The sequence below is a fragment of the Pantoea sp. Cr_R13 genome, from assembly GCF_029222565.1.
Classification (GTDB): domain Bacteria; phylum Pseudomonadota; class Gammaproteobacteria; order Enterobacterales; family Enterobacteriaceae; genus Pantoea; species Pantoea eucalypti.
The window spans coordinates 456,718-572,060 of the sequence record NZ_JARHXL010000003.1; the positions used below are offsets into that span (position 1 = coordinate 456,718).

The following is a 115,343-nucleotide window of genomic DNA, read 5'->3' on the forward strand; positions in this document are numbered from 1 at the left end:
TTCCTGAACATCTCGCCGATGTAAGAGGTTTCAATGAAAAAGTTAACGCTGTTACGCGCCGGGCTGGCGCTGCTGCTGGGCGTCAGCCTGCTGGCCAAAGCCGATTTGATTCGTGATTTAACCACGGTACAGGGCGTGCGTGACAACCAGCTGCTGGGCTACGGCCTGGTGGTGGGTCTGGATGGCACGGGTGACCAGACCACCCAGACGCCATTTACTACGCAGACAGTGAGCAACATGCTGTCACAGCTGGGTATTACCGTGCCTGCCGGCACCAACATGCAGCTGAAAAACGTGGCGGCCGTCATGGTCACCGCCAAACTGCCTTCGTTTGCCCGTCAGGGACAGACGCTGGATGTGGTGGTCTCCTCGCTGGGTAACGCCAAAAGCCTGCGTGGTGGCACGCTGTTAATGACGCCGATGAAAGGGGTTGATAACCAGGTTTACGCGCTGGCGCAGGGTAATATTCTGGTCGGCGGTGCTGGTGCATCAGCAGGCGGCAGCAGTGTTCAGGTTAACCAGCTGAACGGTGGACGTATCACCGGCGGGGCAACCGTAGAGCGTGAACTGCAGAGCAACTTTGGTACGCAGAACACCATCAACCTGCAGCTTAACAGCGAAGATTTCTCAATGGCACAGCGTATTGCTGATGCAATCAACGCCCGTGGCGGTTACGGCGCGGCACAGCCGCTGGATGCCCGTACTGTGCAGATCCGCGTGTCACCTAATAATGGTGCGCAGGTGCGCCTGCTGGCTGAGATCCAGAACATTAATGTGTCGATTCAGGTAGAAGATGCCAAAGTGATCATCAACTCCCGTACCGGCTCAGTCGTTATGAACCGTGAAGTGACGCTGAATCAGTGTGCGGTAGCCCAGGGCAACCTGTCGGTGACGGTTAACCAGCAGCAGAACGTGAGTCAGCCTGATACACCGTTGGCCGGTGGTCAGACGGTCGCGACGACGCAGACGCAGATCGATCTGCGCCAGACCGGCGGTGCGCTGCAACGTGTTAACGCCAGCGCCAACCTGAATAACGTGGTGCGTGCACTGAATGCGCTGGGTGCGTCACCGATCGAACTGATGTCGATTCTGCAGTCGATGCAGAGTGCCGGCTGTCTGCGTGCCAAACTGGAAATTATCTGATGGCTGACATGCAATCTCTGACAAGTTCGGCTTTTGACAGCCGCTCCCTGAATGAACTGAAACGCCAGGCCAGCAACGATCCGAAAGCACATGCGTTGCAGGTCGCGCGTCAGGTCGAAGGGATGTTTGTACAAATGATGCTGAAGAGTATGCGCGAGGCGTTGCCGCAGGACGGGATTATGGGCAACGAACAGACCAAACTTTTCACCTCGATGTATGATCAGCAGATTGCACAGGAGATGGGTAAGCGCGGCCTTGGCCTGGCGGAAACCATCGTCAAACAGATGCAGCCTGCCACCGCGCCGGATGAAAAAGCCGGTACGGTGCCGATGAAGCTGGATAACAGCTTCATTCTCAGCACCAGCGGGGCAAAACCCATGGCCGCGGAGCAGCTGGAGCAGATTGTGCGTAAGGCGATGCCGCGTCTGCCGCCGGTTGCGTCACCCACAGGCCTGCCCAGCGACAGCCGCGAGTTTATCGCCCAGCTGACGCAACCGGCGCAGGCAGCCAGTCAGCAGAGTGGCATTCCGCATCACCTGATTCTGGCGCAGGCTGCGCTGGAGTCGGGCTGGGGCCAGCGTCAGATCCTGACCCGCGACGGCAAACCGAGCTACAACGTGTTCGGGATTAAAGCCAGCGGCGACTGGAAAGGCGACACCACCGATATCATGACTACCGAATATGAGCAGGGTGAAGCGAAGAAAGTCCGTGCCAGCTTCCGTGTCTACAACTCTTATTTCGAGGCGCTGACTGACTACGTCAAACTCCTCACCAAAAACCCACGCTATGCGGCGGTGACCAACGCCACATCCGCGGAGCAGGGCGCGCAGGCATTGCAGGCGGCAGGGTATGCCACCGATCCGAAATATGCGCAAAAGCTGGTGGGAATGATTCAGCAATTCAAAAGTATGGGTGACAAAGTCGTCAAAGCGTACAGCCAGGATATGGGTGACCTGTTCTGATCATTGCGCCTCAAGTTTCACTTAAGCAAGCCGATAACATCCCTATAGCCAGATGCGTTTTCGCCTGCTGGCGCCCACTTTGATGTCTGCCAGCCCGGTTAACGGGGAACGTAAGGAACCGAGATGTCCAGCATAATTAACTCCGCGATGAGCGGACTGAGTGCCGCGCAGGCCGCTCTGAGCACCACCAGTAACAATATTTCCAATTACACCGTGGCTGGCTATTCACGTCAGACCACGGTCCTGGCGCAGGCAAACAGTACCCTGCAGGGCAACAGCTATTATGGTAACGGCGTGAATATCACCGGTGTACAACGTGAATATGATGCATTTATTGCCACGCAGTTACGCGGTTCCAGCGCGAACTACAGCGCGGTAAGCACCCAGCACAGCCAGATTTCAAACATTGACGATCTGCTGTCGACTTCGACGACCAGCCTGTCAACCTCGCTGCAGGGCTTCTTTACTAACCTGCAGAACGTGGTCAGCAATGCCAACGATCCGTCAGCACGTCAGTCAATGCTCAGCAATGCACAGGGTCTGGTCAGCCAGTTCCAGACCTCGGCGCAATACCTGAACAATATGCAGAACAGCGTCAATGCAGACGTCGGTTCCAGCATCAAGCAGGTCAACACCATTACCAGCCAGATCGCCGATCTGAACAAGCAGATTGGCAAACTGAGTACCGCTAACGGTGCCGCTCCTAACGATCTGCTTGATAAGCGTGATCAGCTGGTGAATACCCTGAATAACGTAGTTGGCGTCACAGTGTCGCAGCAGGATGGCGGCTACACGGTCTCCATGGCGAATGGCCTGACGCTGGTAAACGGCGACAAATCTCACGATCTGGTGGCGATGCCTTCCAGCAGCGATCCGACACGCACTACTATCGGCTATGTCGATAAACAGGCGGGCAACGTCGAGATTCCGGAAAAGCTGATCACCACCGGCTCGCTGGGCGGTCTGCTGGCATTCCGTAGTCAGGATTTGGATCTGGCGCAGAACCAGCTGGGTCAGTTAGCAGCTGCGTTTACGACCAGCTTTAACGATGTTCACAAGCAGGGCTTCGACAGTAACGGCGATCAGGGCGTTGATTTCTTTAATATCGGCAGCCCGCTGGTGGTAAGCAACAGTAAAAACAGCACCGCCGCCTCCGTTACCGCTGAATGGACCGATACCAGTGCGCTGAAAGCGACCAACTATAACGTCAGCTTTGATGGCACTAACTGGAGCGCCACGCGTGCCTCTGACAGCACCGCTGTGACCATTGCACAGGTTAAAGACGCCAGCGGCAACACCACGCTGAGCTTTGATGGCCTGAAGCTGACCGTTCCCGGCACGCCTGCACCGGCTGCTAAAGACAGTTTTCTGGTGAAGCCGGTCCAGAACGTGATCAACGACATGTCCGTCGCGATCACCAATGAATCTCAGGTGGCCGCAGCAGGTGCCGTTGGCGGTGAAAGTGATAACCGTAATGCGCAAAAACTGCTGAGTCTGCAGGATGCGAAGCTGGTCGGTGGCAACGCCACGCTGTCGCAGGCTTACGCGGCTATCGTCAGTACCGTGGGTAACAAAACCAGTTCACTGCAGACCACCAGCGATACACAGAAAAGCGTGGTCAGTCAGCTGACCCAACGTCAGCAATCGGTCTCAGGCGTAAACCTTGATGAGGAGTACGCCAACCTGACTAAATATCAGCAATATTATATGGCTAATGCGCAGGTGCTGCAGACCGCCAGCACCGTGTTTAATGCATTGATCAATATTCGCTAAGGGCAGGAGATAACATGCGAATCAGTACAAATATGATTTTTGAGCAGCAGGTGCGTGGCATCACTGACTCACAGGCCTCCTGGCTGAAAGTGGGCGAGCAGCTCTCCAGCGGCCGCCGCGTAACTAACCCTTCGGACGATCCCATTGCGGCGTCACGCGCTGTGGTGTTGACCCAGACTCAGCAGCAGGGTAAACAGTTTGCGCTGGCGCGGACGTTTGCCGAACAGGGTTTGTCACTGGAAGATAATACGCTGAAAGGCGTAACCAATGGGATCATTGCGGCGCAGGGACTGATCGTTAACGGTTCAACCGGAACGCTGAGCGACGATGACCGTGGTTCGATTGCCACCCAGTTGGAGGGCATTCGCGCCCAGTTGCTGAACCAGGCAAACAGCAAAGATGCCAATGGACGCTATATTTTTGCCGGTTATAAAACCGACAGCGCGCCGTTTGTTGATACGGCAGGCACCGGCGTCAGCTACACAGGCGGTAACGAGGCAATCACCCAGAAGGTCGACACCAGTCGTACCATGACCGTGGCGCATACCGGTGACAGCATCTTTATGTCGATCACCGGCAATGCCACCAAAGAGCCGGATGGCAGCGCCAGCGAAACCAATGTGTTTACGATGCTGGACAGTGCCATTGCGGCACTGAAGGTGCCGCAGGATAACGCAGACGCCGCAACCAAACAGACCTTCCAGGATGCGATGGATAAAACTAACCGTGGTCTGGGTAATGCGCTGAATAATGTTTCAAAAGTGGTTTCTGAAATTGGTACTCAGCTTGGCGAGATTGATACGCTGAATGCCCAGGGCGATGACCGCAGTGTGATCTATAACTCGCAGATGAGTGACCTGGTTAACGTAGATTTAACCGAGGCGGCGTCCAGCTATACCATGCAGCAGACAGCCCTTCAGGCGTCGTACAAGACCTTTACTGATATGTCCAAGATGTCACTGTTCCAGATGAATTCGTAGTCTGACCTGAAATTTTAGGCGTACTTTAACCGGATGCGCTTACTTTTCCCCACTCTCCCGATAAAGGAGGGTGGGATTTTTTTGCCTGCGATTCGGCTGCTGGCGGAGATATTTGCCCTTAAATCAGTTTGCCTTGCAGCGTAAAGTGATTCGGATGGCTATCTTACTGTCACGTATTTATCGCATCCAATCCAGAATAGTCCAATAGTCCAATAGTCCAATAGTCCAATAGTCCAATAGTCCAATAGTCCAATAGTCCAATAGCCCAATAGCCCACCAGCCCACCAGCCCACCAGCCCACCAGCCCACCAGCCCAGGCGATGAACTTAACCCCTGCGTTTGTCTGACGTTTTCTCGATAGAAACTAATTATCCGTAATCCGGCTGGCGGGCAGAATTGCAGCCATAAAAAAACCCCGGCTTCAAGGCCGGGGTTCGGTTCACAACAGCTTATGCGTTACGGCTTGGTTGCCGGTGCAGTGGCCTGATGGGTGGCGCTATGCGCTCCTGCAGAACCGCGACCGTCGAACTCATACGGTGCACGCACCCAATCACTGTGCGGAGCCGGTTCTGACTGCCAGACTGGCGCAGGCGCTTTGGTCATTGGCGAAGAAGCAAAATGCTTCCAGCGTGTACCGTCGTTCGGTACAGCTGCAGCTGCTGGCACAGATGCGTCGGCAGGCAATGACACTGCAGGTTCGGTCGCCTTCACAGGTTCCGCCGGCGCGATATCACGTGCAGCAACCGGAGCATGAGGTTCACGAACCGGTGCTGTTTCAGACTCTGCTGCGACTGGCGCATTCAGCACTTCTTCAACCTCGGCTGCGATCTCTTCACTGACATCAGTGGCTGACTGCTCAGCAACGTCCGCAGGCTGTTCAACCTCTGATGATTGTGCAACCTCTGCAGGCTGTACCGTCTCAACAGCAGGTGTCATAACCGGCGCTTCAGTGACGGGTTCAGCAGGCACGGCTTCAGCCGCGACAGCGTCTGCTTTCACTTCATCGGCAGCCGGAACCACAGAAGGCTGTTCGTCAACCGGGGCGTCAATAGCACGGGTATCATCAGTGTTGACGACCGGCACTGGCGTTTCTGCCTGCGGCTCAGCATGCTGCACTGGCGCGTCCTGCACACCCGATTCCACAGCGGCAGCCACGGGCAGGGCATGGGTAGCCACTGCTGTTTCTTCCGCGCTGTACGCGGGTGTCTGGTGTGTCACATTCTGCACCTGCTCTTCGCTGGCCTGGCTCACCGGATAGCGAATCCAGACTTTACCAGAGGCCATCTCGGGAGACGCTGCTGCTGCGGCCAGAGGCATGGCTGACTGCGTCGGGTAACGCTCATCACGGTAACGACGACGACGCTGTCCGCTCACACGCAGATGGCGTGGCGAACGACGTGAGCGACGTGGCATATTGGCGTTATCACGGTTGTCGTTGTCATCCTGTTCGTCACTCTGCTGCGCCTGGAACTCAGGCTGCGGCTGTGCAACTTCAGCTGGCTGAGGCTGACGCACTTCGGCAGGCTGGGCAAAGTCGCTGGCTTCGGCTGGCATAGGCTGACGGTTATCATCAACACGCACCTTCTGGTTCAGCTGACGCGGCTTACGACGCGGCATAACCTGTACGCGCTCATCATCCTGCACCTCGATCGCGTCCGGGGCTTCTGCGACCACTGCTGGCTGTTCAGCTACTTTGGCGGCTTCTTCACCGGCGCGTTTCTCTTCCTGACGACGACGCTGACGTTCAGCGCGCTGTTCACGGCGCTGTTGCTGCTGCTCATCACGCTGCTGGCGCGCTTCTTCGCTCAGTGCCGGACGCTCTTCGCGCACTTCACCTGACTGAGACTCACGCTTGTTGCGACGGTTGTTATTATTGCCATCGCGCGGCTCACGATTTTCACGTGGCTCGCGGCTTTCGCGCGGTTCACGGCTCTCACGCGGTTCACGACTTTCGCGAGGCTCACGGCCCTCACGCGACTGTGCGTTATCCCCGTTACGCGGGGTACGCTCACGACGATTGTTATTGCGACGGTTGTTATTGTTGCTGCGACGTTCGCCACGACCGTTGTTATTTTCCTGCTCACTTTCAGTCGCTTTTTGTGGTTCAGCAACCTCAGCGGTCACGGGTTTAGCAGCAGGCGCTTCTTCGCTGGCAAACATTTTTTTCAGGCCGCCAAGCAGACGCCCGAAGAAACCGGTGCTGGCCGTCGCAGGTGCAGCCACCGCAGGTTTAGCTTTTGCCGCTGGCTGAACTTCAGCACGCTGCGCTTCCGGCTCAACTTCTACCGGAGCAGGCGGTGCATCAGGCATCACAAACGCGGCCAGAGCAGGCTGCTCAGGACGACGACGCTCTGCATGCTCTTCTTCCGACGGCATCGCCATTTCGGCTTCGTGCAGCTTCGGCAGATGATAGCTCAGGGTCTGGGTCTCTTCGCCTTTACGTACGCGCAGCACGGAGTAGTGCGGGGTCTGCATCTTGTCATCAGGAACGATGATTGCCCGCACGCCACCCTGGCGTTTTTCAATCGCGTTGACCGCTTCACGTTTTTCGTTCAGCAGGTAAGAGGCAACCTGAACCGGAACAATAGCGTGAACTTCTTTGGTGTTGTCTTTCAGTGCTTCTTCTTCAATCAGACGCAGAATCGACAAAGCAAGTGACTCGTTATCACGGATGGTGCCGGTGCCGCTACAGCGTGGGCAAACGTGATGACTGGATTCACCTAATGATGGACTCAGGCGCTGACGGGACATCTCCAGCAGGCCGAAACGCGAAATGTGGCTGATCTGAATGCGGGCGCGGTCCTGACGGACAGCTTCGCGAAGACGGTTTTCAACTGCGCGCTGATGGCGTACCGGCGTCATATCGATGTAGTCGATAACGATCAGGCCGCCCAGGTCACGCAGGCGCAGCTGACGGGCGATCTCGTCGGCCGCTTCAAGGTTAGTGTTGAACGCCGTCTCTTCGATGTCACCGCCGCGCGTTGCGCGTGCTGAGTTGATATCGATCGCGGTCAGCGCTTCAGTGCTGTCGATGACAATCGAGCCACCGGAAGGCAGGCGGACTTCACGCTGGAAAGCGGATTCGATTTGCGATTCAATCTGATAATGGCTGAACAGCGGGATTTCACCGGTGTAGAGCTTAATTTTGCTGCTGAAGTCCGGACGGCCCAGTGCAGCAATATGCTGACGCGCCAGTTCCAGAACTTTTGGATTATCGATAAGGATTTCACCGATGTCCTGACGCAGATAGTCGCGGAAAGCGCGGACAATCACGTTACTCTCCTGATGGATCAGGAACGGAGCAGGACGGTTTTCAGCGGCTTTCTTGATCGCTTCCCAATGCTTAAGACGGAAGCTTAAATCCCACTGTAGCGATTCGGCCGATTTGCCGACGCCGGCGGTGCGGACAATCAGTCCCATGCCTTCCGGCAGGTCAAGCGCCGACAGCGCTTCTTTTAATTCGGTACGGTCGTCACCTTCGATGCGGCGAGAGATACCGCCTGCACGTGGGTTATTCGGCATCAGGACCAGGTAGCTGCCCGCCAGAGAGATAAAGGTGGTCAGCGCAGCGCCTTTGTTGCCGCGTTCTTCTTTATCAATCTGAACAATAACTTCCTGACCTTCACGCAGTACGTCTTTAATATTCGGACGACCATGCGCGTTATAGCTGGAGGGGAAGTATTCGCGGGAGATTTCTTTTAACGGGAGGAAACCGTGACGCTCTGCGCCGTAATCGACAAACGCAGCTTCAAGGCTGGGTTCAATGCGCGTGATTTTACCTTTGTAGATGTTGGCTTTTTTCTGTTCGTGTCCAGGACTTTCAATATCCAGATCGTACAGACGCTGACCGTCAACCAGGGCAACGCGCAACTCCTCCTGCTGAGTTGCGTTTATTAACATTCTTTTCATCGTGACTTACTCGTTATTCTTTCATGAGTGATTACAGCTGCGGGCATAATTACCCTGGACGAGTATCAACCGATGGCCCCGTGACTTAGTGCAATGTCGTCAACCTCACGGCTGTCGACCGCGCGAGGGGCGCAAATAACGTCGGTGGCCTGTTTTTCATAAGGGAAAACAGCACCAGATAGTGGAAATGCCTGAGAGAATAAAGAAAACCCGTGCATCCCATACTGCTGTCCAGGCCGCAACCCGCAGCCCGCTAAGTGCCTGATTTCGCATTACGTCTTACGCCATTGCTGCGTGTCTGCTCAATCCGGCAAAATGACAATTTCGCTCGGTTTCTGCCCTGAAATGCATCAGTTAGGAAACTCAGGCATTATTCCATTGCTAACCTTCATATAGCAAGGCGACTTTAGCCAGCTTGTGAAGTTTCTTTACATTTAACGCGTTAATGTGTCCGACAATGCAGCGCTTTGCTGAAAAAGCCAGCAGAGAGGCGACTTGCCGTCACACCAACTCCTGAGTTAAGCACAGAAAAAGGGGTGGCGCTATCAGGGGACACTATTTAGAATCGCCGCCATGAAAACAGAGAATCCCGGCGTACATTTTGTCGCCATCACGGCTGAAAATGCCGGACAACGCATTGATAACTTTTTGCGCACCCAGCTTAAGGGTGTGCCAAAGAGCATGATTTATCGCATCGTACGCAAAGGCGAGGTGCGGGTGAATAAAAAGCGCGTTAAGCCAGAGTACAAGCTGGAGGAGGGCGATGAGGTACGCATTCCGCCTGTTCGGGTAGCGGAACGCGATGAAGACGCTGTTTCCCCTAAACTGGCGAAGGTTGCCTCACTGGCTGATGCCATCCTGTTTGAGGATGAGTCGCTGCTGGTAATGAATAAGCCTTCCGGTACCGCCGTGCATGGGGGTAGCGGACTTAGCTTTGGCGTCATTGAAGGGTTACGCGCCCTGCGACCTGAAGCGCGCTTTCTGGAATTAGTGCATCGCCTTGATCGCGATACCTCAGGTATTCTGCTGGTTGCTAAAAAGCGCTCGGCGCTGCGTTCTCTGCATGAGCAACTGCGTGAAAAGGGCATGCAGAAAGATTACCTGGCTCTGGTGCGCGGTAACTGGCCCTCACATCTGAAGGTGGTTCAGGCACCGCTGCTGAAAAACATCCTGCAGAGCGGAGAGCGTATTGTGCGCGTCAGCAGTGAAGGCAAGGCGTCGGAAACCCGCTTTAAAGTGGAAGAGCGGTTCGACTTTGCCACCCTGGTAAAAGCGAGTCCGGTCACCGGACGCACACACCAGATTCGCGTTCATACACTGCATGCCGGGCATCCCATCGCCTTTGACGATCGTTACGGCGAACGTGACTTTGACAGTCAGCTGGCCTCAACCGGATTAAAACGGCTGTTCCTGCACGCAGCGGCGCTGACCTTTACCCATCCTGGCACGGGCGAAGTGATGCGGGTCGAAGCGCCACTGGATGACGGGCTGAAGCAATGCCTGAATAAACTGCGTCAGATGAAGGCGTAACGGCTCTCCGGTATCAGTCCGTTAAAGGATTGATACCGGCCTGCTGCAACATCTCATTCAGCGCAATCAGCGGCAGCCCAATCAGCGTATTGGGATCGCGGCCCTCCAGTCGGTCAAACAGACAAATTCCCAGCCCTTCACTTTTAAAACTGCCGGCACACTGCAGCGGCTGTTCTTTTTCCACGTATCCAGCGATTTCGGCGTCGGTTAAGGTGCGGAAATGCACCACAAAAGGCTCACAGCACTGCAGCAGTCTGCCACTGGCCGGATGAAAAAGGGCCAGACCGGTGTAAAAGGTAATGGCTTTACCGCTGGCGGCACGCAGTTGCGCGCATGCATTCTCCACCGTGTGAGGCTTTCCGGTGATCGTGCCATCCAGCACACAGACCTGATCCGAGCCGATGATCCAGTGGCTGGGCCAGGTTTTTGCCAGCGCCTGCGCTTTTGCCACGGCCAGGCGTGTCACCAGCGCTTCGGCGGTTTCACCTGGTACGGGTGACTCATCAACCTCCGGCGCGGCGGTAATAAATGGCAAGCCAAGCTTATGCAGTAAAGCCTGCCGGAAGGGCGACGTTGAAGCTAAAAGAATCGATGGTGTCATTTTTTTTCAATAGTGATAGCGAATTGGTGGCAGTCATTTTAAACTGTGCGCCGCACTGGATGCGAATAGTGGTTGAAAGATGCTGTTTAACGGCCTTTTTCTTTGACTCTATGACATTACAAAGTTAATATGCGCGCCCTATGCAAAAGGTAAAATTACCCCTAACGCTGGACCCTGTCCGCACCGCTCAGAAGCGCCTTGATTATCAGGGTGTCTACACATCTGTACAGGTGGAGCGTGTGGCCGAGTCGGTCGTTAGTGTGGACAGTGATGTGGATTGTGCCATGTCGTTTGCGGTTGATAACCAGCGTCTGGCGGTACTGACGGGTACTGCTGAAGTACAAGTGACGTTGCGTTGTCAGCGCTGCAACCAGACCTTTCCCCATCACGTAAAAGTGAGTTACTGCTTCAGCCCTGTCTCTTCTGAAGAGCAGGCCGAAGCATTACCGGAAGCGTACGAGCCGGTCGATGTCAACGAGTTTGGTGAGATCGATTTGCTGGCGGTTGTCGAGGATGAACTGATTCTCGCGCTGCCGGTCGTTCCGGTGCACGATTCTGAACACTGTGAAGTGTCCGAGGCGGACATGGTCTTTGGTAAACTGCCTGCAGAGGCGGAGAAACCAAATCCATTTGCCGTATTAGCCAGTTTAAAGCGTAAGTAATAGGAGTAAGGTCCATGGCCGTACAACAGAATAAACCCACCCGTTCTAAGCGTGGTATGCGTCGTTCGCACGATGCGCTGACCACTGCTGCTCTGTCAGTAGATAAAGTTTCTGGCGAAACTCATCTGCGTCACCACATCACTGCGGATGGTTACTACCGCGGTCGCAAGGTTATCGTTAAGTAAGTTTCTTGCTTAGCAAGGCGATACCTTGACACGTTTGACCCTGGCGATTGATGCCATGGGCGGGGACTTCGGTCCCTGCGTGACAGTGCCTGCAGCATTGCAGGCACTGGCCTCTCATTCGGAACTTTTCCTTCTTCTGGTCGGCAATCCCGACACCCTCATGCCATTGCTTGCCAAAGCGGATTCCTCCCTGACGGGGCGTTTGCAGGTTATCCCTGCCGAATCGGTTATTGCAAGTGATGCGCGGCCTGCTCAGGCCATCCGGAACAGTCGCGGCAGTTCAATGCGTGTCGCGCTGGAGATGGTCAAAGAGGGACGTGCACAGGCCTGCATCAGCGCCGGTAATACCGGTGCACTGATGGGGCTATCAACACTCTTATTAAAACCGCTGGACGGTATCAAACGCCCGGCGCTGATGTCCGTTTTACCGCACCAGCAGCAGGGTAAAACGGTGGTACTGGATTTGGGCGCGAATGTTGACTCAGACAGTGCCATGCTGGTGCAGTTTGCTGTGATGGGGTCGGTAATGGCTGAGCATGTGCTTGGCATTTCACGGCCCCGTGTCGCGTTGCTCAATATTGGTCATGAAGAGACTAAAGGGCTGGAAACTATTCGCGATGCCGCAGTTGTACTGCGAGAATCACCGCACATCAACTATATTGGTTACCTCGAAGGCAACGACCTGCTTACCGGTAAGACGGATGTGATGGTCTGTGACGGTTTTGTCGGAAACGTCACGCTGAAGACAATGGAAGGCGTGGTAAGAATGTTTCTTTCTCTGCTGAAGTCATCAGGGGAAGGTAAAAAACGGTCATGGTGGCTGACGTTGCTGGGACGCTTAATCCAGAAACGCCTGGCGAAGCGATTCGGGCAACTCAACCCTGACCAGTACAATGGCGCTTGTCTGTTAGGATTGCGCGGAACAGTGATCAAGAGTCACGGCGCAGCAAATCAACACGCTTTCGCCGTGGCGATAGAACAGGCAGAGCAGGCGGTGAGGCAGCAAATTCCCGAGCGAATTGCTGCGCGCCTTGATGCTGTATTAGCCAGGAGTGACAAAGCCTAGATGTATACCAAAATTATCGGTACGGGCAGTTATCTGCCCAGCCAGGTTCGCACCAATGCCGATCTGGAAAAAATGGTGGAGACGTCGGACGAGTGGATTGTGACCCGTACGGGCATCCGTGAGCGCCGCATTGCTGCGCCTGACGAAACCGTCGCCACCATGGGATTCAGTGCGGCGCAACGCGCCCTTGAAATGGCCGGCGTTGACGTGAACGAGATTGGGCTGATTATTGTCGCCACAACCTCTTCCAGCCACGCCTTCCCAAGCTCCGCCTGCATGATCCAGCAAATGCTGGAGATCAAAGACTGTGCGGCGTTTGACCTTGCTGCCGCCTGTGCAGGTTTTACCTATGCGCTGAGCGTGGCCGATCAATACATTAAAAATGGCGCGGTTAAACATGCTCTGGTGATTGGTGCTGATGTCCTGGCGCGCGCGCTGGATCCTGAAGATCGCGGTACCATCATCCTGTTCGGTGATGGCGCCGGTGCGGTTGTGCTGGGTCAGAGCGAAGAGCAGGGGATTATCTCAACTCATCTTCATGCTGATGGTCGCTATGCCCAGTTGCTGACGCTGCCTTATCAGGATCGCGCTCATCAGGATCAGCCTGCTTATGTCACCATGGCAGGCAACGAAGTCTTCAAAGTCGCGGTTACCGAGCTGGCTCACATCGTTGACGAAACGCTTCAGGCCAATAATCTCGATCGCGAAATGCTGGACTGGCTGGTGCCGCATCAGGCTAATCTGCGCATCATCAGTGCCACCGCGAAAAAACTCGGTATGACCATGGATAAAGTGGTCGTTACACTGGATCGTCACGGCAATACCTCTGCCGCATCGGTGCCAAGCGCACTGGATGAAGCGGTTCGTGATGGCCGCATCAAACCCGGACACCTTATTTTGCTGGAAGCCTTTGGTGGTGGATTCACCTGGGGTTCTGCGCTGGTTCGCTTTTGATTGACAGGAACGAAAGATGACGCAAATTGCATTTGTTTTTCCAGGTCAGGGTTCACAGACCGTGGGCATGCTGACTGAATTAGCCGCGACCTATCCGCTGGTTGAAGAGACCTTTCGTGAAGCTTCGGACGCGCTGGGATATGATCTGTGGCAGTTAGTGAGTCAGGGTCCGGCTGAAGAGCTGAATAAAACCTGGCAGACTCAGCCTGCATTGCTTGCCGCCTCGGTGGCTATCTATCGTGTCTGGCAGCAGCAGGGCGGTCAACAGCCAGTCCTGATGGCCGGTCACAGCCTGGGTGAATACTCTGCGCTGGTTTGCGCCGGTGTGCTCAGCTTTGCTGATGCCGTGAAGCTGGTTGAGCTGCGCGGCAAACTGATGCAGGAAGCCGTGCCAGAAGGTACTGGCGCGATGCAGGCGATTATTGGCCTGGATGACGCAGCTATTCGCAAAGCCTGCGAGGAGAGCGCGCAGGGACAGGTGGTTTCACCGGTTAACTTCAATTCGCCGGGCCAGGTGGTCATTGCGGGTAACAAAGAAGCCGTTGAGCGTGCAGGTGCTGCCTGTAAAGCCGCGGGCGCTAAACGTGCCCTGCCACTGCCCGTCAGCGTGCCTTCCCACTGCGCACTGATGAAGCCCGCAGCGGATAAACTGGCGGTCGCGCTGGAAAACATTACGTTTGCTGCGCCTGCGGTGCCAGTGATTAATAACGTCGATGTGAAAGCAGAAACCGATGCTGCGGCAATCCGGCATGCGCTGGTTCGTCAGCTTTACAGCCCGGTTCGCTGGACTGAGAGTGTGGAAGCGATGGCAGAACAGGGCGTTACGCAACTCCTGGAGATGGGTCCAGGTAAAGTCCTGACCGGTCTGACGAAACGTATTGTCGATAGTCTGACAGCGGCTGCCGTTAACGATACAGCATCCCTGACAGCTGCACTCGGTAAGGAATAAGAGGAAAATCATGAGCTTTGAAGGTAAAGTTGCGCTGGTTACCGGCGCGAGTCGCGGCATTGGTCGTGCGATTGCAGAAACCCTGGCGGCACGTGGTGCTAAAGTTGTGGGTACTGCAACCAGCCAGAATGGCGCCGACGCCATCAGTGCTTACCTTGGCGACAAGGGTAAAGGCCTGTTACTGAATGTGACAGATGCTGACTCAATCAGCAGCGTTTTAGAGAATATTCGCGCGGAATTTGGCGAAGTGGATATTTTAGTCAATAATGCAGGCATTACGCGTGATAATCTCCTCATGCGCATGAAGGACGATGAGTGGGAGGATATCTTAGATACTAACCTCACATCGGTATTCCGCCTTTCTAAGGCGGTCCTGCGTGCCATGATGAAAAAGCGCGTGGGCCGTATCATCACCATTGGTTCCGTTGTTGGAACCATGGGTAATGCGGGCCAGGCAAACTACGCGGCAGCTAAAGCGGGTTTGATTGGTTTTAGCAAATCACTGGCGCGCGAAATCGCGTCACGTGGCATTACCGTCAACGTCGTGGCTCCAGGTTTTATTGAGACTGACATGACGCGGGCACTGAACGAAGATCAACGTTCCGGTATTTTGGCGGAAGTCCCTGCGGGTCGCTTAGGCGATGCACAGGAAATCGCCAATGCTGTCGCATTTTTAGCCTCTGACGAAGCAGCCTACATCACAGGTGAAACGCTGCACGTCAATGGCGGAATGTACATGGTCTGATAAATCACGAAATCATTTGCTTTATTTGCGGTTAAAACCGCAAAATAACGCAAAATCGTGGTTCGACCAGCCGGGATTTTGTTGCATCTTTTTCACCATTTTATACACTACGAAAACCATCGCGAAAGCGAGTTTTGATAGGAAATTAAATAGTATGAGCGATATCGAACAACGCGTTAAGAAAATCATCAGTGAGCAGCTGGGTGTGAAAGAGGAAGAAGTCACCAACTCTGCATCTTTCGTAGAAGACCTGGGTGCCGATTCTCTTGATACCGTTGAGCTGGTGATGGCTCTGGAAGAAGAGTTTGATACTGAGATTCCAGACGAAGAAGCTGAGAAAATCACTACCGTTCAGGCAGCGATCGACTATATCAATAGCCATAAAGGCTAATGAATATCTTCAGGCGGTCGCTCGACCGCCTGATTTTTTTGTTTGTCCCACATAGTTCCCTATTTCCCCTCCCTGGAGGACGAACGTGTCTAAGCGTCGTGTAGTTGTGACTGGTCTTGGCATGTTGTCTCCTGTCGGCAATACCGTAGAGTCTACCTGGAGTGCTCTCCTTGCCGGTCAGAGCGGCATTACCCTGATCGACCATTTTGATACCAGTGCTTATGCAACGCGTTTTGCAGGTCTGGTAAGAGGTTTTAATTGTGATGACTACATCTCGCGCAAAGATCAGCGCAAGATGGATGCCTTCATCCAGTACGGCGTTGTAGCCGGTATGCAGGCCATGCAGGACAGTGGTCTGGTTGTTACCGACGAAAATGCAGGCCGTGTTGGCGCGGCAATTGGCTCCGGCATCGGTGGTTTAGGTCTGATTGAAGATAATCATACTTCACTGGTCAACGGCGGTCCGCGCAAAATCAGCCCATTCTTTGTGCCTTCAACCATCGTTAACATGGTGGCGGGACATCTCAGCATCATGTATGGCCTGAAAGGTCCAAGCATCTCTATCGCGACAGCCTGTACCTCTGGTGTGCACAACATCGGTCATGCTGCACGTATCATCGCTTATAACGATGCTGACGTGATGCTGGCGGGTGGCGCAGAGAAAGCCAGTACGCCATTAGGCGTGGGTGGTTTTGGTGCAGCACGTGCCCTCTCAACCCGTAACGAAAACCCGCAAGCGGCCAGCCGCCCATGGGATAAAGACCGCGACGGTTTTGTGCTGGGTGACGGTGCTGGCATTGTGGTACTCGAAGAGTACGAGCATGCGAAGAAGCGTGGTGCAAAAATCTACGCTGAAATCGTAGGTTTTGGTATGAGCAGCGATGCCTACCACATGACTTCACCACCAGAAGATGGTTCAGGTGCCGCGGCGGCCATGATCAATGCGCTGCGCGATGCCCAAAGGACGCCAGAGCAGATTGGCTATGTCAACGCGCACGGTACCTCCACGCCAGCGGGTGATAAAGCGGAAGCGCAGGCGGTGAAATCGGTCTTCGGGGCAGCGGCCAGCAGTGTGATGGTCAGCTCAACCAAATCAATGACCGGGCACTTGCTGGGTGCCGCAGGCGCTGTTGAAGCGATTTACTCGATTCTGGCACTGCGCGACCAGGCTGTTCCTCCGACTATCAATCTCGACAACCCGGATGAGGGCTGCGATCTCGACTTCGTACCTCACACCGCGCGCCAGGTTTCTGGTCTGGAATACACGCTGTGTAACTCTTTCGGATTCGGCGGAACCAACGGTTCATTGATTTTCCGTAAAGTGTAATCGTTGTTGATTGCTAAAAAGGCCCGCGATGCGGGCCTTTTTTTATCCTGCAAAATGCGGTGAAATCAGAGGTCACGCTCAGGAGAGAACGATGTGGATTAACGGGTTCAGACAATCGACAGTGGCCGCCAGCGACCGCGCACTGCAGTTCGGCGATGGCTGTTTTACTACCGCCGCCGTGCGTCAGGGTAAAATTGTGATGCTGGAAAGCCATATTCAGCGCCTTAAAGAGGGCTGTGAGCGGTTATGGATCGCTGGCGTCGACTGGCATCAGCTTGAGACCGAGATGAAGCAGGCCGCTTATGAACAAACCCAGGCGGTGCTGAAAGTGATTATCAGCGCGGGCAGCGGCGGGCGGGGTTACAGCCGTCGCGGCTGTGGTGAACCTGTGCGAATCGTCTCTCTGGCCGCCTGGCCACAACACTACACCGATATTCAGCAGCGTGGTGCCCGACTCCGGCTTAGTCCGATTCGTCTGGCGCGAAACCCGCAATTTGCCGGTATCAAGCACCTGAACCGCGTGGAGCAGGTGATGATCCGGGTTCATCTTGACCAGACAGACGCCGACGAGGCGCTGGTGCTTGACACTGAAGGTTGGGTGGTGGAATGCTGTGCGGCCAATTTATTCTGGCGTCAGGGCACGCAGATTTTCACGCCCGATCTCTCGGCATCGGGTGTCGATGGCATTATGCGGCGGAGTCTTATGGCGCAACTTGCTGCAGCAGGTCAGGCTTGCCAGATAGTGAAAAGCGAACCGGCGCAACTGCTGGCAGCCGATGAAGTGGTGATATGTAACGCGCTGATGCCGGTTCTGCCGGTCCGACAGATAGAAGCGGTGCAGTTTACTGAGCGCTCGCTGTTTAAGCAGCTGCTGGCAAGCTGTGAACAAATAATGGATGCATCATGATTCGAAGTAAAAAGATTCTCGTCAGCCTGCTGGCAATCGTCGTTCTCGCAGCGGTGCTGAGTTACTGTCAGGTTAAGCAGTTTGCTGCCACCCCATTGACGCTGAAACAGGAAACGATTTATACGCTGCCTGCCGGCACGGGGCGGGTTGCGCTTGAAGCGCAGCTGGAAGAGCAGAAAATTATTCCCCACAGTATCTGGTTTGGTGCGCTGCTGCGTCTGGAGCCGGAACTGGCGACCTTTAAGGCGGGCACTTATCGCCTTGAGCCAACCATGACCGTACGCTCGCTGTTACAGCTGCTGGCCAGCGGCAAAGAGGCGCAATTCCCGGTGCGGTTCGTCGAAGGTCAGCGGCTCAAAGAGTGGCTGAGTGAACTGCGTAAAGCGCCCTACATCCGGCACACCCTGAAAGACGATCAGTTCGCCACCCTGGCCAGCGCACTCAAGGTGGAGCCTGAACAACTGGAAGGCAACTTCTTCCCGGATACCTATCTCTACACGGCGAACACCACCGATATGGCGCTGTTGCAGCGGGCGCATGATCGGATGAAAAAGACCATTGATGCGGTGTGGCAGGGACGGGCGGACAATCTGCCCTATAAAACGCCACAGGATATGGTGACGATGGCCTCCATCATTGAGAAAGAGACCGGTGTCAGCGAAGAGCGCGCACGTGTCGCCTCGGTGTTTATTAATCGCCTGCGCACGGGAATGCGGTTACAGACCGATCCCACCGTCATCTATGGCATGGGTGACAGTTATAACGGCACGCTGACCCGCAAAGATCTTGAAACCGCCAGCGCGTACAATACTTACACGATTAACGGGCTGCCGCCTGGCCCGATTGCCATGCCGGGCAAAGCGTCACTTCAGGCAGCAGCGCATCCTGAAAAAACGAACTATCTCTACTTCGTTGCAGACGGGAAGGGTGGACATACGTTCACCACCAACCTTGCCAGCCATAACAAAGCGGTGCAGATTTACCGGCAGACACTGAAGGAAAAAAATGAACAGTAAGTTTATCGTCATTGAAGGCCTGGAAGGCGCCGGAAAGACCACTGCGCGTGATGCTGTTGTTGCCACGCTGCGCGCCCGGGGCATCAACGATCTGGTCTTTACCCGTGAACCGGGCGGCACGCCGCTGGCAGAACAGCTGCGGACACTGGTCAAGCAGGGGATTGAGGGTGAGCAGGTTACGGATAAAGCAGAGCTGCTGATGCTCTATGCAGCGCGCGTTCAGCTGGTGGAGACCGTCATCAAACCTGCGCTGGCTCGCGGTGCCTGGGTGATTGGCGATCGACACGATCTCTCTTCTCAGGCTTACCAGGGCGGCGGTCGGGGACTCGACAGTGAACTGATGCAGACGCTGCGTGATGCTGTCTTAGGCGATTTCCGTCCCGACCTGACGCTCTATCTGGATGTGACACCTGATATTGGTCTCCAGCGTGCCCGTGCACGTGGCGAGCTGGATCGTATTGAGCAGGAGTCATTGCGCTTCTTTGAGCGCACCCGCGCGCGCTATCTGACGCTGGCAGCAGACGATCCCACCATTCTTACCATTGATGCCACTCAGTCGCTGGAAGAAGTGACCGCGTCACTTAAAGCGACGCTGGATAGCTGGCTGGCGGAGCAGGCGTGATGAACTGGTATCCGTGGCTGAATCAGCCTTACCGTCAGGTGATCAGTCAGCACCAGGAAAATCGCGCTCACCATGCGCTGATGATCCAGGCGATGGCGGGCATGGGCGATGAGGCACTGGTCTGGGGAATGAGCCGCTGGCTGATGTGCCAGCAGCGGGATGGCCTGAAAAGTTGCGGAGAGTGCCACGGTTGTCAGCTGATGCAGGCCAACACCCATCCTGACTGGTATCGACTTGAGGCAGAGAAGGGCAAAAGTACCCTGGGCATTGATGCGGTGCGTCAGGTGACGGAAAAGATGTATCACTTTGGTCAGCAGGGCGGCGCGAAAGTGGTCTGGCTGCCAGATGCTGCGCAGCTTTCGGAAGCCGCAGCTAACGCACTGCTGAAAACCCTTGAAGAGCCGCCTGCCAACAGCTGGTTCTTCCTCTGCAGCCGTGACCCCTCACGCCTTTTGGCCACGCTGCGCAGCCGCTGCATGACGCTTCATCTGACACCGCCGGACGAAGGACAAAGTCTGCTCTGGCTGAAGAAGCAATCCTCCCACGATGAACAGATGCTGCTGGCAGCGTTGCGCCTCAGCGCGGGCGCACCCGGAGCGGCACTGAGCCTGCTGGAAACCGGACCGTGGCAAGCCCGTCAGAAGCTCTGTGATGCGCTGCCCGCTGCGTTACAGCAGGACATCCTGCAACTGCTGCCTGCACTGAACGCGGACGACGCGGCCGCACGTATCGGCTGGCTGCTCTCGTTATTGCTGGATGCCATGAAATGGCAGCAAAATGCGGGACAATGGCTGAGTAATATTGATCGCCAGGATGTGGTGCAGCTACTGGCAGGTTACTTTTCTGCCAGTGCGCTCAACAGCAGCACCCAGGCATGGATGCGCTGTCGTGAGCAGCTACTGCATGTGGCGTCAGTCAATCGTGAATTATTGCTGACCGATCAGCTCCTGAGCTGGGCGGACCTACAGAAGCCCGCGCTGGTCGGCTAAACCTACCTGAGAGTAATTATGTTTATTGTTGATTCCCATTGCCATCTTGATGGCCTGGATTATGAAAAGAACCACCGTGACCTTGATGATGTGATCGCTAAAGCAGCAGCGCGTGATGTGAAATTTATGCTGGCTATTGCCACCACGCTGCCGGGTTTTCACACCCTGAAACGTCTGGTTGGCGATCGAAAAAACATTGCGCTCTCCTGCGGCGTGCATCCGCTGAATCAGGAAGAGGCCTATGACGTTGAGGAGTTTCGCCGGCTCTCTGCCGATCCTCAGGTCGTGGCTCTGGGTGAAACCGGGCTGGATTATCACTATCAGCCAGAGACCAAAGATCAGCAGCAGCGCTCATTCCGGGAACATATCCGTACCGGCATCGCGCTGAATAAACCGATTATTGTTCATACCCGGGATGCACGCGAAGATACGCTGGCGATTTTGCGTGAAGAGCAGGTCGAGCGTTGTGGCGGCGTGCTGCATTGCTTCACCGAGGATCAGCCCACCGCCGCAAAGCTGCTGGATATGGGCTTTTACATCTCATTTTCCGGTATTGTCACCTTCCGCAATGCTGAACAGTTACGCGAAGCTGCGCGTTATGTGCCGCTGGACAGGATGCTGGTGGAAACGGATTCACCTTATCTGGCACCCGTGCCGTATCGCGGTAAAGAGAATCAGCCCGCTTATACGCGCGATGTTGCCGAATATCTGGCCGTATTAAAAGGCGTGGATATGGAAACGCTGGCCGCTGCCACCACTCAAAACTTTTCAACGCTGTTTCATATCCCCATGAGTAAGCTGGGCGGCTAACCGTCTTTTATTTCACTCTCTGTAATTAATCTGCAACCTGCTTATATGACCCTGTCTATTCAGCCAGGGTCAGCTTTTTATCGTCGATTACTCGTGCGGATCAGTCAGAAATTTCGTAAAGTGCGCGGCTCTGTTTGTCGAAACGTGATAGCCGTCAAAGTAACAATTCGGGATTTATTTTACCCTTCGTAATAAATCAAAAGGCGGTCACCGCCAGCCCGGCAAAGAATCCTCCCTCTTTGCCACGCGCTCTGCGCAAATATGCACTCATACTCAGGAGCTTCACGCTATGTTCAAAAATGCTTTTGCCAACCTTCAAAAGGTCGGTAAATCGCTGATGCTGCCGGTATCGGTTCTGCCGATTGCCGGTATTTTGTTAGGGGTCGGTTCAGCCAATTTCAGCTGGTTACCAGCAGTGGTTTCCCATGTAATGGCAGAAGCGGGTGGATCGGTGTTCGCCAACATGCCACTGATTTTCGCTATCGGCGTGGCGCTGGGCTTCACTAACAACGACGGCGTTTCGGCACTGGCCGCCGTTGTCGCGTATGGCATCATGGTGAAAACCATGTCGGTCGTTGCACCGCTGGTGCTGCATCTGCCAGCGGCGGAGATCGAGGCGAAACACCTCGCCGATACCGGGGTTCTGGGCGGTATCATCGCTGGTTCCATCGCCGCTTACATGTTCAACCGCTTCTACCGCATCAAGCTGCCAGAATATCTGGGCTTCTTTGCCGGTAAACGTTTTGTGCCGATTATCTCTGGCCTGGCGGCGATTGTGCTGGGTGTGCTGCTCTCCTTTATCTGGCCACCCGTCGGTGCTGCGATTCAGGAGTTCTCACAGTGGGCTGCCTATCAGAACCCGGTTGTTGCCTTTGGCATCTACGGCGTTGTTGAGCGCGCGCTGGTGCCATTTGGTCTGCATCACATCTGGAACGTACCTTTCCAGATGCAGATTGGTGAATATACCAATGCGGCAGGCCAGGTATTCCACGGCGATATCCCGCGTTACATGGCAGGTGACCCGACCGCAGGTAAACTCTCTGGTGGCTTCCTGTTCAAAATGTACGGTCTGCCAGCAGCCGCGATTGCTATCTGGCATTCAGCGAAACCTGAAAACCGTGCCAAAGTTGGCGGCATCATGATCTCTGCTGCGCTGACCTCATTCCTGACCGGTATCACCGAACCGATTGAATTCTCATTCATGTTCGTGGCGCCGATTCTGTATGTGATCCATGCGCTGCTGGCAGGTCTGGCCTTCCCAATCTGTATCCTGCTCGGAATGCGTGATGGCACCAGCTTCTCACACGGTCTGATCGACTTCATCGTGCTGAGCGGCAACAGCAGCAAAATCTGGTTGTTCCCGATTATCGGCATCATCTACGGCCTGGTTTACTACACCGTATTCCGCGTTCTGATTGCTAAACTGGATCTGAAAACGCCTGGCCGTGAAGAGAGCAGCAGCAGCGAGCAGTCTACCGCGACCGGAACGGAGATGGCGGGCAAACTGGTAGCTGCGTTTGGTGGTAAAGAGAACATCACCAACCTGGATGCCTGTATCACCCGTTTACGTGTCAGCGTTGCTGATGTAGCGAAAGTGGATCAGTCTGAACTGAAAAACCTCGGCGCTCGTGGCGTGGTGGTTGCGGGTTCCGGTGTACAGGCGATTTTCGGAACCAAATCCGATAACCTGAAAACCGATATGGATGATTACATCCGCAGCATGTAATCATTAAGAGATGAAAAAGCCCCGCTAAGCGGGGCTTTTTTTTGGCCAGGACTCAGAGGTAAACACGCAGATACTCAGTCAGACAGAGCAGGGCCATCGCCTGACCGTACGGCATGGAGGTCAGGGGAACCGTGCGGTAGTAGTCCAGGTCACTGCCCATTGCAGTACCAAAAGAGACCTGCTTCAGCTCGCCATCTTCATCAATATTGGCAATTACGCCGTGCAGCGCTTTTTCTGCCACCTCACGATACGCAGCGGACAGATAACGCTTGCGCACTGCTTTCAGAATGCCATAGGCAAACCCGGCTGTGGCAGAAGCTTCCGGATAGCTTTGCGGATCATCGAGCAGGGTGTGCCACAATCCGCTGCTGTGCTGACAGGCCTTCAATGCGTTAACCTGGTTCTCCAGCACCTGCTGCAGAAAACGACGGGTCGCGTGATGCTCAGGCCAGTTCATCATCTCCAGAAAATCGGGAATGACAATCGTCACCCAGCTGTTGCCGCGCGCCCAGTGCGCATTGGCGAAGTTATGGCGGCCATCAAAATTCCAGCCGTGAAACCATAAGCCGGTATTGCGATCCATCAGATACTGGGTATGAAGCAGGAACTGATAGCTCGCTTCTTCAACCCACTCATCGCGCTTCAGCAACTGACCAATTTTAGCCAGCGCCATTACGCTCATCATCAGCGTATCGTCCCAGAGCTGCTGGGTGTTCTCATTGTTATAGACAATATGCTGCAGGCCGCCCTGTTCAGTACGCGGCATCTCATACATGACCCATTCTGCCCAGCGCTCCAGCACCGGCACCCAGGCCGGGTTTCTGGTCTCTTCGTAACGATAAGCCAGCGTCAGAAAGGGGCACACGGTATTCACGTTTTTGGTCGGCGTGCCTTCCGCCAGGCGCTGCGTAAACCACCTGTCGATGATGGCCAGCGTCTGCGCGTCACCGGTCTGCTGATAGTATTGCAGCATACCGTACAGGCCGATGCCGTGTGTCCATTCCCAACCCGCCCAGCCTTTAGTATCAATCACCCGGCCATCGTCCAGCCGTAATAAAAATTCGCCAGTTTCATCCGTGATATTGACCAGATTCTGAGTCAGCTTCTGAATCAGCTGAACCAGTTCGCTGCGTGGCAGCAAATGCTCAGGCTGGCACAATAATTTGCTATGTTTAACGGGAAATACAGTCATGGTTTATTCCTGTCGTTTTAAGGTGGTGTTTAAAGAAGGGGTTAATACGGGAGGTGCGGTAAGTTTTTCCGGCGCGGGCTTGTTGCGATTAAGGAAGCCAATATTGTTGTTGCCCCACAGATTCTCGTAAGGCATGCCTGCCAGCGTTTCGACAATGCTCCGTGCTTCCGGGGTGATACTTTCCGGCACGATGCGGCCTGCCTCGCGCATCTTCAGCGTCTCCTGGCGCAGCACGGTGTGCGTCTGCAAATTCAGTTTAAAACGCAGTGAGACAATAAAGCCGCAGGTCAGCACGGCCACCGTGCCGATGCTGAGAATCGCCAGAATAGTGTGGCTGACGCCCGGCGCCTGCGTGGCCTGGCCAGAGACAAAGCCGGAGAGCTGCAGCACGATGCCCACCAGCATGACGGCACCCGCCTGGGACGCTTTACGCGTCAGGGTCATGATGCCGGCAAATATCCCTTCACGGCGCTGACCGGTGATCACCTCATCCACATCGGCGATATAGGTGTAGGTGTTCCACGGCACATAGTTGATGCCGCCACGCCCCAGGCCTGCGACGGCAGAGATCACCAGCAGCAGAGACATGTTGTCGTTCATTCCGGTATACCAAAGACCGGCATAGGAGAGCGCGGCGAGGCCAAAGAGTATGGCGACCAGACGATAGGCAGGGGCCGGTCCCATACGGATACAGAGCGGGATCATCACCATCACAGCAATAAACTGCAAGACTGCCATTGTGCCCATCAGGCTGGAGGCAACCTGTGCACTCTGCATCAGCACAAACACCACGTACCATGTAAAGACGGCGTTAAACACATCCTGAGCAATATAGCCGCCGAGATACATGCCAAGGTGTTGCCGGAAGATACGGATACGTAAGGTTGAGGCCAGTTCGACATAGAGCCGTTTAAGACTCTGCATCAGCGTCAGCTGCTGCTTTTCCTGCTCCGCACGGCGTGATTCGGCAGAAAAGTCATCGGGGTGACGTTCCCAGGTAAAGCACCACACCAGCGTCAGTACCAGCGCGCAAATTACTGAGAACACCAGGCTGGCATAGAAAAAGGAGAGGGGATTTTCTTTGCCCAGCATGCTCAGCAAAATACCGGGTAAGAATGCGGCCAGTATCGCTGATAATTGTGCCAGACCAATTCGCGCCCCGGAAAAGCGGGTCTTCTGTTTAAAGTCGTCGGTCATTTCCGGCACCAGCGTTTCATAAGGCACCAGAATCATGGTGTAGACGATATCAAACAGCAGGTAAGTGCAGAGATACCACCAGAAACTCATGTCGCTAACCCACATCAGGCTATAACTGAAGACACAGGGTATGCCGAGCAGGATAAAGAATTTCCGGCGGCCAAAACGTTTGCCCAGCCAGGTTGAACCGAAGTTGTCGGTAAGGAAGCCCATCAGCGGGCTGACCACGGCGTCCAGCACGCGAGCGGCGGCGAAAATCAGCGTGGCCTGAATGGGGGTTAATCCACAAAAGGTCGTGTAAAAATAGAGTAACCAGGCGGCAGTCAGCGCCGTTGTGCCTGCTCCGAGAAAATCGCCAGATCCATAGGCCAGATAGTGGCCAGGACCAATTTTACGTGAGCGCATGTGTGAGGCTCCTTAATGTTATGGGGCAATTTGACCGGGTGACGCCAGACATCTCCCCCGGACTGATTAGCAAAGTAGAGCTGACGCGGCGGTTAAACCTTCGCAATCTGGCAACCAAAAGCGTTGAAGTGGCAATCAGGCAAAGAAAAGGGGGGCATAATTCTAATTTATAAAACAGCGTTTCATTTTTATGTGATGGCGGCTGCTTTATGGGTATTCATACTGGGGTTTCAGGCAGGGGAGTGAGGGGCTGCTGCAAAGGCACGCGAACAATGCAAGAAAAGTGGTACTGAGGTTGAAAGAAAACAAATTTCTCCCGCATACTGATTGATTACGACTCAGGCTAAAGGAATTGCACCATGGCTGAAGAAACCATTTTTAGTAAAATTATCCGCCGCGAAATCCCCGCTGATGTGGTTTACCAGGACGAGTTGGTCACGGCCTTCCGTGATATTTCGCCTAAAGCACCGACGCATATTTTAATCGTGCCGAATGTGCTGATCCCTACGGTCAACGAGGTGGAAGCCGCGCACGAGCACGCGCTGGGACGCATGTTTACCACCGCGGCGAAAATCGCCCGCCAGGAAGGTATCGACCAAAATGGTTATCGTCTGATTGTGAACTGCAATCAACATGGTGGTCAGGAGGTTTATCACATTCATATGCATCTGCTGGGCGGCGAACCGCTGGGTCCGATGCTCTCTAACTGATAACGGAAACGTGCTATGCGATCCTGGCTGACTGGCCTGCCGATCCTGCTCTGCCTGACGGCTTGCAGCAGTGATAAACCGATGATCAATACGTCACAGTCACTGGTGATGGAGTCCTCTGTGCTGTCGGCAGGGATTATTACCGATGAGCCGACGCTGGATGAGAACGATGGACTGAAGCGTGCCACCAGCGTGCTCTATAATCAGCGCGAAACACCGGTCGTTGTGCACTACCGTTATTACTGGTATGACGACAAAGGGCTGGAAATCACCCCGCAGGAACCGGCGCAGACCGTCACCGTTCCGGCGCAGGGCAGCATAGTCGCCGCCTCACAAATGGGTAACCTGACTGCCAGTAAGGTTCGTCTTTATCTCTATCTTTAAGGATTTTCATCGTGATACGCAATTTTAATCGTACCGGAACGCTTCTGATGGCGCTCATTCTGACCGGCTGTGTTGTAAAACAGCAGCAGCAGCCTGCACCGGTTGAGCCGACCCAGCCCGCTGAGCCAACCCAGCCCGTTCCGCAACCTGAACCGGTGCCGCAACCGCAGCCTGTGCCGCAGCCGCCAAAACTGGTGACTATCAACTGGGATGCCACCGTTCAGCCGCTGGTGGCGCAGATGTTACAGGCCGCCAGCGCCGAGCCGGGCAGCGTGCTGCTGGTCGATCGGATCAAAAACAGCACCAATGGCTCGCTGCAAAGCGACAAAGCCACGGCAGCAATCCAGAATGCGCTGAATAATAACGGCAAATTCACCCTGGTCTCTGCAGATCAACTGGCTCAGGCCAAGCAGACGCTGGGATTATCGCCGGATGACAGCCTGAACTCGCGCAGTAAAGCCATTGGCCTGGCGCGCAACCTCAACGCACAATATGTGCTCTACAGTAACGCACGTGGCGATGTTAAAGCACCGACCCTGCAGATGCAGCTGATGCTGGTTCAGACTGGCGAGATCATCTGGTCCGGCAACGGCATTGCTCAGAATTAATCCGGCATTCCAGCGGATCATTGAACAGGTCACGGGCGAACCAGACAAAGCATTGATTATGCCGCTGGCCGGTCTGACCGGACACAGCCAGAAGATTGTCAGCCCGTGCGGCACCTTTATCGTTCGGGCGACACCGCAACCGGCTATTCCCTTTGTGGACCGGCAGCGAGAATTCCGACTGTTACGAAAGTTAAGAACCTCGGGGCTGGCGCCGCAGCCCGTAGCGTCACATCGTCAGGGAATTATCCTGACCTGGTGCGCGGGCGAGGCGCTGGATGCACAACGCTTCGGCGAGCAACGTCCGCAGATCGTGGCACTTATGCAGCAACTGCACCAGCAGCCGCTGACCGGCTATCAACTGTCGGTGTTATCGCTACTGTGGGATTACTGGCAGCTTACACCTCAGCGGCATCACCGCTGGCTGCGAGCGCTCAGGCGCCTGACGCGGCAGGGTGAGCCCCGGCCGCTGAGGCTGGCACCGCTGCACATGGATCTGCATGCCGGCAATGTCATACAAGGTCCCGAAGGCCTGCGTCTGATTGACTGGGAATATGCCGCCGATGGCGACGTGGCGCTGGAACTGGCGGCCGTCTGTGCCAGCGATCCGCAGTACGATGCCGAATGGCTGGCAGAGTATGCAGCGGCGATGCAGCTGCCGCTTCCCGCGCTAGTGCAGCAGGTCAGACGCTGGCAACCCTGGCTGCGTTTGCTGATGGCGAGCTGGTATCAGCTGCGTGCCAGTCAGAGTGAAAACGAAACATTACACCAGCTGGCCCGACAGAGCTGGGAACAGATTTAATCGCGTTATGCAGCTGCTTAACGCCACAGGATTCAGGTTATGAGAACACATTTACCCGGCCCTTTGATGCTTGACGTTGAGGGCTATGAACTGGATGGCGAAGAGCGCGACATCCTGAAACATCCGCTGGTCGGCGGCTTAATTTTATTTGCCCGAAATTATCACGATCCGGCTCAGCTGGCAGAGCTGGTGCGGCAGATCCGCGCGGCCTCTCACTCCCGGCTGGTGGTTGCGGTGGACCAGGAGGGCGGTCGCGTTCAGCGTTTCCGTGACGGCTTTACCCAACTGCCCGCGATGCAATCCTTCGCCGCGCTTCACGATGCAGACACAGCAGGTGAGATGGCGCAGCAGGCGGGCTGGCAGATGGCGGCCGAGATGATCGCGATGGATATCGATATCAGCTTTGCGCCGGTGCTCGACATTGGTCATATCAGCGCCGCGATTGGTGATCGTTCTTTCCACGCCGATCCGGCCATTGCCCTTGCTGTTGCCCGCCGCTTTATTGCGGGGATGCACGAGGCAGGCATGAAGACCACAGGTAAACATTTCCCAGGGCATGGTGCGGTCAGCGCCGATTCGCATAAAGAGACGCCACGGGATCCGCGCGACGAAAAAACGCTGCGTGAGCATGACATGGCGATCTTCAGCAAGCTGATCACCGAGCAGGCCCTTGATGCCATCATGCCTGCTCACGTCATCTACACCGACGTTGATCCGCTGCCCGCCAGCGGCTCGCCATACTGGCTGAAAACCGTGTTGCGCGAGCAACTGGGCTTTAATGGTGTGATTTTCTCCGACGATCTGTCGATGGAGGGCGCCGCCGTGATGGGAAGCTATTCTGAGCGGGCGCAGCAGTCCCTTTCTGCCGGTTGTGACATGATTCTGGTCTGCAATCAGCGCCAGGGAGCCATCAGTGTGCTGGATAACCTGATCCCGGTCGGGTCAGAGCGCGTGACGCAGCTGTATCATCAGGGCAGGTTTACCCGCGGTGAGCTGCAGGCTACGCATCGCTGGAAAACCAATGCCCAGCAACTGAGTGCGCTTCAGGAACGCTGGCTGGCTCACAAGGCGTCGTGGTAAGCAGTGACTGCCCGGGCGCTATCTCAACCCTGAGGATTATCATGATCATCTATCTGCACGGTTTTGATTCCAACAGTCCGGGCAATCACGAAAAGGTGCTGCAACTGCAATTTATCGATCCTGACGTCAGGTTGATCAGTTACAGCACCCGCCATCCTAAACATGATATGCAGTTTCTGCTGAAAGAGACCGATAAGATGCTGACGCTGTCCGACGATGACCGCCCTCTGATTTGCGGTGTCGGGCTGGGCGGCTTCTGGTCAGAGCGCATCGGGTTTTTGTGCGGCATCCGCCAGGCGATCTTCAATCCCAACCTTTTTCCGCAGGAGAATATGGAAGGGAAGATCGACCGTCCCGAGGAGTATCAGGACATCGCCACCAAATGCGTCAGCGATTTTCGCGAGCGCAATCGTGACCGCTGTCTGACCTTCCTCTCCCGTCATGATGAGGCGCTGGACAGCCAGCGCATCGCCGACCAGCTGCATCCGTTTTATGACATCGTCTGGGATGAGACAGAAGGGCACAAATTCAAAAACATATCCCCACACCTTCAACGGATAAAATCTTTTAAAACATCAGGTTAAACCTGTCAGGCACCGCAAGGTGCCTGTTTTCGTTACGTAATTATCTGAGTTTTATTTCTCCGCTTTGATGTATATCAATATTCTTATGTTCTCCTCTTCCCTCCATGCTATTCTGCCCGCAGATTGCGATTTTAACTTCGCCAACCCTATGTTTCTTAAGGTTTAATTTAACCTTTGGTTAACTTTTGGTTCACAATTTGAGGGGGTCTTTGTTGACTACGTCTGTTAAGAGAATTGTTATTGTCGGCGGGGGAGCGGGCGGCCTGGAAATGGCGACGCAGCTGGGCCATAAACTGGGTCGTAAAAAGAAAGCCGAGATTATCCTGGTTGATCGTAACCATAGCCATTTGTGGAAGCCGCTGCTGCACGAAGTGGCCACGGGTTCGATGGATGAAGGCATTGACGCACTGAGCTATCTGGCCCATGCCCGCAACCACGGTTTTGAGTTCCAGTTGGGTTCGCTCACTGATATCGATCGCAGCCGCAAAGTGATCCGCCTGGCCGAAGTGCTGAACGCACAGGGCGAAGTGCTGGTGCCACAGCGTGAAGTGGCCTACGACCAGCTGGTCATGGCGCTGGGCAGCACCTCCAATGATTTCGGAACGCCGGGTGTCAAAGATCACTGCATCTTCCTGGATAATCCACATCAGGCGCGTCGTTTCCACAACGAAATGCTCAACCTGTTCCTGAAATTCTCTGCCAGCGAAGGCAAGGTCGAGAAAGTGAATATCGCTATCGTGGGCGGCGGCGCAACAGGCGTTGAGCTGTCAGCGGAGCTGCACAACGCGGTGAAACAGCTGCACAGCTACGGCTTCAAAGGCCTCGGACGCGAAGCGCTGAACGTGACGCTGGTGGAGGCGGGCGAACGTATTCTGCCTGCACTCCCACCGCGCATCTCTGCTGCTGCGCACCAGGAGCTGACCAAACTGGGCGTGCGCGTTCTGACGCAGACCATGGTCACCAGCGCTGAGCGTAATGGCCTGAATACCAAAGGCGGCGAGTTTATCGAAGCCGACCTGATGGTCTGGGCAGCAGGGATCAAAGCGCCTGACTTCCTGAAAGAGATTGGCGGACTGGAAACCAACCGTATCAACCAGCTGGTGGTGAAAGAGACCTTGCAGACCACGCTGGACGATGACATCTACGCCATTGGCGACTGTGCCTCCTGCGCTTTGCCGGGCGGCGGTTTTGTTCCGCCACGCGCCCAGTCGGCGCACCAGATGGCCTCACGCGCGATGGAAAACATCCTGGCGCAGCGTCACGGTAAACCGCTGAAAGCTTATGTCTATAAAGACCATGGCTCGCTGGTGTCGCTTTCCCGCTTCAGTACGGTCGGCAGCCTGATGGGTAACCTGATGCGCGGCTCGATGATGGTGGAAGGGCGTATTGCACGCTTTGTCTATATCTCACTCTACCGTATGCACCAGGTCGCGCTGCACGGCTACTTTAAAACCGGCCTGATGATGCTGGTGGGCAGCATTAACCGGGTGATCCGTCCCCGGCTTAAGCTGCACTAAGCAAGTGTAATCAGTCTGGTCAAGGCTAAGCCTCCTCGATTCTGAGGGGGCTTTTTTTTGCGTCGGGCCAGCAGGTAATCGCGGATGGCGGACAGCCGTGCAACGGTTCATCCGTCGCGCTGGAGCCCCGTTCAGTCAGCTATGCCGCCTTTGTCCTGAGGCGTCAACATGAATGGGATATCACCTGTCTGACTGGTTTACAGCCGCTTATAGTTGCTGCGAATCGACTCACTATATCGAATCTGACAGGGTTCACGTGTCAATATGATCAGGACGCAGCGCCAATATTGGTTATCTCTTAATATATTGAATTTGAAGGGATTAAAGTAAATTCTGGCGTCGATTACTCCTGGCTTACGTCTCATCAGAACTCTCCTAAAAACTGGCCCTGATAGCAAAGTGACCAATTTCCTCCATTTATCTGATGTTGCATTTTCGGTCCATCTGTAAAACTTCATCTCAACAAACACGGCGCGTCGCGCACGCCGGTTATACCTCAGTTAACGAGGATGCTTTAACAGCAGGATTGCGCGGTAACACTTTTCAGGAGGAACTTCCTGTGAATAAATCAATGTTAGCGGGTATCGGTATTGGTGTGGCAGCAGCGCTGGGTGTTGCAGCCGTAGCAGGCATGAATGTGTTTGATCGCGGTCCTCAATACGCTCAGGTACTCTCTGCAACACCAATCAAAGAGAGCATCAAACAGCCACGTCAGGAGTGCCGGAACGTCACACTGACCCACCGTCGGGCCGTACAGGATGAAAACCGTCTTGCTGGCTCTGTATTAGGTGCAGTGGCAGGTGGGGTGCTGGGTCACCAGTTTGGCGGCGGTCGCGGCAGGGACGTGGCGACAGTAGCGGGTGCGGTAGCGGGCGGTTATGCCGGTAATCAGGTCCAGGGTGGACTGCAGGATCGGGATACCTACACCACAACCGAACAGCGCTGCAAAACAGTTTATGATAAACAAGAGAAAAAACTGGGATATGACGTGACCTATAAAATAGGCGATCAGCAGGGTAAAATCCGCATGGAAAATGACCCCGGCACGCGTATTCCTCTGGATCGCAATGGTCAGCTGGTTCTCAACGGCGACCAGGCGTAATTGGGCAAAGCTTTGCTGCACTCGCGGCCACACAGCACGACGTAATAGTGAAAAAATGAAAAAGGCGCATCGTATGATGCGCCTTTTTTTATCGCCATTTCCCGCGCTTTACCTATTAGCTCAGTAGTGCGCGGGCAGAAGTGTTACGTCTGATGCTCAGCCAGTTGTGAAACAAAGCCCTGCACCCACTCCATGCGAATCTTTCTTTCCGACAGCTCGCGGGTAAACCGCAGGCGTGTTGGGCCATCCAGCTTCCACTGCTGTGGCTCTTTCTGCAACAGGCCGATCAGCCATGCCGGATCTACATTGTTCTTCGGCGAAAAATCGAAATAACCGCCTTTGTCGCTGGCTTCGATCTTACGCAGACCGACAGCACGGGCCTTCAGACGGATAATCGCCACGTCCAGCAGATTTCGGGCTGGATCGGGCAGCAGGCCAAAACGGTCGATCATCTCCACTTTCAGCTCCTGTAATTCCTCTTCAACCTCTGCGCTGGCGATGCGCTTATAAAGCGAAAGACGGGTGCTGACATCCGGGATAAACGTCTCTGGCAGCAGGGCGGGCATTCGTAGCTCCACCTCTGTCTGATTACTGGTGAGATCTTCCAGTGACGGCTCGCGACCCGCTTTTAGCGCGTCGACCGCATTCTCCAGCAGTTCCATATAGAGTGTGAAGCCCAGCGTCTCCATCTGTCCGCTCTGCTCATCACCCAGTAGCTCGCCAGCACCGCGAATCTCCAGGTCGTGCGTAGCCAGCGCAAAACCGGCTCCCAGATCTTCCAGAGAGGCGATCGCTTCCAGTCGCTTATGTGCATCGGCGGTCATCGATTTTGGATGCGGCGTTAACAGCCAGGCATAAGCCTGATGATGTGAACGGCCAACGCGACCACGTAACTGATGCAGCTGTGCCAGACCAAAGTGATCGGCCCGCTCAATGATGATGGTATTGGCAGTCGGAATGTCGATACCGGTTTCGATAATGGTGGTACAGACCAGCACGTTAAAACGCTGATGATGGAAATCGTTCATCACCCGTTCCAGATCGCGCTCACGCATCTGACCATGACCAATGGCCACACGCGCTTCCGGCACCAGTTCGCTGAGACGCTGCGCCGCTTTCTCAATATTTTCAACGTCGTTGTAAAGATAGTAGACCTGTCCGCCACGCAGAACTTCACGCAGGATCGCTTCGCGGATCACCAGATCGTCAAATTCACGCACAAAGGTTTTCACCGCTAAGCGGCGGGCTGGCGGTGTGGCGATAATCGAGAGATCGCGCATGCCGCTCATGGCCATATTCAGGGTACGCGGGATCGGCGTGGCGGTCAGGGTCAGAATGTCCACATCGGCACGCATCGCCTTGATGCGCTCTTTGTGACGCACCCCGAAGCGGTGCTCTTCATCAACAATCAGCAGGCCGAGATCGTGCCATTTGAGGTCGCTCATCAGCAGCTTATGGGTGCCGATTAAAATGTCGATCTTGCCGTCGCTGGCCTGTTCCAATACCTGCGCCTGCTCTTTGGCGGTACGGAAACGGGACAGCATCTCAATGCGGACCGGCCAGTTAGCGAAGCGATCGCGGAAGTTATCGTAGTGCTGCTGTGCCAGCAGGGTGGTCGGCACCAGCACGGCCACCTGTTTATGGTTTTCAATCGCCAGAAACGCCGCGCGCATCGCCACTTCGGTTTTACCAAAGCCGACGTCGCCACACACCAGACGGTCCATCGCCAGCGGCTGACACATATCACTCAGCACCGCGTTGATTGCCTGTGCCTGGTCCGGTGTGGTTTCAAAGGGGAAGCTTTCGCAGAACAGCTGATACTGTTCACGATTATGCTTAAAGGCAAAGCCAGATTTGGCGGCGCGCTGGGCATAGATATCCAGCAGTTCAGCCGCCACATCACGCACTTTCTCAGCCGCTTTCTGCCGGGCGCGTGACCAGGCATCACTGCCCAGTTTATGCAGTGGGGCGTTATCGTCCGCGCCACCCGCGTAGCGACTGATCAGGTGCAGCGACGAAACCGGTACATAGAGTTTGGCGTCATTGGCGTAAGAGAGCATCAGGTATTCTGCCTGAATACCACCCGCTTCCAGCGTCGTCAGGCCGATATAGCGCCCCACACCGTGCTCCAGATGCACCACCGGCTGGCCGGGACTCAGCTCCGCCAGGTTACGGATAAGAATGTCCGGATTGATAGTGCGACGGGTATCCTGACGGCGACGACTGACGCGTTCGCCCAGCAGATCGCTTTCGCAAATCAGTGCCCGGTTACCCTGGGTATCAATGAAACCGCGCTCGCTGGCGCCAATCATCAGACTGAAACGATCGTCGACGGTTTCATCGAAACGATGTACCGGCTGAGGGCGCAGTTTAATCCGGGCCAGCAGTTCCTGCAGGGTCTCGCGGCGGCCTTCGCTTTCAACCGAGAAGACGACTGCACCGCTGAAGGTTTCAATAAACTGACGCAGATGGTCGAGCGGCGCTTTCGCCTGCGCCTGAACGGCAAGTTCGGGCAGCGGGGTGTAACCGAGATTGGTATTCGCCGCTTTGTCGGGCAGCACTTCATTGGTCATCTGAATGCGTGGCCAGGCTTTCAACTCACCCATCAGGGCATCTGGACGCAGCCACAGGGTAACCGGCTCCAGCAGTGGACGCATCGGGTCAACGCGGCGGTTCTCATAACGCGCCTCAGCATCCTGCCAGAAGCGGCGGGCGCTGCCTTCCAGATCGCCACAGTTCACAATCAGGGTGTTATCTGGCAGATAGCTGAACAGACTCGGTAATGGCTGTTCAAAAAAGAGCGGCTGCCAGTATTCGATGCCCGCAGGCAGCGTGCCTTTACTTACCTGCTGATAGACATGCTCCGACTCGCGGCGCACATCAAAAATTTCGCGCCAGCGGCTGCGAAACAGCTCAATAGCCGCTTTGTCGCTGGGAAACTCATGGGCCGGCAGCAGGTTAATTTCCGGGACGGCTTCCAGCGTGCGCTGACTGTCGACGTCGAACAGGCGCAGGCTGTCGATCTCATCATCGAAAAAGTCGATGCGATAAGGCTGATCGCTGCCCATCGGGAACAGGTCGAGCAGGGCGCCGCGCGTGGCGTATTCACCGTGCTCCATCACCTGATCGACATGGCGATAACCGGCCTGCTCAAGCTGGTCGCGCAGCCGGTCGCGTGACAGTTTTTGTCCCTGCTTCATCACCAGCGCATGGCCGTGCAGGAAACTGTGCGGGCAGACGCGCTGCATCAGGGTATTGACCGGCATGATCAGCATACCGCGCTGCATCACCGGCAGCTGGTAGAGGGTCGACAGGCGCGCAGAGATAATATCCTGATGCGGCGAGAAGCTGTCGTAGGGGAGTGTCTCCCAGTCAGCGAGGTGCGTCACCGGCAGATCGGTAAACTGACGGATCTCATCCAGCAGACGCAGGGCGGTTTGGGTATCGGGGGTAATCATCAATACCGGACCCGCATGGTGTTCGGTAATGCTGGCACACTCCACCGCGTGCGCTGCGCCTATAATCTGGCCAAGCTGACGGTGGTCGCCGGATTTAACGGGCAGGGTATAACGAGTCTGTTCGGGCATGGGATCTCGGGGTTGCTCCATTTTTCCAGGACGTAATCATTCCATATTATGTCAGGGGGATCACCTTTGCGGCACAATTTTCCTGCCGCGCCGCGCTGAATCCAGGGATCGGTCAGCCATTACCCGGCGTCAGCGGTAATGCAGCGGATAGAGAGAGAATAGACGGAGTCTGGCGAGGCATCGTAAAAAACCGCCGTCGCTATGCAGCGACGGGGTTAAGCGGGCATTTTATTTTATGGATTGCTGTGTGTAATGCATGCGTGGGCGGTCGATATTTGCCCAGGATAACTCCTGCTCAGGATGGTAGCTGAGGTTGCCGTCGTCCCACTTTACGTAGTAGCCGGCGGGTGCGTTTCCCTGCTCAAAGACATTGATAATTTCGCCTCTGATCTCCCCGGATTTATGTTTGACGATACTGCCTTTGGGAAATTTCAACATGGTCGCTACCTCTACCGCTGTGCGATAAATTCACCCCTTATCCTGTTACTGATTATAGTCTACACCCCACCTGCGCTGAATAATCAGCCAATAAGCGGCGGCTTTATCGGCTATTCCGCGGCTTTGACGCAAGAGATGACGCATCCGGATGCAACTTTGCTGCCGACTCAGAGGGTTAGAGGTTTCATAAAGCCAGCCGCTCCTTTATCATCCCACTACCTATTTTCAGGCAACGGCTTACTGGATTCCATGTATCAACCTGTCGCGCTATTTATCGGTCTGCGTTACATGCGCGGACGAGCATCGGATCGCTTCGGTCGCTTTGTCTCCTGGCTCTCAACGATTGGCATTACGCTTGGCGTGCTGGCGATGGTCACCGTGTTATCGGTGATGAACGGTTTTGAGCGTGAACTCGAAGGCAATATTCTTGGGCTGATGCCGCAGGCGCTGATCACCAGCGACAAAGGCAGTCTCAATCCCCAACAGCAACCCGCCGCCTCGCTGAATCTGCAGGGCGTTAACCGCATCGCGCCGCTGACCACCGCCAATGTGGTGCTGCAAAGCCCGCGCAGCGTCTCTGTTGGCGTAATGCTGGGCATTAATCCGGATGAAAAAGATCCGCTGACGCCGTTCCTGGTGAATACCCAGCAGAGCGTGCTGCAGCCCGGACAGTACAATGTCATTCTCGGCGAACAGCTGGCATCACAACTTGGCGTAAAACGTGGCGATCAACTGCGTTTGATGGTGCCGTCGGTCAGCCAGTTCACGCCAATGGGGCGGGTGCCGAGTCAGCGTCTGTTTACGGTAGCGGGCACTTATGCTGCCAATAGCGAAGTCGACGGGTATCAGATTCTGGTCAATCTGCAGGATGCGTCGCGCGTCATGCGTTATCCGGCCGGGAATATTACTGGCTGGCGACTGTGGCTGGATAAACCGCTGTCAGTCGACAGTCTGAGTCAACAGACATTGCCTGCGGGCCTTATCTGGAAAGACTGGCGTGAGCGCAAAGGCGATCTTTTCCAGGCAGTGCGCATGGAAAAAAATATGATGGGTCTGCTGCTGAGCCTGATTATCGCCGTCGCAGCCTTTAACATCATCACGTCATTAGGCCTGCTGATCATGGAGAAGCAGGGCGAAGTGGCGATCCTCCAGACCCAGGGCCTGACACGCCGGCAAATCGTGGCGGTGTTTATGGTTCAGGGTGCCAGCGCCGGGATTATCGGCACGCTGCTCGGCACGCTGCTCGGCGTCCTGCTTGCCAGCCAGCTCAACAACTTAATGCCGGTAATTGGCCTGTTCCTTGATGGTGCCGCGTTGCCGGTTGATATTAATGTGTGGCAGGTGGTCACTATCGCCCTCAGCGCGATGATTGTGGCGCTGTTGTCTACGCTCTATCCTTCGTGGCGCGCTGCCGCCGTTCAACCTGCTGAGGCTTTACGTTATGAGTAACACTCCTTTGTTGCAGTGCCGCGACCTGTGCAAACGCTATCAGGAAGGCAGCGTGCAGACCGATGTGCTGCGCAATGTGGCTTTCAGCCTCCAGCCCGGTGAACTGACAGCCATTGTCGGCAGCTCCGGCTCCGGTAAAAGTACGCTGCTGCATCTGCTGGGCGGTCTGGATGCGCCGACCTCGGGCGACGTAGTGTTTGATGGTCAGTCACTGAATGCGATGTCCTCATCGGCCAAAGCAGAGTTGCGAAACCGCGAGCTGGGTTTTATCTATCAGTTTCACCATCTGTTGCCGGACTTCAGCGCGCTGGAGAACGTGGCGATGCCGCTACTTATTGGCAAAACTGCGAAAGCGGAAGCGCAGGATCGCGCCCGTGAGATGCTGGCGGCAGTCGGTCTGGACCATCGCGCCGCGCACCGGCCTTCTGAACTGTCAGGTGGCGAACGCCAGCGCGTGGCGATTGCCCGTGCGCTGGTCAACCGTCCTCGTCTGGTGATGGCGGATGAGCCAACCGGCAACCTGGATGCCCGCAACGCTGACGCTATTTTTGAACTGCTGGGCGAACTGAACGTGCGTCAGGGCACCGCGTTTCTGGTGGTCACGCACGATCTGATGCTGGCAAAACGCATGACGCGACAGATGGAGATGCGTGACGGTCAGTTAAGCGAGCAGCTTACTATGGCAGGAGCGCTGTAATGGGCTCGTCGTTATCCCTGTTGCTGGGCCTGCGCTTTAGCCGCGGCCGCCGTCGTGGCGGCATGGTCTCGCTGATTTCGGTGATCTCTACTATCGGGATTGCGCTGGGCGTGGCGGTGCTGATTATCGGTCTGAGCGCCATGAACGGTTTTGAGCGTGAGCTGAACAATCGCATTCTGGCGGTGGTGCCGCACGGTGAGATCGAGGCGGTCAATCAGCCGTTTCAGCACTGGCAGTCGATGATTGCCCCGATTGAAAAGGTGCCCGGCATTGCAGCGGCAGCGCCCTATGTGAACTTCACTGGCCTGATTGAGAGCGGTGCCCGGCTGGAAGCGCTGCAGGTTAAAGGCGTTGATCCCGCACAAGAGCCGCGTCTTAGCGCACTGCCACAGTTTGTCGCCAATAACGCCTGGTCCACTTTTGCCGCCGGTAAGCAGCAAATCATTCTGGGCGGCGGTATCGCGAAATCGCTGAATGTGAAGCAGGGCGACTGGATCACCATTATGATCCCCAATAACGATGGTGATAACAAACTGCTGCAGCCAAAACGTATCCGGCTTCAGGTCAGCGGTATCCTGCAATTGAGCGGCATGCTCGATCACAGTCTGGCGCTGGTGCCGCTGGCCGATGCGCAGCACTATCTGGAGATGGGTGACAGCGTGTCGGGCATCGCCCTGAAGATGACCGACCCCTTCCAGGCGGTCAAACTGGTGCGCGATGCGGGTGAGGCGACCCGCTCTTACGTCTACATCAAGAGCTGGATTGGCACTTACGGCTATATGTATCGCGACATTCAGATGATCCGCGCGATCATGTATCTGGCGATGGTGCTGGTGATTGGCGTTGCCTGTTTTAACATCGTTTCCACGCTGGTAATGGCGGTAAAAGACAAAAGCAGTGATATTGCAGTGCTGCGCACACTCGGCGCTAAAGATCGGCTAATCCGCGCCATCTTTATCTGGTACGGTTTGCTGGCGGGTCTGCTGGGCAGCGTCAGCGGCGTGGTCGTGGGCGTGCTGGTGGCGCTGAACCTGACCTCGCTGGTGCGCGGACTGGAGTCGATTACCGGCCATCATCTGCTGGCGGGGGATATTTACTTCATTGATTTCCTGCCGTCGGAACTGCACTGGATTGATGTGTTCTCAGTACTGATTACGGCGATTCTGCTGAGCCTGCTGGCGAGCTGGTATCCCGCCAGACGTGCCAGCCGCATTGACCCGGCTCGGGTATTAAGCGGTCAGTGAAAAAATGCGGCGCGAGAGGTTTTCGCGCCGCATCTGTTTAAGACCTTTGCTGTTGGGTTGTGCCCTCAGCAACCGTTACTATCGGGTGATGTTGACCCGGAATCTGTTTAGAGCGGCTCACCGCAGCCGCTACGCCAGGAGATTTTATGCGTACACCACGTCGCCGCATACGACTTGCCCGCCTGAAGAAAACCCGGAGAAAAGTGCATCAGCGCTTTCGCCAGCGCATTTTTGAGCGCGATCGTCAGGCCGAACTTGCCGCCCATCCTCAGCCGCATGTTGTGGTGCTGACCGGCGCAGGCATTTCAGCGGAGTCCGGCATCCGGACCTTCCGCGCGGCTGACGGCCTGTGGGAAGAGCACCACGTGGAAGATGTTGCAACGCCTGAAGGCTTCAGGCGCGATCCCGCGCTGGTGCAGCGCTTCTATAATGCGCGCCGCCAGCAGTTACAGGAGGCGGAGATTCAGCCCAATGCCGCTCATCTGGCGCTGGCAGAACTGGAGCAGGTATTAGGCGATAATTTCCTGCTGGTCACGCAAAACATCGACAATCTGCATGAGCGAGCCGGAAACAGTCGGGTGCTGCACATGCACGGTGAGCTGTTAAAAGTGCGCTGTGTCACCAGCGGTCAGGTGATTGAGTGGACCGGTGATATCACGCCGGACGATCGCTGCACCTGTTGCCAGTTCCCCTCTGCACTGCGGCCGCATGTGGTGTGGTTTGGCGAAATGCCGCTGGGCATGGAGCAGATTTATCAGGCGCTGGAACAGGCGGACTACTTTATTGCTATCGGCACCTCAGGCCACGTTTATCCGGCTGCAGGCTTTGTCCATGAAGCCAAAATCCAGGGCGCGCATACCGTTGAGCTGAATCTGGAACCGAGCCAGGTCGGCAATGAATTTGCTGAGCGGCACTATGGTCTGGCGAGCGAAGTGGTGCCGGAGTTTGTGCATAAGCTGCTGCGCGGGCTTTATAAGTAAGCGGGGCGGCTATAACCGCACCCGAGGTTACAGGCAAAATCTGGCCCGATTAGCGGTGAGATCCAGCCTGCACCGGGAACACGGTCAGATCGGAAAGCCGCAAAACCGTCATCCATAACTGCCTGGCCCGCACGATGACGCACCTCATCCCTGAGGTGCGCCCGTAAACAGGCCGACGCTTACGTTATTCAAAACGCGCCCGGATTTTTGTCCCAGCCACGGGACGCTTTTCTCCTCTGACCCTGTAACCGTTGTGTTGAGTCTGCACGCTGCGGTGATTTTCTCGCCGGGTCAAACCGCCTCTTTGTTATTAACATTGCGAGGTTTGCTGCAACAATCTTGTAATAAGGCGTTTATTTCGGGCTTATTGCTTTCCCAAAGGTTATCGACAGCGCTAACCTGTCTCCAGATGATTTTACGCAACGTTATAACCGCCGGGTCTGTGAATAATATCGGACGGCACTTTTAAAGGATGGGCTATGGAACAGTTACTTGAGCGCTTTTTAAGTTATGTGGCAGTTGAGACGCAGGCTAAGCCGCAGGCTCGTCAGGTCCCCAGCAGTGAAGGGCAGTGGACGCTGGCGCGTCAGCTTCAGGAAGAGCTGCTGGCGCTGGGTTTTGTCGATGTCACCCTAAGCGATCACTGCTGCGTCATGGGCACATTGCCCGCCAATGTCGACTGGCCGACGCCGGTCATCGGTTTTATCTCGCACATGGATACATCGCCTGACTTTACGGCAAAACATGTGAACCCTCAGATTATCGAAAATTATCGCGGCGGAGACATTGCCCTGGGTAATGGCAACGAGATTCTCTCGCCGGTGATGTTCCCGGTGTTACACAAGCTGATTGGACACACGCTCATTACCACCGATGGCAAAACCCTGCTGGGAGCGGACGACAAAGCGGGTATCGCCGAGATCATGACGGCGATGGCGCACCTGGCAAACAGCGACACGCCGCACGGTGCGATCCGCGTCGCCTTTACGCCCGATGAAGAGATTGGTCGTGGCACCTCACATTTTGATGTGGACGCGTTCGCGGCTGACTGGGCCTACACCATTGATGGCAGCGATCTGGGCGAGTTCGAGTATGAGAACTTCAATGCCGCCTCCGCCACCGTCAAAATTGTCGGTAATAACGTGCACCCGGGCTCCGCAAAAGGCGTGATGGTCAATGCGCTGGAGCTGGCAAATCAGTTCCATGCTGCCGTTCCGGCCAGTGAAAAACCGCAATATACCGACGGCTATGAGGGCTTCTATCATCTGCATCAGATCAAAGGCAGTGTAGAACACGCTGAGATGCTCTATATCATTCGTGACTTCGAAACAGAGAGTTTTGAACAGCGTAAACAGACGCTGCTGCAGATTGCAGCGGAGATTAACAAAACGTTGCACCCGGACTGCTCCGTCACGGTTGAGATCACTAACAGCTATCGCAACATGCGTGAAAAGGTCGAGCCGTTCCCGCACATTATCGACCTGGCTTTACAGGCGATGCGTGACTGTGACATTGAACAGGTGGTGAAACCGATTCGCGGTGGTACAGATGGCTCGTCACTGTCGTGGAAAGGGTTGCCTTGCCCGAATATTTTTACCGGCGGCTATAACTATCACGGCAAGCATGAATTCGCCTCGCTGAATATCATGGCGAAGTCGGTGGAAGTGATTGTGCGTCTGTCAGAGCTGGCAGCGCAGAAGAAGAGTTAAATAAAAAGGCTCTCTGCCACAAGGGTCAGAGAGCCTGATTCAGCAGCAGCGCCCGATAGCGCTGTGTTGATTATTCGTCGTCGCCAAAGAACCAGTAACCGGCATTCACCAGACCGGCGATCTGCGCCAGTACGGCGGGATCATCCAGCGCATCACCCAGATCGTCGAGTGTTATGCGATAGTGATTCGCCAGCACTGCCATCACATCGGGACGTGAACACTCAACCCGCTCGCCGTTGATATAAACCGCGTCGCCAAGGGTCAGAACACGCAGGCCACCTAACCGACTCAGGGTATCACCCTGTTGCAGCGCATCATAAATTTCGTCAGGCTGATAAGGCGGTTCCGGCGGCGCGACGTCGAGTTCGTGACGCGACTGCGAAATAAATTCGCCAAACCACTGCTCAAAATGCTCTGGCTGATTGACCACATCCAGCATCAGCTGACGAACGCCTTCAATCTCCTGCGGCAGGATCTGTGATGGACAGTCGCGAGAAGGCACATCCGGATCGCTAAAGCGCAGGCTGCCCAGCTCATTGGCCAGCGCGTAATCAGCAAAGCCGCTAATTAACTCCCGGCCGCTTGGAGCACGGAAACCCACGGAGTAGTTCAGGGCGTTTTCCAGTGAGTAACCTTCGTGCGGGAATCCTGGCGGGATGTAGAGAATATCGCCCGGCTCCATTTCTTCATCAATGATGGCATCGAACGGTTCAACCTGCAGCAGATCCGGGTGCGGGCAGTGCTGCTTCATCGGCACTTTCTCACCAACGCGCCAGCGACGGCGACCGGTACCCTGAATGATAAATACATCATACTGATCGAAATGCGGGCCGACACCGCCGCCAGGCACGGCAAAAGATACCATCAGGTCATCGACGCGCCAGTCAGGCAGGAAACGGAAAGGGCGCATCAGCGCGGCAGAAGGCTCATGCCAGTGATTGACCGCCTGGACCAGCAGCGACCAGTTGTTCTCTCCCAGATGATCGTAGCTCTCGAACGGGCCGTGGCTGACCTGCCATTTGCCATCCTGATGACTGACGAGGCGGCTGTCCACCTCGTTTTCCATCGCCAGACCAGCAAGTTCATCCGGTGAAAGAGGATCGACAAAGTTTTTAAAACCACGCTTCAGCACTACCGGGCGTTTCTGCCAGTAGCGCTGAATAAAATCGGGCCAGTTAATATCGAGCTGATAGTCCATAAAAGGGTTCCGCTTAGGGCTGTAAATGCCAGCAAGTATAACAGCCCTGAGGGTTTTCTACTCGCGGCGATGTTCGACTTCCTGGCGCTGAAAGACTACTTCCATGCGTGTTCCGCCAAGTGCGCTGCTGGAGGCAATCACGTTGCCTTCATACTGCTCCAGAATGTCGCGCACCACCGCCAGACCCAGCCCCTGACCGGGACGCAGGGTATCGGCGCGCTGACCCCGGACGAAGACTAAATCACGCTTGCTTTCAGGAATGCCCGGACCATCATCGTCGATATAGAGATGCAGTGCATTTTCGCTCTGATAAGCGCTGACTTCGATAAACTCCAGGCAGTACTTGCAGGCGTTATCCAGCACGTTGCCCAGCACTTCCATAAAATCATTCTGGTCGCCCACAAAGGTCAGCTCCGGGGATATATCCAGCGAAATCGCCACACCCTTGCGCTGATAGACTTTATTCAGCGCCGAACAGAGGCTGTCGAGCAAACCGGACACGGAATGGATGTCGCGCTGCAAGGGGTTGTGGTCGGCCTGCATACTGGCGCGATGCAGATAATATCCGACCTGCTGCGAGATACGGCTGATCTGCTCCAGCATGACCGGCTCAGCCTGCTCTATTGTCAGCTCTTTGCCGTTTCGCAGCGACCGCAGGGTGCTCTGTAAGACGGCCAGCGGGGTTTTCAGGCTGTGGGTCAGATCCGAAAGCGTGGTGCGATAGCGGGTATAACGCTGCCGCTCATTCGTCAGTAACAGATTGAGGTTGCGCACCAGACTGCGCAGCTCCTGCGGTGGATTATCTGCCAGGTTCTCGCGCTGACTGGTCTCCAGTTCACGCACCTGCTGTGTCAGCGCGCCAATCGGCCGCAGACTCCAGTGCGCCGCCAGCCACAACAGCGGAATAATCAGTATCAGGTTGGCCGCCAGCACATAGCTGAACCATGACCAGACCACATCAGAATGCTGCAGCTCCTGCGGGATCGAATCGACGACCACGATGGTGAGCGCAGGGAGATTGGTGGTGGCATCGTAACGGTTAACAGCAACTGAGTGGGTAAAGGTGTCGTTGCTGTCCGTGTCCCAGTCGTTGAGCCGCTGCTTAGCATTTACGTTATTGCCCATCGCCACCATGCTGGTGCGGTTGCTGGTATCAATCTCGTAAAAGTCGGGCTTCAGCAGCCATTCACGACGGATTTTTTTGCGGATCTCAGGCACATCGCGTTGCTGCCACAGCAGCTTACCGTGCTCATCGTAAATGAACACCAGTGTCGGGAAATTGAGTGTCATCCGTTCCGGCTGGGCGATGGTGAGCGTGTTGTCATGCCATTGCGCCAGCGTAAAGAACAGATTGCTCTCGCCGCGCATGACGCGGTAGGTGTTTTTATCGAAACTCACCACATAGCCAATCACGGCGACCATGCCGTAAGAGAGCGAGAGGAAGAGAACTATTGCTGCAGACGCCAGCAGAAAGCGGGCGCGCAGCGAGATAGGGCGATAACGGTTAAACCAGGACATGGTCAGAGATCAAAGCGGTAACCCTGGCCACGGACAGTGGCGATGACGTCGGTTGGGTGCAACGCCAGAATTTTTTTGCGCAGACGCCCCATCAGAACATCGATGGTGTGGCTTTCACGCAGTTCAGCGTCAGGATAAAGCTGCAGCATCAGCGAGTCTTTACTGACCACTTTGCCCGCGTTACGGATCAGCGTCTCGACAATGGTGTATTCAAAGGCGGTAAGCTTCACCGGCTCTTCATTGACCGTGAGTTCACGGCGCGAGAGATCCACCTGAAACGGTGCCATATCGATGATCTGCGACGCATGCCCACTGTTACGGCGCATCAGCGCCTGCAGACGTGCCGCGACCTCTTCAATGTGAAACGGCTTGGTGACGTAGTCATCCGCTCCGGCTTCCAGCGCTTCCACTTTCGCCTGCCAGCCTTCGCGGGCGGTTAGCACCAGAATCGGCTGACGCACGGCATCACTGCGCCAGCGGCGAATCAGCGACATGCCATCTTCATCCGGCAGGCCGAGATCGACCAGTGCGATATCGGGCAGATGTTCGCGAAGAAAATAGTCGGCTTCTTTGGCGTCTTCGGCGGCATCGACCTGATGGCCCATGTCACGTAACTGGACGGCGAGATGATGGCGCAGCAGGGCATTGTCTTCAACAACCAGAACACGCATAGAAATTCCTTACACTCTGTTTGAGTCAACCTGCAGAAAGTATACGCGAAATGTATTAAACAAGATGTTAACGCAGACCGGACGGGGCCGGTCTGCGGCGGGTATTATTTCAGATCGTCAACCATCTGGATAGCGCGGCCAATATAGTTTGCTGGCGTCATCTGCTTCAGACGGACTTTTTCTTCTTCTGGCAACGCCAGACTGTCGATAAACGCCTGCATACCGGCGGCATCCACGCGTTTACCACGCGTCAGCTCTTTCAGCTTCTCATAAGGCTTTTCAATACCGTAACGGCGCATCACTGTCTGAATCGGTTCTGCCAGCACTTCCCAGTTGTGGTCCAGCTCATCCAGCAGGCGGTCACGGTTCACTTCCAGCTTAGAGATGCCTTTCAGCGTGGCCTGATAAGCGATCAGCGCATAACCGACGCCCACGCCGAGGTTACGCAGCACGGTGGAATCGGTCAGATCACGCTGCCAGCGTGAAACCGGCAGCTTGCTGGCCAGATGCTGCATGACGGCATTCGCCAGACCCAGATTGCCTTCCGAGTTTTCGAAGTCGATCGGGTTCACCTTGTGCGGCATGGTGGATGAGCCGATCTCGCCCGCAATGGTTTTCTGTTTGAAATGGTTCAGTGCCACATAGCCCCAGATATCGCGATCGAAATCGATCAGGATGGTGTTAAAGCGGGCGATACAGTCGAACATCTCAGCGATATAGTCGTGCGGCTCAATCTGCGTGGTGTAGGGGTTCCAGGTGATCCCCAGCGAGGTGACAAAGTTCTCGCTCAGTTCATGCCAGTCCACTTCCGGATAGGCGGCAATGTGGGCATTGTAGTTACCGACCGCGCCGTTGATTTTACCCAGCACCTCGATCTGCTTCAGCTGACGTAACTGACGCTCCAGACGGTAAGCGACGTTAGCCATCTCTTTGCCCATGGTCGATGGCGTTGCCGGCTGGCCGTGGGTGCGGGAGAGCAGCGGGATATCACGGTATTCGCTGGCAAGGCCTTTCACGGCGCTAATCAGCTGCTCCCAGTAAGGCAGGATGACGTCACGACGGGCGGTTTCCAGCATCAGCGCGTGCGACAGATTGTTAATATCTTCTGAAGTGCAGGCGAAGTGGATAAATTCAGAAACGGCGTGCAGGGCAGGCAGATCGGCGACTTTCTCTTTCAGGAAATACTCTACCGCTTTCACATCGTGGTTGGTGGTGCGCTCGATGGCTTTAATGCGTGCCGCATCGTCTTCAGAAAAACCGGCGACGATCGCATTAAGGAAAGCGTTTGCGTCGGCATCAAATGCAGGAACTTCCTTGATCTCTGCGGTCCCGGCCAGTTTTTGTAACCAGCGAACTTCAACCTCAACGCGGAATTTCAGCAAACCGTATTCGCTGAAAATCGCACGCAGCGGGCTGACTTTATCGCCGTAACGACCATCGACAGGTGAAACGGCGGTCAGAGAGGATAATTCCATCAGTGCAACTCCTGAATCATTTAGCGTGTTTTGCCGCACCGACTTAGTAAGTCAGTGGCAGCCGGGATAAGAGGGTTTTTGCTTCACGCAGCAAACGCTGACGCGAGAACATCAGTTGCAGTCGGCCACCACCGACCTGCTGCCACAAGACAGCCGCACGGATACCGGCTAACAGCGTGGCGCGCACTTTACTCTGCACCTGCGTATTCTGCAGCACCGCAGGCGAACCGGTAACCTGAATACGTGGGCCAAGCGGGCTGATCACATCTACATAGATGGCCGCCATCGCGCTCAGTATGGTGTCGGACTCAAGTTCATAATGCGCCAGCTGGCGATCCAGTTGTGTAATGCGCTGTGCCAGTGTGGCCATGGCGGATTTACTGGCGCTAAGCTTGCGCTCCAGCACCATCATGCTCAGGGTATAACGCGTCAGTTCTGCGCCTGCGCCCTGGCGACTGCTGCTGTTCAGCACCGCCATCAGAGTTTCGAGCCCGAGGCGCAGGTTGGCTTCATTGTTACCAAACACCGCCAGCGTGGAGCCAGGATTAAGGTCCAGCACGCTGCGCAGCGACACGGTCAGTGCCTCTGGCTGGCAGTGACCCTGCTGAGCCAGCTGCTGCACCAGATGGGCGGACTGACAGATGCCCGCCAGCGCCAGCGTAATTTCCTGATAATTTTTCGCCACGGTTACTCCTGTTTACGCGTCATCAACGCGGGCTGTTCCCGCTTACTCTGCCACTAACGGCAGGCGTTGTTCGATAATACCGCCACCGAGGCAAGCGTCACCAAGGTAAAACACCGCAGACTGACCCGGCGTGACCGCAGCGACGGGTTCATCGAAACGCACTTCAATGCGATCGTCGCCGTGTGGAATAATCTCACAGGGAATATCGGTCTGACGATAGCGGGTTTTCACGGTGCAGCGAAGCGGGGCGGTAATCGGCTGGCGATCAACCCAGTGCAACTGCTGGGCAATCAGGCCCACGGACATCAGACGCGGATGATCGCCGCCCTGGGCGACAATCAGGCGGTTACGGGCCACATCTTTGTCGACGACATACCAGGGATCATCTTTGCTCTCTTTGAGGCCGCCAATCCCCAGGCCTTTACGCTGTCCCAGAGTATGGTACATCAGCCCCTGATGTTCACCGACAATCTGGCCTTCCGTGGTTTCAATCTCGCCAGGCTGAGCGGGGAGATAGCGCGCCAGGAAGTCGCGGAATTTGCGTTCGCCGATAAAGCAGATGCCGGTCGAATCTTTCTTCTTCGCGGTGATCAGGTCCAGCTGTTCGGCAATGCGGCGCACTTCCGGTTTTTCCAGCTCGCCGACCGGGAACAGACTCTGGGCGATCTGCTGGTGGCTCAGCGTATAGAGGAAATAGCTCTGATCTTTGTTGCCATCCAGACCGCGTAACAGCTGGCTCTGGCCGTCCACGTCATGGCGGCGCACGTAGTGACCTGTGGCGATGAAATCTGCGCCCAGGTCCTCTGCGGCGAACTCCAGGAACGCTTTGAATTTGATCTCTTTGTTGCAGAGAATATCGGGGTTAGGCGTGCGGCCCGCTTTGTACTCTTCGAGGAAATGCTCAAAGACGTTATCCCAGTATTCAGCCGCAAAGTTAACTTTGTGCAGCTTCATACCCAGCTTGTCGCAGACCGCTTGCGCATCCGCCAGATCGTCCGCGGCGGTACAATACTCCTCGCCATCGTCCTCCTCCCAGTTCTTCATGAACAGGCCTTCAACCTGGTAACCCTGCTGCTGCAGTAACCAGGCGGAAACGGAAGAATCGACGCCGCCGGACATACCGACGATCACTTTTTTCTGGCTGTTGTCAGACATGACACGCTCGCATTACGATAAAAAAACAGGCGGCGCATTCTATCATGCAGAAGGCAGGCGCGCACCCTCGTGAAACGGCCACTGGAACGGGCTGACCAGATGTAGCGGGTAGCGCGTGCCCTGTTGCCACAGCCGTACGCTTTCCGCAACCAGCGGTGAACGCAGGTTGGAGGCAGTGAGAATCTGCGCTGGCGGCAGCCACCAGCAACAATCGATGTCGCTGTCCTGCGGCTGGGTTGGTGCTTTCTCCGCCAGATCGACGCCAAATAAAAAACGCACAAAAGGCGTACTGTCGGGCGCGATCCACTGGTTTATTCCGATGAAATAGTGCATCGAAGCGGCGATGCCGGTCTCTTCATAGAGTTCACGTTCGGCAGCTTCCAGCAGCGTTTCATCCGCTTCGAGATGTCCGGCTGGCTGGTTCCAGGTGGCACGACCGTTAATCGTCTCTTCTACCACCAGCAGTTCACCTTCAGCCTGAACCAGACAGGCGACAGTAACATGAGGTTTAAACATCTCTTCTCCGCAATTGTTAACCTGAGGTTATAAAAGATAGAAGCTCAAGGCGCAATATTGCTGAGTTCGCGCCATGCACCGGGAGCCAGATCGTCGAGTGAATACTGTCCCATCGCGTAGCGAATTAACCGTAAGGTGGGGAAACCAATATGGGCTGTCATCCGGCGTACCTGACGATTACGGCCTTCATACAGTGTGACTTTCAGCCACTGCGTCGGGATATTTTTACGTTCGCGGATCGGCGGCTGACGAGGCCAAAGCCACTGAGGCTCAGGCACTTTCTCTATGCCAGCGGGCAGGGTCATGCCATCTTTAAGATTAACCCCATCCCGCAGCGGCTGCAGATCCGCCTCCTGTGGCTCGCCTTCTACCTGCACATAATAGACCTTGCCGGTCCGTTTACCGGGCTGCGTCAGCGCGGCCTGCAGCGCGCCGTCGTTGGTCAGCACCATCAAACCTTCACTGTCGCGATCGAGGCGGCCTGCGGCATAGACTTCTGCGACGCTGACAAAATCTTTCAGGGTGCGGCGACCTGCTTCATCGGTGAATTGTGGCAGCACGTCGAACGGTTTGTTAAACAAAATCACACGGCGCGGCATCGCAGGGCGAGCAGGGGGGCGTCGCGCATCACGCGTCGGGCGGCTGAATCGTTTATCCTGGTGAATTCGTTGAGTTGTTTTTCGCATGGGCTTTGCAGTCAGAGACAATCGGCGCATTATAACGTGAAATTGCGGTGATTGGCGTGGCCGAAATATTCAAGTAGTATTGACGCGCATCTTACAAATCATTAACAAACGCCCAGGAGAGGTTAATGGAAAGCAAAGTAGTTGTTCCGGCGGAAGGTCAGAAAATCACCCTGAATCAGGGCAAGCTTACCGTGCCAAACAATCCAGTCATTCCTTACATTGAGGGTGACGGTATCGGTGTTGATGTTTCCCCGGTCATGCTGAAAGTCGTCGACGCGGCGGTGAAGAAAGCCTACAACGGCGAGCGTAAAATCTCCTGGATGGAGATTTACACCGGTGAGAAGTCAGTTGAACTCTACGGCCAGGACGTCTGGCTGCCACAGGAAACGCTCGACTTAATCAAAGAATATCGCGTGGCCATCAAAGGCCCACTGACCACCCCGGTCGGCGGCGGTATTCGTTCACTGAACGTGGCACTGCGTCAGGAGCTTGACCTCTACGTCTGCCTGCGTCCTGTACGTTACTACAAAGGCACGCCAAGCCCGGTTAAACGCCCTGAAGAGACCGACATGGTGATCTTCCGTGAAAACTCCGAAGATATCTATGCAGGTATCGAGTGGAAAGCGGGCTCTGCCGAAGCGGACAAAGTGATCAAGTTCCTGCGCGAAGAGATGGGCGTGAAGAAAATTCGCTTCCCTGAACAGTGCGGTATCGGCGTTAAGCCGTGTTCAGAAGCGGGTACCAAACGTCTGGTACGCGCGGCAGTAGAATACACCATCACCAACGATCGTGATTCACTGACCCTGGTTCACAAAGGCAACATCATGAAGTTCACCGAAGGCTCTTTCAAAGACTGGGGATACCAGTTAGTGAAAGAAGAGTTCGGCGGCGAACTGATCGACGGCGGCCCGTGGATGAAGTTTAAGAACCCGAACACCGGCAAAGAGATCATCGTTAAAGATGTGATTGCTGATGCGTTCCTGCAACAGATCCTGCTGCGTCCGGCAGAATATGACGTTATCGCCTGTATGAACCTGAACGGTGACTACATCTCTGACGCCCTGGCGGCGCAGGTTGGCGGTATCGGTATCGCCCCAGGCGCGAACATCGGTGACGAATGTGCACTGTTCGAAGCAACCCACGGTACAGCACCTAAGTATGCTGGTCAGGATAAAGTGAACCCAGGTTCAGTCATTCTGTCAGCGGAAATGATGCTGCGTCACATGGAGTGGTTCGAAGCGGCTGACCTGATTGTTAAAGGTGTTGAAGGCGCTATCGCTAACAAAACCGTGACTTACGATTTCGAACGCCTGATGGATGGCGCTAAACTGCTGAAATGTTCAGAGTTTGGTGACGCGATCATCGAAAATATGTAATGTATGCCTGAGCCAGCATAGCGTTCAACGCTGTGCTGGTTTTTTTGTTTCTGCTTTCACCCCTCGCGCTTTCTTCCGCATCATTTTTAGTCATAACAGATTCAGCAGACGCACGCTTTAAAGACGCAGAAAACCCAACGACATTTATTGCTTTCGCACCGCATGCTGCAGGTGTCTTTTCAGGTAAGTGTGTGGATGAATCATTTATCGCTGCGTATCACGGTAATATTTCTATACGTTCCTCTGCCTGATTACACGGTAAAAGAAACACCGCGATCGTCAATCTTCCCTCCAGCATCATCTGAATAATGATTACTGAAATAGCGTACTCAGAAAAAAGTTTTCAGAACGTTAAATAGTTAATGAGGCTGAATATCTTTCGCCTTTTTTCTGCTCAGGTTTTGCCGGCGTTATAAGTGGGTAATTAATTCATAGTCATGAAGTCATGTCTGAAAAAATTCATTGCGTGTTTGTCGGCATTGAGTTTTGAAGTGTTATTTACTTTTTCAATCAACAGTCCGGCTAATGAATCAGTCAGAGAACGGGATTTTAAAATGGCCAACGTCTTTCCAGAATATCGTGACTATTGAACCAACCTCAATCTGCGCTGACTAATTTGCTGACTTGTGCCGTTACGTTAACGCGTTCAGAACGTTGAATGGGCAAGTCTTACTTTAATTCAGCCAGTACGGCGTAGCCTGTGCGCAGAGGATGTCAGATATGCGGGTTTTAATTATTTGTCGGGATAATATTGGCGACACGTTACTGACCACGCCGCTCATTAGTGCGCTGGCGCAATCTGGCCAGCATCAGGTCGATGTGCTGACCAACAATTACGCTGCGCCCGTGTTGCAGCATAATCCTGATATCCGGCAGCTCTTCTATTACACCAAGTTGCATCACCGTGAGGCAGGGCAGAGCCGACTGGCTTGTGTGCTACAGCGACTGAAGCTGATGCTGACCCTGAAAAAGCAACGTTATGACGCCGTGATTCTGGCTAAAAGCCGCTGGGATCAGCATGGTATGAAGTGGGTTAAAACGGTGCGGCCCACCAGAGTCATTGCTTTAGGTGAACAGTCGCATCCGCTAATTACCGATCTGTTACCCCCGCCGGGCAAGTCTCCGTGTCATATCAGCGAAACCCTGTTCAGTCTGGGGCGGCCCTTCAGTCTCAGCGCCATAGCGCCGGGCAAACTGACGCTGTTGCCGGATACGGCAATTGCCGCCAGCCTGCGTGATACCTGTGCGATTGATTCCACTGTGCCGGTCTATGCCTTACAGATCAGCGCCCGTAAGCCGAGCCAGCAGTGGGAAGCCACCCGATTTGCCGAACTGGCTGAAAAGATTGCAACGCGGCATGCCTGTCAGATTATGCTGCTGTGGTCACCCGGCAGCCGCGATAATCCGCGTCATCCAGGTGATGACGAAAAAGCGCATGAAATTATGGCGCTCTGCCCGCACCTGCCGATCAAGGCGGTGTCAACCACCAGCCTGCCGCAGCTGATTGCAGCTATGTCGTTGTGTCAGGGGCTGGTGAGCAGTGATGGTGGGGCAATGCACATGGGTGCCGCGCTGGGATTACCGGTGGTGGCGTTGTTTGGCGACAGCGATCCGGCGTGCTGGCATCCGTGGCAGGTTACCTGTCAGGTCCTGCAACCGGCGTCACGTGAGGTCAACGCGCTGAGCAGTCGCGAAGTTTATGACGCCTTCGTTCAGACCATTATTCCCTAATCATCTTCAGGCCAGTGTCCCTGTCTGGCCGCTTCACACAGCATGGCAACGGTTAATGGACAATATGTGCCTGCGCTGAACCACCGGTCAGGCAGGAGGCGCCGCGGGGCAGAGGCCGGAAAATAGCGCGCTTCATTGTAATGCTCTGCGCTGACGCCAAAAGTGCTAAAGAAATCGCTCATCAGAAGGGCAAACTCTACCTCATTCAGCGGTAATTGCTGCAGATGAAAATCTCTCCGATCCACTTTCCGGAACCAGCCCAGCGTGGTTGGCTGATTGTGATACTCAATCAGCGCAATAATGGCTTGAGAAAAATCGTTCATTAACCCACCAGCTTAGCCACGGCCTGCCCGACCTCTTCGACCCTGATATTTGCCATCGGATGCTGTGACGCCGTTTTATCCGGGCGATGAATGATAATGTGGCGATCGCTGTCCTGGCATGGGCCGGTATAGCGAGGATTAGCGGTTGAGAACAGGCTAACCGTTGGCGTCTGCGCTGCTACGGCGATGTGCAGTGGACCGGTATCACCGGTGACCAGCAGGTCCAGTGTGCGAATCAGGTTAATCAACCCGCTGAGATTAGTTTTCCCTGCCATGGGTGTAACATTCTTACGGTAGTCCAGCGGCAGGCTTTCGATAAATTCCCGCTCCAGCGGCTGTTCAGCGGCGGTACCTGTAATGATAATCTCAGTGTCAGGCCAGCGTTCCAGCAGGGTCATTGCCAGCTGCTGGAAAGAGGCCAGCGGCCAGCGGCGAATATCTTTCGATGCGCCCAACTGAAAACCGATACGGCGATGGTTAGCTTTAGGGGGCAGGCTGCTATTCGTCTCGGGCAGATGCATCCTTGTCTGCTCTGTCTCTGCACCCAGAGCTTCAATCAGTTTCAGCTTACGCTTGATGGTATGGTCGTCAAAATAGCCTGAATAGTGATCGAGATATTTATTTAACACAGGCGACTCGCTGCCATAATGGTCGCGCACAATGACCTTACTGCCCGTCAGTACCGAACTCATAATATCGTAGGGGAAATGGGCGTGTAATATGACTGAGAGGTCAGGCTTGTGGCGACGCAGTTTGAAAAACAGCGGCAGGAAATTCGCAATTTTGTTATCCCATATATAGATCCTGTCAAACCAATCATAACGGCTGACAAGGTCTTTATTTTTCTTGCTTGAGACCAGAACAAATTTGCTCTCAGGATAGTGCTTTTTCAGGCTACCGATAGCCGGCGTGTTCATCAGGAAATCCCCCAGCGCTGTCGTGGAATAGATCACCACCGTATCGGGCGTCAGCGCCTTAAGGTCCTGAGGTTTATTTCTGGTGGAAAATCGAGAATAAAGCGTTAAAAGTCGGTCTATCAGATAAATCTTTTTTTTCTTCACGTCAGAATTCTCTTGAACTTAATAATGTTATTAAAATGAAAATATTATGGAGTGTTAGAGATTGACGCTACAGATAAAGTTCATTAATACGGGGTGTTTTTCTGAGTCGTTGAATTTTCGTTTGAACTTTGGCCGATTTTTTTACTTAAATAAAAATGCACTTTAATTATTTGTAATCAAATTGAAACTTTATGGGAAGTTTTATTAATGAATTAGGGGGGGGTTAATTTCAGGAGGGACTACTAGCAGATTAATCATTAGCGAAGATATTTTATGTGATTGAGGGAGAGTACAGCGCCATGAATGAACCCCGACATAGGTGCCGGGGCTGGGAATTATGACTGAGGCTGCCCCACGGGTCCGGCGCCCAGCGTACCGCCCGGTGAAGACTGACCGCTTGGCGCATGAGGACGTCCATCGGCTTTAATCGCGTCGCTCCTCTGTGAGCAGCCCGCCAGAGAGGTAAACGTCGCTGCAACCAGCAGCAGAGCAGAAAGTGTTTTCATAAGGTAACCTTGATGTTGTCAGAAAGAGAACGTAACTCAACGCTGAGTCCCCGGCACGCTGACCTGAAAAGGCTTATCTTTCAGATATATCTCAGCTGGCGAGACGCGTCGGACCAAAAAAACGGAAGCGCGTGGCTTCCGTTCTGTTGACGTTCAGCGGGTTTACTTGCGGCCCAGCAGGAAGCCGATAAATACGCCAACGCCTGCAGCAACAGCCAGACCCGCCACAGGATTAGACTGAACCTGATCGCGGATGGTTTCAGCAGCGTCGCGGGCAGCATAGCTTGCCTGGTTGGTGTAACGGCGTGCTGCGCCTTTAGCCTGATGCTCAGATGAACCGGTTGCTGCACCCCATTGTTCCTGAACTGCGCCAGCGGCTTCTTTTACTTTATCTTCGATTTTTCCTGACATTTATTGCTCCTTGGTTATGAGTGAGACCCTCAAAGCGTAGCAAAGATAGTGAATTCTGCTCTTCCAGCGGGAGATTTAGGGCTAAGAAATCATTTCTGGCTGTTAATGGCGTGGTGTTTGCGGGCCAGCCATTTCCTGTCTGGCCTTTGAAAAGGCGGCACAGGCAGCCACAGCCGGAGGAGAAGCGATGAAACGTGATGCACAGAATGATGATGACTATGACGAAGTCTGCCGGGTGATTGGCGATGCGGTGATTGTGCTGATGGAGCGCGGTCATGACACCCGCCGTGGCGAAATCTGTGACCTGCTAAAACGTACGCGCCAGCAGCGCGCCCACAGTGAACGGGATGAACAGCGGAGACTGGATCATGCCATCCGGCTGGTCAAACCCGACGTATAGCGGGGGAGCACCGCGCTACTGCAGCAGCACGCCCTGAATCAGGCTGGCCTCAACAAGGGTGACCTGATCTATTTTCAGCGCCTGCATAAACCCTTCCACCAGTAACAGATTGCTGACGTCGGTGGCGCGGTAGTCACCCGACAGTTCACTGTCGCCTTTCCAGACCTGTTGCTGCGAAAGCTGCTGTAATTCCGTCAGCGTATAGCGATGGGGTTTTCCCGGTAACTGATTGCGGATCGAAAAACCGTGTACGCCTCCAATGCCAATCACGCGCCGACCCGCCACATCCTGTTTAATCTGCGGGCTGACCTCATTCGTCGCGTAAAACTGCACAAAGCGCAGCACCGACGGCCGCCAGGAGCCAATCGGGTTAGGGGAGCTGGCCTGCGGGCTATTCTTCAGTACCGACAGAATAAAGTTCTTTAACGTGACCGAGGCCAGCTTACCCTGATAGATATCGGCTACCGGCTTGCCGGACTGCTGTCGCCAGGCGGTCATCTGCATCGACCCGCCGCCAATATCCCAGACCAGTAACTGCTCATCGCGGATTGCCGGATCGTTAAGCGCGGCTTTAGCGGAAAGGAAACCGAGTTTCGCTTCCTGCTCCTGCGAGATGATGTTGATTTCCGCACCGGTCTGACGCTGCAACTGTTCAATGACTGGCTGACCGTTACTGGCGTTGCGGAACACCGCCGTGGCGACGCCGCTGATTCGCTGTGGATGAAAGCGCTTTGCGTGCACAACAAGCTGCTGCAGTGCGGCTACGCCTTCCTGTGTTATCGCCGGATTGAGCTGGTTATCTGCTGAATGCGCTAATGCATCGTTCCAGGCCACGGCGCGCTGATCCTGATACAGCACTTTTTCAATGCTTAGCTGGCAGACGTTGACGCGCGCAACCGCAACTTTCGTGGTGCCAGAACCGATATCCAGGCCGGCGCGAATTTGCTGGCAACGATCGGCTTGGGCAGCTGCGGCAAAAAACAGCGAGCAGACGAGTGTAAAAGCAGACAGCGCAGCAGAATGCATAGCGACTCCGGAAGCAAAGGGGATCATAGTGAACGAGCGGCAACGCAGGCCGGATAGACGCTCACCAGAAAATGACGAAGATGATCAAAACACCATTCGGCGTCATCCGCCTGAGGACAATAGAACTGAATAGTGATTTTTTCGTAATCGCGCTGACGCTGGCGCAGCGGTGACCAGCTCCAGTCGAGTACAGAACGGGCATAATTGACAAGGCTCTCTGCGGGCATCTGATGCTGCTTCTCCTGCCCGGCCAGATAACGGTAGAAGCTCGCCTCCAGCTGCAATGCCTCCTCGTGCCCGTGTTGCGGAATATCGGGTCGAAAGGCCACATCGATAAAGCCGCAGATAGCGTCAGCCTGCTGCTGCCAGTCACAAGCCAGCGTCATAAACAGCCCCTCCTGCAGATTGATCTCTTCGACCAGCCGCCGAAGATTTACTGAGCGGTTCAGCACTGCGATCTCCTCAAGCCGACCGGTTTCCAGCGTCAGATCAAAACCACACGGATTCACTGAGCCATCTGCGTTGCGGGTGGCGGGGAAGGGGAAGTCAATATAACCGTTGTTATCCAGACGCTTTTCCATCGGAGGGACCTGCTGCTTGACGTTTCCTGACAATAAACGATCTGGCAGCAGGATTCATCCCCTATGGACAGGTCCAGGTGATTTGGGTGTCCTGATAAGGATTAATCAGGCGGAACTGCTTATCTGACAAGCGTTGCGCATAGTAGCCTTCAGGCGTAACGGCGGAGGGAACATATTTGAATCTATCCAGCGACTGCAGTGGACCACTCTTCACGCTTACATTCTCACGGGTCACCGTGAAGCTATTAACCAGGTCAAAAATCACGCCCTGAGTTTCCCCCATCGACTGACCATAAATTGTCGAGACCTCACCAGGGCAGTCCACCCCTTTCGGGCCAGATGAACATCCAGTCATCATCGTGATGAGGATAAACATGCTTAGTCGCATCATGATTTTCTACCTGCTTCAATCCCTGGGCGTTTTATGACACCGCGTCTTTCCTGCGGCGCCACTAATGACTTAATCATAGCAGTTTCCACTACGCTTTCTGTTTGAGATTTGTTTAATCGTTAAGCAACAGGAATGTAAAGGGGTGACTTTGCTTATCAATAAACGTTATTCTTGGCTCCTTTGCGCACCACTTAGGCAAATCCAGGGATAAATGATGAAAGAAGAAGAAGCAAGTCTAATGATTATTCGCCATGCAGTTGACCAGCTTGAAGCCGATAAGAAGCAACAAGTGATCGCCTGCTCAGCGGATATTCGTGCAGCAATGCAGGCTTACGATAGCGAGAATGCGGGGCTGGCGCTGATGTTAGTGGCCGCCGAGGTGGCGGCTGAATAATCCTTATCCGGCCAGCATGGCTGCCTGTCTGACTGGCCGGATTACTTTATCTTTTCTCAACTTTCAGCTTTTTGCGCACACCGATTCCATTTTTTAATGGTCTTAGTGTCAATCCCTCACTACCCTCCTGCGATCGTTAATATGTTAAGCTAAAAATTCTTAGTAAAATCAGCGGAGACACAGCATGAAGGCAGCGTTAATTGCCCTGGGCCTGCTGGCCTGTCACATTGCACCCGCCTGGAGCGAAACCGAATTTCAGCTTAACTGCCCTGGCAGGGCGACCATGACCGTTTCACGTGCTGAATATGGTTTAACCACCCTCATGTGGCCAGAAAATCATTTCCAGATTGCGGCCGGTCAGCAGCGTACCCGTCTGGAAGCGGGCGATAAGGTGGCGATTACCCGATTTCGCAACGGCGATCAGCTGATTGTAAACCAGCGAACTCAAGCCAGTTTCTTTGTCTATCGCGACAGCGATAAACTGCTGCCCTGCAGCCGCACCGAAAAACGCGATGTGGATGCGCTGAGCCTGGAGCGCTATGACGATCGTCAGCGTTCCGACAGTTAACCGCCCTGGAGCCACTATGCAACCTGAGATTACCGATAACGTCACCGCGCAGGACCTGGATGAAGTCAGACTGGGTCTGACTGCGTTCAACAGCAAATATATTAATACTGATGAGATCAGGTCGATCGGCGTGTTTATTCGTGATGACCAGGGCAGAAAGCTGGCCGGGCTGACCGGGTCAACTGCCGGAAACTGGCTGCGGATTGATATGCTGTGGGTGAGTGAGGCGCTACGCGGGCAGGGGGCGGGCAGCAAACTGATGCAGGCGGCAGAGCAGGAGGCGCGGGATCGCGGCTGTCGTTTTGCGCAGGTGGATACCGCCAGTTTTCAGGCGCGACCGTTTTATGAAAAGCTCGGCTATACGCTGCGCATCAGTCTGGATAACTATCCACGGCATCACCAGCGCCACTATCTGACGAAAGCCCTGTAATCAAAACAAGGGTTGCTGACGCAAATCCAGCGGATTCTGTTCAGCCTCATCAATCGCCGCCAGCCAGCTCTGTAGCGTGACCTTTTTCCAGGAGAGATGTCCACGCGTAGTGCTCATCAGCACCACGTCAGGACGCAGCGATCGATAAAACTCCAGCGTTTGACTCAGCTCAGCCGGATTACTGTCCGGCACCAGCACCGTGATCCACTGATCATGAGAACGCGTCACAGTGTCGCCGACAAACAGATAGGTCAGCCCCAGCGGCGAGGTATAGAGATAACTGCAACTGCCTGGTGTGTGTCCTGGCGTTGACAGTAATTGAAAATCCCCGAAGTGCGTCTCGTGCTGTGAAAAGGTGTCGTCAGGTTCAGCAAAACGGCTTATCGCTCCCAGCGATCGGCTATGGCAGTAAAGCGCGCTACTAAAGCGCTGCTGAATCACCGCCGCGCCGGGCGCAGATTCGTGCCAGTGGGTCAGATAGTGGCGGATCACGCCGCCGCTATCGGCGATGACTTCATGATCAAGCGGGTTTTCTACACGGCCAATCAGCAGATTGCCGCGCGGGTGACGCAGCATAAAGCCATGCATCATCAGGTCGTTAACGGCATCTTCCACCGGAAATTCCGGGGTTGAGATCCACAAATCGTCATACAACGGCTTCAATGTCGATCTCCTGAAACGTACTTTATTCCCGCAGAACGGGGTGCCCGGTTGCCTGTAAATGGGCGTGGCCCTGACTGACCGCCAATCGTGCGCGGGTACCCAGCGGCAGTGTGACGGTGTCAGCGGCATGACCAAAATCTAATCCACTGATCACTGGCAGACCACTGATGTCACGCACGTGTTGCCAGACGGTCTCGAAATTAAACCCATTGTCATACTCTGACAGAGCCGTGCTGGTGAAGCTGCCCGTGACGATCGCCCGCTGGCGCGCCAGAATGCCGCTTTGCTGCAACTGGATGAGCATGCGCTCAATGCGGAACGGATGTTCATTCACATCTTCGATCACCAGAATGCCGTTCTCAATCTGCGGCATCCACGGCGTGCCAATCAGTGAGCAGATCATCGCCAGATTTCCGCCCCACAGCGTACCCTGCCATTCGCCCTGATCTGGCGTTTCACTCTGCCATTTCACCTCTACTGTAGGTGATGTTAGTGCCTGCCAGAAGTGGTGGAGGGTAAATTCAGATAAGGTCGCGGCGCCGAAATTACCCGCCAGCATGGGTGCGCTGAAGGTAATCAGGCCGACCTGCGCCAGTAACGCCAGCTGAATCACGGTGAAGTCGCTGTGGCCGCACAGCGCTACTGGCTGATTCAGCAAACGGCGCTGCAGGCCGATGTAGTCGATGGATTCCAGTAACCGGCTGGCCCCATAACCGCCACGCACTACCAGCACGATATCGGGCAGGGTGCTCAGGCTGGCAAGCTGATTGATATCCGCCAGGCGTTCCGCATCTGTTCCCGCAAAGCGCTGAAAACGGCGGGTGATCACCTGTTCGTTCTCTATCTGATGGCCCGCCGCACGCAGGCGCGCAATAGCCTGCTGCGCCGCAGGTTGGTTGTGACAGTAACCGGAGGGGGAGATAAGACGAACTGAACGTGAAATCATCATACTTTCCTGCTGTTGGCGGCTGACTAACGGCGATGATGGCGAAAAGCCTCGCTGAAGTCACGGTACGCGCCGCATTTTAGTGCATTTAGGATAAACGGTAATTTTGCTCTCAGGCTGCCTGGGTATGATAGCATTCGCCACAACAGCTACGAGACGAAAAATTGCTGAAAATCCGACACCTTATACTCCCGGCGTTACTCCTGACCGGCTGTGCCAGCGAGGCACCGCATCAGGTCGTTAAGCAACGCAACACGCCATTAACTCAGGCACCCCCATCCAGCGTCAATGGGACCTGGGCAATGTTTACCGAAGATGCCGCCAGTCATTATGGCGTTGATGAGAAGTTGATCAGCGCCATTATCAGTGTCGAGTCGGGAGGAAATCCGGGCGTGGTGAGCCGTTCTAATGCGGTGGGTCTCATGCAGATTAAAGCGTCAACTGCCGGGCGCGAAGTCTATCGCACACTGGGCCGTCGTGGTCAGCCATCAAATGCTGAGTTGCGCGATCCGGCCAAAAATATTGATATCGGCACCGCCTATATCCGTATTCTGCAGAATTCCGCACTGTCAGGCATTCGTGACCCGCTGACACTGCGTTATGCCACCATCGTCTCTTATGCTAACGGTGCAGGGGCGTTACTGAGGACGTTTTCCAGCGATCGCGATCGGGCCATTGCGATGATTAATTCCATGTCCCCGGATGAGTTTTATCAGCACGTACAGAAAAAGCATCCGGCGGCGCAGGCACCGCGCTATCTCTGGAAAGTGACCACGGCCTACCGCACAATCTGATGGCGTGTGATTACTCCTGCGGCGTGAGCAGTAGCCGCGCCGTGGGATAATCGATAATTAGCACCTTAATGTAACCTCCCAGCAACGCTCCCCGAATCGCCTGCGCTTTTTCCCGTCCGCCTGCCAGCCCCACGACCTGCGGGCACTGTTTAACCTGCGCCAGTTCCATCCCAATCACCGGATCTTCCTCGGCTTTCAGCACCGGCTGTCCACAGGCATCAAAGTAGTGCAGGCAGATATCGCCTACCGCGCCGCGCGCTGCCAGCGTCTGCAGCATGTTGCCATCGTAGTAGTTGCCGGAGTTGCGCAGCAGTGCTGACGGCTCCAGGTCGCCAATACCGACAATCGCCAGGTCTACCTGATCAAATTTACTCAGGACTTCGGCGACCTCTGCGTTGGCTGATAGTCGCTGACGATCGGTGACCGAATGCTCAATTGACTGCGACGGCAACAGCCAGGCGGGACAGTTCAGCAGCGCCGCCAGATTCTGCGTCAGAATAGTGGCCTGCACGTTGCCGTTAGCCCCAACGCCGCCCAGCAGCTGAATCACCCCTTTACAGGCGCTGTTAAGCGGATGCAGCGCATCTACCATCGCCCGGATAGTGCCGCTCCATGACGAAATGCCAATCAGTTCATCATTACGCAGCCGGGTCTCCAGATAGTGAGCAGCCGCCGATCCAATCGCCTGTTTAATCTGTAGCGACGACGCCTGCTCGGGCACATCCACCACAATCGCCTGCGGCAGGTTATAGGTTTGTTCAATGGCCTTTTCCAGCTCCGGATAGACGTTGGCCGGTGGCACCACACTGATCTTGACCACACCTTCTTTCACGCTGCGATTAAGTATGCGTGAGACAAACGACTGCGATAAGGTCAGTGACTGCGCAATGTCGGACTGCTTCATCCCTTCGACATAGTAAAGCGTAGCAATCTTCACCATCAGTCGCTGTTCATCCTGTTTTGCCATCGGTTTTCCCTCTCTGAATCTGCCCGGTATTGTTAACCAGGATGATCAAAATCACAACGCAGGCTAATTTGTGATCGTTTTCGCTTTTTAAAGATCGCGCATTGGACGGCGTGTCCGCGCAGGCGCATAGTCATTATGCATATAAAATCGCATGTGAATATATATTCAAGCGGAGAATAATAATGACTCGTCCTCTGATTAAACTGACCCTGCTGGCTTCGATGATCGCTTTTTCTGCAACGGCGCTGGCGGCGGAGCAAGGCCTGCTGGCTATTATCACCCCATCCCATGACAACCCTTTCTTTAAAGCCGAGGCGGAAGGCGCTCTGGCCAAAGCCAAAGAGCTGGGTTACGCCACGCTGGTGGCGTCGCATGACGATGATGTTAATAAGCAAAACCAGCTGATTGAGACCGCAATTGCACGAAAAGCCAAAGCGATCATTCTGGACAACGCCGGTGCGGACGCCACCGTCGGGCCGGTGCAGAAAGCCAAAGATGCCGGCATCCCGGTTTTCCTGATTGACCGTGAAATTAATAAAACCGGCATCGCCGTGGCGCAGATCGTCTCCAATAACTATCAGGGTGCGCAGCTGGGTGCAGAGAAATTTGCCAAATTGCTGGGCGGCAAAGGGGACTACATTGAACTGCTCGGCAAGGAGTCTGATACCAATGCGGGCGTGCGGTCGCAGGGTTATCACGATGTACTGGATGATTATACCGACATGAAAATGGTGGCGCAGCAGAGCGCCAACTGGAGTCAGACCGAAGCCTTCAGCCGCATGGAAACGCTGCTGCAAAAACACCCCAACATCGTGGGCGTGATTTCCGGCAACGACACCATGGCATTGGGCGCAGAAGCTGCGCTGAAAGCCGCGGGAAAAACATCGGTGATCGTGGTGGGCTTCGACGGCAGTGACTACACCCGCGATTCCATCCTCAACAAAGGCAATATCAAAGCGACGGTGCTGCAGCCGGGCTGGGATCAGGCGCAGATGGCGGTCTCGCAGGCGGATTACTACCTGAAGAACGGCAAAGCGCAGAAACAGGAGAAGCAGCTGATGGATTGCGTGCTGATTGATGAAAGCAACGCCGCGAAGCTGAAAAACTTCAACCTGGCGAAATAACCATGAAACGGATACTGGCGGTATTGATCGGGATGGCGCTGCTCAGCGCCTGCACCGTGGTGGATCTGGATGCGGACGGTAACCCGATCATGCCGAAAGATCCGCACGCGAAGCCCAGCTATACCACCCAGACGCCGCAGCAGATTGCGGAGGAAACCTGGCAGCCGCGTGTTATGACCACTGCGAACAGCCACGCGCTGAGCTGGGCCGACATGGAAGCGAAAAGTCAGACGGTGAAATCTGGCGGCCGCGAAAGCGTCTTTGTGCGGGCCAGCGGAACGGCCAGCGCTTTTGATGAGAGTAACCCGCGTGAACGCACGCTGACGCTGATGATTAACGGTAAGCCGGTGGCGATCAGCGTTGGCCCGGTACTGCGCAGCAACGCTATCCGGGATGCCGCCGGTTTCCGTTTCGAAGAATTTACTAATCAGGTGCAGTACGCCCAGCTCACCCGGGCACTCAACCGTCATGCAGTGAAGCAGTTGCCGCCACTGGATGCCAGTTGGGTCAACCAGCCAGTGCAGGCGCTGCTGGCCGTAAGCATCGGGCAGAACAGCGTTGAAGAGGTGGTGGCGATTGAGCTGAAGCGGGGGACGCCCTGATGGAAGATGACATTATTCTGCGGGCCGAACAGATCTCCATGCTGTTTCCCGGCATGCTGGCGCTGGATCGCGTCGATTACCGGGTCTGGCGTGGCAAAGTGAATGTGATTATCGGTGAAAACGGCGCGGGCAAATCGACGCTGATGAAGATTCTGGCGGGCGTGCAGCAGCCTACGGCCGGGTCGCTGTTTCTGAATGGTGAGCCGCTGACGCTGAGCAGCACCCGCGATGCCGCCCGGCACGGCATCGGCATGGTGCATCAGGAGCTGAATCTGTTTGAAAACCTTACCGTGGCGGAGAATCTGTTTCTGGGCCGGGAGATCCAGCGTGGCCTGGCGCCGATCAATGAGGCGGAGCAGGCACGACGCACCGCCGCACTGATGGCGCGTCTTGACCAGCCTATCTCGCCCGGTGAGCGGGTCGGCAATCTCAAAGTGGGTCAGCAGCAGCTGGTGGAAATCGCTAAAGCGCTGGCGGAAGATGCGGACATTCTGATTCTTGACGAGCCCACCTCGGCGCTGAGTAAAACCGAAGTTGAGATCCTCTTCCGGGTCATCCGCGACCTGACGCAGCAGGGCGTTACCCTCATTTATATTTCTCATCGGCTGGAAGAGCTGATGGCAATTGGCGACGTGATTACGATTCTGCGCGACGGACGCTTTCAGGCAGAAGCGCCGGTCAGCACCATCGATGTGCCGTGGATCGTTCGCGAGATGCTCGGCAGTGAGCCGGTTACTACCTTCCTGCCGGACGAGCGTGAGTTTGGCGCGCCGGTTCTTGAGGCGCAGCACATCACCTGCGTCAGCCCCAACGGCAATACCCTGGTTGATGACGTCAGTTTTCAGGTGCGGGCCGGGGAGATTGTCGGGATCTACGGCCTGATGGGGGCGGGTCGCACGGAGCTGTTTGAGTGTCTGCTTGGCAGCCAGCGTCACTATCTGGGCAAGCTGTGGCTCGACAGTAAACCGCTGCCTACGCGCCTGCCCACTGCCGATCGCATCCGCATGGGGATGAGTCTGGTGCCGGAGGATCGCAAACGCGCCGGGATTTTCCCGGTCTCGTCAGTTGCCAGTAATCTCACCATCGCCAGCCTGTGGCGGCGATTGTCGCACCGCTTTGCCATTGCGCACTGGGCGGAGCAGCAGGCAGTGACTCAGACGGTCGGTAATCTGGCGATCAAAATCTCCTCGCCGGACGTTGCTATCAGCGCACTGAGTGGTGGCAACCAGCAGAAAGTGGTGATTGGCCGCGCGCTGCTGACGAATCCGCGTCTGCTGCTGCTGGATGAGCCGAGTCGCGGCATTGACGTCGGGGCTAAAGCGGAAGTGTTTCGCATGATGGTGGCGCTGTCGCAGCAGGGTATTGCGGTGCTGTTCTCCACTTCAGACCTGAAAGAGATTATGGCGGTAGCCGATCGCATCCTGGTGATGTCGGGCGGCAAACTTACGGCTGACCTTCCGCGAGACCAGGCGGAAGAGGCAGCGCTGGTGAAAGCAAGTGCGCAGGGGTTCTGAGCATGAAAAGCAATAACAGCGTCGCGCTGAACACACTTCCGGCGAAAGCGTTTAGTTCACGCGAAAGCATTCTGCTGCTGCTTCTGAAGCTGCGTACTTTTATTGCGCTGATTCTGATTGTCGGCTTCTTCGCCATCACCGTGCCGGACTTTCTCGCCACCGGCAGTCTGGTGATCATGGTGAAACACATCGCCATCAACGCCTTTCTGGCGCTGGGTATCACCTTTGTCATTATCACTGCCGGCATTGACCTGTCGATTGGGGCGACGCTGGGGCTGTGCGGCATGATCGCGGGCTGGCTGATCACCAAAGGGATTGTGCTGCCGATGTTTGGCATCGCCATCTTCCCCAGCGTCTGGGTAATCGTGCCGGTCGTGCTGTTGATCGGTGCGCTTATTGGCGCCGGCAACGGCTGGATCATTACCCGCTACAACGTCGCACCTTTCATCTGCACCCTTGGCACCATGTACATCCTGCGCGGTTCGGCGATGCTGACCTCCGGTGGCGAAACCTTTCCCGGTTTGCAGGGTAATCCGCTATTGGGTAATACCGGCTTCGATCGAATCGGGGCCGGCACCTTTCTCGGACTGCCTTATGCCATCTGGATGATGGTGGTGCTGGCGCTGGTGATCGCCTATATCGCTCGTCGCCTGCCGTTTGGCCGTCAGGTTTATGCCATCGGTGACAACGAGCGCGCCGCTGAACTCTCAGGCGTGAAAACCCGACAGGTGAAGATTCTGGTTTATACCCTGTCGGGATTCTGCGCAGCGATTGCCGGCATTGTGGTCTCATCACAACTGGTCGCCAGCCATCCGGCAAACGGCACAGCGTTTGAGATGAACGCCATTGCGGCTGTGGTTCTGGGCGGCACCTCACTGGCGGGCGGACGCGGCACGATTGTCGGGACGCTGATCGGTGCGTTCGTCATCGGCTTTCTGGCGGATGGTCTGATCATGATGGGCGTCAGCGAATTCTGGCAGATGGTGATCAAAGGCATCGTCATCATCATCGCGGTCATCATCGACCAGACTCAGAGCCGGATGCAGCAGAAGGCGGCGGTCGTGGCGCAGAAAGCATTAATTGAGGAGGGGGAACCGGCTAAATCCTGACTGATTTATCGCCGTCCGGGCAGGATGCAGCGCTAAGCGATTCAGCATAAGCGGCAGCAGTCAGCCCGGAGTGACGGGCAGTGTGGTGAACAGAGGACAATACCTTTATCAGCCACACTTTTTTAAGCACAAAATTTTTTAACTGGCGTGAATATATATTCATAACCGATTTAAAATTCAGAGGTAGTGTATGAATCCTTTCAATCTTCCGGTCGAAGACCTTGAGCGCCGGGCGCGGGCTATCCGCCGCCGCATCATCCAGCTTAACGCAGGCAGCCCGGCAGGCGGTCATACCGGCGCTGACCTGTCGCAGGTGGAGATCCTCACTGCGCTCTACTTTCGCATTCTGAACTGCGCACCGGATCGCACAGATGACAATCAGCGTGACATCTACATCCAGTCGAAAGGGCACGCGGTGGGCGGCTACTACTGCGTGCTGGCGGAAGCGGGCTACTTCCCGACCGACTGGCTGGCGACCTATCAGCACGCGGACTCGCATCTGCCCGGCCATCCAGTCCGGCAGAAAACGCCGGGCGTCGAGCTCAATACCGGCGCGCTGGGCCATGGCCTGCCTGTGGCGGTCGGCATCGCTATCGCGGCGAAAAAAGACAACAGTTCGCGCCGCATCTTTGTGGTGACCGGCGATGGTGAGCTGGCGGAAGGCAGTAACTGGGAAGCGGCACTGGTGGCGGCGCATTACGGCCTTGATAACCTGATCATCATCAATGACAAGAACAAGCTGCAACTGGCGGGTGCGACCCGCGACATCATGAACACCGATCCGCTGCCGGAAAAATGGCGCGCCTTTGGGCTGGAGGTCACCGAATGCAACGGCAATGCGATGGCATCAGTGGTCGACACCATTGAAAACCTGCCGAAGAACGGCAAACCGCAGGTGATTGTGGCGCATACCGAAAAAGGCTTTGGCATCTCCTTTATCCAGAGCAAGGCGGAATGGCATCACCGGGTGCCGAAAGGCGAAGAGATCGCGCAGGCGCTGGAGGAACTGAAAGATGAGTAATGCACAACATTTAGCAAGCGTCATGGTGACGGCCTTTATCGACGCGGTGAATCGCGGCGTGGATCTGGTTCCTGTGGTGGCCGACTCAACCTCAACCGCCAAAATTGCCCCCTTTATTAAGGCATTTCCCGACCGGCTGATTAATGTGGGTATCGCCGAGCAGACGCTGGTGGGAACAGCGGCAGGTCTGGCACTGGGCGGCAAAGTCGCGGTGACCTGTAACGCCGCGCCGTTTCTGGTGTCACGTGCCAATGAGCAGGTGAAAGTCGACGTCTGCTACAACAACACCAACGTCAAACTGTTCGGGCTGAATGCCGGGGCCAGTTATGGCCCGTTAGCCAGTACCCATCACAGCATTGATGACATCGCGGTGATGCGCGGATTCGGCAACATCGAGATCTATGCGCCTTCCTGCCCACTGGAGTGCCGCCAGATCATCGACTATGCCCTTGAGCATGTCGGGCCGGTCTATATCCGTCTGGATGGCAAAGATCTGCCGCAGCTGCACGATGAAAATTATCAGTTCAGACCAGGCGCGATCGATGTGCTGCGTGAAGGCAGTGACATCGCGCTGGTGGCGATGGGCTCAACGGTTCACGAGGTGGTTCACGCCGCCGAGCAACTGGCTGAACAGGGCATTTCAGCCGGTGTGATCGCGGTTCCATCGATTCGACCCTGTGATACCCAACAGCTGCGCAACCTGTTAAATCACTATCCAGCGGTGATTACCGTGGAAGAGCACAACGTCAATGGCGGCGTCGGCAGCCTTGTGGCTGAGGTGCTGGCGGAAGGCGGTTGTGGCATCCCGCTGTTGCGGCTTGGCATTGCGGATGGGGAATATGCGATTGCAGGCGATCGCGCCTCCACCCGCGCCCGTCATGGCATTGATGCCCGCAGCGTGGTCAACAGTGCAGCGCGCATCTGCGCAGGAGCATAAACATGGTGGGACCTCTGATTCTGGCGATTGACGAAGGCACCACCAATGCCAAGGCGATTGCGGTTGATCGCGACGGCCGTGTGGTGGCACGCGGTAGCCAGAGTTTAACCCTGCAACACCCGCAGCCCGGTCTGGCTGAGCAGGATCCTGAGGCAATCTGGCAGGCGGTAAAACAGGCCATCGCCCATTGTCTGGCGTCGTGTGCAGGTGCGCCTGTCGCGGCGGTGGCGATCAGTAATCAGCGTGAGTCGGTGATGATCTGGCAGCGGCGTGATGGTCAGCCGCTGACACCGCTGGTGAGCTGGCAGGATCGACGCTCCGAGTCATTCTGTCGCGACCTTCGGCAGGCGGGTAAAGCGCCTCGCATCACCGGCCTGACCGGGCTGGCCGTTGATCCGATGTTTCCGGCCGCCAAGCTGACCGGGATGCTGGCCACCATTCCCGACGGCGCGGCGCGGGCGGCTGCCGGCGAACTTTGCATCGGCACGGTCGACAGCTGGCTCACCTGGCAGCTCAGCGCGGGCGAAGTCTTTATCACCGATCACGCTAACGCCTCCCGCACGCAGCTCTACAGTCTGCACTTCAACGACTGGGATGACGAGCTGCTGGCGCTGTTTCAGTTGCCGCGCGCCGCACTGCCGCGCATCACCTCTTCAGCCAGTGAACAGGGCGTGGTGGCGGTAAATGACATTCCCGGTCTGGCGCCAGGCACGCCGATTCTGGCGCGTATTGGCGATTCCCATGCCGCGCTGCAGGCGCAACGCCGCGGTGAGTCTGAAGTGGTGAAAGCCACCTATGGCACCGGCTCTTCATTGATGATGTCCATGGCGACGCCGCTGCTGACGGAAAACGGCCTCAGCACCACGGTGGCCTGGCATGACGGCACGCTGCGTTATGCGTTTGAAGGCAACATCACCCACACCGGTTCCGGTGCCGCCTGGCTGGGTAAACTGCTTGGCGTACAGGATCCACGTGAGCTGACCGCGATGGCGCAACGCTGCGATGACAATCAGGGCATCTATTTTGTCCCTGCGCTCTCGGGTCTGGGCGCACCCTGGTGGGATCTTCAGGCACGCGGCATGGTGTGCGGACTGACGGATGCCGCGACACCCGACGTGCTGGCGCGGGTGGCACTGGAGTCGATCGTCTGGCAAATCGCCGATGTTTTTTTCGCGATGGAGCAGGCCAGCGGACAGCAGCTTCCGGCGCTCTGTGTCGATGGCAGCGCCACTGAAAATAGCTGGCTGATGCAGTTACAGGCCGATGTGTTGCAGCGGCCGCTGCAGCGGGTCCCGACCGCTGAGGTCTCCGCGCTGGGCGCGGCACTGCTGGCAGGCAAAGTGCTGGGGTGGTGGCAGCAGGGCAGTGATATGCAGGCTTTACAGGGCGGCAGCGTCATCCTGCCGCGTGAAGAGAACGCGCAGCGTATGCAGGAAAATTATAAAGGCTGGATCGACGCCGTTGCACGCTGTCGTTATCAGCCACACTAATCCTTATCCGGAGCAGAGCCATGTCAACACTTCCTCAGCAGTTAACCTTCGGTGTCATTATTGGCAACCGGGGTTTTTTTCCCAGCTATCTGGTGGGCGAGGCGCGCCAGCAGGCGGTCGCGCTGTTTGAAAAAATGAACATCAATACCGTCATGCTGGACGAAACCCAGACCAATCTGGGCGGCGTAGAGACGCGGCAGGAGGCAAAAATCTGCGCTGCACTGTTTCGCGAGCACCGCGAAAAAATTCACGGCATTGTGGTGCTGCTGCCTAACTTTGGTGATGAAAAAGCGATTGCAGAAGCGCTGCGTCTGGCCGGCCTGAATGTGCCAGTGCTGGTTCAGGCGGAAGAGGATAATCTCGATAAAATGGGGCTGGCGACCCGTCGCGACAGCTTCTGCGGAAAAATTTCGCTCTGCAATAATCTGCGGCAATATGGTATTCCGTTTACTCTGACCCGCCAGCACGTCTGCGCCCTGAGCGGTGAGGTCTTCAGGCAGGATCTGCAGCGGTTCAGCCAGCTCTGTCGTGTCGTGAATGCCATGCGCCGGGTGCGCGTCGGCGCCATTGGTGCGCGGCCCGCCGGATTTAACACCGTGCGCTACAGCGAAAAGCTGCTGGAGAAGATGGGCATCGCGGTGGAAACCCTGGATTTATCGGAGATTTTTACCCGCACCCACCGGCTGCGCGATGACGATATCCGCGTAGCAGAGAAGCGTGAAATCCTGGAGGCTAACGCTAATGCGCGCGGCATTCCAGGTGACAAACTGGTGACCATGGCCAAACTGTTTGTGGTGATCAGCGAATGGATCAGTGACAACGATATTGATACCACTGCTATTCAGTGCTGGACCTCACTGCAGGAGAATCTGGGGATTAACGTCTGCTCAATCATGAGCGTGATGTCGGGCCAGCTGATGCCCAGCGCCTGCGAAGTGGACGTGATGGGCGCGCTGTCGATGTACGCACTCGCCAGCTGTTCGCTGAGTCCCGCCTCACTGGCCGACTGGAACAACAACTTTGGCGATGAACGGGACAAATGCGTGCTGTTTCACTGTGGTAACTTCGCCAGTGCCAGCCTGGAGTCACCGACGATGGGCACGGCGGATATCATCGGCACCACGGTGGGCAAAGAGAACACCTGCGGTGCAGTGCATGGCCGGATGAAGCAGGGTGATCTGACCTACTTCCGTCTCTCAACCGACGACTTCAGCGGCGAAATCAAAGCCTATGTGGGCGAGGGGATGTCGGTCACCGATCCGCTGGACACGGTGGGCTGTCGTGCGGTGATTCAGGTGCCGCAACTGGAAACATTGCTGGCGTGGATCTGCCGTAATGGCTTTGAGCATCACGTGGCGATGAATCACTCAGCGACGGCAGATGTGCTGCAGGAAGCGTTTAGTGAGTATCTCGGTGTGAGTTGTTACCGGCATCAGTAAACGGTGAGACTGAATTGCAGAACGCGATAGGGGAAGGTGGGACAGCCGATGCGCTCACGGTTCTGGCCGCACCGGTATCCCTGCCCGCCATCCCTGAACAGGGCGGCGGGCCCGGGTTTAGCGCGCCATCCTGCGCACCTCGCCATCTTCATTTTCCACCGCCACCAGATCCACCGGAGGCAGATTGCCGCCGCTGAACTCCACCTGACGAATCGGGAAGGCGAAGCGGATGTTACGCGTTTCAAGAGCCGCCATCAGCTGCAGGTTAATTTCCTGCTGAATATCCATGTATTTGTTGTAATCCGCATCCAGCACAAAATAGACCACTTCAAAGGTCAGCTTTGAGTCTTCAAAGGCCAGGAAGTGGGCGCGGTCAAAACGGGTCGTCTCAATGTCCTGGATAATCTCTTTAACCAGCGGGCTGATCGCCCGAACCTGATCAGAGGGCGTGGCATAGCTGATACCAAACTTAAAGACGATGCGGCGCTGCTGCATGCGTTTGTAGTTATGGATGGTCTGCTGCAACAGAATAGTGTTTGAGCAAACAATCTGCTCACCGCTCAGGCTGCGCAGACGCGTGGTTTTCAGGCCAATATGTTCAATAGTGCCTGCAATATCACCAAAAACAATAAAGTCGCCGTGCTCAAACGGCTTGTCAAAGCCTATCGCCAGCGACGCAAACACATCACTCAGCACGGTCTGAATTGCCAGCGCAATCGCGATACCGCCAACGCCAAGGCTGGCAACCAGTGCTGTAATGTTGATGCCGATGTTCGACAGAATGGCCAGGAACATCATGATCCAGACCACCACCCGCAGCAGAATGCCCAGGATCACCGTCGTCACCGGATTACGCACATGAATCGGATCGCGCAGCAGGCTTTTCAGCCACAGCCTGATGCCGCAGTCTATCCATAGCGCGAGCTGCACAATCAGCGCCAGGAACCAGCCGTGCGCAATAGTCACGCTCCATGAAGCAGGCAGGTCGACAAACTTCAGGGCAATCAGTAGCGAAAAGATCAGCAGCAGTGTCTGGCTGGTGCTGCGCAATATCTCCACCAGAATCGCAGTGGCGCGGACGTGACGATGTTCGCTATAGAGGGCAATCCGGTTGGAGATAAAGCGAATCAGGGTACGTAATACCCAGTAAATCACCAGGGTGGAGACGATAACGATAGCGCTGTTGATCCAGAGTTCCTGATTAAAAAAGAGGGCGTGAAAACGACGTGAAGAGAGCCAGTTTTCCATTGGGGAGGGTCTCCTTGCTGGGTTCCGGTTTAAAAGAAAACAAGCAGGAAGCATAGCCTGGATGCGGCCCACCTGCGTGGCGCATCCATAAAGCAGTTACTGGAATCGGGTCGATTTATCGCGCGCCAGGCGCTCAAGGGCAAAGATAATCTGCTGAAGCTGTCGCTCCTGTGCCGGATTCAGCGTGGCAAAACGAAAGCTCAGGCGGGGTGTAATCAGGGTTTCATTTTTGCGGTTCACGACACAGCGTTCGCCAATACTCAACAGCTTCACCGGCACTTCAAAAATGCCATATTCGCCCAGCTCAACCCGGAACTGATTGAAGCTGTCGCCATTCTGCAAGCCTTCCGGCAGCGGTTCATCCACCAGCACACCGATACCGCCCAGAGAGAGATCCTGTAATCGCAGACGCGTTTTACTGCCATCCGGCCACAGGGTGTGGCACCAGAACTGCGGCTCCATCGGTGCGCAGACCCGAAAAAATTCCCGTCGCTGAATCTGCCACAGCAGGTCCGGCAGCGGTGAGCTGAAAGCGGGTAAGCCTTCAAACTCAATTTTTTCCAGTGAGGTGAGGCTGAACTCCACTTTCGCACCAAAGGTTTCAGCGGTGATACTGAGATCATCGCTGGTTAGTGCGTACTCGTTATCCAGGTTATTACTGCCGAGGTCAAACACCACGCGATCTTTATCGGCAGTCAGCATCCGGCTGATAAACTGCCCGCGCGGGAAGCGCACCAGTAAGGGCGTCTGCAATCGCAGCAAATCTTTCATAACGCCCAGAACCGCCAGCGTGCCACGTTTTAAATATTGTTCCTGGTCGGCTTCTTTCACGTCCTGCTCCACAAGGGGTTACTGTATTTACACTCTTTTTTTGCCTCGTCACGGTTATCGGCGCGGCTGGAAAAAGCTTTAATTTGCTCGTCATCAATAATAACTGTGAGCGGACGAGCAATTTTCGAAATGCTGGCTATACTTATCGCGGTAAACCGCTTGATAAATCAGGCGTTCACGATTTAATCATAAAAAGGAAGGAGCAACAGATGGGTATTATTTCCTGGATCGTCTTTGGCTTGATCGCGGGTATTCTGGCGAAGTGGATTATGCCAGGTAAAGACGGTGGCGGTTTCATTCTGACTGTTGTACTGGGTATTATCGGTGCAGTAGTGGGTGGCTGGATCAGTACGCTGTTTGGCTTCGGCCGCGTCGATGGGTTTAACTTCGGCAGTTTTGTGGTCGCAGTGATCGGTGCCATCGTGGTGCTGTTCGTGTACCGCAAAGTACGCAGTTAACCGTAACAGTTTTAACAGAAAAGGGGACGAAGCGATTCGTCCCCTTTTTTTATCTTTTACTCTGCTATCAGAAGTCGTAACCGACTGTCGCCATCACGCTGCGCTCCGCGCCCCAGTAGCAATAGCCCGTGCCGTAACAGCCCGCTACATAGGTGCGGTCGGTCAGGTTATTGGCATTGACCTGAACCCATGCGCCTTTCAGGCTGCTGTTCCAGACGCCCAGATCGGCCCGCACTGATGCATCAAACAACGTCACAGACGGCACGCGCGTGGTGTTCTGGTTGTCTGCCCACTGTTTACCGATGTAACGCACGCCCGCGCCCGCACTCAGACCGTAATCAAACTGATAGTGACCCCAGAGTGCCGCCATGCTGTTAGGGGTGACATACGGCGTATGGCCGCTGTTGCCATCCACCGAATCTTTGAAGCGCAGATGGTTCAGCGTATAACTCGCCACGGTGCTCAGACGCGGGGTTAACTGATTACGCGCTTCCAGCTCAATACCCTGTGAATGGACTTTGCCCGATGGCGTGAAGGTGCCGTCTTTAACATTACGGTTTGCCACATCCTTCTGCGTCAGGTCATAAACCGCCATGCTGTAAAGATCGCGGGTGCCCACAGGCTGATACTTCACCCCGGCTTCATACTGCTCTGAAGTGGTCGGCTTCAGCAGGTTATTGTTGGGATCGGTAAGCGCAGTCGGGGTAATCGCCTGGCTCCAGCTGACATAAGGCGAAATGCCGTTGTCGAAGGCATAGAGCAGCGCGGCGCGTCCGCTAATGTGATCATCCTGACGACGATCGCTGCCGCTGTTTTGTGCGACGATGCGATCGTAACGGCCGGAGAGATCCAGATGCCAGCGATCCAGCTTCATCTCATCCTGCAGATAGAGACCGGTCTGATAGTAGCGACGAGTCTTGTCTGCCCAGGTGTAATCCGGCATGTCGCCAACCTGCTCGCCGGTCACGGCATTCAGCTGATTAGCCGAACCGCCTGCTGCGCTGATCTCATTTTTATAGCGATGATACTCGGCTCCCACGGTGACGCGGTGCTCCAGCTCGCCAGTGTCAAATTCTGCCTGTAACCGATTATCCGTGGACCAGGCGGAGAGTGACGAGCGCTCGCCAGAGTAGTAGCGATTCAACAGATCGGGATTATTTTCATCCCAGCCAATCTGATAAACCTGATCGAGATCGACATTCGAGTGGCTGTAACTGCCGGTTGATGAGAACGACCAGACGTCGTTAAAGCGATGGGCGAAATCGAAGCTGTAAATCTGCTCGTGGCGCTTGAACTGATCAAGATCGCTGTTGCCCTCATAGAAGCCGTTACTCAGCTTATAGCCGTTGTGTTCGGTAAGGCTGCCGTCACCCGGCACTGAACCGTGATAACCGCCTGACGGATCTTTTTGCAGGTAGGCTTTCAGAATCAGATGAGTATCTTCATCGGGTTGCCACATCAGCTGCGGCATCAGCGCATATTTCTCTTCACGAGTATGATCGTACTGGGTATCGCTGTTGCGGGTTACACCGGTCAGGCGAAACGCCCACTGGTCATTAATGGCATTGGTGTAATCAAACATCGTGCCGGTGGTCGCGTTGCTGCCCGCCTGCAATTGAATATGACCCTCTTCCGCGAACTGAGGACGTTTAGTCACCATGTTCACCAGTCCGCCCGGCACTGTCTGGCCATAGAGCGCGGAAGAGGGGCCTTTGATTACGTCGATGCGTTCCAGGAAGGCATTATCCACCTGCAAAATGTTGAAACTGCCCCCGTCACTCATCAGCCGCATTCCGTCGAGGAAGGTGTTATCGACATCGCCACCGTGGAAGCCGCGCAGGGCAATGGTGTCGTAACGGGTAGCGGCCCCGCCGAAGTTAGTAAAGACGCCTGAGCTGTAACCCAGCGCCTGATTCAGGGTCAGTGCGCCCTGATCCTGCATCTGCTGACGGGTGACTACGGATATCGATTGCGGCGTGGTGATCAACGGACGATCGCTCTTGGTTGCGCCCTGGCTGGTGGTCGCCAGATAGCCCTGGGTGGGCGTGGTCGAATCCTCCAGCGGTTGGGCAGTCACGACCATATCAGCAGCAAAACTCAGAGCAGGCGCAGTCAGCGCCAGGGTGCAGAGGTGAACATAACCTTTCAGCGATAATGACAGTTTCATCAAAATTCCTTTCTTGGCAAAGGGTCAGGCGGGTGAATAAAATTATTGATAGGCAATCTCATTATCATAATGAGAACTATTACCTTTTGTAAATTGGCTGCAATTTTGCCTGTAGATGAAAGAAGGTCAAGTAAAATTCGCTGAAAGAGGGTGCGGATACCTCCGGCGGGGCCAGAGGTATCCAGAGTGACTTAGTTTTGGGAGGCAGACGCCTGAGGAATATCGTGGGCGCTGTTACAGGTTTTATCTTTCGGGCAGTACTTATCAAGCAGTTTCAGCGTAACGCCGTTTGTCCAGCCGAAGCCGTCCTGCAGCGGATATTCACCGCCACCGCCGCCGCCAAGATTTTTGCCGTCAACGACATATTTCTCTACCAGTTTATGCTCACGGTCATAGGTGTTCTGGACGTTTTGCAGGAAGCGTAAGCCGACCTCTTTTGCGAGTTTCGGCTGGTTATAGTGCTCAAGACCTTCCACGGCAACCCACTGCAGCGGGGCCCAGCCATTCGGTGCGTCCCACTGCTGACCGTTATTTACGGTGGTTGTTACCAGACCACCAGGCTTCAGCAGCTGTTTCTCTACCGCGCTGGCGGTGCTTTCAGCCTGCCTGTCACTGGCTACCTGAAGATAGAGCGGGAACAGGGCAGCAGCCGTTAACTGCGGATGGACCTGTTTTTTCTGCCAGTCATAGTCGGCATACCAGTTCTGTTTGCTGTCCCACAGATAGCGGTTGATTGCCGCCTGACGCTTCTCTGCACGATCGGCAAACTGCTTTGCCAGATCGCTCTGCTTATTCATCTGGTAACCTTTTGACAGCGTCTGCTCCAGGTGGAACATCAGGCTGTTAAGGTCAACGGGCGCCAGTTGTGTGGTGCGGATTGTCGACAGATTATGCGCATCGGTGAACCAGCGGGAACTGAAATCCCAGCCCGAGGCGGCACCGGAACGCAGCTCGCGGTAGAGCTCGGCTTTATTGCGCTGCGGCGCTTTCTGCGCGGTGGCAATATCATCCATCCAGGATTCGGTACGTGGGACGTCGCGCGCATCCCAGTAGCGATTGAGCAATGTACCATCCGCCAGTTTAATCACCCGCTTGCTGGCGGCACTGGCCGCGACTTTATCGCTGTCGGCCATCCAGTAGTCATACTCTTTCTGCAATTGCGGCAGGTAGCGGATATAGGCTTTGCCGTCATCATGCGTGGCCAGTAACTCGACCATCATGCTGAAGAATGGTGGCTGTGAACGGCTCAGGTAGTAGCTGCGGTTGCCGTTGGGAATGTGACCATAGCGGTCAAGCAGCGAGGCGAAGTTATCCGTCATATCCTGGACTTTATCCCAGTGTCCGCTCTCGGCCAGCCCCAGCATGGTGAAGTAGCTGTCCCAGTAATAAACTTCGCGGAAACGCCCGCCTGGCACCACGTAGGGTTTTGGCAATGGCAGCAGCGAGTCGTACTGACCAACACTGCTGGTGGTGCGGGTCAGTACTGGCCACAGGCCATCAATGTGCTCACGCAGGTTTTGTCCCGCGGGCGGGACATATTTGTCGCCCGCAGCGGGCAACGTAAAGTTGGTATCCACAAAACGTTTCAGATCGAAATTGCGCTGTTTCTTCTGCATCTGCCAGTCGGCAAGAATCGAGGCGGGATCGAATTTCGGCACGGCATCAGCAAAGGTCTTTTGATCGGGATAGAACTTCGCCTGTTGCACGGCGTTAAACAGCGGCCCTAAACGAACGTCCGGCGGCTGCGGCTGATTGTTCAGCATGCGGCTATTATCGTCGGCATGGGTGGTGAAAGCGGGAACGCTCAGCAGCAACGTGAGCAGAAAGGGCGCATAACGCTGACGCCGTAGGTTGGCGTTTACCTCAATTTTTGTCATCGGTTTTTCTCCTTGTCCGAAATGCGGCCGCGCGTAACGCATTGACCACAGGACCAACTTTAGACCTTATCTGTCTATTTAACCCTGACGCGAGCCGGAAATGTGAAGCCACGGGAATTATTTTTATGGAAAAAACCGCTTTTTCACGCCGGTTTTTTCTTGCTCTCACCCCACTTTTCCCCGACGCTGAAAGAAAAAAAGGAGAGCAGGATGGAGATCATCTGGTATCACCCGTCGCAGTCTGCAGCGGCCTGGATTAACGGTTTACAACAACGTCTGCCTCAGGCGCGGGTTCGCGCCTGGCAGCCAGGCGACAACGGTCCGGCTGATTATGCGCTGGTCCGTTCCCCGCCCGCAGAGATGCTGCAGGGACGCGCCACACTGCGCGGCGTTTTTGCACTGGGCGCAGGCGTTGACGAAATTCTTAAGCAGCTGAAGCAGCATCCTGAGATGCTGCCCGACAGCGTGCCGCTGTACCGGCTGGAAGATACCGGGATGGCGCGTCAGATGCAGGAGTACGCGGTGCATAGCGTGCTGAGCTGGTTCCGTCGTTTTGACGACTACCGTCTTCAGCAGCAGCAACAGTGCTGGCAGCCGCTGCCTGCTTACACGCGTGAAGCGTTTACCATCGGTATTCTGGGTGCGGGCGTACTGGGACAAAGCGTGGCGGAGAGCCTGAAACCCTGGGGATTTCCGCTGCGTGTCTGGAGCCGCTCACCGAAAGAAATTGACGGTGTGACCAGTTTTGCGGGACGCGATGCGTTGCCTGCGTTTCTGCAGGAGACGCGGGTGATCATCAACCTGCTGCCGAGCACACACGAGACAATCAATCTCATCGATCAGCACTTTTTACAGCAGCTGCCGCACGGCGCGTTCTTCCTTAACATCGCACGCGGCGCGCAGGTGGTGGAAGAGGATCTGCTGGCTGCGCTCAACAGCGGTCAGTTAAAAGCGGCAGCACTGGATGTCTTTCAGGTGGAACCGCTGCCCGAAGCACATCCGCTGTGGTCACATCCGCGTGTCACGATTACACCCCATAATGCGGCGGTAACCTTAATCGACGAAGCTATCGACTACATTGCCCGTGCCATCAACCAGGATCAGGCAGGCGAGCCGCCGCAGGGCAGGGTGGATCGTCAGCGCGGCTATTAATGAAACGGCCCCGTCAGGGGCACTCAGCAGGAGAAGAGGATGTATCCGGTAGATCTGCATATGCACACCATCGCCAGCACGCATGCTTACAGCACGCTGCATGACTACGTGACTCAGGCGAAGCAAACCGGCCTGAAACTGTTTGCCATCACCGATCACGGCCCTGACATGGCCGACGCGCCGCACTACTGGCATTTTATTAATATGCGCGTCTGGCCGCGCGTGATCGATGGCGTAGGGATTCTGCGCGGTATCGAAGCCAATATTAAAAATCAGCAGGGCGAGATCGACTGTTCCGGTCCGATGCTTGATGCGCTGGATTTAATCGTCGCCGGTTTTCACGAGCCGGTTTACGCGCCGCGCGACAGAAAGCATCACACTGATGCGATGATTGCCGCCATGGCAGGTGGTCTGGTTCATATCATCAGCCATCCGGGCAACCCGAAATTCCCTGTGGATATCCCCGCGATTGCCGAGGCCGCAGCGCATTACAATGTGGCGCTGGAGCTGAACAACTCCTCCTTTACCCACTCGCGTCCGGGCAGTGAACCTAACTGCCGGGCTATCGCCGCCGCCGTGCGCGATGCCGGTGGACGACTGGCATTTGGCTCCGACTCCCATACGGCTTTCACGCTCGGCCATTTCGAGCACTGCCTGCGCATTGCCCGCGAGGTGGATTTTCCCGAGGATCGGGTGTTAAATGTCACGCCGCGTCGCCTGCTCGACTTTCTGGAAATGCGTAGCGGCAAACATATTGCTGAACTGGCTGACTTTTAATTTATTACTTCCGGGACTTACATGCCGCCAGACCTCCTGCACCAGGTGTAAGCGGTGGGTCTGAAATATCTTATTTGCGGTTGAGTTCCCGAGTTGAACCGACTGTAAAACGTACATATATAGCTAATGGTACAGTCGGGGATGACCTTAAGTTGCGAAACGAACGTGAAAACGAATGGTTTTATCAGGTGGTCAAATCATTAATCAGCAATGCAGAACCATTACGCAGATTAGTCACTACCGTAATTACCGAGTTTTACTGGAAACTTGATGCTCAAGGTAAGGAGGCTGTTCGCAATCAATTGGCCTATGGAGCCGGAAAGATAGGAGGCGATCAGGATCTGGATTATATCAGTAGCCACCCTCAGACCTTTCAAAGGATCAGTAATGAAATTTGTAAAAAGGCTGGGTAAACTTTCGGCACATGTAATTGAAGGGACGATTACAGTCGTGATGAGCTTCGTTGCTCTCGCTTCACTCTTTGTGTTCGATAGCCTGGCGTTGAAACTATGCTGTTTCTTCGGGGCTGTATTACTGGGATATGGGGCCGCTTACGTTCTGGGTAAAGTCAGAGGTGAGCATAAGGTATGAAAGTTACAGTAAATTCTCTCATCGACTCATTTATACTACGGACAGCAAAGATTGAGACTATGTGCTTTACCAACGCGGCAGGAACATGTGATCGATACGCTGAACATGATGAAGTTTCTGAATTTATGCAGGAATATCATTATTGAAATTGAGGGGTATGCCTGTTCATGAAGATCAGGTTTTAAAATTTAATGGAAGATATTTTGATAAAATGAAAAAAATTATTCGCTGGTTTTACGCCTGGGTGAGTCAATCTTTCTTTGGACTGATACCACCAGTTGTGGGTGTGGTTGGCGCTATTTTATTTATAAACGTTTTTCCTGACTATGGTTTGCTGTTCGCTTTACTGTGGTTTGTCTTAATCATCTATATTAGCGTAAAATATTTTCGTTTTTATTAGTAAGAAATTTTCTCTGCTGAACAGGCCGTTTTTTAAGATATTTTAGACATTTTGACTTTTTGCCTGGCTGAGATTGTTGAGTTTAAGATTGGGTTTCTGAAACAATAGACCAGCGACGTTGTTAAGACCATTGAAGTCGATGGACGGCTGGCATTTGGCTCTGGTTTCCCTACTGTTTCCAGGGCTCGGTCCTCTCTACAAGTACCTGCGCATTGCCCGCGAGGTGGATTTTCCTGAGGATCGGGTGTTAAATGTCACGCCGCGTCGCCTGCCCGACTTTCTGGAAATGCGTAGCGGTAAACATATTGCTGAACTGGCTGACTTTTAATTTATTTTGCCTCAAGGAAATCTGACTCATGAATGAGTTTTCCATTCTGTGCCGTGTGATCGGCTCACTGTTTAATCGTCAGCCGCAGGACCCGCTACTGGTGCCGCTGTTCACACTGCTGCGTGAAGGCAAACTGCAGTCGCAGTGGCCGCTGGAGCAGGATGAGCTGCTGACGCGTCTGCAACAGAACAGCGATCCGCAGGCGCTGGCTGCTGATTACAATGCGCTGTTCGTTGGCAGCGACTGTAATGTGCCGCCTTACGCTTCACAGTGGCCGGAAGGCAAAGCTGAAGCGGACGTGCGTGCATTTCTGACCTCACGCGGAATGCCGCTGAGCGATGCGCCTGCTGACCATTTTGGTGTGCTGCTGCTGGCCGCATCATGGCTGGAAGATCAGTCCGCGGAAGATGAGAGCGCAGCGCAACTGGCGCTGTTTGAAGAGTATCTGCTGCCGTGGTGCGGTACGTTCCTGGGTAAAGTGGAAGCGCACGCGACCACTGCGTTCTACCGCACCCTCGCGATGCTGAGCCGCGAAGCGATTCAGGCGATGTACAACGAATTGCTGGATAGCAGCGAAGAAACGCCCGACGCCTGATTCACCAGGTCGCCGGGTGCGTACCCGGCGCGGAGCCAGATGTCGCGAACATCTCCGGGGTGCCGGGGAGCCAGGCTGCTGCCCGCAGCCTTACCCCCAATCCCCACGGCGTTAATTCGTAACAGGGCAGGTTATCTTTAACCTGTGGCTCAATGCCAGCGCCTGCGCACTGTCCGAGTGGGTGCTGCTGCAATAGCCATGCGGTGCGCGCCAGTGACAGCCGAACCAGGCTGCCGTGACCATCTGTAACGCGTCGCCTCAATCCCTCCAGCACCGCCGCCGCCAGCAGATAGCCGGTGGCATGATCCAGCGCCTGAACTGGCAGCGGAACCGGTTTATCGCTCTGCTGCCACTGCATACCCCGTTCAGCAATGCCACATCCCATCTGCACCAGACTGTCAAACCCCCGGCGGTTGCGCCACGGTCCCTGCCAGCCCCACGCATTAAGCCCGGCAATGACCAGTCCGGGTGAGAGCGCCTGAAGGGTCTCTGCGTCAAACCCAAGCCGTTCCAGCGCATCCGCCCGATAGCCATGCACCAGCACGTCTGCCTCGCGCAGCAGGCGGATAAACTGCTCGCGATCGGCAGTCTGAGTCAGGTCGAGCACCGCACGGCGCTTGCCACAGCTCAGCTCCTCATCCAGTGTCGGCTCCTGCCAGCCCGGAGGATCGATGCGCAGCACGCTGGCCCCCAGGCTGGCAAGAAATCGGGTAGCGACCGGCCCGGCAATAATCCGCGTCAGATCCAGAACTTTTATACCCATTAACGGACGCGCCTCGGCCAGCGGCCAGTCGGGCAGAGGAGCCGGCTGGGTGGTCTGCCAGCTAAACAGCGGCTCGCGCTGCACTGCCTGACCCTGCGGGTGCTGCTGCCAGGCAGCGGCGCTGCGCATCTCTGCGGCACAGCCACCGGCATCAATAATCGCCTGCTCCAGTTCGCTGGCCTGCCACTGCTGGACCTGCATCGCCAGCGCCGCGCGATCGGCGTGCGCGCCCAGCACCTGCTCCATCGCCAGCCGGTGATGTGCGGCATTGGTATGCAGGCGGATCCAGCCATCGCGGCTGCGATAGTCACCGGCAAACGCATCCCACATCGCGGGTGCAGCACGGTTCAGCGGATAAAAACTCTGCTGAAACCAGCGCGATGCCAGGCGCACATTAACGGCGACGGGCGGAGAGCAATAGTCAGGGCGGGAGGCGGCGATGAGCGCGGCGGTGGCCTGAGTTGCCAGACCAATGCTGGTGGCCGCCAGTTCACTGACGGCAAAAGCAGAAGAGAAGGTGGCGCGATCAACGAAAGCGGGAAGAGGCAAGGCGTCGGCGTCGCCCCGCAATCCCTGCTGCATCTGCTGCCACAAAGAAGCGGCAAGCTTTAAGTCCATGTTGTGCTCCCTGAGAAAGGTCATTTCTCAAGCATAGCACGCCGGATTAACGCCGCCGCAGGCGCGGGAAGCGGGCATGCATCCGCAGGTTACGCAGGTTAATCACCGCGATGGCCGTGCCGAGGATCACCAGTGAAGCACCGATAATCTTAAAGCTGTTCAGGCTGTCACCCAGTACCACAATCCCCATCAGCACGGATAAAACCGGCGTCAGCAGCGAGTAGGGCATGATCAGATTGACGTTATATTTCTTCAGCAGCACATACCACAGCGTATACGCCACAATCGATGAGGCGATGGCGCTGTAGAGAATTGCGAACCAGCCGTGCCAGCCTGCATGCTGCAGGGCATAGAGCTGGTTCGACTCCATCACAAAGCTGGACGCGCCTGTGATTGGAATCGCCAGAAATGCAATCCATCCGGTCATGGTCAGCGGTTTAATCGGCGGAGACTTCTTCACAATCAGGTTACTCACGGCCCAACCGGTGGCGCTGCACAGCAGCAGGCAGAGCACCCACCACGACGGAATCGTCGGGCTGCCGGAGAGCACGATCACGCCGCTCAGCGAGATCATAATGCCCAGCAACTGCACCAGCTTCAGTTTCTCTTTCAGCACCACCATCGCCAGCAGCATCGCAATCGGCGTTCCCAGCTGCACCACAATGGCGCCAGTGCCGGCATCGGTGTAGCGCAGGCCGACAAACAGCAGCGAGAAGTGCATAAAACCGAACGTAAACGCCAGCAGCAACAGCCAGCGAAATTGCTGACGATTAATCCGGCAAAACGGCACCAGCACGATGGCCACGACCACAAATCTCATAAACGTCAGAAAAAGGGGCGGCAGCTCCAGCAGGCCCCATTTCACGGCAACGTTGTTGAAGGCCCAGATTGAAACCACCATCAGAATCAGAAAAAAATGCCGCACAGCCACGATAATATCCTTTTGATGATTTTTGCTTAGCCCGCTAATGATGGCACGAACTGCGGCATTCCAGCCAATCGCAGCAACAAATTTTCTGCAATTGCCGCGCAGCCGCTGAGACTTTTGCGTGCGATGCTGGCAGACTGATTTGAAACGACTTCTTAAGGAACCGATTCGGTATGACACCTGTGTCCGCGTTACCCCTTGCGTTAATTCAGCTTGAAGTCCCACCCGCAAACGTCGTCTCAGAGATTGGTGAACAGCCACGCTGGTTTATCGACGCGTTAGATCTGCAACCTGATGCGTACCTGATTGTCCGGCCCCATCTGGGTGAGGCGTTACCCGATTTCGATCAGATATCCGGGGCGATCCTCAGCGGTTCCTGGGCGATGGTCACCGATCACGCTGAGTGGAGCGAACGCAGTGCCGCATGGATTCGGGCAGCGATTGATCATGATCTGCCGCTGCTGGGCGTCTGCTATGGTCATCAGCTGATGGCCTATGCGCTGGGCGGCGAAGTGGCAGATAACCCCAATGGATGGGAGCGTGGTCTGTTACCGATTCGCTGCTCAGCTCAGGCGCAGCGCGATCCGCTGCTGCAAAACCTGCCACAGGATTTCAGCGTCTGGCTATCGCATCGTCAGTCGGTTATCAGCGCGCCGCCTCAGGCGCAGGTGCTGGCCGCGTCTGCACGCGATGGCTGCCAGATTGTGCGCTATACGCCGCAGGCGCTCTCAGTGCAGTTTCATCCCGAATTTTCACGGCACATCATGAACGCATGCCTGCCTGAGGGCTGTAAAGAGGATGGGGCAAACGACATTGAAGGAAAAGACTGGGCGCGTGCGTTGCTGGTGGCATTCTGGCAACAGACGCGCCCGGCAATGGGGCGTGCTCAGGGCGCGTAGTGACGCGTGCAGCGATAAACCCAGGCGGGTGGCACATTTTTAAGCACCCGCTGACGCTCCCAGGTGAAGTAGCGCGACAGATCAGGCTGGGTTAGCGAGGTGTACTGGAACTGCACAAACACGCCCTTCGGGCCCAGGGCGTTATAAACCGCGCGCAGAATGGCTTCACGCAGCTCAGGCGGAAGTGACAGCAGCGGCAGGCCAGAGAAAATCACGTCATATTCCCCGCTCAGGTACTCCGCAGAACAGGTCCGTACTGTCATGCGTGGATCATCCATCGCAACAAGTTTGTCTGCCAGCGTGTTACTGATCTCAAAAGCATCCAGCGTGGCGTCAGGTGACATCTGATCCAGTATCCAGCGCGTCAGCACCCCATCACCCGCGCCGAGTTCGGCAACACGTAATGTTTCAGGCCATTCGACTGATGCGATCATGGCGCGGCACAACGCCTCGGAAGAGGGCGTAATGCTGCCCATCTTGCGTGGGTTGCGGATAAACTGATGCACGAAATTGGCTTTAGCGCGCATCAGGGTAATAGCTGAAGCCAGCATGTTCATCTCCAGAATGAATTTATCCTCAGGTTGACCCTCTTTGTGCCGCAGAAGTTTCTCTTTGAACAGCCGTTTGGGTATAAGTCGGAATTATCTAAAGACGAAGCGGAAACGCCTATTCCTTCGGGGCGGTCACAGTTTCCGGATAACAGACCTGACAGGCTCTCAATGATGCTTCATGTTAATAATAAGTTTCATCATTGTTACATCAGTCACCTGTCAGGAGAATGACCATGCGTTACGCCGCCCCCGGAGAACAGGGTTCTCTGATCACATTACAAAAGAATTATGGCAACTTCATTAATGGTGAATTCGTCGCGCCGGTGAACGGCAACTACTTCACCAATACTTCGCCAGTGAACGGCTCTGCGGCCGGTGAGTTTCCCCGCTCAGATGCCGCCGATGTAGATAACGCCGTCGCCGCTGCGGCTGCGGCGGCTGACGCCTGGGGAAAGACATCACCACAACAACGTTCTCTGCTGTTACTGAAGATCGCCGATCGGCTGGAACAGCATCTGGAGACCATGGCGGTCTATGAAACCTGGGACAACGGGAAACCGGTACGTGAAACGCTGGCGGCGGATATGCCGCTGGCTGTCGATCACTTCCGCTACTTTGCCGGTTGTGTCCGGGCGCAGGAAGGCAGTGCGGCAGAGATTGATGAGTTCACCGCTGCCTACCATTTCCACGAGCCGCTGGGCGTGGTGGCGCAAATTATCCCCTGGAACTTCCCGCTGTTAATGGCGGCCTGGAAACTGGCGCCGGCGCTGGGCGCAGGTAACTGCGTTGTACTTAAACCGGCAGAACAGACGCCGCTGTCGATCACCGTTTTTGTCGATCTGATTAAAGATCTGCTGCCGCCAGGCGTGCTGAACGTGGTGCACGGCTTTGGTAAAGAGGCAGGCGAAGCGCTGGCTTCTCACTCCGGCATTGCTAAGGTGGCCTTTACCGGCTCTACCGCCACCGGGGGTCATATCCTGGAACTGGCAGCGAAAAGCCTGATTCCCTCAACGGTCGAACTGGGGGGCAAATCACCCAACATCTTCTTTGAAGACATCATGCAGGCGGAAGAGAGCTTTATTGAGAAAGCCGCTGAAGGCGTGGTGCTGGGCTTCCTGAATCAGGGCGAAATCTGTACCTGTCCGTCACGTGCACTGGTGCAGGAGTCCATCTACGAACCGTTTATGGCCGCCGTAATGAAGCGGGTTAAAACTATCAAACGGGGCGATCCGCTGGATACTGAGACCATGGTCGGCGCGCAGGCGTCACAGCAGCAGTTCGATAAAATTCTCTCTTATCTTGAGGTTGCCCGACAGGAGGGAGCTGAAGTGCTGGTGGGTGGGGGTGTTGAGAAACTGGATGATGAACTTAACAGCGGCTACTACATTCAGCCAACCCTGCTGAAAGGCAACAACAGCATGCGGGTTTTCCAGGAGGAGATCTTTGGACCGGTGATTGGCATTACCACTTTTAAGGATGAGGCGGAAGCGGTCAGCATTGCTAACGACTCTATTTATGGGCTGGGTGCGGGCGTCTGGACACGAGATATCAACCGTGCTTATCGGGTGGGCAGGGCGATTAAAGCCGGTCGCGTCTGGACTAACTGCTACCACCTCTATCCGGCACACGCCGCGTTTGGTGGGTATAAAAAATCGGGTATTGGTCGCGAGACGCACAAAATGATGCTGGACCACTATCAGCAGACCAAAAACCTGCTGGTCAGTTACAGCATCGAGCCGCTGGGCTTCTTCTGATCGACCTGACCAAATAATTTTTCCGCTTGTTACCGTTAAACCACGCTGAGGCGTGGTTTTTTTTATGTCCCGACTTTGTAACCTGCTGACACACTTAAACTTATCGGCAATCATATTTTTGTAAAGAACGCTTAATCAGTCCTGGCCGCGCACAGAGTGTGGCCGTGTAGCGTTTCGCTTATCTGCCTTAAATCCTTTCCCTTCTTCACTCACGGCAACGCTGTCATTCAATCAATTAACTCATTGATAAATCGTCTTTTTACAGATAAATCCTGCCACCTTAACGGTACTTTACGGAAGGATGCCGTTTCTCACCACGCTTCCGTCACTCGCAATCAGCGCCACTTTTTACATGAGTTACTTTAATGATGCTTCAGGGGTGAAAACACTTATTTGTAAAAATACTTTATATTTTTGCATGTTGTTAGGATTTGTCCTAAGTGGGTGCTTAAAAGCTCGACATATTTGGCTTAACTTATTTAGTTAATTATTTCTTAAGTAAATTCTAATGAAATAGGCCCGTTGAAATTTTGTCAATCTTCTGTAAACTCGCAGCTTATATTTACACATGGATCGTAATTTCAGACCCGCGGGCAGGGACTACCTGGCTCGTGCGGTAGCTATGAAATTTTATAATGATTATAAATACATGAAAGTTAAGCATTTAATTCATGTATTAACAGGTGTGTTAAGTCATTTTATTTCGTAAGCGAATAGCGTTGTGTATGTAAATCGTATTCAGTTTGTCGGTTTTACGACCAGGGATGGCATTAGTAAAACTTGGGTTTTGCCTGCCTGCTCAAATTTGCCGGGAAAAAATTGATCATGTTTCTGATCGTTTATTGCTAGGTCAGATTCTTCTCCATTCCCGCTCATACCTTCGCTGATCGTTTTTCATACTTAACTTTAACTGATCGTTTTTTGTAAGGTTACGCAACAGTTTTGCGCCGTTCGTTTAAGAATGATCATTCTGAATGGCCCTGATTGCGCTTCTTTCAAGCCCTGTTTCTAAATTTTCAACACTCACAACCGGCCTTTGGCCTCTCTCCAGGATATGAATGGAACACAACATGAAAAAAATGGCGAAGCTCCACATTGCACTAGGCCTGATGTTTGTTTTCTCTCTCGCGGGTTGTAAAACACCGCCAAAAATGACCGATGACACACTGGTCACCAGCACGGTGGACGGCGTAGCGCTCAGCCACCGTTATGCCGTAAAACCCCCCGCGCAGTTCAGCCCGATTAACGAGACTTACCGCGCGCTCTATCCTGGCTCGGTGATGAGCCAGCCAGGCTACGGTGGCAAGGTGGTGGAGACGCTGAAAACCGGTGAAAGCTATACCGTGATTGGTCAGGTGGAGAACAACTGGCTGGCGCTGGGTGAACCGGCCCAGGCTGCAGAAGCGAAACCGGATAGCGGCACGGCTACCGTGAAAGATGCACCGCAATCTGCCACGCCGCAGGCGACGGTTACGTTGACGGGCTATGTGCCGTTTCGCGCCGTGGTGAAAAGCGATCTCTACGATCAGACAGTTAAAGCCGATCAGCCTAAACGTCGTGCGCGCAGTAGCAGCAAGAAGAAAACCTGTGTCGCGGTGAATGGTGACAGCACTGCCTGTCAGAACAGCACCAACGGAACCTGGATCATTAACTAATCGCAAAAAGCAGGGAGGGCTTGATGATGAGAACAACTCAACTGCGTGGTGGGCTGATAGTGCTGCTGGTGTTGCTGCTGGCGGCCTGTAGCAGCAGTAAGCAGCCTGTGGCTTATTACAACCTGGACGTGCAAGGACAGAATCAGCTCAATGGCGGTGCGCCGCTGAAAGTCCGGGTGTTGTTACTGAGCTCCGATGCGGAGTTCATGTCAGCAGACTTCTTCTCCCTGCAAAACCAGTCCGCCACCGTACTGGGCAGCGCACAACTCAACACCCAGCAGTTCTTCCTGACACCCGAGCAGCGCAGTAAAACGCTGCGCATCAAGAGTCTGCCGGAGACACGCTTCATCGGCATCATGGCGGAATATCAGGCGCTGGACGGCAAAGTCTGGCGCCTGTCGCTGCCGGTGCCTGAAGATGCGTCGCCCTCATTCTGGGCGTTCTGGAAACGTAACGATGGCGAGCTGAATGCGCGCATTGTGGCGGGGATTAATGGCCTTCGCGTGGAAAAACAGTGATGCCTATGAACAGAGCCGAAAAAGTGGTCTGGACCGAGGGGATGTTCCTGCGTCCCCATCATTTCCAGCAGTCAGAAAATTATCTTCTCAGCACCCTGCGTGAGTGGGGCCAGTCACAGCGCGCTTATACCTGGGGCTTTTACGATCTGGAGTTTGATGAAGCGTTGCTGCGTCAGGGAAAACTTGCGCTGAGCGCCGCCAGCGGCTGCCTGCCGGATGGCACATTTTTCTCCTTCAGCCAGCCACAGCATGGCCCGGCACCGCTGGACCTTCCGGCCTCTGTTGACCGCAGCAAGGTCGTGCTGGCGATACCGGCCCGACGCAATGGCCGCGAAGCCGTCGCTTTTCAGGAGTCGCAGGACTCTCTGGCGCGCTACCTTGCCTGGGAAGCGGACGTGGAAGATGACAACGCACAGGCCGTGGGCAGCGCCACAGTGCAATTCGGCAAGCTGCGCCTGCGTCTGATGCTGGAGCAGGATCTTACCGCCGAGTGGACTGCGATGGGCGTGGCGCAGGTGATTGAAAAACGCAGCGACAATCACATCCGGCTCGACAGCGACTACATCCCGCCGATGCTGGGCCTGAACAGCAGTCGTCCACTGCAAAACATGTTTAACGACCTGTACGGGCTGATCCAGCAGCGCAGTCAGCAACTGAGTCAGCGAGCGCCGGGCACCGGCCGCTTCAACAGCGCTGATATGGTCGATTTTATGCTGCTGGCGCTGCTCAATCGTCAGCTTGGCCTGCACAGCCATCTGCAACATCTGCCGTTACTGCATCCTGAAACGCTCTATAGCCACTGGCTGCAACTGGCGGCGGAACTCAGCACCTGGACGCCCGCCCGCGCACCTGATGCGCTGCCGCTTTATGACCATGACGATCTTCACAGCTGCTTTAGCCGTCTGTCGCTGCTGTTGCGGCAGGGACTGTCGCAGGTCATGGAAGAGAGCGCGATTCAGCTGCCGCTGACCCAGCGCTCGCACGGCCTGAACGTCGCCACTGTACCGGAAAGCAGCATGGTGCATGAGTTTGGCTTTGTGCTGGCAGTAAAAGCCAGCGTGCCGGCTGATACCCTAAAAACCCATTTCCCGGCGCAGATGAAAGTCGCGCCGGTCAGTAAAATCCGCGATCTGGTGCAGCTGCAACTGCCGGGCCTGGCACTTCGGGCGATGCCTGGCGCGCCGCCGCAGATCCCGTGGCATGCCGGATACAGCTATTTCGAACTGGATAAGAACAGCGAGCTATGGAAAGAGATGGAGCGCTCGGGCGCTTTTGCGCTGCATCTTGCCGGTGAGTTTCCGGGCCTGAACATGGAGTTCTGGGCCATCCGCAGTCAGTCAGAATAATAAACTGAGCACGCAGCATGATGCAGGAACAACAAAAATCACACAGCGATCTTGCGCCCGATGCCAGCCACCAGAATGTGCTGGTCGCGGCGGCTAACCCCCTGATTAACGCGATTCCACAGATCCGCCATTCGGTATCGCATGACGATCCGGCGCAACTGCGCCAGCAACTGATTGACCAGATTCGCCGCTTCGAGCTGAGCTGCCAGCAGTCCGGTCTCGGCTACGAAGTGATCATCGGCGCGCGTTACTGCCTTTGTACCGCGCTGGATGAGGCGGCGGCGCTGACCCCGTGGGGCAGTCGCGGCGTCTGGACCAGCAACGGCTTACTGGTGACGTTTCACAACGAAACCTGGGGTGGCGAGAAGTTTTTCCAGCTACTGGCCAAGCTGTCGCAGAACCCAAGACGCCACATTCTGATGCTGGAGCTGATCTACTTCTGCCTGCTGCTGGGGTTCGAAGGCCGCTACCGGGTGCTGGACAATGGCCGTTCGCAGCTGGAGACCATCAAACAGCGTCTGCTGCAGATGATCAGAAGCGTGCGCGGCAATTACGCGACGGCGCTGTCACCGCATCCCACCGATCAACCGGTGCTGCGCAAGCTGTGGCGACCGATGATCCCGCTCTGGGCCTGCGCCGCAGTCGCCGGACTGGCGGCTTGCCTGTTCTATATCGTGCTCAACTGGCGTCTGGGCGATTACACCTCGCCGGTGCTGGCCCGCATCTATCAGACGGCGCTACCGGAAGTGAAGATCGGCAACCCTGCGCCGCCACCGCCCGCCACGCTCGACCTGCGCGGTTTCCTGAAACCGGAAATTGATGCCGGGCTGGTGGCGGTTCGTGATGAAGCGGATCGCAGCGTAGTGACTCTGAAAGGGGATGGGTTGTTTGCTTCGGCGGCCACCGACGTGCGCGGACGCTATGTCGACGTGATCCAGCGCATTGCCGCCGCCATGAACAACGTCAGTGGCCAGATTCAGGTGATTGGTTACAGCGATAACGTACCGATCCGCAGTGCGCGCTTCGGCTCCAACTTTGAGCTTTCGCTGGCACGCGCGCGGTCGGTGCAGTCCCTGCTGCAACAGCAACTGGCAGATCCATCACGGGTGAAAGCGGAAGGGCGCGGCGAAAGCAATCCGCTGGTGCCAAACAACAGCGCAGAAAATCGCGCACGTAACCGTCGCGTTGAAATCACACTGCTGGTGGCGCCGGATGCGACGCATGCCGAACTTAACGGCCTGGCGAGAGGGAACTGATCCATGCTGAATATTCTGTTTGCGGTGCTGACCAGCCGCCTCGCGTGGGGCTTTGTCGGCATCACCGCGCTCTCATTCATTATCTGGGTCATTGGCCCGGTCTTCTCTATCGTTGATTCGCGGCCGCTTGAACCAGAGCAGAACCGGATGATCAGTATCGCACTGCTCTATCTGGTCTGGGGTCTGGGGCAGGCGATCCCACGGCTTTACAATTACTGGCTCAACCGCAAGCTGATGTCGAGTCTGGAAACCGGCAAAAGCGATGCGCCGGAAGCAGATCGTCAGCGTCTGACCAGTGAAGAGCAGGTGCTGGCAGGGCGCTTCTCTGAAGCCACAGAGATGCTGAGAAAGGCGCATTTTCAGCGCCACAGCAGCAAGGGTACGCCGTTCTGGGCGCAGCGCTTTGGCCGCCAGTATCTCTATCAGCTGCCGTGGTACATGATCATCGGCGCACCCGGTGCCGGTAAAACCACCGCGCTGGTCAACTCCGGCCTGCAGTTTCCGCTGGCGGACAAGTTCGGCAAGTCGGCGCTGCGCGGCATCGGCGGCACCCGCAACTGCGACTGGTGGTTCACCAATGATGCAGTCCTTCTCGATACCGCCGGGCGCTACAGCACCCAGGAGAGTCAGCAGGATAGCGATGCCAGCGAATGGCATCATTTCCTCGACCTGCTGCGTAAATATCGCGGACGTCAGCCAATTAACGGTGTCATCGTCACCCTGAGCGTCTCCGATCTGCTGAGCCAGTCGCCCGAGGCACTGCGCAACCAGGCGCTGGCGCTGCGTCAGCGTCTGATGGAGTTGCACGATCGTCTCGGCATCCGTTTCCCGGTCTATGTGCTGGTCACCAAAGCTGACCTGCTTAAAGGCTTCCGCAGCTACTTCGGCTCCCTGGACAAAGCCCAGCGCGAACAAATCTGGGGGTTCACCTTTCCGTGGGCGAAGGCATCCGCTGCCGATTTTGAGCTGAACAGCCAGTTCCAGCAGGAGTATTCACTGCTGCAACAGCGACTTGATGCCGGACTGCCCGACCGTCTGCTGATGGAGAGTGACGCCCAGGCACGGGCGGAAAGCTATCTCTTCCCGCAGGAGTTTGCGGCGTTACGTCCATTACTGGCAGACGCACTTGATACGCTGTTTGCCCGCTCCGATTTTGAAACCCAGTTCGCGCCACGCGGCATCTATTTTGCCAGCGGCACTCAGGAAGGACTGCCGTTTGACCGGGTGATGGGCGAGCTGAACCGCGCGCTGAATCTGCCAGGCCAGCAGGCGGGCGAATCAGGCAGATGGGATCAGGTTGATAAAGACGCGCCAATTCCGCAGAACAAAGGCCAGAGCTTCTTCCTGAAAGGGGTGCTGGAAAATGTGATTTTCCAGGAGTCGGGCCTGGCGGGCAGCAATCGCTGGTGGGAGCTGCGCAACCGTGCCGGTCTCTGGTCGGGATATCTGGCCCTGCTGGTGCTGGTGCTGGTGGCGGGCGGACTGTGGCTTACCAGTTACAGCAAGAACAAAACTTACCTGCAGGAGATGGCTGCTAAAGGACCGCAGGTTGAGCAACTGGGCAATCAGCTTCAGCAGCAGGTCAATGGCGATCTCTTTGCGCTGGTGCCCTATCTCAACACCCTGTTGCACCTGCCAGAAAGCGCCGACTTCTCGCTGGACTCTCCACCGCTGACGCGCCGCATGGGGCTTTATCGCGGCACCGAGGTCAGCGATGCAACCCGCGCGCTTTACGACAAAGCACTGAAACAGCTGCTGTTGCCGCAGGTGGCACAGAACATCACCCGCTGGCTGCGTAATGACACTGGCAGCGATGCGGACTACAGCTATGAAGCGCTGAAGGCTTATCAGATGCTCTATCAGCCGAAGCACTACGATGGCAAATTCCTGCAGGCCTGGCTGATGCTGAATCTCTCACGTGAGCTGCCGCAGAACGTCACGCAGCAGCAGGTAAAACAGCTGGCGTGGCATCTGCAACAGCTGCTGGAAACGCAGATCCACTCGTCGCCCTACGCGAAGGATGACGCACTGGTAAAGCGCGAGCAGGAAATGATTAATCAGATGCCGCTGTCACAGCGGGTTTATGGACGACTGAAGCGCCTGCTGCAACGGGATGACAGCCTGCAACCGGTCACGCTGGCGTCGCTGGGCGGGCCTCAGAGCGAGCTGGTGTTTTCCCGCAAAAGCGGTAAATCGGTGAATGACGGGGTGTCCGGTCTCTATACACCGGACGGTTACTGGCAGCATGTCGATAAGCAGATTGCCCCGGTAACGCAGGCACTTTATCAGGACGATCTCTGGGTACTGGGCGGTGCTGCGCCGCAACAGAAAAGTGAGCAGACCGATCTCGCGGTGCGTCAGCTCTATGTGCAGGACTATATCCGCCAGTGGGAGCAGTTTCTGAGTGATATCCAGCTCAACAGCAGCGCCGACCTTTCGCAACGTATCAACACCGCGCGTCTGCTGTCAGGCAATCACTCGCCGCTGCGCCAGCTGGTCATCAATCTCAGCAATCTGCTGACGCTGAACCGGGCGCAACCCGATGAGAAAACCGCGCAGGCAGCAAAACCGTCGGATAACAGCGCCACCCGTACTCTGGAAGCGCTGTTTACGTCACCTGAAGCGAGCGCTGCGCGTGGACAGGCGGCAACGCAGGTCTCTCCGGAACAGGCCGTTGCTGTGCACTTTGCGCCGATCCTTGAGCTGGCACAGCCGCTGCAGCAGGGCAGCAAGGTGCTGGCGGTGGATGACTTCCTGCACCAGATTGACGACCTTTATCGCTACCTCACGGCGGTGCAGGATGCCGCCAACAGCGGAATGCCGCCACCGGCCAGCGATGCGATCAGTCGTCTTCAGGCCAGTGCCGGAAGACTTCCCGGTTCGCTACAGAATATGGTCTCCAGCATGGCGGTCGGCGCCAGCAGTGATGCACAGCGCCGCGACATGGATAACGTCCGTAAACGTATCACGATGGAGGTGGGCAGTTTCTGTCGTCAGGCGATCGCCGGTCGTTATCCGCTGGTGCGCTCCGCGCGCAGTGAAGTGACACCTGACGACCTGGCCCGGATGTTTGCGCCTGGCAGCGGCATGATGGACAGCTTCTTCCGCGACAACCTGGCCAGCAAAGTCGACACCACCAACGCATCGTGGCGCTTTACGCCAGGTATTGACGGCAAAACGCTGCCGGGTGGCGAAGCGCTGCTTCGTCCTTTCCAGCAGGCGCAGTCAATTCGTGATGCGTTCTTTGCCAATGGCGCAACCACGCCAGGCTTCCGCGTCACGCTACGCACCGTAAAAATGGACAATGACATCCTCAACCTGACGCTGGATGTGGATGGTCAGCAATTGCGTTACAGCCACGGGCCGCAGGCCGTGCAGATGGTCAGCTGGCCCGGCCCTGGCGGCACCAGCCAGGTGCGGATGCAGCTGGGCCTGACTAACGGCACCACGTCGACGCTGGTCACCAGCGGCCCCTGGGCGCTCAATCGTTTCTTTGACCGCGCCCGGGTTACTGCTGCAGGCGGCCTGACCCGTGAAGCCACGTTCAGCGTGGAGGGCCATCAGGTCACGCTGTCGTTCACCCCTGGCAGCATTCGTAACCCGTTCCAGCTTCCCGGCTTTAGCTGCCCCTGAAACAGGACCCGACAATGACTCATTACGCTGCACCCTGCTGGTACGGCAAATTGCCCAGCGCAGGTGACTTTGTGAAGCGCCGCTTTCCTGACGTGCTCTATCGCCAATGGTCCAGCTGGTTTCAGGTGGGCCTGCATCACTGGCAGAGCAGCCAGGAGAGTGAAAACGCCCCGTCGCGCCCGTTCCTTAACGCGCCGGTCTGGAATTTTGTGGTGCCGCCGATGCTGGGCAGTCAGCTGATCCAGATGGGCTGCCTGATCGCCGCACGGGACAGCGTAGGGCGAAACTATCCGCTCTGCGCGCTGCGCCACTTCACCCCCGCCGAGTGGTCTCCCGCGCTGCTGGCCCGTTCCGGCGAGTGGTATCAGCAGGTGGGCAATACGCTGCTGCGGGTGGTGCAGGGTGGCGGATCGCCGGAACAACTGGATCAGGCGCTGATCAGTATTCCGCAGCCGCAACCGCCGCAGGAAGCGGGCGAGTCATCAGATATTCTCAACGTCATCGGGCATGGCGACACGCCGTCGACGCTGAACTGGGCACTGCCGGGCGAGAACTTCGACCCGCAGTTTTACACCAGTTTCTGGTGGACCAATCAAAGCGACGGCTTCCCGCTTTATACCCAGGTCCACAGCGGTAACTTCACCGCTCAGCTCTTTTCATTGCTATTTGATCCGGCCGGTGGGGCAAAGCCGGGACGAAACGGACTTTATCCCCCGATGTTTGAATCCTGAGGCGACACGCATGACGATGAATACAGAGGCCTTGCTGGCTCCGGTCAGTGAAGAGAATCCCGGCGGCGATAACCTGGAGTACGACGCCGATTTTCAGGCGATGGAGCAGGCCAGTGCCGGCAAAGCGGAACAGCAGTTCGGCGATACCATCATTCCCGCGGAACCCGCCGACTGGAACAAAGTTGAGAAGCTGGCTATAGCCTTACTGGGCCGCAGCAAAGATTTGCGGGTGATGCTGGCGCTGACGCATGCCTGGACGGAGCTGAAAGGGTTGCCGGGCTATGCGCAGGGTCTGAAGCTGATTGAACAGGCGCTGCTGCTTTACTGGGAGCCGCTGTGGCCTCGTCTGGAAGAGTACGGCGAACAGGATCCCTTCTACCGTATCAATGCTCTGGCGTTGCTGGGTGACAAGACCTCCCTGAGCGGCGCGGTGCGTCAGTGCTGGCTGCTGCGCTATCCGTCCGACGGCATCTCGCTGCGCGATGCTGCCGCCCTGTGTGACGGCAGCAAAACCGAAGTGGCGGATTATCCCGGCGGCCTGCCGCGTCTGATCGACGAACTGGCACGCGGCGACCAGCCCGGCATTGAGGCGGTACTGCAGATTCATGAGCGGCTGCAGACCATCTGCGAAACCATCGCCGAACGGCTGGGCGAGGCGGCAGTGCCTGAACTGATACAGATGCGCCGACAGATTGCACTGATCGCCGAACGCTGCCAGGCCACGGACCTCAGCCAGCTGATTCCCACCGCAGCGGCGGAACAGCCCGCAGAAGCCGCTGCACCGGCGGCTGTCGCAGCGGCCCCGCGCGCTGCAGCGGACTGGCGCACGGTACAGATCAGTTCCCGCGCCGACGCGCAGCTGATGCTGGAGAAAGTGAAACTGTACTTCACCCAGCATGAGCCGAGTCATCCGGCCCCGCTGATGATTGATCGGGTACAGCGCTTAATCGAGCGCGACTTTCTGGAGATCATCCGCGAACTGGCACCCGATGGCGTTCATCAGCTGGAAACCATTTTCGGACGTCGCGACTAAGCAGGCGTGACCCACTCACACAGCGGGACCTGCGCGCCTGCTGTGACACATTATCCGCGCATCATTGATGGAGAAAACCATGGCAACAAGCAAATCCAGTGGGCAGAAGTTCATTGCCCGCAATCGCGCGCCTCGCGTTCAGATTGAATATGACGTGGAAATTTATGGCGCGGAACGCAAAATCCAGCTGCCGTTTGTGATGGGCGTGCTGGCGGATCTGGTGGGTAAACCGCTGGAGCCGCAGCCGGGCATCGACGAACGGAAATTCCTGGAGATCGACATCGACAACTTCGATGAGCGCATGAAAGCGCTGAAGCCGCGCGCCGCGTTCCAGGTGGACAACACCCTGAATGGCGAAGGCAAGCTGAACATCGATCTCACCTTTGACAGCATGGATGACTTTTCGCCGGATGCGGTGGCCCGTAACGTCGAGCCACTGAGCAAGCTGCTGGAAGCGCGTACCCAGCTGGCGAACCTGCTGACCTATATGGACGGCAAAAACGGTGCGGAAGAGCTGATTGGTAAAGTGCTGCAGGATCCTACGCTGTTGCAGGCCCTGACCCATCTGCCAAAGCAGGATGAGGCCACTGAAGGTAAGGAGCCGCAGGCATGACGCAGACTTCACAACAACCGCAGTCGCAGGGCGCAGCCAGTTTCAGTCAGGATGAGTTCAGTGCGCTGCTGAATAAAGAGTTCCGGCCAAAAAGCGATCAGGCGCGCGCGGCGGTCGAAAGCGCGGTGAAAACTCTGGCGCAGCAGGCGCTGGAAAACACCGTCACCGTCTCCAGCGATGCGTATCGGACCATTCAGGCGCTGATTGCGGAGATAGACGAAAAGCTGTCGCAGCAGGTAAACCAGATTATTCACCACCCGGAGTTTCAGTCGCTGGAAAGCGCCTGGCGCGGCCTGAGCTATCTGGTGAACAATACCGAAACTGACGAGATGCTGAAAATCCGCTTTATGAGCATCTCCAAGCAGGAGCTGGGTCGTACTCTGAAGCGTTACAAGGGTGCCGGCTGGGATCAAAGCCCGCTGTTCAAGAAGATTTATGAGCAGGAGTATGGTCAGTTCGGCGGCGAGCCGTTTGGCTGCCTGGTGGGTGACTACTACTTCGATCATAGCCCGCAGGATGTTGAACTGCTGGGTGAGATGGCACGTATCGGTTCGGCCGCGCACTGTCCGTTCATTACCGGTACCGCGCCGGAAGTGATGCAGATGGAGTCCTGGCAGGAGCTGGCGAACCCACGCGATCTGACCAAGATCTTCCAGAACACCGAATATGCTGCCTGGCGCAGCCTGCGTGAATCGGAAGATGCACGCTATCTGGGTCTGGTGATGCCGCGTTTCCTGGCACGTCTGCCTTATGGCATTCGTACCAACCCGGTCGACAGCTTCGACTTCGAAGAGCAGACCGACGGTTCCGATCACGGCAACTACACCTGGAGCAATGCCGCCTACGCCATGGCCGCCAACATCAACCGCTCATTTAAAGAGTATGGCTGGTGTACGGCGATCCGCGGCGTGGAGTCGGGCGGTGCAGTGGAAAACCTGCCGTGCCACACCTTCCCGAGCGATGACGGCGGCGTGGACATGAAGTGCCCGACCGAAATCGCTATCAGCGATCGTCGCGAAGCCGAACTGGCGAAAAACGGCTTTATGCCGCTGGTGCATCGCAAAAACTCTGACTTCGCCGCCTTTATCGGTGCGCAGTCACTGCAGAAGCCGATGGAGTATCACGACGCCGATGCCACCGCCAATGCCCGTCTGGCGGCGCGTCTGCCTTACCTGTTCGCCTGCTGTCGTTTCGCGCATTACCTGAAGTGCATTGTGCGTGACAAGATCGGCTCTTTCCGCGAGCGCGACGAGATGGAACGCTGGCTGAACGACTGGGTAATGAACTACGTCGATGGCGATCCGGCTAACTCCTCGCAGGAGACCAAGTCCCGCAAGCCGCTGGCTGCTGCCGAGGTGAATGTGGAAGAGCAGGAAGACAACCCTGGCTATTACGCTGCGAAGTTCTTCCTGCGTCCGCACTACCAGCTGGAAGGCCTGACCGTTTCGCTGCGTCTGGTTTCTAAGCTGCCGTCACTGAAGAATGACAATGCTTAAACGTTGAGTCGCAAGGTTTTCAGGCGCGAAAGGGGTTTGCGCCTGATGCCTGACAGAAAGTTTGCTGAAATGAGTGTCAGGGAGGATGACAGCATGGTTAAAAAGCTAGTCCTGTATTTATTACACTTCCTGCTGAAATTTATTTCCGCCCTGATTCTATTCAGCTTTACAGGTTATTTCATTTTCTTCTGTGACTGGAATGTCACGATGATGGGGAAAATAATTAACGGTATTCTGATTGCTCTTTCAGTCACTGTTTCGTTAGGTTTTTACTGGGCAGGGGATAAGCTAAGAAGAATTTATTAATTGCTTCTCTGCTTTCTGAATGCCTGGTGAAAACCTCGATTCCGCATTATGAAAAGATGAATATATATTGCCCGGCTTAATGCCTGGTAATTCGGTATCTGAAATATCGTTTATGACGATATTTCAGAAGCAAGGCAAAGGTAAAATATGGACTGTTTTATTCAGCCCCATGCTTTTCTTTTTGCCATATCCTTGCTTTTTTTGAAAGCAATATTCTCAACCAATAAAGAGTGAAAGATAATGGCTATTGATATGTTTATGAAGGTTGACGGTGTTACTGGCGAGTCGAAAGACTCAAACCACACTGGCTGGACCGATATTACCTCTTTCTCATGGGGTGCCTCTCAGCCAGGCAACATGTCTGTTGGCGGCGGAGGCGGTGCCGGTAAGGTTAACTTTAACGACCTGCACGTTAATGCATTAATCGACAAGTCAACTACGGCGCTGCTGAAGAACTGCGCAAGCGGTAAGCATCTCGCTAAAGTTGAACTCTCTATCTGTAAAGCGGGCGGCTCTCAGGTTGAGTATGCACGCATCACCCTGGAAGACGTTCTGGTGACCGCTGTGAATTACAATGGCTCCGACAACAGCGATACCCTGGGAATGACTTACTCCTTCCAGGCATCGAAAGTGAAGCAGCAGTACTGGGAGCAGAGCGCTTCCGGCGGCAAAGGCGCAGAGAGCAGCGCAGGCTGGGACATCAAAGGCAACAAAGAAGCGTAATAAACGACGCCTCCGAAAAGGGGGCGTATCTTCATTAAAATTAATGAATTAATGCAGTGGTTATACGTTTTGCTCATTTAATTGCAAAAGGAGGTTGTTTATGGCTGAAAAAAATTCAATTGAGCCGGGATTTTGTGTTGTTCAGCGTCCGGGAAGACTGACTGAGCAGGCAATGTGGCTTTATGGCACGCGCAATATGTCTGCCGCGAACTATTTTTTGCAATTAAATGCTGATGTTGCATGGGCTAAACCAGGCCAGATTTTAATCGTTGCTGACCCTGACGGTAACAATCATCCTGCAGCCATGCGCACTCTGGAAGAGGCTAAATCCAGAACCAATAATAGTGTCACTCATCTGACGGTTGATGAGGCTGATTTCTTTAACCGCCATTATGCCTCTATTGCTGCAATTACCAACTTTATGGATAAAGCCTCAGGTATCATAGGTGACGCAGGCGAGAAGTATTTTAATGAAATTGGCAATAAACTTACCGCCATTGAAAATGCCTATCGTAATCAATATCTGACATCTGGAACATTGTTCGGTCAGCAGTTTTTTGTTGAGCGGAAGCGGTTGTTTGGTGAGCTTGAAGTGTTACTGAATCGTTTATCCCGATTTGTGCTGAATTTGCGCCCCTACGAGAAGATAAAACATGCATTAAACCTTTCCAGTTCCTCTATCATCCATGATTGGCAAACGGCAGGCACAACAGCAATACGTGGTTATTCGACCTATGTAGATAGTGCAGCCAAAGCAGCAAAATTCATGAAAATGGGTGGGTTTCGATAGGATTTAGTGCTGTAAATACGACTAATGAGGTTTATCACAGTTGTACCAAAGAAAGAGAAAATGAATGCTCTAAAGTGGCGGTGAAAGAGTATTCTAAGTTTGCAGCAAGCACGACTGCAGCTATCTTAGGTGGTGCGGCGTCTGCAACACTTGCAACATCTGCCTGTGTGGCACTGGGTGTTGCAACCGGAGGCATTGGTGCGTTAGCTTGTGGAATAGTTGGTTCCACAGTGGGTGGTTATGGCTCTGCTAAGCTGGGTGAAAAAGGGGCAGGTATTTTGATGGATAAGATTTTATGATTTGGTATGATTTTTTTATGTATGGCAGCTTAATTTTATCTGTTTTAGTTATTTCGCTGCATGTTTATACTGCGTGGTTCTTTAGAGTTAATCAAAAAGCTTATCAGGATTTTATCAATCTTTATCAAAGTACAGGGTTGCAACTAGACTTGACCACTAAAGTTGCAAACCATTTGGGATTCTATGCTAATTATCAGAAAGTAGCATTTTTCATGAATCTCAGAAAGGGGCGGAAAATGCGTTTTTCTAAGTCTGAAAATGTCAGTATTCAGGCCTATGAATTTGTGCAGCAACAACCCAGAGAGAAAATGGTGTGGATGGAAAAAACGCTCCACCTTTACCAGTTTACATTTTTCCTGACCGTTGGTTGGGCTGTTTTTATGGCAGTTTTCGTTTATGTATTTAACTGAGGTTAGGGATAAGACTGCAGCAATGCCCGAGGGCGTGTGACACTCTGACGGCAATATCTGCTCTGATACCTGTCACTTCCTGGGTGGTGCAGAAAATGGTAGTTTTGTTCCTGATGTTGCCTCCCTGTGGATACTGAAATTAAAAAGTTACTGATTTTACTGGCTCTGACGTCATCTCCTGCGGCGCTGGCGATAACGCCTCCTGCTCCTGATTCGTTTAAACAACCGCAGATTTTCAGCAACTGGCTTCTCAACCGTTGCGCAGGTAAAGCTACCACTGACAAGGCTTTCACTGATGATGCCTTTAAAAGCGCGTCAGCCTGGTTAGAGATAAGCCATCTTCCCGTTGAAGCATTTAGCGAGGGCGATAAGTTAATCAATGACTATCTCAAGATGAACCTTACAGGCTCGGTTTCAGGAAATTTCAATATGATGAAATGCACGTTACTTGCGCAAAGCCAGGATGCTGAATCTCTCTATAATAAATATAAAAATTAATTTCTTTTTTGTGGAAAGCTCCAGGGATACAGTAACGCTAAATATCATAAATGAATTTTCATAGAAGATGTTTTTAGTTAAATGTAATCACGTATTACAGCTGAAGCTCAGCATGATAGTGACTCGTGAATGGAATCAACATATGATAAAGAAAATAATCCATATTATTATTATGGTGCTTATTGGTTTGCCTTCATTGTCTTTAGCAAAATCAGTTTCACACTTTGAAGGAAAAATATTCAAGGCGGATATCATCTATAGTTGTGAGGAAGGTAATCTCACCTGTGATAACGTTTCGCTCAAGTCAACAAAAGTAAAAGATAATTCTTCAATTGTCCTTAAAGGTGAGACCATCAATTCAAATTGCCCTGATGTCTGCGACTTCAGGGGATATCGCTTTACGAATGGAAAGTACGAGTATTCTTTTTATCCCAGTCAGAAGGGCGATAACCTCTGGGATTATATCGTGACATTCAAGGGGAATGTTATTGCTCAGGATGTTGGCGTGATGAAATAAACCGCTTATAAAGTGCTGCATAATGAGCCTGCCCATTTGCTCAGGCATGGGTAAGTTATTACAGGTAAAGATTTTAATGAGAACATGTTTTTCTATATTGCTGTCTATCACGGTTATGTATGTTTCGCCCGTCCACGCAATGAGTGATTGTTCAAAAGGGAATAACGACCAGGAAGTTTACAATTGCGCCCGGAAAAACAGAAGCCAGACTGAGATTGATTTAAATAAAGAATATAAACTGGCTAAAGCCAGAGTTGAAACTCTTTTTGAAGGTGATAATAAAGCGCTTAGTCAATATATGAGTACATTAACTGACGCTCAACGAGCGTGGCTACAGTACCGGGATAATGACTGTAAACTGGCTTCTTATGTTGCAGATAAAGGAAGTGATTTAAGTAACGCTAATTTTAATATGTGCACTTCTGAGCTTAACGAGCAAAGAGTCATAAAGCTTAAGTTGATTCCCTATCATTGATCGTTAATAGTGCTGAGATAATTATGAAAAGAATAAGTAAACTGATTTTGATCGGTGTGTCCCTTTCCGTAAGTGCTTCAGCGATCGCTGATGAGACCTGTGCAAAACAGCCTTCAGACGGCACGCTGTTTCAGTGTACTGTTCAGCAGAAGACGCTGGCGGAAGATGACCTGAACAAAGCGTACCAGACGGCTAAAAAGCGGATTGTACAGATGTACGGCACACAGAAAAAACTGGCTGATGACTATGTCGCAACGCTGGTAGATACCCAGCGCAACTGGCTGAAGTATCGTGATGGACAGTGCAGGCTGGAGGCCTTTGCGGCTGAAGAAGGCAGCAATGCGAGTGCGGTGGCGACTAATCTCTGTGTTATCCGCATCGATAAAGAGCGTTTTGCTCTTCTGAAACAACTGCCTTACTGATGATTTTCCTTGCTCAGGCTTTACAAGTCGGGCACGACATTCTCTTTAACTATCGCGCATGGCGTTACGCTTTAATCCCGTTTTTTCAATGCCTGTAAATGATTCTGAATAAATGCTATTTAAGCAAGAGAGTCTCTGGTGCTCATAATAAGATTATCTTTGAATTTATTTTAATTATTACCCTGTTCGTTAGTTAAAAATTAACCTTTAACGCAATGTTATCGGCTTAACTAAATATGATGGCTTTTCTGTTTATAAGTCTTAATTAACCGCCAGCTATTTAAGAAAACCAATTCTAAAATCTCCCGCTCCCTATACCCCGCGCCTTTCCCTGAGAGGTGCGCGGTATAGATGCCGAACCGCTAACCGCAGGAATCCGTTATGCGCTTTACGATAATAACGACTAAACCGGGCCAACAGCCGCCTCAGACTCATTGTGATTTCTTCCCGCCCGGCGGCACCATTGGTCGCGGCGTGGATAACAATCTGGTGCTGCCAGATGATGACCGGACGCTCTCCCGCCTGCAGGCGATTGTGCACATCACCGCGAACGGCGAATGTCGCCTGACCAACCGTGGCAATGTGACACGTGTGCTGCTCAACGATATTCCGCTGGAGCGCGGTCGGCAGGTTGAACTGCAGGATGGAGACATTCTCGGCATTGATGATTATCAACTGCTGGTCAGCGACCTCAACAGTGATCATCAGCCGCAGATGGAAAGGGCCGTTCCTCGTCCTGAACCCGTGCAGCCCGCTGCACCTGTTCGCGAACCGGCAGCTGAAAAAGCCAGCACCACCGCTGCCATTCCCAGCGAAATCTGGGACAGCCTGGCGAAAGAGTTTTCGATTTCAGACGATCTCTCTAAACGCAAAGCGGTGCCCGAGATACCGGATGCCCATCCGCTGACCACGCCTGCTGCTGCAGAGCGGAATCCGGAAGATCCGCTGGCGCAACTGATCAACGATGCGCCGCTGGATTATGGTCAGCAGCCTAAAAGCAGCAGCCTGTTTGATGACGGCGATGCGCTCTTCGCACAGCAGAGCATTTTTGACGATCGGACGCCGAGCACGCTGTCGGCTCAGCAGCATAACGCGCCAAAGCAGGCTGAAGCGCCCGCCGCTGAACTGGATCCGCTTAGTCTGTTTGACGGCGAGAGCCAGACTGATGTGCGCAACCATGACGATCCATTAGGACTGATGATGGGCAATGCGGTGCCGCTGGCACAGCCGGAGCTGCCGACAGCGAAACCGTCCACGTCGCCGGTATCGCCTCAGCAAGAGGCAAAGCCTGAGCCGGTTACTGCACACGAACCCGAGCAGGTCTCCGTCAGCCTGAACGAAATGGAAAACTCACCGCTGTTCAGCCGTATCGACTTACCGGTTGATGACCAGCCTCAGAGCCAGGTGCACAGCGAAGCCCCACGCCAGGCGGATGACGCGGAGTCCAGCCAGCCTGACGCGGTGAATCCGCAGAACGACTACGGCGGGATCACGCTGCCCACGCCCCAGACAGTGCAGCGCACGCCATCGCCGACGCCCAAAGGGCGCCTGCGCATCGATCCGGTTGCTTCCGGTCATCATCATGCCGCTGCAGTTCCTCCCTCAACACCAAGCCAGAGCAGCGGCGACGCCCTCAAGGGCGAACTGCTGGATGCGCTGCTGGAAGGCATGGGCCTGCGTGACCTGCAGCCGACGCCACAGTTTGATCGCGAACAGATGCTGCAGTTTGGTCAGATGCTCAGCATGTTCTCACAGGGCACGGTGGCACTGCTGTCGTCGCGTTCGATCCTCAAGCGCGGCGTCAAAGCCGACATGACGGTGATCCTTGATGATGCCAACAACCCCTTCAAGCTGCTGCCGTCGGGTAAAACCGTATTAATGCAGATGTTCGGCAGCCGGATGCCGGGCTTTATGCCGCCGCGTCAGGCGGTGCGTGATGCGCTGATCGATCTGCAGGCGCACCAGCTGGGCATGATCGCCGGTATCCGCGCCATTATCGCCTCAATGCTGCAATCCTTTAACCCGGAGCAGCTGGAAGAAGAGGCGCGTCAGGCAGGTTCAGTGTCACGTATTGGTCTGCCGGGCAGCCGCAAAGCAGCACTGTGGGAGCATTTTGTTGAGCGCTACGGCGAGACAGCGGGCGAGATCGAAGACGACTTTCATACCCTGTTTGGCGAAGCGTTTCTGCACGCCTATGACCTGGAAGTCAATCAGTACAAAGACTCACAAACCCACACGGATGACGCATGAATATCACTATTGCCTCGACGTCCAATCAGGGCGATCGCGCCAGTAATCAGGATCAGATCGGTGATGTCATCGGTACGCGTTCAGCCTGCTTTGTCGTCTGCGACGGTGTAGCCGGGTTTCCCGGCGGTGACAGGGCGGCCGCCATCGCCCGCAGCAGCCTGCTGCAGGCCTTTGATGGCGATGCGCACCTCAATGCGCAGTCGATTCGCAACTACGTTAATCACGCGAACCACGCCATCCGGCAGCAGCAGAAAGCCAGCAGCGAACACAGCCGGATGGGGACCACGCTGGTCAGCCTGTTCATTGACCGCGACTACCATCTTGCCTGCTGGGCCCATGCAGGCGATAGCCGCCTCTATCTGTTTCGTCGCGGCTATCTCTATCTTGTCACCACCGACCACAGCCTGGTGCAGCAGATGAAAGATGCCGGACATCGCACCGAAGGCATCAACAGCAACCTGCTCTATTTTGCGCTGGGGATGGGTGATGAGCAGCGTGACGCCAGCTACAGCGACGTGGTCGAAATCGAAGATGGCGATGCCTTTTTACTCTGCACCGATGGTTTCTGGCATGGCGTTTCGCTGGAGCAGATGCAGCAGTCACTGCACATGGTGAACACACCGGAAGAGTGGCTGACGCTGATGCAGCAAATCATCAAAAACGATCAGTCGGATCAGGGGCAGCAGGATAATTTCAGCGCGCTGGCCGTCTGGATTGGATCGCCCCAGGACACCACCTTGCTGCACTCGCTCTCTGAAGCGGCGCAGTTCTTCCCTCTGCGAGATTGAGAACGCCAACATGAAATATGGATTACTGGGTCTGGCTGCGCTGGTGCTCAGCACGCAGGCTTATGCTGAAAACTATCGCATCGTACAGTCCCCGGCACAGAAACTGGATGTCTGGATTGATGACGTCAAAAACAATCAGCTGTCGAGCTGGTGTAACAGCACCATTAACCTGCGCATCGTGACGATGGGTGAGAAAAACCCGACTGTTTTAAAAGAGTTCTTGCCACGGGTAGCCGGATTGATGGCCACGCAGTGTAAACCGCTGCAGCAACTGCACTGGCAGCTGACCGATCCAGAGGGCAGTGAGATCGCCACCGGCAGTGCCGCTCGTGCGCAGCAGTGGAAAACCGTGGTGACGCCAGCGGCACCGCAGCAGCAACAGCAACAGCCAACCACGGCGGCCGTGCCTGTTGACGCTCTGCGCAATGCCGCCCAGGCGGATACCTCGCCGTGGCTGCAATTCAGTCTGCTGGATGGCTGCCATTTCCGCACCTGGTGGCAGCATCCGGCGCAGGGTAGCGCGCTGTTTGTTCCCGCAAAACAGGGGCTGGTCTGCGGTTCTGACGGCTGGCTCAGCGGGCAAAGCCGCCTGACTCAGCAAGGTAACGGTGCATCTGCGGCAATCGGCGTGACCTTCCTGCAGGGTTTCCCGGTGACGGGCCTGAGCAATCAGTCATCCACGGCCGAACTCCACATCACCACGGTCAATAGCGAGCGTATGGTGCTGAGCAACGAAAAATCCCCTGACAGCTGGCTGGTTCTTCCGTTCAGTAACCGTTTTAACGGCTGGCAGGCGGTGCGGCAGGTGGTGGTGCAGATGCCCGCCAGCGAAGCGGCTGATGAGAGTGCGGTTCAGGCGCGTCTGCAGGAAGTTCGCAAAGTCTGGTCACCGTGGGTCAGTGGGGATGGCACGCTCAGCGTGCAGCTGGTGGAAAAACTCCATCCTGAACTGAAAAATCCCGCCGCTGCGGTCTATCGCACCCTTAACTGACGCAAAAGGAGTTTGCATGGAATCCTTACAACACCTTCTGGCTAACGCCACGCTCGGCGAAACACTGGCTGACGTCACCCGCCAGATTCAGGCGAATCCGGCAAATGCCGATCTGCGGGCTGCCTTTGTGCAATTGCTTTGCCTGTCAGGTAACTGGCCGCGCGCGCAGACGCAGCTGCAATCCTGGCTGGCGTTAAGTCCGCAGGCGCAACCAACTGTCAATCTGTTGCAGCAGGCGATCGCCGGCGAGCTGCAGCGTGACGCGGTACTGCGCGGCGAGGCCGACCCGGTTCTGCCGGGTAGCGCCTGGCACTGGTGCGACACACTGCTGGCCGCCTTACAGGCCGACACCGCGGGCGATGTCGCGCGCGGCACTGCACTGCGGGCTGAGGCACTCGACCTCGCCGACGCCAATCCCGGCACCGCCACCCAACAGGATCAGCCAACCGCATTCAGCTGGCTGATGGATGGCGACAGCCGTTTCGGTCCGGTGTGTGAAGTGATCAATCAGGGGCGTTACTACTGGATCCCGTTTGCCGCCATTCGTGAGATGCAGTTCCAGGCGCCTGCCAGCGTCACCGATCTGGTGTGGCGTCACACACGCGTGCAACTGGTGGATGGCAGCGAGCAGGTGTGTCAGATTCCGGCGCGCTATCCGCTGCTGGCGGGTGCAGAGGAGCGTTTTCTGCGTGCCAGCGTCACCGAATGGCAGCCACTGGGCGATGACACGGATCAGTTCATCGGCCAGGGACAAAAAATGTGGCTCAGCGACAGCGCGGAATTCTCGCTGCTGAGCCTGCAGCAGGTCACGTTCGACAATACAGAGTCTGCCGATGAGTCATGATTCAGGCGCGCACAATGATGGCTATGCCCAGCTGCACGGCGGCTTTCGCGCGCGCAAAAAGCGCGATGCGTTGACCGCCCGCGACAAGCTGCAATCCTCATTGCTGGATCGCCTGACCGACAACGCGCCGGACAAGCAGCAGGAGGCGGAGAACAGCATGCTGATCAGCCACAGCACGCTGCGTCGCCACGTCCTGCGCGATCTGCAGTGGCTGTTCAACACCATTAATAACGAAGCGCAGCAGGATCTCAGTGGTTTCGATCAGGTGCAGCGCTCGGTCTGGAACTTCGGCGTTGCGCCGCTGGCCGGGCAGAACGTCTCCGATATTGAATGGCAGGATATGCAGCGCAAAATGACCAACGCCATTCTGCACTTCGAGCCGCGTATTTTGCCGCAGGGGCTGCAGGTGCGCTGCGTCAGCGATCTCGGCTCGCTCAGCCTGCACAACGTGCTGTCGATTGAGATCAAAGGGCGGCTCTGGTGTGTGCCTTATCCACTGGCGTTTCTGTTCCGCACTCAGGTTGATCTGGAGAGCGGCCATTTCGAACTTCAGGATGCAGGATAACCATGGACAGCAATCTGCTCGACTACTACAACCGTGAACTGGCCTACCTGCGCGAGATGGGGGCAGAGTTTGCGACGCGCTACCCGAAAGTGGCGGGACGTCTTGGCATGCATGGCATTGACGTGGCGGATCCCTATGTGGAACGGCTGATGGAGGGGTTTGCCTTCCTGACGTCGCGCGTGCAACTGAAGATGGATGCGGAGTTTCCGCGCTTCTCACAGCGTCTGCTGGAGATGATTGCGCCATCTTATCTCTCGCCAACGCCCTCCATGGCGATTGCGCAGCTGACGCCGGACAGCCGCAAAGGTGATATCACTCAGGGTTTCCGGGTGCCGCGCGGCACCATGATGGAGAGCCAGAACCTGAAAAAAACCGGGGTGACCTGCAGCTACTCCACCGCACACGATGTGGTGCTGCATCCGCTGTGCATCACTGAAGCCAGCCTCGGCGGCGTGCCAGGTGATCTGCCTTCTGGCGAGCTGAAACTCACGGGCCTGGGCGCGGCGAGTGCGCTGCGCATCCGTATCACCTGTGAAGGGATCTCCTCGCTGAGTCAGCTCAACGTCGAGGACCTGATGCTGTTCCTCAGCGGCCCGGATATTCAGGCGCTGAAGCTGCTTGAGCTGCTGATGCAGCATCGGGTAGGTATCGTGCTGCAGTCGGTAGAGAAACGGCCACAGCGTCAGGTGCTGACAGATGACGCCCTGCAGCAGGAGGGTTTTGCGCCAGAGCAGGCGCTGCTGCCCGACGACCTGCGCAACTTCGACGGCTATCGTCTGTTGCAGGAATATTTCGCTTTTCCGGCACGCTTTCAGTTTATCAGCCTGAGTCAGCTCGGCCCGTTTTTGCGCCGCTGCGACAACGCCACGGCGTTCGACATCATCATCCTGCTCGACAAAGCGGACAGCGCGCTGGAAAGCGTGGTCGATCACAGCCATCTGGCGCTGCACTGCACGCCGGTCATTAACCTCTTCCCGAAAACCGCCGAGCGTCTGAAGGTCAGCGACAGTCAGCATGAATATCATCTGGTAGTGGATAACATCCGGCCGTTGGATTATGAGGTGCATTCGGTGCAGCGGCTGTTTGCCACCGTAGAGGGCAAGCGGGAAGAGCAGGTATTCCGCCCGTTCTGGAGCACCTTCAGCGGCGATCAGGGTGACTATGGCGCCTACTTCTCGCTGCGCCGCGAACAGCGCACCCTGTCAGAGCAGGCACAACGTTATGGCACGCGCACCGGCTACATCGGTTCAGAAGTGTTTCTGTCGCTGGTGGATGAGCATCATGCGCCGTGGCGCGACGACGTGCGCTATCTCTCTGCCGAGGTGATGTGTACCAGCCGCGATCTGCCGCTGATGCTGCAGCAGGATCAGGGCAATTTCGTGATGCCGGATTCCATTCCGGTGTCGGAGCTGAAGCTGTGCAAAGGACCGACGCCACCACGTCCGGCGCTGGCAGAAGGCCTTTCGGCCTGGCGGTTGATCAGCCATCTGCAGATGAACTACCTCAGCCTGATGGACAGCAGCGACGGGGAAGGTGCGGCGGCGCTGCGCCAGTTGCTGAGTCTCTACGCTAATCTCGCCGAAGCGCCGGTTGCCCGCCAGATTGACGGCATTCGTCACTGTACGCTCAGCGCGGTAAACCGCCGTGTGCCTGAGCCAGGGCCGGTGGTGTTTGCGCGCGGTGTCAGCATCACGCTGGAAGTGGATGAGCAGGCGTTTTCGGGTGCCAGCCCCTGGCTGTTTGGCAGCGTACTGGAGCGGGTTTGTGGCCGGCTGGTGGCACTTAACAGCTTCACAGAGTTCACCCTGAACAGCCAGCAGCGCGGGGAAGTGGGCTACTGGCCGCCGCGCATGGGCAGGAAAGCGCTGATATGAGTGGCGAAAAAGTCATTACGCTGCCGCGTCTGACCCGACTGCCGGATGATTTCTGGCAGAAAGTCATGGCCGCGCCGTGGCGCTACGATCTGTTTCAGCTGCTGCGACGGCTGGACGCGCAGGGCGGTCAGCGTTATCCGCTGGGCCGTGCGCCGCTGCCGAAGTTCGAATCGGTACGCATCGGTCAGACGCCGTCACTGGCGTTTGCACCGGCCACCGTCGCCAGTGCCACCCCGCGTGAGGGTTCGGAGCGTCATGAGCTGTCGATCTACAGCTTTGGCCTGTTTGGCCCCAACGGCCCGCTGCCAACCCATCTGACCGAATATGTGCATGAACGCATCGTGCATCATCAGGATCACAGCCTGTCGGCGTTTGCTGACCTGTTTCACCACCGCGCCACGCTGCTGTTCTATCGTGCCTGGGCGGATGCGCAGCCGACCGTGTCGCTGGATCGTCCCGACGACAGTCGCTTTTTGAACTATCTCGCCTGTCTGGCGGGCATCGGTTTGCCGGCCCAGCAGCAGGCCAGCTCGCTGAGTCTCCATGCCCGACTGATGCTGGTGGGCCATCTCAGCCGTCACGGTCATGATGCGGAAGGGCTGGTGCGCATTCTGCGCCACTACTTTGGCGTACCGGTCCGGCTCACGCAGAACCTGCCGCACTGGCTGACGCTGGACAGCCGCGATCAGGCCCGACTGGGCGCGGGACGTCACATGCCCCGGCTGGGCGCCTCCGCGTTTCTCGGTTTGGCGGTACGTGATGTGCAGCACCGTTTTCGCCTGCACCTGGGCCCGCTCAACGCCGCGCAGTATGCCCATTTTCTGCCGGATGCGCCCGGCGCGCAGGAAGTGCGCGACTGGGTGCGTCACTACCTTGGCATCGAAATGCAGTGGGATCTCAGTCTGATCCTGGCCGCTGACGAGGTGCAGGGTGTGGCGCTGAGCGGCACTGCCCGACTCGGCTACACCAGCTGGCTGGGGCAGATGCCGCAGCCGCACGATCGTGAAGATTTCATGTTTGAGGTTGAGGCTGCTTCACGCTAGCCCAGCCGCTTTCCCTGTTACACAGCCTGCGTCTTTCATTGAAGAGAGCCCCCTATGTCAGAAATCAGCCGTGCCGTGCTATTCGGCAAACTGGATACGCTGTTATTTACCTCGCTGGAAAGCGCCACCGCCTTTTGCAAACTGCGCGGCAATCCCTATGTCGAACTGGTGCACTGGCTGCATCAGCTGATGCAGCAGCAGGATGGCGACTTACAGCAGGTCATCACACATTTTTCACTGGATGAAAAGGCCCTGACTCAGGACATCGTTGCCGCGCTGGATCGCCTGCCTCGCGGTGCCAGTGCGGTCTCCGACCTCTCTGAGCATATCGACAGCGCCGTTGAGCGGGCGTGGGTTTATGCCTCGCTGAAATATGGCGCGACCCGCATTCGCGGCGGTCATCTGCTGATTGGTATGCTGAAAACCTTCAACCTGGCCAGCGTACTGAAAGGCATCTCCGGCCAGTTCAGCCGGGTTAATGCCGATGCGCTGCTGGCGGATTTCGACACGCTGCTCAGCAACAGCAAAGAAGCGCAGCAGGCGATGAGCGCGCCGGCAGATGCTGCTGGTACAGCGCCTGCGGCCAGTGGCAGTTCGCTGGAGCAGTATGGACAGGATCTGACCGCGCGCGCCCGTGAAGGCCGCATCGATCCGGTGACCGGGCGTGACGATGAGATCCGCCAGATGGTCGATATCCTGATGCGTCGTCGTCAGAATAACCCGCTGCTGACCGGTGAAGCGGGCGTCGGCAAAACCGCGGTGGTCGAAGGCCTCGCGCTGCGTATTGCCGCGGGTGATGTCCCTGCGCCGCTGCGCGATGTGCAGCTCTGGCTGCTGGATATCGGCCTGCTGCAGGCCGGTGCCGGAATGAAAGGGGAGTTCGAAGCGCGGCTGCAGGCGCTGATTAATGAAGTGCAGTCCAGCGCGACGCCGATTGTGCTGTTCGTCGACGAGATCCACACTCTGGTCGGTGCTGGCGGTCAGCAGGGCACCGGCGATGCCGCTAACCTGCTGAAACCGGCACTGGCGCGCGGCCAGCTTCGCACCATCGGCGCGACCACGTGGGCGGAATACAAAAAGTACATTGAGAAAGATCCGGCGCTGACCCGCCGCTTCCAGACCGTGCAGGTGCAGGAGCCGGATGAAGCCAAAGCGATTCTGATGCTGCGCAGTACCGTCAGCGCGCTCGAGAAACATCATCGGGTGCTGCTGCTGGATGATGCGGTCACTGCGGCGGTGAAACTATCCCATCGCTATATCCCGGCGCGTCAGCTGCCCGATAAAGCGGTGGCACTGCTGGATACTGCCTGCGCCCGCGTAGCGGTCAGCCAGGGCGCACAGCCCGCGGCGCTGGAAGATTGCCTGCACCGTCTGGCCGCGCTGGAGATTGAAGCGGAGATCATTGAACGTGAAATCCGCGTCGGCCTTGGCGATGTGACCCGCCAGCAGGCGATTGCCGCAGAGCGCACGGCCCTGGAAACTGAACGTGATGCACTGCAACAGCGCTGGCTGCAGGAGCGCGAACTGGTTGAAACGCTGATTGCGCTGCGCGCCCGCTGTGTAACCGAAGAGGATCCGGCGCTGCGTGAACAGCGCGATGCAACGCAGCAGCAACTCACGGCGCTGCAGGGCGACTCGCCCCTGCTGTTTGCCGCCGTCGATGCAGGCGTGGTGGCTGCCGTGGTCTCGGACT

The 115,343-nt window shown here is 55.5% G+C and carries 113 protein-coding genes and 2 pseudogenes (2 of these 115 only partly in view); 84 read left to right on the forward strand and 31 right to left on the reverse strand.

Going from position 1 to position 115,343, the window contains the following annotated elements; genetic code table 11:
* From P2R09_RS03295 to flgL, 5 genes are all read left to right on the forward strand, one after another.
* Positions 1–24: the 3' portion of a flagellar basal body L-ring protein FlgH gene (locus tag P2R09_RS03295; RefSeq protein WP_008925927.1), read on the forward strand. It extends 687 nt beyond the left edge of the window; 24 of the gene's 711 nt are visible here — the last part of the coding sequence; the start codon falls outside the window, past its left edge; its stop codon occupies positions 22–24.
* A gap of 9 nt (positions 25–33) precedes the next feature.
* On the forward strand, positions 34–1,143 hold the full coding sequence (locus P2R09_RS03300) for a flagellar basal body P-ring protein FlgI (protein WP_192377522.1): 1,110 nt from the start codon (positions 34–36) through the stop codon (positions 1,141–1,143).
* Positions 1,143–2,105 (forward strand): flagellar assembly peptidoglycan hydrolase FlgJ, encoded by a 963-nt coding sequence (flgJ, locus tag P2R09_RS03305; protein WP_003849878.1) that lies wholly within the window; start codon positions 1,143–1,145, stop codon positions 2,103–2,105. The genes P2R09_RS03300 and flgJ overlap by 1 nt, the downstream gene beginning before the upstream one ends.
* Before the next feature lie 123 nt (positions 2,106–2,228).
* Positions 2,229–3,878 (forward strand): flagellar hook-associated protein FlgK, encoded by a 1,650-nt coding sequence (flgK, locus tag P2R09_RS03310; RefSeq protein WP_192377523.1) that lies wholly within the window; start codon positions 2,229–2,231, stop codon positions 3,876–3,878.
* Positions 3,879–3,892: 14 nt separating this feature from the next.
* Entirely contained in the window at positions 3,893–4,858 is a 966-nt protein-coding gene (gene flgL / locus P2R09_RS03315; RefSeq protein ID WP_003849876.1) for a flagellar hook-associated protein FlgL, read from the forward strand.
* Between the two features lie 456 nt (positions 4,859–5,314).
* Here the strand turns inward: flgL and rne are convergent, their stop codons facing one another.
* The gene (rne, locus tag P2R09_RS03320) at positions 5,315–8,767 is read right to left on the reverse strand and encodes a ribonuclease E (protein WP_275767072.1); all 3,453 of its coding nucleotides are present in this window, start codon (positions 8,765–8,767) and stop codon (positions 5,315–5,317) included.
* Between the two features lie 573 nt (positions 8,768–9,340).
* On the opposite strand from rne, the gene rluC reads away from it, so the two are divergent.
* Positions 9,341–10,297, forward strand: coding sequence for a 23S rRNA pseudouridine(955/2504/2580) synthase RluC (gene rluC / locus P2R09_RS03325; protein WP_275767074.1), 957 nt, complete (start codon positions 9,341–9,343; stop codon positions 10,295–10,297).
* 13 nt (positions 10,298–10,310) lie between these two features.
* Here the strand turns inward: rluC and P2R09_RS03330 are convergent, their stop codons facing one another.
* On the reverse strand, positions 10,311–10,898 hold the full coding sequence (locus P2R09_RS03330; protein ID WP_275767076.1) for a nucleoside triphosphate pyrophosphatase: 588 nt from the start codon (positions 10,896–10,898) through the stop codon (positions 10,311–10,313).
* 140 nt (positions 10,899–11,038) lie between these two features.
* Between P2R09_RS03330 and yceD the strand changes: the two genes are divergently transcribed.
* The 14 genes from yceD to ptsG all read left to right on the forward strand — a co-directional run bounded on the left by yceD (position 11,039) and on the right by ptsG (position 23,247).
* Positions 11,039–11,560 carry a 23S rRNA accumulation protein YceD gene (gene yceD / locus P2R09_RS03335; RefSeq protein ID WP_008925931.1) on the forward strand — a complete coding sequence of 174 codons (522 nt, stop codon included), beginning with the start codon at positions 11,039–11,041 and terminating at the stop codon, positions 11,558–11,560.
* 14 nt (positions 11,561–11,574) lie between these two features.
* Positions 11,575–11,745, forward strand: coding sequence for a 50S ribosomal protein L32 (rpmF, locus tag P2R09_RS03340; protein ID WP_003849870.1), 171 nt, complete (start codon positions 11,575–11,577; stop codon positions 11,743–11,745).
* A 25-nt stretch (positions 11,746–11,770) separates the two neighbouring features.
* Positions 11,771–12,811, forward strand: a complete 1,041-nt coding sequence (plsX, locus tag P2R09_RS03345) for a phosphate acyltransferase PlsX (RefSeq protein WP_275767079.1) — start codon at positions 11,771–11,773, stop codon at positions 12,809–12,811.
* On the forward strand, positions 12,812–13,765 hold the full coding sequence (locus P2R09_RS03350) for a beta-ketoacyl-ACP synthase III (RefSeq protein WP_275767081.1): 954 nt from the start codon (positions 12,812–12,814) through the stop codon (positions 13,763–13,765).
* 16 nt (positions 13,766–13,781) lie between these two features.
* Positions 13,782–14,714, forward strand: a complete 933-nt coding sequence (gene fabD / locus P2R09_RS03355; RefSeq protein ID WP_003849867.1) for an ACP S-malonyltransferase — start codon at positions 13,782–13,784, stop codon at positions 14,712–14,714.
* Positions 14,715–14,724: 10 nt separating this feature from the next.
* Positions 14,725–15,459, forward strand: a complete 735-nt coding sequence (gene fabG, locus P2R09_RS03360; protein WP_003849866.1) for a 3-oxoacyl-ACP reductase FabG — start codon at positions 14,725–14,727, stop codon at positions 15,457–15,459.
* 154 nt (positions 15,460–15,613) lie between these two features.
* Positions 15,614–15,850: an acyl carrier protein gene (acpP, locus tag P2R09_RS03365; RefSeq protein ID WP_003849865.1), complete on the forward strand. Its 237-nt coding sequence runs from the start codon at positions 15,614–15,616 to the stop codon at positions 15,848–15,850.
* Positions 15,851–15,935: 85 nt separating this feature from the next.
* Positions 15,936–17,177, forward strand: coding sequence for a beta-ketoacyl-ACP synthase II (gene fabF / locus P2R09_RS03370; protein ID WP_275767086.1), 1,242 nt, complete (start codon positions 15,936–15,938; stop codon positions 17,175–17,177).
* A 91-nt stretch (positions 17,178–17,268) separates the two neighbouring features.
* Positions 17,269–18,084: an aminodeoxychorismate lyase gene (pabC, locus tag P2R09_RS03375; protein WP_275767088.1), complete on the forward strand. Its 816-nt coding sequence runs from the start codon at positions 17,269–17,271 to the stop codon at positions 18,082–18,084.
* On the forward strand, positions 18,081–19,100 hold the full coding sequence (gene mltG / locus P2R09_RS03380; protein ID WP_275767090.1) for an endolytic transglycosylase MltG: 1,020 nt from the start codon (positions 18,081–18,083) through the stop codon (positions 19,098–19,100). The genes pabC and mltG overlap by 4 nt, the downstream gene beginning before the upstream one ends.
* Positions 19,090–19,722: a dTMP kinase gene (gene tmk, locus P2R09_RS03385; RefSeq protein ID WP_154926086.1), complete on the forward strand. Its 633-nt coding sequence runs from the start codon at positions 19,090–19,092 to the stop codon at positions 19,720–19,722. Before mltG ends, tmk begins: the two co-directional genes overlap by 11 nt.
* A complete protein-coding gene (holB, locus tag P2R09_RS03390; protein ID WP_275767094.1) occupies positions 19,722–20,711 on the forward strand; it encodes a DNA polymerase III subunit delta' in 990 nt (329 codons plus the stop codon). The genes tmk and holB overlap by 1 nt, the downstream gene beginning before the upstream one ends.
* Before the next feature lie 18 nt (positions 20,712–20,729).
* Positions 20,730–21,521, forward strand: a complete 792-nt coding sequence (locus P2R09_RS03395; protein ID WP_275767096.1) for a metal-dependent hydrolase — start codon at positions 20,730–20,732, stop codon at positions 21,519–21,521.
* Between the two features lie 289 nt (positions 21,522–21,810).
* Positions 21,811–23,247, forward strand: coding sequence for a PTS glucose transporter subunit IIBC (gene ptsG, locus P2R09_RS03400; protein WP_275767098.1), 1,437 nt, complete (start codon positions 21,811–21,813; stop codon positions 23,245–23,247).
* A gap of 52 nt (positions 23,248–23,299) precedes the next feature.
* Here ptsG and P2R09_RS03405 read toward each other — a convergent pair whose 3' ends face one another.
* Both P2R09_RS03405 and P2R09_RS03410 read right to left on the reverse strand, forming a co-directional pair.
* Positions 23,300–24,439: a glycoside hydrolase family 88 protein gene (locus tag P2R09_RS03405; protein ID WP_275767100.1), complete on the reverse strand. Its 1,140-nt coding sequence runs from the start codon at positions 24,437–24,439 to the stop codon at positions 23,300–23,302.
* A 3-nt stretch (positions 24,440–24,442) separates the two neighbouring features.
* Positions 24,443–26,041: an MFS transporter gene (locus P2R09_RS03410; RefSeq protein WP_275767102.1), complete on the reverse strand. Its 1,599-nt coding sequence runs from the start codon at positions 26,039–26,041 to the stop codon at positions 24,443–24,445.
* A gap of 359 nt (positions 26,042–26,400) precedes the next feature.
* Here P2R09_RS03410 and hinT point away from each other — a divergent pair, with 359 nt between their 5' ends.
* The 8 genes from hinT (at position 26,401) to P2R09_RS03450 (ending at position 32,825) form a co-directional block, all read left to right on the forward strand.
* Positions 26,401–26,751, forward strand: a complete 351-nt coding sequence (gene hinT, locus P2R09_RS03415; RefSeq protein WP_003849854.1) for a purine nucleoside phosphoramidase — start codon at positions 26,401–26,403, stop codon at positions 26,749–26,751.
* 15 nt (positions 26,752–26,766) lie between these two features.
* Positions 26,767–27,135, forward strand: a complete 369-nt coding sequence (locus P2R09_RS03420; protein ID WP_003849853.1) for a DUF1425 domain-containing protein — start codon at positions 26,767–26,769, stop codon at positions 27,133–27,135.
* An 11-nt stretch (positions 27,136–27,146) separates the two neighbouring features.
* On the forward strand, positions 27,147–27,743 hold the full coding sequence (gene lpoB / locus P2R09_RS03425) for a penicillin-binding protein activator LpoB (RefSeq protein ID WP_275767105.1): 597 nt from the start codon (positions 27,147–27,149) through the stop codon (positions 27,741–27,743).
* 16 nt (positions 27,744–27,759) lie between these two features.
* Positions 27,760–28,542: a thiamine kinase gene (gene thiK / locus P2R09_RS03430; protein WP_275767284.1), complete on the forward strand. Its 783-nt coding sequence runs from the start codon at positions 27,760–27,762 to the stop codon at positions 28,540–28,542.
* Positions 28,543–28,581: 39 nt separating this feature from the next.
* On the forward strand, positions 28,582–29,622 hold the full coding sequence (nagZ, locus tag P2R09_RS03435; RefSeq protein ID WP_039661026.1) for a beta-N-acetylhexosaminidase: 1,041 nt from the start codon (positions 28,582–28,584) through the stop codon (positions 29,620–29,622).
* Between the two features lie 41 nt (positions 29,623–29,663).
* Positions 29,664–30,206 (forward strand): alpha/beta hydrolase YcfP, encoded by a 543-nt coding sequence (gene ycfP / locus P2R09_RS03440; protein WP_003849849.1) that lies wholly within the window; start codon positions 29,664–29,666, stop codon positions 30,204–30,206.
* Between the two features lie 212 nt (positions 30,207–30,418).
* Positions 30,419–31,723 carry an NAD(P)/FAD-dependent oxidoreductase gene (locus tag P2R09_RS03445; RefSeq protein ID WP_003849848.1) on the forward strand — a complete coding sequence of 435 codons (1,305 nt, stop codon included), beginning with the start codon at positions 30,419–30,421 and terminating at the stop codon, positions 31,721–31,723.
* Positions 31,724–32,282: 559 nt separating this feature from the next.
* The gene (locus P2R09_RS03450; RefSeq protein WP_003849847.1) at positions 32,283–32,825 is read left to right on the forward strand and encodes a glycine zipper 2TM domain-containing protein; all 543 of its coding nucleotides are present in this window, start codon (positions 32,283–32,285) and stop codon (positions 32,823–32,825) included.
* 143 nt (positions 32,826–32,968) lie between these two features.
* On the opposite strand, the gene mfd is transcribed toward P2R09_RS03450, so the two are convergent.
* Positions 32,969–36,412, reverse strand: coding sequence for a transcription-repair coupling factor (gene mfd / locus P2R09_RS03455; protein WP_275767111.1), 3,444 nt, complete (start codon positions 36,410–36,412; stop codon positions 32,969–32,971).
* A gap of 228 nt (positions 36,413–36,640) precedes the next feature.
* Entirely contained in the window at positions 36,641–36,850 is a 210-nt protein-coding gene (locus P2R09_RS03460; protein WP_003849845.1) for a hypothetical protein, read from the reverse strand.
* A 249-nt stretch (positions 36,851–37,099) separates the two neighbouring features.
* On the opposite strand from P2R09_RS03460, the gene lolC reads away from it, so the two are divergent.
* The 5 genes from lolC (at position 37,100) to pepT (ending at position 42,929) form a co-directional block, all read left to right on the forward strand.
* The gene (gene lolC / locus P2R09_RS03465; protein ID WP_033743171.1) at positions 37,100–38,299 is read left to right on the forward strand and encodes a lipoprotein-releasing ABC transporter permease subunit LolC; all 1,200 of its coding nucleotides are present in this window, start codon (positions 37,100–37,102) and stop codon (positions 38,297–38,299) included.
* Complete coding sequence (gene lolD / locus P2R09_RS03470) at positions 38,292–38,996, forward strand: lipoprotein-releasing ABC transporter ATP-binding protein LolD (protein ID WP_039661033.1); 705 nt, start codon at positions 38,292–38,294, stop codon at positions 38,994–38,996. The genes lolC and lolD overlap by 8 nt, the downstream gene beginning before the upstream one ends.
* Positions 38,996–40,240 (forward strand): lipoprotein-releasing ABC transporter permease subunit LolE, encoded by a 1,245-nt coding sequence (gene lolE, locus P2R09_RS03475; RefSeq protein ID WP_003849842.1) that lies wholly within the window; start codon positions 38,996–38,998, stop codon positions 40,238–40,240. The genes lolD and lolE overlap by 1 nt, the downstream gene beginning before the upstream one ends.
* Before the next feature lie 146 nt (positions 40,241–40,386).
* Positions 40,387–41,220 (forward strand): Sir2 family NAD+-dependent deacetylase, encoded by an 834-nt coding sequence (gene cobB / locus P2R09_RS03480; protein WP_003849841.1) that lies wholly within the window; start codon positions 40,387–40,389, stop codon positions 41,218–41,220.
* Between the two features lie 479 nt (positions 41,221–41,699).
* Positions 41,700–42,929, forward strand: a complete 1,230-nt coding sequence (gene pepT / locus P2R09_RS03485; protein WP_275767116.1) for a peptidase T — start codon at positions 41,700–41,702, stop codon at positions 42,927–42,929.
* Positions 42,930–42,999: 70 nt separating this feature from the next.
* Here pepT and P2R09_RS03490 read toward each other — a convergent pair whose 3' ends face one another.
* From P2R09_RS03490 to rluE, 8 genes are all read right to left on the reverse strand, one after another.
* Entirely contained in the window at positions 43,000–44,127 is a 1,128-nt protein-coding gene (locus P2R09_RS03490; RefSeq protein ID WP_008925944.1) for a cupin domain-containing protein, read from the reverse strand.
* A gap of 57 nt (positions 44,128–44,184) precedes the next feature.
* On the reverse strand, positions 44,185–45,645 hold the full coding sequence (phoQ, locus tag P2R09_RS03495; protein ID WP_003849837.1) for a two-component system sensor histidine kinase PhoQ: 1,461 nt from the start codon (positions 45,643–45,645) through the stop codon (positions 44,185–44,187).
* A gap of 2 nt (positions 45,646–45,647) precedes the next feature.
* Entirely contained in the window at positions 45,648–46,316 is a 669-nt protein-coding gene (phoP, locus tag P2R09_RS03500; protein WP_003849836.1) for a two-component system response regulator PhoP, read from the reverse strand.
* 104 nt (positions 46,317–46,420) lie between these two features.
* Entirely contained in the window at positions 46,421–47,791 is a 1,371-nt protein-coding gene (gene purB, locus P2R09_RS03505; protein WP_275767121.1) for an adenylosuccinate lyase, read from the reverse strand.
* A 43-nt stretch (positions 47,792–47,834) separates the two neighbouring features.
* Positions 47,835–48,476: a high frequency lysogenization protein HflD gene (gene hflD, locus P2R09_RS03510; protein ID WP_008925946.1), complete on the reverse strand. Its 642-nt coding sequence runs from the start codon at positions 48,474–48,476 to the stop codon at positions 47,835–47,837.
* A gap of 42 nt (positions 48,477–48,518) precedes the next feature.
* The gene (mnmA, locus tag P2R09_RS03515; RefSeq protein WP_275767123.1) at positions 48,519–49,631 is read right to left on the reverse strand and encodes a tRNA 2-thiouridine(34) synthase MnmA; all 1,113 of its coding nucleotides are present in this window, start codon (positions 49,629–49,631) and stop codon (positions 48,519–48,521) included.
* Between the two features lie 42 nt (positions 49,632–49,673).
* Positions 49,674–50,147: an NUDIX hydrolase gene (locus tag P2R09_RS03520; protein ID WP_003849831.1), complete on the reverse strand. Its 474-nt coding sequence runs from the start codon at positions 50,145–50,147 to the stop codon at positions 49,674–49,676.
* A 44-nt stretch (positions 50,148–50,191) separates the two neighbouring features.
* Positions 50,192–50,854 carry a 23S rRNA pseudouridine(2457) synthase RluE gene (rluE, locus tag P2R09_RS03525; protein WP_219848843.1) on the reverse strand — a complete coding sequence of 221 codons (663 nt, stop codon included), beginning with the start codon at positions 50,852–50,854 and terminating at the stop codon, positions 50,192–50,194.
* 104 nt (positions 50,855–50,958) lie between these two features.
* Between rluE and icd the strand changes: the two genes are divergently transcribed.
* Positions 50,959–52,209, forward strand: coding sequence for an NADP-dependent isocitrate dehydrogenase (gene icd / locus P2R09_RS03530; RefSeq protein WP_008925947.1), 1,251 nt, complete (start codon positions 50,959–50,961; stop codon positions 52,207–52,209).
* 720 nt (positions 52,210–52,929) lie between these two features.
* Positions 52,930–53,940: a glycosyltransferase family 9 protein gene (locus tag P2R09_RS03535; protein ID WP_275767127.1), complete on the forward strand. Its 1,011-nt coding sequence runs from the start codon at positions 52,930–52,932 to the stop codon at positions 53,938–53,940.
* Here the strand turns inward: P2R09_RS03535 and P2R09_RS03540 are convergent.
* From P2R09_RS03540 to P2R09_RS03555, 4 genes are all read right to left on the reverse strand, one after another.
* Positions 53,937–54,263: a DUF1493 family protein gene (locus P2R09_RS03540; protein ID WP_275767129.1), complete on the reverse strand. Its 327-nt coding sequence runs from the start codon at positions 54,261–54,263 to the stop codon at positions 53,937–53,939. The genes P2R09_RS03535 and P2R09_RS03540 overlap by 4 nt on opposite strands.
* Complete coding sequence (locus tag P2R09_RS03545) at positions 54,263–55,324, reverse strand: glycosyltransferase family 9 protein (protein ID WP_275767131.1); 1,062 nt, start codon at positions 55,322–55,324, stop codon at positions 54,263–54,265. The genes P2R09_RS03540 and P2R09_RS03545 overlap by 1 nt, the downstream gene beginning before the upstream one ends.
* Positions 55,325–55,659: 335 nt before the next feature.
* Positions 55,660–55,830 carry a hypothetical protein gene (locus P2R09_RS03550; RefSeq protein WP_003851420.1) on the reverse strand — a complete coding sequence of 57 codons (171 nt, stop codon included), beginning with the start codon at positions 55,828–55,830 and terminating at the stop codon, positions 55,660–55,662.
* Between the two features lie 162 nt (positions 55,831–55,992).
* Entirely contained in the window at positions 55,993–56,241 is a 249-nt protein-coding gene (locus P2R09_RS03555) for a DUF883 family protein (RefSeq protein ID WP_090962124.1), read from the reverse strand.
* A gap of 187 nt (positions 56,242–56,428) precedes the next feature.
* On the opposite strand from P2R09_RS03555, the gene P2R09_RS03560 reads away from it, so the two are divergent.
* Positions 56,429–56,641 carry a DUF2767 family protein gene (locus P2R09_RS03560; protein ID WP_275767135.1) on the forward strand — a complete coding sequence of 71 codons (213 nt, stop codon included), beginning with the start codon at positions 56,429–56,431 and terminating at the stop codon, positions 56,639–56,641.
* A gap of 15 nt (positions 56,642–56,656) precedes the next feature.
* Here the strand turns inward: P2R09_RS03560 and P2R09_RS03565 are convergent, their stop codons facing one another.
* The 3 genes from P2R09_RS03565 to P2R09_RS03575 all read right to left on the reverse strand — a co-directional run bounded on the left by P2R09_RS03565 (position 56,657) and on the right by P2R09_RS03575 (position 58,639).
* A complete protein-coding gene (locus P2R09_RS03565) occupies positions 56,657–57,667 on the reverse strand; it encodes a phosphatase (protein ID WP_275767137.1) in 1,011 nt (336 codons plus the stop codon).
* 23 nt (positions 57,668–57,690) lie between these two features.
* Complete coding sequence (locus tag P2R09_RS03570) at positions 57,691–58,248, reverse strand: hypothetical protein (protein ID WP_275767139.1); 558 nt, start codon at positions 58,246–58,248, stop codon at positions 57,691–57,693.
* Between the two features lie 61 nt (positions 58,249–58,309).
* On the reverse strand, positions 58,310–58,639 hold the full coding sequence (locus P2R09_RS03575) for a hypothetical protein (RefSeq protein WP_275767141.1): 330 nt from the start codon (positions 58,637–58,639) through the stop codon (positions 58,310–58,312).
* 214 nt (positions 58,640–58,853) lie between these two features.
* Here P2R09_RS03575 and P2R09_RS03580 point away from each other — a divergent pair, with 214 nt between their 5' ends.
* The 3 genes from P2R09_RS03580 to P2R09_RS03590 all read left to right on the forward strand — a co-directional run bounded on the left by P2R09_RS03580 (position 58,854) and on the right by P2R09_RS03590 (position 60,031).
* On the forward strand, positions 58,854–59,033 hold the full coding sequence (locus P2R09_RS03580) for a hypothetical protein (RefSeq protein WP_003851407.1): 180 nt from the start codon (positions 58,854–58,856) through the stop codon (positions 59,031–59,033).
* 184 nt (positions 59,034–59,217) lie between these two features.
* Positions 59,218–59,601 carry a hypothetical protein gene (locus tag P2R09_RS03585; RefSeq protein WP_275767143.1) on the forward strand — a complete coding sequence of 128 codons (384 nt, stop codon included), beginning with the start codon at positions 59,218–59,220 and terminating at the stop codon, positions 59,599–59,601.
* A gap of 16 nt (positions 59,602–59,617) precedes the next feature.
* Positions 59,618–60,031 carry a GNAT family N-acetyltransferase gene (locus P2R09_RS03590; protein WP_275767145.1) on the forward strand — a complete coding sequence of 138 codons (414 nt, stop codon included), beginning with the start codon at positions 59,618–59,620 and terminating at the stop codon, positions 60,029–60,031.
* On the opposite strand, the gene P2R09_RS03595 is transcribed toward P2R09_RS03590, so the two are convergent.
* Together P2R09_RS03595 and ldcA are read right to left on the reverse strand one after the other, a co-directional pair.
* Positions 60,032–60,694 carry an MBL fold metallo-hydrolase gene (locus tag P2R09_RS03595; protein WP_275767147.1) on the reverse strand — a complete coding sequence of 221 codons (663 nt, stop codon included), beginning with the start codon at positions 60,692–60,694 and terminating at the stop codon, positions 60,032–60,034.
* Between the two features lie 22 nt (positions 60,695–60,716).
* A complete protein-coding gene (gene ldcA, locus P2R09_RS03600; RefSeq protein WP_275767286.1) occupies positions 60,717–61,640 on the reverse strand; it encodes a muramoyltetrapeptide carboxypeptidase in 924 nt (307 codons plus the stop codon).
* 164 nt (positions 61,641–61,804) lie between these two features.
* On the opposite strand from ldcA, the gene emtA reads away from it, so the two are divergent.
* A complete protein-coding gene (gene emtA / locus P2R09_RS03605) occupies positions 61,805–62,434 on the forward strand; it encodes a membrane-bound lytic murein transglycosylase EmtA (RefSeq protein WP_275767149.1) in 630 nt (209 codons plus the stop codon).
* A 10-nt stretch (positions 62,435–62,444) separates the two neighbouring features.
* On the opposite strand, the gene P2R09_RS03610 is transcribed toward emtA, so the two are convergent.
* Positions 62,445–63,401: a sugar-binding transcriptional regulator gene (locus P2R09_RS03610; protein ID WP_003851396.1), complete on the reverse strand. Its 957-nt coding sequence runs from the start codon at positions 63,399–63,401 to the stop codon at positions 62,445–62,447.
* Between the two features lie 182 nt (positions 63,402–63,583).
* On the opposite strand from P2R09_RS03610, the gene P2R09_RS03615 reads away from it, so the two are divergent.
* The 8 genes from P2R09_RS03615 (at position 63,584) to P2R09_RS03650 (ending at position 72,637) form a co-directional block, all read left to right on the forward strand.
* Entirely contained in the window at positions 63,584–64,525 is a 942-nt protein-coding gene (locus P2R09_RS03615) for a D-ribose ABC transporter substrate-binding protein (RefSeq protein WP_003851394.1), read from the forward strand.
* A 2-nt stretch (positions 64,526–64,527) separates the two neighbouring features.
* Positions 64,528–65,127: a DUF2291 family protein gene (locus P2R09_RS03620; protein ID WP_275767153.1), complete on the forward strand. Its 600-nt coding sequence runs from the start codon at positions 64,528–64,530 to the stop codon at positions 65,125–65,127.
* Positions 65,127–66,641 (forward strand): sugar ABC transporter ATP-binding protein, encoded by a 1,515-nt coding sequence (locus P2R09_RS03625; RefSeq protein WP_275767155.1) that lies wholly within the window; start codon positions 65,127–65,129, stop codon positions 66,639–66,641. The genes P2R09_RS03620 and P2R09_RS03625 overlap by 1 nt, the downstream gene beginning before the upstream one ends.
* A 2-nt stretch (positions 66,642–66,643) precedes the next feature.
* The gene (locus P2R09_RS03630) at positions 66,644–67,750 is read left to right on the forward strand and encodes an ABC transporter permease (RefSeq protein WP_275767157.1); all 1,107 of its coding nucleotides are present in this window, start codon (positions 66,644–66,646) and stop codon (positions 67,748–67,750) included.
* Positions 67,751–67,940: 190 nt separating this feature from the next.
* Entirely contained in the window at positions 67,941–68,771 is an 831-nt protein-coding gene (locus tag P2R09_RS03635) for a transketolase (protein WP_008925960.1), read from the forward strand.
* A complete protein-coding gene (locus tag P2R09_RS03640; RefSeq protein ID WP_008925961.1) occupies positions 68,764–69,708 on the forward strand; it encodes a transketolase C-terminal domain-containing protein in 945 nt (314 codons plus the stop codon). The genes P2R09_RS03635 and P2R09_RS03640 overlap by 8 nt, the downstream gene beginning before the upstream one ends.
* Positions 69,709–69,710: 2 nt before the next feature.
* Positions 69,711–71,198, forward strand: a complete 1,488-nt coding sequence (locus P2R09_RS03645) for an FGGY-family carbohydrate kinase (protein WP_275767161.1) — start codon at positions 69,711–69,713, stop codon at positions 71,196–71,198.
* Between the two features lie 20 nt (positions 71,199–71,218).
* Complete coding sequence (locus P2R09_RS03650; RefSeq protein WP_275767163.1) at positions 71,219–72,637, forward strand: L-fucose/L-arabinose isomerase family protein; 1,419 nt, start codon at positions 71,219–71,221, stop codon at positions 72,635–72,637.
* A 117-nt stretch (positions 72,638–72,754) separates the two neighbouring features.
* Here the strand turns inward: P2R09_RS03650 and P2R09_RS03655 are convergent, their stop codons facing one another.
* A complete protein-coding gene (locus P2R09_RS03655; RefSeq protein ID WP_275767165.1) occupies positions 72,755–73,885 on the reverse strand; it encodes a mechanosensitive ion channel family protein in 1,131 nt (376 codons plus the stop codon).
* Between the two features lie 96 nt (positions 73,886–73,981).
* Complete coding sequence (locus P2R09_RS03660; protein WP_008925965.1) at positions 73,982–74,716, reverse strand: flagellar brake protein; 735 nt, start codon at positions 74,714–74,716, stop codon at positions 73,982–73,984.
* Positions 74,717–74,925: 209 nt separating this feature from the next.
* On the opposite strand from P2R09_RS03660, the gene P2R09_RS03665 reads away from it, so the two are divergent.
* Positions 74,926–75,174 (forward strand): GlsB/YeaQ/YmgE family stress response membrane protein, encoded by a 249-nt coding sequence (locus P2R09_RS03665; protein WP_003851381.1) that lies wholly within the window; start codon positions 74,926–74,928, stop codon positions 75,172–75,174.
* A 67-nt stretch (positions 75,175–75,241) separates the two neighbouring features.
* Here P2R09_RS03665 and P2R09_RS03670 read toward each other — a convergent pair whose 3' ends face one another.
* Positions 75,242–77,341 carry a TonB-dependent siderophore receptor gene (locus P2R09_RS03670; protein WP_275767169.1) on the reverse strand — a complete coding sequence of 700 codons (2,100 nt, stop codon included), beginning with the start codon at positions 77,339–77,341 and terminating at the stop codon, positions 75,242–75,244.
* A 191-nt stretch (positions 77,342–77,532) separates the two neighbouring features.
* Positions 77,533–79,218 carry an alpha,alpha-trehalase TreA gene (gene treA / locus P2R09_RS03675; protein ID WP_275767171.1) on the reverse strand — a complete coding sequence of 562 codons (1,686 nt, stop codon included), beginning with the start codon at positions 79,216–79,218 and terminating at the stop codon, positions 77,533–77,535.
* Between the two features lie 210 nt (positions 79,219–79,428).
* On the opposite strand from treA, the gene ghrA reads away from it, so the two are divergent.
* From ghrA to P2R09_RS03705, 6 genes and pseudogenes are all read left to right on the forward strand, one after another.
* Positions 79,429–80,370, forward strand: coding sequence for a glyoxylate/hydroxypyruvate reductase GhrA (gene ghrA / locus P2R09_RS03680; RefSeq protein WP_275767173.1), 942 nt, complete (start codon positions 79,429–79,431; stop codon positions 80,368–80,370).
* A gap of 39 nt (positions 80,371–80,409) precedes the next feature.
* Positions 80,410–81,147, forward strand: coding sequence for a phosphatase (locus P2R09_RS03685; RefSeq protein WP_140033520.1), 738 nt, complete (start codon positions 80,410–80,412; stop codon positions 81,145–81,147).
* Between the two features lie 152 nt (positions 81,148–81,299).
* On the forward strand, positions 81,300–81,560 hold the full coding sequence (locus P2R09_RS03690) for a hypothetical protein (protein WP_192377533.1): 261 nt from the start codon (positions 81,300–81,302) through the stop codon (positions 81,558–81,560).
* Between the two features lie 335 nt (positions 81,561–81,895).
* Complete coding sequence (locus P2R09_RS03695) at positions 81,896–82,138, forward strand: hypothetical protein (protein WP_225613730.1); 243 nt, start codon at positions 81,896–81,898, stop codon at positions 82,136–82,138.
* Positions 82,139–82,343: 205 nt separating this feature from the next.
* Positions 82,344–82,466 (forward strand): annotated as a pseudogene (locus P2R09_RS03700) (histidinol-phosphatase); the annotation flags it as partial.
* A 28-nt stretch (positions 82,467–82,494) separates the two neighbouring features.
* Positions 82,495–83,061 carry a molecular chaperone gene (locus P2R09_RS03705; RefSeq protein WP_003853337.1) on the forward strand — a complete coding sequence of 189 codons (567 nt, stop codon included), beginning with the start codon at positions 82,495–82,497 and terminating at the stop codon, positions 83,059–83,061.
* 1 nt (position 83,062) lies between these two features.
* Here the strand turns inward: P2R09_RS03705 and P2R09_RS03710 are convergent, their stop codons facing one another.
* Entirely contained in the window at positions 83,063–84,442 is a 1,380-nt protein-coding gene (locus P2R09_RS03710) for a CoA transferase (RefSeq protein WP_275767180.1), read from the reverse strand.
* A 46-nt stretch (positions 84,443–84,488) separates the two neighbouring features.
* Entirely contained in the window at positions 84,489–85,373 is an 885-nt protein-coding gene (locus P2R09_RS03715; protein WP_275767182.1) for an EamA family transporter, read from the reverse strand.
* Between the two features lie 170 nt (positions 85,374–85,543).
* On the opposite strand from P2R09_RS03715, the gene P2R09_RS03720 reads away from it, so the two are divergent.
* Positions 85,544–86,269 (forward strand): glutamine amidotransferase, encoded by a 726-nt coding sequence (locus tag P2R09_RS03720; RefSeq protein ID WP_275767184.1) that lies wholly within the window; start codon positions 85,544–85,546, stop codon positions 86,267–86,269.
* Here the strand turns inward: P2R09_RS03720 and P2R09_RS03725 are convergent.
* Positions 86,257–86,820, reverse strand: a complete 564-nt coding sequence (locus P2R09_RS03725; RefSeq protein ID WP_003853330.1) for a methyltransferase domain-containing protein — start codon at positions 86,818–86,820, stop codon at positions 86,257–86,259. The two genes, P2R09_RS03720 and P2R09_RS03725, sit on opposite strands and share 13 nt — an antisense overlap.
* Positions 86,821–87,053: 233 nt before the next feature.
* Here P2R09_RS03725 and P2R09_RS03730 point away from each other — a divergent pair, with 233 nt between their 5' ends.
* The 28 genes and pseudogenes from P2R09_RS03730 to tssH all read left to right on the forward strand — a co-directional run.
* On the forward strand, positions 87,054–88,574 hold the full coding sequence (locus tag P2R09_RS03730; protein ID WP_003853329.1) for an aldehyde dehydrogenase family protein: 1,521 nt from the start codon (positions 87,054–87,056) through the stop codon (positions 88,572–88,574).
* A 1,058-nt stretch (positions 88,575–89,632) separates the two neighbouring features.
* A complete protein-coding gene (locus P2R09_RS03735) occupies positions 89,633–90,229 on the forward strand; it encodes a hypothetical protein (protein WP_003853326.1) in 597 nt (198 codons plus the stop codon).
* Between the two features lie 23 nt (positions 90,230–90,252).
* Positions 90,253–90,747: a type VI secretion system lipoprotein TssJ gene (gene tssJ, locus P2R09_RS03740; protein ID WP_275767188.1), complete on the forward strand. Its 495-nt coding sequence runs from the start codon at positions 90,253–90,255 to the stop codon at positions 90,745–90,747.
* A 5-nt stretch (positions 90,748–90,752) separates the two neighbouring features.
* Complete coding sequence (gene tssK / locus P2R09_RS03745; RefSeq protein WP_039661097.1) at positions 90,753–92,093, forward strand: type VI secretion system baseplate subunit TssK; 1,341 nt, start codon at positions 90,753–90,755, stop codon at positions 92,091–92,093.
* A gap of 20 nt (positions 92,094–92,113) precedes the next feature.
* A complete protein-coding gene (locus tag P2R09_RS03750) occupies positions 92,114–93,349 on the forward strand; it encodes a DotU family type VI secretion system protein (RefSeq protein ID WP_033743187.1) in 1,236 nt (411 codons plus the stop codon).
* A 3-nt stretch (positions 93,350–93,352) separates the two neighbouring features.
* Positions 93,353–96,982 carry a type VI secretion system membrane subunit TssM gene (gene tssM, locus P2R09_RS03755; RefSeq protein WP_275767190.1) on the forward strand — a complete coding sequence of 1,210 codons (3,630 nt, stop codon included), beginning with the start codon at positions 93,353–93,355 and terminating at the stop codon, positions 96,980–96,982.
* 14 nt (positions 96,983–96,996) lie between these two features.
* Positions 96,997–97,713 (forward strand): type VI secretion system-associated protein TagF, encoded by a 717-nt coding sequence (gene tagF, locus P2R09_RS03760; RefSeq protein ID WP_003853313.1) that lies wholly within the window; start codon positions 96,997–96,999, stop codon positions 97,711–97,713.
* Positions 97,714–97,729: 16 nt separating this feature from the next.
* Positions 97,730–98,746: a type VI secretion system protein TssA gene (tssA, locus tag P2R09_RS03765; RefSeq protein WP_192377803.1), complete on the forward strand. Its 1,017-nt coding sequence runs from the start codon at positions 97,730–97,732 to the stop codon at positions 98,744–98,746.
* 79 nt (positions 98,747–98,825) lie between these two features.
* Positions 98,826–99,359 (forward strand): type VI secretion system contractile sheath small subunit, encoded by a 534-nt coding sequence (gene tssB, locus P2R09_RS03770; protein ID WP_008925979.1) that lies wholly within the window; start codon positions 98,826–98,828, stop codon positions 99,357–99,359.
* Positions 99,356–100,855 (forward strand): type VI secretion system contractile sheath large subunit, encoded by a 1,500-nt coding sequence (gene tssC, locus P2R09_RS03775; protein ID WP_003853307.1) that lies wholly within the window; start codon positions 99,356–99,358, stop codon positions 100,853–100,855. Before tssB ends, tssC begins: the two co-directional genes overlap by 4 nt.
* A gap of 45 nt (positions 100,856–100,900) precedes the next feature.
* Positions 100,901–101,161, forward strand: coding sequence for a hypothetical protein (locus P2R09_RS03780; RefSeq protein WP_275767196.1), 261 nt, complete (start codon positions 100,901–100,903; stop codon positions 101,159–101,161).
* 240 nt (positions 101,162–101,401) lie between these two features.
* Entirely contained in the window at positions 101,402–101,884 is a 483-nt protein-coding gene (locus tag P2R09_RS03785) for a type VI secretion system tube protein Hcp (RefSeq protein ID WP_275767198.1), read from the forward strand.
* Positions 101,885–101,984: 100 nt separating this feature from the next.
* Positions 101,985–102,674: a hypothetical protein gene (locus tag P2R09_RS03790; RefSeq protein ID WP_345799220.1), complete on the forward strand. Its 690-nt coding sequence runs from the start codon at positions 101,985–101,987 to the stop codon at positions 102,672–102,674.
* Between the two features lie 74 nt (positions 102,675–102,748).
* Entirely contained in the window at positions 102,749–102,973 is a 225-nt protein-coding gene (locus tag P2R09_RS21585; RefSeq protein WP_345799219.1) for a hypothetical protein, read from the forward strand.
* Positions 102,970–103,383, forward strand: coding sequence for a hypothetical protein (locus P2R09_RS03795; protein ID WP_140916476.1), 414 nt, complete (start codon positions 102,970–102,972; stop codon positions 103,381–103,383). Before P2R09_RS21585 ends, P2R09_RS03795 begins: the two co-directional genes overlap by 4 nt.
* 18 nt (positions 103,384–103,401) lie before the next feature.
* A pseudogene (locus tag P2R09_RS03800) lies at positions 103,402–103,537 on the forward strand (hypothetical protein); the annotation flags it as partial.
* A complete protein-coding gene (locus P2R09_RS03805; RefSeq protein WP_275767203.1) occupies positions 103,510–103,881 on the forward strand; it encodes a T6SS amidase immunity protein Tai4 family protein in 372 nt (123 codons plus the stop codon). The pseudogene P2R09_RS03800 and the gene P2R09_RS03805, both read left to right, overlap by 28 nt.
* Positions 103,882–103,993: 112 nt before the next feature.
* Complete coding sequence (locus P2R09_RS03810) at positions 103,994–104,398, forward strand: hypothetical protein (RefSeq protein WP_275767205.1); 405 nt, start codon at positions 103,994–103,996, stop codon at positions 104,396–104,398.
* A gap of 22 nt (positions 104,399–104,420) precedes the next feature.
* The gene (locus P2R09_RS03815; RefSeq protein ID WP_225613734.1) at positions 104,421–104,873 is read left to right on the forward strand and encodes a lysozyme inhibitor LprI family protein; all 453 of its coding nucleotides are present in this window, start codon (positions 104,421–104,423) and stop codon (positions 104,871–104,873) included.
* Positions 104,874–104,896: 23 nt separating this feature from the next.
* Positions 104,897–105,295: a lysozyme inhibitor LprI family protein gene (locus tag P2R09_RS03820; protein WP_039661069.1), complete on the forward strand. Its 399-nt coding sequence runs from the start codon at positions 104,897–104,899 to the stop codon at positions 105,293–105,295.
* 381 nt (positions 105,296–105,676) lie between these two features.
* Positions 105,677–107,545, forward strand: a complete 1,869-nt coding sequence (gene tagH / locus P2R09_RS03825; protein ID WP_275767209.1) for a type VI secretion system-associated FHA domain protein TagH — start codon at positions 105,677–105,679, stop codon at positions 107,543–107,545.
* Positions 107,542–108,333 carry a protein phosphatase 2C domain-containing protein gene (locus P2R09_RS03830; RefSeq protein WP_003853291.1) on the forward strand — a complete coding sequence of 264 codons (792 nt, stop codon included), beginning with the start codon at positions 107,542–107,544 and terminating at the stop codon, positions 108,331–108,333. Before tagH ends, P2R09_RS03830 begins: the two co-directional genes overlap by 4 nt.
* Positions 108,334–108,343: 10 nt before the next feature.
* A complete protein-coding gene (locus P2R09_RS03835; protein ID WP_003853289.1) occupies positions 108,344–109,324 on the forward strand; it encodes a hypothetical protein in 981 nt (326 codons plus the stop codon).
* A 16-nt stretch (positions 109,325–109,340) separates the two neighbouring features.
* Positions 109,341–110,168 carry a type VI secretion system accessory protein TagJ gene (locus P2R09_RS03840; protein WP_275767213.1) on the forward strand — a complete coding sequence of 276 codons (828 nt, stop codon included), beginning with the start codon at positions 109,341–109,343 and terminating at the stop codon, positions 110,166–110,168.
* Positions 110,158–110,733 carry a type VI secretion system baseplate subunit TssE gene (gene tssE / locus P2R09_RS03845; protein WP_003853285.1) on the forward strand — a complete coding sequence of 192 codons (576 nt, stop codon included), beginning with the start codon at positions 110,158–110,160 and terminating at the stop codon, positions 110,731–110,733. Before P2R09_RS03840 ends, tssE begins: the two co-directional genes overlap by 11 nt.
* Before the next feature lie 2 nt (positions 110,734–110,735).
* Complete coding sequence (gene tssF / locus P2R09_RS03850) at positions 110,736–112,607, forward strand: type VI secretion system baseplate subunit TssF (protein ID WP_275767217.1); 1,872 nt, start codon at positions 110,736–110,738, stop codon at positions 112,605–112,607.
* On the forward strand, positions 112,604–113,650 hold the full coding sequence (gene tssG / locus P2R09_RS03855) for a type VI secretion system baseplate subunit TssG (protein ID WP_275767219.1): 1,047 nt from the start codon (positions 112,604–112,606) through the stop codon (positions 113,648–113,650). The genes tssF and tssG overlap by 4 nt, the downstream gene beginning before the upstream one ends.
* A gap of 54 nt (positions 113,651–113,704) precedes the next feature.
* Positions 113,705–115,343 carry the 5' portion of a type VI secretion system ATPase TssH gene (tssH, locus tag P2R09_RS03860; RefSeq protein WP_275767221.1) on the forward strand. 971 nt of this gene lie beyond the right edge of the window, so only the first 1,639 of its 2,610 coding nucleotides appear in the window; its start codon is at positions 113,705–113,707; its stop codon lies off the right edge, out of view.

Bases quoted from the DNA above. Each gene is read 5' to 3' on its own strand.
- yceD (WP_008925931.1), top strand. From the start codon at position 11,039: ATGCAAAAGGTAAAATTACCCCTAACGCTGGACCCTGTCCGCACCGCT.
- icd (WP_008925947.1), top strand. From the start codon at position 50,959: ATGGAAAGCAAAGTAGTTGTTCCGGCGGAAGGTCAGAAAATCACCCTG.
- P2R09_RS03750 (WP_033743187.1), top strand. From the start codon at position 92,114: ATGCAGGAACAACAAAAATCACACAGCGATCTTGCGCCCGATGCCAGC.
- P2R09_RS03575 (WP_275767141.1), bottom strand. From the start codon at position 58,639: ATGATGCGACTAAGCATGTTTATCCTCATCACGATGATGACTGGATGT.
- P2R09_RS03565 (WP_275767137.1), bottom strand. From the start codon at position 57,667: ATGCATTCTGCTGCGCTGTCTGCTTTTACACTCGTCTGCTCGCTGTTT.
- P2R09_RS03685 (WP_140033520.1), top strand. From the start codon at position 80,410: ATGTATCCGGTAGATCTGCATATGCACACCATCGCCAGCACGCATGCT.
- P2R09_RS03640 (WP_008925961.1), top strand. From the start codon at position 68,764: ATGAGTAATGCACAACATTTAGCAAGCGTCATGGTGACGGCCTTTATC.
- P2R09_RS03630 (WP_275767157.1), top strand. From the start codon at position 66,644: ATGAAAAGCAATAACAGCGTCGCGCTGAACACACTTCCGGCGAAAGCG.
- tssJ (WP_275767188.1), top strand. From the start codon at position 90,253: ATGATGAGAACAACTCAACTGCGTGGTGGGCTGATAGTGCTGCTGGTG.
- P2R09_RS03460 (WP_003849845.1), bottom strand. From the start codon at position 36,850: ATGTTGAAATTTCCCAAAGGCAGTATCGTCAAACATAAATCCGGGGAG.
- P2R09_RS03580 (WP_003851407.1), top strand. From the start codon at position 58,854: ATGAAAGAAGAAGAAGCAAGTCTAATGATTATTCGCCATGCAGTTGAC.
- tssA (WP_192377803.1), top strand. From the start codon at position 97,730: ATGAATACAGAGGCCTTGCTGGCTCCGGTCAGTGAAGAGAATCCCGGC.
- P2R09_RS03490 (WP_008925944.1), bottom strand. From the start codon at position 44,127: ATGGACTATCAGCTCGATATTAACTGGCCCGATTTTATTCAGCGCTAC.
- tssM (WP_275767190.1), top strand. From the start codon at position 93,353: ATGCTGAATATTCTGTTTGCGGTGCTGACCAGCCGCCTCGCGTGGGGC.
- pepT (WP_275767116.1), top strand. From the start codon at position 41,700: ATGGAACAGTTACTTGAGCGCTTTTTAAGTTATGTGGCAGTTGAGACG.
- P2R09_RS03635 (WP_008925960.1), top strand. From the start codon at position 67,941: ATGAATCCTTTCAATCTTCCGGTCGAAGACCTTGAGCGCCGGGCGCGG.
- P2R09_RS03540 (WP_275767129.1), bottom strand. From the start codon at position 54,263: ATGAACGATTTTTCTCAAGCCATTATTGCGCTGATTGAGTATCACAAT.
- flgL (WP_003849876.1), top strand. From the start codon at position 3,893: ATGCGAATCAGTACAAATATGATTTTTGAGCAGCAGGTGCGTGGCATC.
- ghrA (WP_275767173.1), top strand. From the start codon at position 79,429: ATGGAGATCATCTGGTATCACCCGTCGCAGTCTGCAGCGGCCTGGATT.
- P2R09_RS03535 (WP_275767127.1), top strand. From the start codon at position 52,930: ATGCGGGTTTTAATTATTTGTCGGGATAATATTGGCGACACGTTACTG.
- mnmA (WP_275767123.1), bottom strand. From the start codon at position 49,631: ATGTCTGACAACAGCCAGAAAAAAGTGATCGTCGGTATGTCCGGCGGC.
- phoP (WP_003849836.1), bottom strand. From the start codon at position 46,316: ATGCGTGTTCTGGTTGTTGAAGACAATGCCCTGCTGCGCCATCATCTC.
- tagH (WP_275767209.1), top strand. From the start codon at position 105,677: ATGCGCTTTACGATAATAACGACTAAACCGGGCCAACAGCCGCCTCAG.
- P2R09_RS03670 (WP_275767169.1), bottom strand. From the start codon at position 77,341: ATGAAACTGTCATTATCGCTGAAAGGTTATGTTCACCTCTGCACCCTG.
- P2R09_RS03840 (WP_275767213.1), top strand. From the start codon at position 109,341: ATGGAATCCTTACAACACCTTCTGGCTAACGCCACGCTCGGCGAAACA.
- acpP (WP_003849865.1), top strand. From the start codon at position 15,614: ATGAGCGATATCGAACAACGCGTTAAGAAAATCATCAGTGAGCAGCTG.
- P2R09_RS03730 (WP_003853329.1), top strand. From the start codon at position 87,054: ATGCGTTACGCCGCCCCCGGAGAACAGGGTTCTCTGATCACATTACAA.
- P2R09_RS03650 (WP_275767163.1), top strand. From the start codon at position 71,219: ATGTCAACACTTCCTCAGCAGTTAACCTTCGGTGTCATTATTGGCAAC.
- P2R09_RS03835 (WP_003853289.1), top strand. From the start codon at position 108,344: ATGAAATATGGATTACTGGGTCTGGCTGCGCTGGTGCTCAGCACGCAG.
- lolD (WP_039661033.1), top strand. From the start codon at position 38,292: ATGAGTAACACTCCTTTGTTGCAGTGCCGCGACCTGTGCAAACGCTAT.
- P2R09_RS03725 (WP_003853330.1), bottom strand. From the start codon at position 86,820: ATGCTGGCTTCAGCTATTACCCTGATGCGCGCTAAAGCCAATTTCGTG.
- P2R09_RS03780 (WP_275767196.1), top strand. From the start codon at position 100,901: ATGCCTGACAGAAAGTTTGCTGAAATGAGTGTCAGGGAGGATGACAGC.
- ycfP (WP_003849849.1), top strand. From the start codon at position 29,664: ATGATCATCTATCTGCACGGTTTTGATTCCAACAGTCCGGGCAATCAC.
- tssK (WP_039661097.1), top strand. From the start codon at position 90,753: ATGAACAGAGCCGAAAAAGTGGTCTGGACCGAGGGGATGTTCCTGCGT.
- ptsG (WP_275767098.1), top strand. From the start codon at position 21,811: ATGTTCAAAAATGCTTTTGCCAACCTTCAAAAGGTCGGTAAATCGCTG.
- P2R09_RS03570 (WP_275767139.1), bottom strand. From the start codon at position 58,248: ATGGAAAAGCGTCTGGATAACAACGGTTATATTGACTTCCCCTTCCCC.
- P2R09_RS03620 (WP_275767153.1), top strand. From the start codon at position 64,528: ATGAAACGGATACTGGCGGTATTGATCGGGATGGCGCTGCTCAGCGCC.
- P2R09_RS03655 (WP_275767165.1), bottom strand. From the start codon at position 73,885: ATGGAAAACTGGCTCTCTTCACGTCGTTTTCACGCCCTCTTTTTTAAT.
- P2R09_RS03405 (WP_275767100.1), bottom strand. From the start codon at position 24,439: ATGACTGTATTTCCCGTTAAACATAGCAAATTATTGTGCCAGCCTGAG.
- P2R09_RS03395 (WP_275767096.1), top strand. From the start codon at position 20,730: ATGTTTATTGTTGATTCCCATTGCCATCTTGATGGCCTGGATTATGAA.
- P2R09_RS03615 (WP_003851394.1), top strand. From the start codon at position 63,584: ATGACTCGTCCTCTGATTAAACTGACCCTGCTGGCTTCGATGATCGCT.
- treA (WP_275767171.1), bottom strand. From the start codon at position 79,218: ATGACAAAAATTGAGGTAAACGCCAACCTACGGCGTCAGCGTTATGCG.
- lolE (WP_003849842.1), top strand. From the start codon at position 38,996: ATGGGCTCGTCGTTATCCCTGTTGCTGGGCCTGCGCTTTAGCCGCGGC.
- P2R09_RS03645 (WP_275767161.1), top strand. From the start codon at position 69,711: ATGGTGGGACCTCTGATTCTGGCGATTGACGAAGGCACCACCAATGCC.
- lolC (WP_033743171.1), top strand. From the start codon at position 37,100: ATGTATCAACCTGTCGCGCTATTTATCGGTCTGCGTTACATGCGCGGA.
- P2R09_RS03560 (WP_275767135.1), top strand. From the start codon at position 56,429: ATGAAACGTGATGCACAGAATGATGATGACTATGACGAAGTCTGCCGG.
- mfd (WP_275767111.1), bottom strand. From the start codon at position 36,412: ATGCCCGAACAGACTCGTTATACCCTGCCCGTTAAATCCGGCGACCAC.
- fabD (WP_003849867.1), top strand. From the start codon at position 13,782: ATGACGCAAATTGCATTTGTTTTTCCAGGTCAGGGTTCACAGACCGTG.
- tssB (WP_008925979.1), top strand. From the start codon at position 98,826: ATGGCAACAAGCAAATCCAGTGGGCAGAAGTTCATTGCCCGCAATCGC.
- P2R09_RS03785 (WP_275767198.1), top strand. From the start codon at position 101,402: ATGGCTATTGATATGTTTATGAAGGTTGACGGTGTTACTGGCGAGTCG.
- P2R09_RS03710 (WP_275767180.1), bottom strand. From the start codon at position 84,442: ATGGACTTAAAGCTTGCCGCTTCTTTGTGGCAGCAGATGCAGCAGGGA.
- P2R09_RS03665 (WP_003851381.1), top strand. From the start codon at position 74,926: ATGGGTATTATTTCCTGGATCGTCTTTGGCTTGATCGCGGGTATTCTG.
- P2R09_RS03420 (WP_003849853.1), top strand. From the start codon at position 26,767: ATGCGATCCTGGCTGACTGGCCTGCCGATCCTGCTCTGCCTGACGGCT.
- rluC (WP_275767074.1), top strand. From the start codon at position 9,341: ATGAAAACAGAGAATCCCGGCGTACATTTTGTCGCCATCACGGCTGAA.
- P2R09_RS03350 (WP_275767081.1), top strand. From the start codon at position 12,812: ATGTATACCAAAATTATCGGTACGGGCAGTTATCTGCCCAGCCAGGTT.
- rne (WP_275767072.1), bottom strand. From the start codon at position 8,767: ATGAAAAGAATGTTAATAAACGCAACTCAGCAGGAGGAGTTGCGCGTT.
- cobB (WP_003849841.1), top strand. From the start codon at position 40,387: ATGCGTACACCACGTCGCCGCATACGACTTGCCCGCCTGAAGAAAACC.
- P2R09_RS03815 (WP_225613734.1), top strand. From the start codon at position 104,421: ATGAGCCTGCCCATTTGCTCAGGCATGGGTAAGTTATTACAGGTAAAG.
- P2R09_RS03705 (WP_003853337.1), top strand. From the start codon at position 82,495: ATGAATGAGTTTTCCATTCTGTGCCGTGTGATCGGCTCACTGTTTAAT.
- P2R09_RS03520 (WP_003849831.1), bottom strand. From the start codon at position 50,147: ATGTTTAAACCTCATGTTACTGTCGCCTGTCTGGTTCAGGCTGAAGGT.
- tssF (WP_275767217.1), top strand. From the start codon at position 110,736: ATGGACAGCAATCTGCTCGACTACTACAACCGTGAACTGGCCTACCTG.
- tssE (WP_003853285.1), top strand. From the start codon at position 110,158: ATGAGTCATGATTCAGGCGCGCACAATGATGGCTATGCCCAGCTGCAC.
- ldcA (WP_275767286.1), bottom strand. From the start codon at position 61,640: ATGATTTCACGTTCAGTTCGTCTTATCTCCCCCTCCGGTTACTGTCAC.
- flgK (WP_192377523.1), top strand. From the start codon at position 2,229: ATGTCCAGCATAATTAACTCCGCGATGAGCGGACTGAGTGCCGCGCAG.
- P2R09_RS03720 (WP_275767184.1), top strand. From the start codon at position 85,544: ATGACACCTGTGTCCGCGTTACCCCTTGCGTTAATTCAGCTTGAAGTC.
- holB (WP_275767094.1), top strand. From the start codon at position 19,722: ATGAACTGGTATCCGTGGCTGAATCAGCCTTACCGTCAGGTGATCAGT.
- P2R09_RS03790 (WP_345799220.1), top strand. From the start codon at position 101,985: ATGGCTGAAAAAAATTCAATTGAGCCGGGATTTTGTGTTGTTCAGCGT.
- tssC (WP_003853307.1), top strand. From the start codon at position 99,356: ATGACGCAGACTTCACAACAACCGCAGTCGCAGGGCGCAGCCAGTTTC.
- purB (WP_275767121.1), bottom strand. From the start codon at position 47,791: ATGGAATTATCCTCTCTGACCGCCGTTTCACCTGTCGATGGTCGTTAC.
- fabG (WP_003849866.1), top strand. From the start codon at position 14,725: ATGAGCTTTGAAGGTAAAGTTGCGCTGGTTACCGGCGCGAGTCGCGGC.
- P2R09_RS03795 (WP_140916476.1), top strand. From the start codon at position 102,970: ATGATTTGGTATGATTTTTTTATGTATGGCAGCTTAATTTTATCTGTT.
- P2R09_RS03555 (WP_090962124.1), bottom strand. From the start codon at position 56,241: ATGTCAGGAAAAATCGAAGATAAAGTAAAAGAAGCCGCTGGCGCAGTT.
- P2R09_RS03585 (WP_275767143.1), top strand. From the start codon at position 59,218: ATGAAGGCAGCGTTAATTGCCCTGGGCCTGCTGGCCTGTCACATTGCA.
- P2R09_RS03820 (WP_039661069.1), top strand. From the start codon at position 104,897: ATGAAAAGAATAAGTAAACTGATTTTGATCGGTGTGTCCCTTTCCGTA.
- P2R09_RS03625 (WP_275767155.1), top strand. From the start codon at position 65,127: ATGGAAGATGACATTATTCTGCGGGCCGAACAGATCTCCATGCTGTTT.
- tssG (WP_275767219.1), top strand. From the start codon at position 112,604: ATGAGTGGCGAAAAAGTCATTACGCTGCCGCGTCTGACCCGACTGCCG.
- P2R09_RS03300 (WP_192377522.1), top strand. From the start codon at position 34: ATGAAAAAGTTAACGCTGTTACGCGCCGGGCTGGCGCTGCTGCTGGGC.
- nagZ (WP_039661026.1), top strand. From the start codon at position 28,582: ATGAGAACACATTTACCCGGCCCTTTGATGCTTGACGTTGAGGGCTAT.
- pabC (WP_275767088.1), top strand. From the start codon at position 17,269: ATGTGGATTAACGGGTTCAGACAATCGACAGTGGCCGCCAGCGACCGC.
- P2R09_RS03550 (WP_003851420.1), bottom strand. From the start codon at position 55,830: ATGAAAACACTTTCTGCTCTGCTGCTGGTTGCAGCGACGTTTACCTCT.
- P2R09_RS03735 (WP_003853326.1), top strand. From the start codon at position 89,633: ATGGAACACAACATGAAAAAAATGGCGAAGCTCCACATTGCACTAGGC.
- P2R09_RS03330 (WP_275767076.1), bottom strand. From the start codon at position 10,898: ATGACACCATCGATTCTTTTAGCTTCAACGTCGCCCTTCCGGCAGGCT.
- tagF (WP_003853313.1), top strand. From the start codon at position 96,997: ATGACTCATTACGCTGCACCCTGCTGGTACGGCAAATTGCCCAGCGCA.
- hinT (WP_003849854.1), top strand. From the start codon at position 26,401: ATGGCTGAAGAAACCATTTTTAGTAAAATTATCCGCCGCGAAATCCCC.
- phoQ (WP_003849837.1), bottom strand. From the start codon at position 45,645: ATGTCCTGGTTTAACCGTTATCGCCCTATCTCGCTGCGCGCCCGCTTT.
- tmk (WP_154926086.1), top strand. From the start codon at position 19,090: ATGAACAGTAAGTTTATCGTCATTGAAGGCCTGGAAGGCGCCGGAAAG.
- rpmF (WP_003849870.1), top strand. From the start codon at position 11,575: ATGGCCGTACAACAGAATAAACCCACCCGTTCTAAGCGTGGTATGCGT.
- mltG (WP_275767090.1), top strand. From the start codon at position 18,081: ATGATTCGAAGTAAAAAGATTCTCGTCAGCCTGCTGGCAATCGTCGTT.
- P2R09_RS03830 (WP_003853291.1), top strand. From the start codon at position 107,542: ATGAATATCACTATTGCCTCGACGTCCAATCAGGGCGATCGCGCCAGT.
- P2R09_RS03695 (WP_225613730.1), top strand. From the start codon at position 81,896: ATGCCTGTTCATGAAGATCAGGTTTTAAAATTTAATGGAAGATATTTT.
- P2R09_RS03590 (WP_275767145.1), top strand. From the start codon at position 59,618: ATGCAACCTGAGATTACCGATAACGTCACCGCGCAGGACCTGGATGAA.
- flgJ (WP_003849878.1), top strand. From the start codon at position 1,143: ATGGCTGACATGCAATCTCTGACAAGTTCGGCTTTTGACAGCCGCTCC.
- P2R09_RS03610 (WP_003851396.1), bottom strand. From the start codon at position 63,401: ATGGCAAAACAGGATGAACAGCGACTGATGGTGAAGATTGCTACGCTT.
- P2R09_RS03410 (WP_275767102.1), bottom strand. From the start codon at position 26,041: ATGCGCTCACGTAAAATTGGTCCTGGCCACTATCTGGCCTATGGATCT.
- P2R09_RS03810 (WP_275767205.1), top strand. From the start codon at position 103,994: ATGATAGTGACTCGTGAATGGAATCAACATATGATAAAGAAAATAATC.